Here is a 111,734-nt window from a genome sequence, read left to right on the forward strand (position 1 = left end):
CGCTTTCTGGCGTAACAGCGCGGTGCGGACGGCGGAACTGATCGGGCTGCGCCCGGTCACCCTGCCGACGGTCAACACCCAGTCCCAGCCGGTCGCCTCCGAGATTCGCCGCGAGGTCAACTAACCGCCGTGGATTGATTGCCGCCGGGTGGTTGAAGAAGCCGAACTAACCTTTAGCTACCTAAAGAGAATTGGGATCAAGCAGACCACGAATTTGCCGTGCTTGTGCTATTGACCCGCAGGGGCCCGCCCCCTACACAGCGCGGCGAGTGAGCGCGTAGCTCAGGCGGTAGAGCACGTGACTTTTAATCATGGGGTCGAGGGTTCGAGTCCCTCCGCGCTCACCAATAGAATCAAATACTTGTAGGTCATTTCACACCTCTGCTTTCGGACATCAGCAAGCGCGGAGGTCGTGCTGCCCCGTTTTGGGTGGTTAGCCGACCCGTACGGCTTGTTCAGGAAGTAATCGCGATTGCCCAGCGCCTTCTCTGCGTACTGATCGATCGCGACTGTGATCGCCTGGACGTGTTGATAGCGTAACCTTCACGCGCAGCCCGCTGGCGCAGTTCGGCGAGCGCTCTGAGCCATGGAGAGCTGTCGCCTTTCTCGTCGGACCACTGCAGCGGCTCCGGCATCACCAACGCCGGCCGCCGAGCACGCGCCCTTTTGTTGGACCGCCCTGCTCTGCTTTGAGCCGATCCCGCTCGGCGCACAGCCCCTCGATCTTCGCCAGCATCCTCGCGAGCAGCAGCTCGGCCGATGCAGTCGAAATGCCGGCGCGCTGAAGCTGCAGGATCTCCTTACGCTGTCTTCCGACCTGGACCTGCATGTGGTCGATTTCGGCTCGGTAAAAGTCGATACCGGGCATGCTACATCCCCTGAACTGCCAGATTTTCCCGATAAGAACAACACATGAACATTTAAGCAAGCCATTAGTAACGGTGGTCTGTCAGAGCACCGCCCCAAACAATTGAAAGAAGTCATTTCCGTGCCTTGGTCCGCCTCGTTTGAGGATCCAATACCGCTCCCGGATGGCCGGCGCCTCCTCACCTTGAAAGAAGCCGCCAGCTACATCACGAAGCTATCGAAGGCTGAATGGCAGGCCGCCATGAAGGCGCTGATCCTCGTTGCAGAGAACGGCGGCCACGATGCTGGCCCCGATCGGCGTCATGCGGGCGTTGAACCGTCACGTCGAGCGGGTTTTTAATCCCGATCGCAAAACTCATCATTGGGGCAAGCGCAAGCTGAAGAGAGACCAATGACCGTTTTTGTCTACGTCAATACCAGCAAGCAGGTGGAGATCCCGAGCACATCAAGGGGTTTGCCAATGTGGACGCCGCAGAAAGGTGGTTTGAGGAAAACGATCCTGAAGGCGTAGCCTTTGAGTATGAGGTCTTGGAGTGAACCGCTGCCTTCCAATTACAACTAGCGGAGAGCGAAATGGCTGAGAGAATAGACGTTGAGGTTACCGGCAAATCGCAGTTTGAAGTCGCCCACGACATGGCGAGGTTCATTCTAATTAATATGGAAGGGCGTCAGGTGAAGCGCATAAAGCGGCAAGAGTTCTTGCATTTGGTGGCTGACTGCATCGAGGCCTTGCGCGGCATCAAGGTCAGGGAGATTGTCAGTTAAAAAGTAAGGCACTCCTGCAGGCTCCAGCCTCCACTTGTCCGCACAAGCAATCAAGTTGGTGACAAGGTTTGCGAGCGAGGACGCCCGGAAAAATGGTTCGAGATTACCGGCATGTCGCGTCACTTCGTCGCCGGCTGTGATCAGGACCTTTTGCGGACGTAAGCCCGTACGCTCGAATTGATCAGCGACCGGCCGACCGCACCCGGTGAAGGAAGCCTGCGCATCTGCGCCAGCAAAGCCGGCGTCACACCGTATAGGCGACTGGCATGGTTTCTGCTGCCTAGGTGCCGCTGGGGATTTAAGCGACCCAGTTTAGGACGGAAACGCCGCCGGGCATGTATTTTGATACCGGCGGCGTCCTTTTCCAAGACAACAGGCCACGAAACCTTTTCCAAAACTGACGAAAAACTGAAACAAAGCCGGCCTACCATCCACCGTACAAAATACGGTGCCAGCAAGGGGACGTACGGCACGCGATTCGAGGCCGGCCTCCCATTATTGCCGATATAGTTTGTTGATGGGCAGGAGTATTTCAATGGGACAGTCATTTAAAAAGGCAGAGCACCTTCTTTTGCAGATCTCGACCGATCTTCAAAACCGGATGGCCGAGATCCGGACACTCAGAGAGGCAATACGGATTGTGGAGGCGATACGGCACCGAGAGCCTATCGCCTCTGCAGTCGTCGCGCATCCCCGAGCAACGAGCTGCGCGGCTAACTGAGCGCACTAGGAACTGCGAGACTTCGTCGGCCTGGCATCGCTCGACGCCATATCGAGTGCCTGCAACTTACGCTCGAGCTCGGTCTTTCTTAGCCTCAGCTTCGCGCTGAGGACATGTTGCACGGCGCAAACAGCTCATCGATCCGTCAAGGCGCTCTTCATGACGCGCCCACGATAATGAGCCATATCGACTCAAACTGTTTTGAAGGACAGCGAATCATAGAGATTGACGTACGAGATTGACGGTACCGAACTCGGCAAACCGGCCGACTATTCCATCCCCTCAAGCTCGCGAACGTCCCATAGTGAAACTGCCAGGATAATGAGCGATGGCGTCCACGCGAGCATGGCTCCAAATGCTATCGCTTGCAAAGTGGTCATGGATCGTTCCCCAAACTCCAACCCGCGACCATTAGTGTTGACAGCTCGAATTTTGATTTGTCGATGACGATATGAAGGCATTTTATGTGATGCGAACAGTTGCCCGCTTGGTCTGACTTTCCTGGTACAATTGTGCGTGCGATGCAGCGCGAACAGAAAATCCCTTTCGGCGACGTGCGCGAAAGCGGCGCCACCAAGATACTTGTGCATTGCATCTGTGGTCGCGCCATCCAGATGGAAACCGGCCGCTGGCCTTGCCATGAGTTTTGCCGGCGCGTGTGAGGTGCTCACGGCGCGTTTGAGAGCAAGTCTGCCCAGGCTTTGGCGACCTTCTGTTCTCCCGATGAGCCGAAATGGCAATCGTCGTATCGATCCAAATCGTCAAGCAGGGCGTCTGAATTAACTCCGCTTCTCAGATTGGCACCGGGCTCAGGGAGCGCCAGTTGAGCGCGCGCGACGGCGTTGTCGGGAGAGTGGGAGCGCGTTCCTCCATTTGTTGCTCCCAAGCACTTTGTCGCTATGCCAATGTATACCGGCCCCGCCACGTTATAAGATCTCAACGAGTTAACCAGCGACAAGAAGCGGTCGCGGTAGTCCTTCTCGCTCGTTCCCTTCACGTAGTCGATCTCACCTTGCACCCAGAGTACGTGCGTCACAAGATACCCTTGCCGCTGCAGATGGCTCGCGGTGTCGGTCATGATTGCGTTCAAATCGCCGCCCGGCCCCCAACGAGAGACCTCAGAGCCGCTTATGGACACGGGAGCCAGTACGACTTGGTCGAACGATCCGCGTTCCAGCAGAAGATTGCCGAGCTGGGTCCAATACTCACCGCCGATGCCGTCGGATCCCAGCAGGGGCGACGCGGCGACATAGCATCGTCCATCGAAAAAATTCACAACCTTCTCTCCGTGTTCCGAGCGGAACCGTTGCCCCCGTGATTTCCAGCGTTGGACTGCCCGATCAGCAGCAGAACGGCTGTACGGCTCGTCTGCTCCGGGCAGGTGACAGCTTTCTTCTGATCGCCCGAAACGAGCCGTCCCGTTTGATCAAACGTGTAGAGGTCTTCAGGAGCCGTCCTGCCCGCGACGCCAGCCTTCAGCGCCTGCAAAAACGGAAACGGAAATAATTGCTGGCGAGCGCTATACGCTCCAAACAAGTACGTCGCGGTCAGGACAAGAATTGCTAACAAAAGCCTCACGGGCGACATCTGCATTCAGAACACCTGAAAATTTGGCTCAGCGTTTTGGGCAATTAGCGCAAAGATTGATGGCGCGAAAAGGACCTTGGCCAGCGGTGCGTTATTCTGACGCCCGAGCGGGACACCACAGTTGCGGCCGTCATTTTGCTCTTCGCGTGACTTTGAGCCACCTCCAGCTGGTGCCCTCACGGGCGCGCATATCAATCTCCGGTCAAGCGCTTTGCCAGCGGCCTCTGCTACTCGCGCTGCGCCGGTCTCGATATCGTTCGCGCAGCGGCAGAGCGCCCCGACTGGCATAGTCGATGCAGATGAGGCTCCCATGATCAAGGGGAGCAAAGGCCGCGCCTGATCACCATCCTGTTGACCGGGAAGGAGGCCTTTCGCTGGCGCCGGAACTGCGAAGGGTCAGGACTCCTTCCGTAGTTCTCTGGCCGTGAACATAGTTCCGCCTTCCCGGTTGCGTTAATTGCGCCGGTACAGTTCCGGGTGAATTAGAAAAAGACGACGTGACGTGTAGTTGAATGCTCATCCCTTGGAAGCTTCGTAGGCTCAAAACCGTCCCGTCGAAATGTTAGTTCGTCGTAGCGCAGATGCGCGGTGGCGGGTGCCATTGCATTTGACACGGAGCACCAAAATGGTTTCCACGCCGGATAACAAGTTCGTGGAAGGGCAGATCGAGAGTTGTCTTTCGAACCTGCTAAGCGAAGCCGGAGTGCATCCTTCGGCCCCGCCGACCACCATGAAGACGTCTCGCGCCCCGCGGGCAACGATTCATCGATCGGCGGGTTGGCGCTATGTGGTTTTCGTCGGCTCTCTCGTGACAGCATCCGTTGGTGGCGCTACTTGGTGGTTGTCCTCCTCCGCTCATACAGCGATGATCGCCCCCTCGGATCCAGCACCTCTGTCAGAGGCCGCGCCGGGAGCCGTCAAAGACGCAGCGCCGACTGCCGTCGCCATGTCTTCCGACTTGGCGCAGCAACTCCAACCGATGACGCGCGATCTCGCTGCCTTGAGGCAAGCGGTAGAACAGCTCAATGTTAGGCAAGAACAACTGGTCCGCGACAATGAAAATGTCGCGAGCCAACTCAAGGCGAGCCATCAAGAAATGGCACGCAACAACAGTATCATCGAGCAGGTCAAAGCGACCCAGATCCAGATGGCGCGCGAAAGCCAAACGCTCACCGAGCGGCTCAACGCAAGCCAGGAACAACTCGCCCTCGTCATCGCCAACGCTTCTGAGCCAACGGTGATGCCTGCAGAGCCAAAGGTAAGCCCCGAACAGCCAAGGGTAATGCCCGAGATACCACTGCCGCGTCCGCGGCAGTCGGCCAATGTCGCCCAGGCGCAAAAGCCGTCGCCAACCGCAGCCCGACCGCAAGCCCAAAAACAGCAATCGCCATTAGCATGGCCGTGGTCAGTGCGCTAATGCCGTCTACCTTCCTTTCTGCGACGTGATGAGAGGTAGCGCAGCATTGCAGTTTTCGCATGACATTGGCATCTCCCGTCCAGCGCGTGATTGCGCCGGCAGATGCAAGAGCCTGAGTCGACAATCCATGAAGTGCGTTTCGCGCTGAACTGACTGGGTGTGACAGGCACGAAGATAGCCGGCCTTTATGCAGGAGCGCGAACCGGGGCCGCGGGAATTCACAGAGATTGACGTACGAGATTGACGGTACCGAACTCGGCAAACCGGCCGACTATTCCATCCCCTCAAGCTCGCGAACGTCCCATAGTGAAACTGCCAGGATAATGAGCGATGGCGTCCACGCGAGCATGGCTCCAAATGCTATCGCTTGCAAAGTGGTCATGGATCTTTCCCAAATTTCCACTCACCAACTAACATCAGGAAACTAATTTTAACCTTCAGTTTGACCAGAACATCAGTTTGACCAGAAGTTGCCAACACCAAGCCTTTTCTGCGCGAAGAGTTCCCCGCCTGGTGTGACTTTTCGGGAACAATTGTGTGTGCGATGCAGTGCTCCCAAACAAGCGTGGCGCCGACGTCAGGCCGCCCTTCGATCACGCTGGGGTGTCAAATTTCCTCCAAGTGTCGCCCAACGGGCAGACAGTGATTTGAATTAAATATTATTATCATCTCAAATTAAATCAGGATAACTCTCATCTAAATTGCCGGTTCGGAGGCAGTCATGGATGACCGCGAGCAACAAGAGACCGAAGACCGCCGGAAATTTCTGATTTCGGCTGGCAGGTTTGCAGCCGTAACACCCCCAGCAATAACGCTGCTGCTATCGACCTCTCTCACCTCCGATGCGGTCGCGCATTCTGGCGCGAACGGCCATTGGGGGCCGAAAGGCAACAACGGCAACGGCAACGGCGGCGGCGACGGCAGCCCAAACGGCAAGCCTGACAAGTATCGCTAGGTAGCGAGTATCGACCGCCGATATCAGACGACTTTTTGAGCCAACCAGTTCTGGGGACCAGCTGCCCAACCCCAACCCGGAAGAAGGCAGCCCCGGCTTCTTCCACAGCGCTGGTGCCGTTTTCTTTAGATGCATACAAGGTCTGCGGCCATCAAGCTGTGGAGAGACCATTGACCGTTTTTGTCTACGTCAACACGACCAAGCAGGTTGGCAACCCAGAGCACGTCAAGGTCTTCACCACCACCGTCGCGGAAAGCTGGTTCGAGGAAAATGATCCCGAAGGCGTGGCCTTCGAGTATGAGGTTCTGGAGTGAACAGCATCTGCAGCAGGTTCCGCAAGCAGCCCCTGTCCACGTCAGGATAAATAGGCAACGACTTAGGAACTTATCATCGCGAGAGTGGTATCCTTCGATCACTGGGTGCAGGGTGAGCGTAGGAGGGGCTGATGAGGGCTAAAGTCCAAATTCCAAGCTACTACCTGTATCAATTAGACAAAGATAACACTGAGATACTCCGAAAGTTTGCGGAGCTCGCGACTCTGCGGGAACTGGTTCGACAAAAAGAGGCAGCCCTGCGCGCGGAGCGAGCGTATCGCGAAAGATCGACGACTATGTTGCCGATTAAGGCCGGCGATCCTTCCCGCCGTCACTATCGGACGGCTGGTTGAGTTGACGTATTCGATCTTCCAGCAGCTTCTTCCTGGCGGTCAATTTTTCACGAAGAACTGACTGCATCAGTTGGTGAAGCTCGAACAGTTCTTCAATCGACATTGACTCCCACTCACTAGGCATGACGCGTCTCCGCGATCACGAAAAGCAATTGATTGTTGCTCACGATGTCGAAACTTCAGAGATATGGGAGGGAGGCTCAGTCGCAACGCACAGAAAGTATTAAATTAGGATCTACGGTTCGAGAACCTGACCGCGCGCCCTAAGCTGGCAAACGTGAAGAAAAATGGCCCTGGCGCGGGGATCGCGCCAGGGCCATCGGAGTACTCCCATTCCAGTCAGCCAGACAGCGTAGTGGGTACCCGTCTGGCGCTCCCAAATATACGGGAAAATCTGGCAATGTCTGCCGAATAGTCAACGAGCGGTGAACATGAGGGCGGACAATGAAACTAGTTCCGCCGCTTGTAGCTCGGGTGGAAGGCGCCAAATGATCGCCTAGGAACCACTCGGTTGCCCCGCAAGTTTCTACCACGTGTCAACTTGTTTGACTTTGCACAGGGGCGTTTGATGAAGGAGCTCTCTGCGCTCGAGTTGGCCATAGCGTCAAGCCTAATGGCCGGCGCCATGCAAGCGGCAATGCTTCAGTCGATGGTCCGCAATAATCTCATTACCGCCGAGGAAGGCCATGAGATCTACGAGCAGGCACTTTTGATGCTTGAGACTAACCAGACCGTGACTTCCTCGCCAGACGTGTTCGAGGCCGCTCGCGAACTGATCGAGCAACATCTTCGGAGTCCATAGACCAATCGGCCGCCTATTCGGAAAGTTATTGGTCTACCGCAAGGCGGATCCGACACATGGTCGCCTATTGCTCGTCCTCGGCCACACCCCACAATCGGCAACTTCACCTGCAGAACCGTCGTCGTCACGGACTTCGATTGCCATTTGGTGCCCCGCCCCGGCGTCGTTCTTTCTGATCGCGTCCCGTGCCATGTCGGCTAGTGAGCGGGCGGCCTCTTCCTGCACCCGCTCACTGCCAAGAAGTTCCAGTCCTTCGTCGTCGGGGGCGAGATCGTCGCCCTCTCTCAAGTCAAAGTGGTAGCGCGGCGTCGGCACCGCCTCCGCCCCAAAGGTAGAACTGGAAAATCGGAAGTTGTTCACGCGCACAAGCACGCGGCGAAAAAGAACGAGGCCCCGGGGTGCCTAGGAGTTCCAGTTGCCCTCAGGATACGGCCCTGGATCACCGCCGGTCTTCGCTCTTACGTTGCTCGCGATCGTCCATCGCGCGCGCTCTTTTTCAGAATGAAAAATACTAATTCCACCATTTAAGGGGCAGCAATATGAAAAGGGAGCTGTTTAATCATATTATATGACGCTTCGGAACCATGTTTATTTGGGCGTCCAGCCATTTCGAGCCGCCATACATGCTTTCGCTCATATTTGTCCAGCCATGTGTAACAAAGCGGGCAGACCTTCACGCGCCCACGGGAATAACCTGCAAGGTTCTGAGTGGTGCGTTGGTGAGAGGATTAAAAGATGAATCAGTTTATTTTATCTGAGCAGCGTCTCTCGCAGATAGACCTCGATCTTTCCCACCGCATGGCCGAACTTCAAAAGCTCAGAGAAGCGGTCCGTCTTGCAGAGGCGCTGCAAGCGTCAACGGCGCAAAGGCGCCCCCGACCTTCACCGAGCGACACCGCTTCTTACACCGAATCTCGATTGGCGGTTTAGTTAGATCGACGGCTTCACCCGCCGAGTGGGCTTCGCGCTTGCTAAATCGCTCCGCGGCTGGTTGAACTGATGAAATCGATCTTCTAGCGCTGCCCTTTTGGCGAGCAGTTCTTCGCGGAAAAACTGACTGCATCGGTTGGTGCAGCTCGAACATTTTTTCAATCGACATTGACTCCCACTCACTCCGCATGACGCACCCTGGCGATCATGAAACCATTTGAATTATTGCTCGCGAAGAAACTTCAGAGAAGAGATATGGGAGAGAGGCTCAGTCTCAATGCACTGAAGAAAACGATCCTGACCGCGTAGCCCGTCATAAGAGCTGTCTGTGGTGAATAAAAATGGTCCCAGCGCAGGGTCAGGCCATACAAAGTATTCCCCCACTTTCAAACAACCAGACAGGGTAGCGGGTACCCCGTCTTACGCTCTCATACAGGCGGACAATCTGGCAATATCTGTCGAATGGTCAACAGAGCGGTGAACAACGCAATTGAGCGCCATCCTCTGAACAGGACTGCGGCAGCGCTCCGCATTCGCGCGCCCTCAGCCGTCGCGGGCATCCGCGCCGCATTATACGATGCCACGTGTGAATCGGCGCGCTCTGCCCACACCAATCGGTGTCCAAGGTTGACCCCTGCGCGTTGCACCTAACCATCTGAAGCATTGTCGAAATAAGACTCTGACCAGGGTCACGGTCGGACGCCGAAAGGGTCAATATTCGAAGTCCAGACACAGGAAAGCAACCTGCGACCCCGTGGCTGTTCGCCAAGCGGAACAGTTCGGCATCGGAGGCGTTTTTTTCGCGCTGGAGAAACGTCGTTGGGGACGCATGTGCTGATGCGAAACGACCGCGCTGCGTTTACGCTTAAGTGTCCCGCGTGCAGTCGGGCGACGCCACATCGGTTTCTTTACATCAAGAACGGTTGCGACATCTTTCAATGTCGGGACTGTGGACTGGGACGCACCGAGGCATCGAGCTTCGATCCCCTCGCCTATTATGACGACGGCTACTTTTCCGGCCGTCAGTCCGACGGCTACGCCGATTATCGCGGCGCCGAACCCGTGCTACGGCGCGAGTTCGCCCGCACGGTCGAGTTCATCCAGCACCGCAAGCCACAGGGCCGCCTGCTCGAGATCGGTTGCGCCTACGGCTTCTTTCTCGATGAAGCCCGCCGCGCGGGATTTGAGGTGCGCGGCATCGAGCCGGCGGGCCAGGCTGCTGCCCATGCTGGCGATCTCGGCTTGAACGTCATCTGCGGCCTGCTGAACGAAGCGACTCTCGAGTCGCTTGGCACCCTGGATGTTATCGTCCTCCTCGACGTCATTGAGCATCTGCCCGATCCGCAGGAAGCCCTCGCCCTACTCGCGGACCATCTCCGGCCGGACGGAATCATCGTGCTGACGACCGGAGACTTCGGTTCCTTGGCGGCGCGGTCGACCGGCGCGCACTGGCGCCTGATGACGCCTCCCCAGCACCTGTGGTTCTTCAATCGCGCCAGCATCGCGTCTCTGGCCCATTCGGTCGGCCTTCGCGTCGAGAGTTCCAATTACCCCTGGAAATTCGTGCCGTTCTCGCTGATCGCCTTCCAGGTCGGTCGCATGCTCGGTCGCAAGTTCGCGGCCAGCCCGACCGGCAACCGGTTCGCCATTCCGGTGAACCTGTTTGACGCGATGCGCGTGGTCTTGAGCAAGGCGCCACCATGACCGGCCGGATTCGCAATCCCTGGGTCGTTGTTGCGGCGTACAATGAAGCGCCGGTGGTTGGCAGCGTCGTGTCTGGTATTCGCCGCGCCGGATACGCGGTCGTCGTGGTCGATGATGGCTCCAGTGACCGGACCGGCGACGTAGCGTTGCTCGCAGGCGCGGTCGTCGTCCGGCATCCGGTCAACCTCGGACAGGGCGCCGCGCTGCAGACCGGTATCGACTACGCCCTCGAGCAGCGTGCGGATGCGCTCGTCACGTTCGACGCCGACGGCCAGCATTCCCCCGTGGCCATCGCGGCGCTGCTCGCGGCGATCGAGCAGCCCGGCATCGATTTCGCGCTCGGCAGCCGCTTTCTCGCCGGCGCGACGGCAAATCTGCCGGTGTCGCGCCGCATCCTGCTCAGCGCTGCGCTTTGGTTCACGCGCGCGAGCACCGGACTGCCGGTCACCGATACCCACAATGGCCTACGGGCGATGACCGCGCGCGGCGCCCGCGCGATCTCCTTGCGACAGAACCGAATGGCGCACGCGTCCGAGATCCTGCACCAGATCGCGCAGAGCCGCCTGCGCTTTGTCGAGGTGCCGGTGAACATCGAGTACAGCGCCTATTCGCTGGCCAAGGGTCAACGCATCACCGATGCGCTGGCCATCCTGATCGATCTGTTTGCGCGGAGGCTCTACCGATGATCGCGCAGCTATTGTTGAGCGCCTTTCTGGCGTTGGTTCTGGTCTACGCCTGGTCGGAGCATCGGACAGTGCCGATCATCGGCCCGCTCGCGAGCGGCGCCGCGCTCGCCGGCCTCTACTTCGTCTGGGTGCCGGAGCATGCCACCGCGCTTGCGGCCTTCGTGGGAATCGGCCGCGGCTCCGACCTCATCGTCTACACCTGGGTCGTGATCAGCCTGCTCATCATGCTCAACTTGCATCTCAAGTTGCGGCTCCAGCTCGATATGATCACGCGTCTGGCGCGCGCCGTCGCGATCAATCGCGCCAAGGAGAGCCGGCGTGAGGCAGGCCCGCCGCGAAAACGGCGGCCGGTCATGTTGGGCCGAAAGGCCGAGGCGCCCCCGATCGAATTGCAGGCGAAGAAATAGATCCCATTGTCAAGTCACGCCCGGAGTTGGCGTCACTCGCCGAGCCCGCGATTGGCGTAGATCCGGGCGAACGGGCGGCCAAATCGTGTGACCTCATCAACCAGTACGGCCGACGTGCCGTCGGCACAAGGCCAGCGCTCGGTGGCGATCAGGTAGTCCGCCTTGTGCAGATCGGTTTCGGCAATCCAGTTGCGACGGAACATCACGCCGGCCAGTTGCTCGCGCCAGCCCAGGCAGACCAGCACGCGCGGTGGATCGCCCGCGAACCGGCCTTCGGCGTCAATTCGACCCTCGAGGCGGCGCAGCGCCTCGGGAGCCGCCATGCCCCAATAGTCGAGGTCGAATCGGCCGTAAGCGCCGGCGACGCCGCCTGCCACACTGTTCATCGCGATATATTCGAGCGGATGCAGGATGACGAGCGTCACCACGATGACGGCCGTGTGCGCGACCCCGAGGGCCGCGGGCACAATCGGGCGGCGTCGCAAGAAGGGCAAAAGGCTCGTCAGCCCGCGCGCGGCCACGATGGCGAGCATTGGGATCACGAACAATATGTGGCGGACACCGTCATAGAGCGTCGAGCCCTGCAGGATGAGCACCCCGATGGGCCCGAACGCCGCCACGCTGACGACCAGCACCGCGCGCGATCCTGCGAGCTCGGCCGCGACCGGTCGCAATCCCACGACGCCGGACCGACGCAGGGCGCCGAGGGCGGCGCGCGTCCAGGACCCTGCAGCACTGATCCAGACCGCCATGCCGAGCAACAGCAGCGCCAAAAAACCCTCGGGCAAACGCGCCAGAAGCTGTCCGGGGATGTACCAGGCGGGCAGCTTATCGGTGAACGTGCGCTGGCCCCAGTTCTGGAATTCGAACGAGGTGTCGAGCGGAGCAAAGTGCCGATAGGCCTCGAGGAATTGTGTGAGCGGATGTCCAATCTGCAACCACGGCCAGAGCGCGATCGCCGTCAGCCAGGCGACGAGGATGGCGAGCAGCGTATGCAAGGCGATCTGGCGCAATTGGCCATAGCCCGCGCGGCCATGGCGCAGCAGCGCCTCGAGCGCGCACAGGCTCATGCCGCCGACGAGGTAGGCGTGCGTGATCACCCCGCCGGTGCGCGTCGCGATGGCAAGGCCAGTGGCAAGGCCGGTCGCAAGGGTCAGACGCCAGCTCGGCACCTCCTGCCGCACCATCAGGACGATCGCGAGCGTCGACCAGCTCATGGCGAACAGGAACGGCACGTCGATGGGGGCAAAGAACAGGTTGCCGTACAGGTAGCCGGTCAGCAAGCACAGGGTTAGCGCCGTCAACCCAGCCCAATGCCCGACCGTGAGCCGTGCCATCGGCACGACGGCGGCGAGCCCAGCGAGGCCAAACAGGAAGGTCATGGCGTGCCGGACCGTGATCGGGCTCGCGAGGTCAAGCGACTGCACGGCCGCGACGAGCATCTGAAACCACGGTCCATACATCCACAGATACTCTTCGACCGTCTCGAACTGAGACCGGTCCGCAAAGCCGCTCGTGTACCAGGCAAGCGCCTTGGGGCCGTAATCGTCGGTGTTGAATTCGTCGGTCGACAGCCCGTAATCCGCGGCGGTCGCAAGCCCGATGACCAAGGCCACGCTCAGCACAAGGAGCACGAGAAACGTCTCGGCATGGCGAGCAGCAAATGCGAGGCCGAGTTTCGGCCTCGCAAACCCAGAGCCGTCGCCATCCACCTGTTCAAGCGCCATGCATTGTCCTTAACCGGTTGCATGACAACGGCACTGGTGCCGCCTGGAAATGTGGTGGGAATTCGCGCGGCGGAGTCGCCACATCGCCACTACCACCAATCCGATCGAGCGACTGCACGAGGAGTTTCACGCGGCGGATCGAGGCGCAGACGGTTCTGCCATCGGCCGACACCGCCGCCTGCATCACATCAGGCGACACCCAGCTAAATCGCTTGATCGGGAACGAACCCCCAGCGCACCTCGAGTGTTGTCCTTGGCATCGGGATAACACTCCTGAAGGGAACTTTGTTCCGAAGTTCAAATCAGGTCTCCTAAGGCGATAGTAATGGCGATCCTTGTCACCGGAGGTGCCCGGATACATTGAAAGCCACATGGCGAATGCAGTCCTTCGCACCGTAGATGCGGCAATGCCGCGACCGCAACTAGTGCGCGCGAACTGTTGTGTTAATGGACGAGTTCAGATGCAGCCAACAAGAGAGCGCCAGACCCATAGAGCTGGGTGTCTGTGATCTGAACGGCGTCCGGCTTGTCGCCGATCTGCTGCACGCGGCCGAGCCGGCCGTCAACCGTCGCCGATGCCAGAGCCCGCCAACCTCGTTCAATCACAGGACTAAACCGCTTTGCGTCGAGAAGTCCCATCCGCACCCCGGCGGCCAGGCCGTAGGTCAGGAGACCAGTGCAACTGGATTCCGGGGTGCCTTCATCGGGCGGAGCGAGCAGCGACGTGGACCAGAAGCCATCCGGGCGCTGGAGGCTCGCTACCCGATCGGCGATCTCGACGAACAGGTTGACGTATTTCTCGTGCAGCGGGTCGCCGGAGCGCAGCTCGCGTAGGATATTGACAAGCCCAGCGAGCACCCAGCCGTTACCACGGCCCCACAATATCTTTTCGCCATGCGCACCAGTTTTCCCGATGAAGCGGCTATCGCGGTAGAACAGGTGCTCTTCGCTATCAAACAGGAAGTCTTTCGTGGCCCAGAATTCCTTGTCGGCATAGTCTCGGAAGCGCTGGTCCTTTTTGATGCGTGCAATGCCGAACCATGTCGCCGGCCCCATGAAGATGGCGTCGGACCAACACCATCGCTGTAGGCACTTCGCGTTGTCGAATTCGAGCGGAACCAGCGGTGGGTGCTGCAAGATATACTCTAGCCGCTGCACTGTCGGCTCGATCATGCGTTCATCGCCGAAATGATCGTAGGCGGCTATGTAGACCTGCCCGATGGCGTGATCGTCGGCAAAGTAGATCGGGGGCGCCCAGTCGCTGTTGCCGATCTGCCAACCGGTGCGTTCTCCAAGCTCTCGGATCGCGTCGAAGTGTTTCATCTGACCTGGTGTGGCGGCCCATCTTGCGAGACCGATATAGAAGGCGGCACGCGTCCAATCAGTTTCAGGCGCCTGGGGTACTTCATGGAAGTGCGACATCTGCCAGCTCGCGACTTGCTGAGCCGTACTGCGTATGATTTCCGGCGCAAGTGAAGCGGTGAGCAGGATGGCCGCCAGTGCAATTGCTTTCATGCTTCTGTCCCTACACTGAACGAAAATGGCCCGCCAGCGTGACCGGCGGCAGCTTGGATCCGAGCATGGGCAAAGGAACGGTATTCACGGCGCCAATTTAACCCATGCAATCAAGACAGCGAGGAGCCGCCATGATGATCCGCTTTGCTTGCTTAGGGGCCTTCTTTGCAGCTTTTGCTCTTGCCGAACCAGCTTTGGCCGCGGGCAGATGTGGAGTCGGGTGCAGCAGCACGTCTGAAGGGGCCTGTGTCCGCGATGGATGGCAGCAAGGTTTGCCGGTCCGGAACGTGTGCCCGGCCACATCCCAGCCATCTCCGCCTTGCGGCCCATATTACCGATGGAGTCGGCAATCCATGATGTGCATACCGCGTTGAATCGACCGGTTAGCGGCCCCGGCAATACGCAACGCACCGGGGCCGCCGCACAGAGGCCCCCCGGCGGGGGCTTTGGGAGCATTGCCGGGGGGAACGTTCAAAATAGTCCGCCATCGGACCGTCGTCTGTACGGCCGCCGACAAAGAACACGCCCGCCAGCCTGAACCGGAAGGCTCTGCGCACGACGTTGCCGGACGACATGCGCAGAGCCATGCCACGCCAGGGCACTCCCCAAAAGGGCACTCCCCAAAATGGCTTATTCAGGCTGATTTCGATTCTTGGCAGAATTGGGCGCGATGCAGCGCCCGCAGAAAATTACCTTTGGAGAGATGCGCGAATCCGGCGTCTTCGGTGCCGTCGTGTTCTGCGGCGGTTATCACGGTAGCCATTCGACTGTCCTCGACGCCGATCGCCAGCGGAATCAAGTGCGGCTGTCAGGTCGTGCGGCAAGCGGAGCTCGGATGGGCGCCGCTATTTGAGAAAGCACGATGTGCCTGAAACCGGGTTCCTTCTTTGGACCGCTTTAAGAATTCAGTGCTACAAAGGCTGTATTTCAAAGTGGGTTATTGCGATGGTGGAAACTCGGATTGCTCCACGTGTTCGCGTGATGAAGCCTGCCAAGATCGATTACGGCGGCGACAAGTATCCTTGCATCGTTCGTGACATATCCAGCACGGGCGCGGCGCTAGACTTTTCCGAGCTGATCCGCATTCCCAATGAGTTCACATTGATCTTGCCGGATGACAAGCTAAAGCTGCCTTGTCGCGTTGTGTGGCGCAAGGAGTACAGACTTGGCGTGGTCTTCGACCTGTAGCTCTATGCAGCCGTTTGGCGCCCGATGTCCGGCTGCGCTACCCTCGCCGGCGTTGGCTTGCCGCCCGAAATAGTTATGACGCTCTTCGCTTTCGGGCCAGCAATTCGAAGCGGACAAGAATAGCCGTGCAAGCGGCCAGCGCGGTCAAAGCCATCAAGAGAACCGTCGTGAGCATGGCAAATCTCCAGCCCGATGATTCGCAATTTCTTAAACTCTGAACTATCTCAACCGAATCCTTAAGAAAAAGTTAACGCCCCGGATTCTATGGGGCCGTTGCTCAGCTCGGGCATCCGGACTGAGCCTGCCCGGGAGCACCTCTAATGCGGACACCCTCCCGGCGGTCGTCTTGTTTCTGGCAAGCTCCTTGCTCTCTGCACAGCATTACCAAGTGTCGCTGCCAGCGATGTGCCATTGCGGAGCAAACAAATGAACCAGCCCCAATTCGAGACAGCGGATCTACGACATCTTGTTCGCGCTCAGGCCAAGGGACAGGCCATGGCAGAGCGCAAGCGGCTCGCAACGGACGACGCGCGGAGGCGGAGGCGTCAACAGACCGAAGCAATGCTAATCGATATCAAGAACGCCCTCCGCTTGCTTGATCAAAGCATTGAGGCTGAACTACAGAAAAGTCCGACGAGAGATCCTCATCACTTTGCATTTCCGATGACGGTGAGAGCTTTGACCACGCGCCGTGAGAATCTTAAATCGACTATTGCGCTGCTTTTGCTTGAGCTCACCTAGAGCGACCGCGGACGCGCAATAGTATGACCAAACAGCATACCGCGGGGGGCCGCCGCCTCCCCTTTTCCATTTAGCCCCGCTGTTCCTCGCCAAACGTCAAATTCGAGATTGCTCGACCGCTGCCTGAAACAAACGGCTGCATACCTTGTTATTAACGAAAACAGGGAACGCCACCGTGCAATTCTTTTTCAACCTCATCTGGAACCGGTCACGCGACAGGCTCCTCGCTGCAATGGATAGGCGGGAGGCCGAACAATGATCGAGCTCTCAGCGATCCTCGCCCTGATTAGCATCGGGATCTTCGCCGCCCACGCGCTGGATGCCTACCGCACCGACTAGCGCGCGAGCGGAGAAACAAGACGTCGTCAGGCGCCGCGGCAACGTTTGTTGAACGTCTGCTGCCCTTATCGATGTCCTGTCCGATGGAGGTCCGCGGCCGCCGGACCGGTGAGTTCCGAGCGCGGCTTTAGCCAAACCAGTCGGGCGCGACGCCTCCGCTACAGCCGGCGCAACTGCGCGAGAGCCTCGACGACCACCGATACCAGCGACGCCATGGTGTACGGCTTCGGCAGCCATCCGAGCGGGGCGTAGGGCTCGGCGCGCCCGCGCGTGTACACATCGTCGTGAGCGGTCGCAAAGATGCACCGAATGGCGAAGTCCTGATAGAGTTGTCGTGCGGCGTCGATACCGTCGCGGGTGCTGGCCAGGCGAATATCCATCACGGCAAGCGTCGGTTGGGCCTCGCTGGCGAGCGCGACGGCTTCCTCGGCGGTCGTGGCCGGACCGACAACTTCAAAGCCGGCAGCCGTCAGCGCAACTTCGGTCTGCAAGGCGATCAGGAAATCATCCTCGACGACAAGAACCCTGGGCGGGCCCTGCGTGTCTTCTAAGCGCTGGGTCTGTTCGGCAGGTGGTAACAAGTTCCGATCCGGTTCGGATGGCAACGCAAAATGACCCGCGCTTTGCGGATGCCTCATCGGTCACCGCTTTAGATTTTAGCGGCGGGGAAATCGAGGCACGCCCGCGATGGATTTTTCGTGACGTGAAGCGTTCCATGGAGCTGGCGTGCGAGGCCGAGTACGAGCCGGAGCCCGGACGAGGTCTTGCGCACTGCCTCCAGGTCGAACCCCTCGCCGTCGTCCTCGACACAGAGCGCCAGCCGTTCGTCCTGTCTGGTCAGGGTGACGCGAACGGCCTGTCTCGCATAGTCCCTGATGCCGTGCTTCACGGCGTTTGTCAGCAGTTCGTTCAATATCAATGCCAGCGGCATCGCTATGTCGTTGGAAAGCGCGCCGCGCGCCGCGCCACACTCAATTCGTGCATCCAGCGGCAGCAACTGCCGAATGGTTTGACAAACCGCCGGCAGAAATTCCTCCGCAGCGAAGCAGGTGGCATCGCTTCGGCCGTACAGCACACGCTGCGCCGCAGCCATGGCCGCGATCCGTGCGCTAGCTTCTTTCAGGACTTTGCGCGCCTCCTCGCTGGGTGCGGTCCTTGCTGCCGAGAAAAGCAGCGACTGCAGCATCTGCATGTTGTTCTTGGTGCGATGATTGAGTTCATCGAGCAAAAGCCGTTGCTGGGTTTCCGCTTGCCGTCGCTCGCTGATATCAACCAGCATGTTGATGGCGCCGGTGATCTGGCCGGAAGTGTCCCGCAGCGGCGTCGGGAACGGAATGAACGGCACCCGCGTCCCGTCCGGCCGTTCTGCAACTGCTTCGGCGCCGCGCACGGCGCGTCCTTCCTTCAGCGCAACCGCCATCGGGCACTCGTCGTGCGGAAGCGGCGTGCCGTCGGGGTTGAACAGCTTCCATGTGACACACCATTCGTCGCTGCCGAGCGCCGGCGTCCGCCCCGAGAACTCGACTGCGGCCGGATTGAAATAGGTAATTTTCCCTTGCGCGTCGGTCGTGTAGACCGCAGCGGGAATCGCCCCGAGCAATTCCGAAAGACGCTGCTCGCTCTCCCGCAGCTTGCGTTCGGCTTGCTTGCGATCGGTGATGTCGCGGGCGATCTTCGACGCGCCGACGATAGTTCCGGCGCGGTCGCGCACGGGCGAGACGGTCAGCGAGATGTCCACAAGGCTCCCGTCCTTCCGCCGGCGAACCGTTTCGTAATGGTGGATGCGCTCGCCTCGCCGTATGCGCGCGAGGATCCCGGGCTCCTCGTTTTCGCGTCCTGGCGGAAAAAGAATCGTCACGGGCTCGCCGAGGACCTCGCCGGCGGTATAGCCGAACAGCCGCTCGGCGCCCGAATTCCAGGTCCTGATGATCCCGTCGAGATCCTTGCTGATGATCGCGTCGTCGGAGGATTCCACGATCGACGCGAGTTGCTGCGCACGGTCTTCGGCGGCGCACCGCGCCTGTTCGGCTTGCCTGCGGGCGCTGATGTCATGCTGAGCGCGCACCGCGTAGAGGAAATTTCCCGACGCATCGCAAACGCTTGAGGACGTGACCTCCGCCCAGACGTATGACCCGTCCTTGCGCGCGAGACGCGTTTCGACGGTGTAGCGATCGATTTCGCCCGCGATCTGTCGTTTGAACTGCGCGAGATCCTGCGCGACGTCCTGTGGCGAGGTCTCGTCAAAGATGGAACGGCCGAGCAAGTCGGCCGCTTCTCGTCCCACCAGATCGCAGGCCTTCTGGTTGACGCGCAGCATCCGTCCAGCCTCATCGATCTCGACGATGCCGAAGCCGACATATTCGTAGGCGACAGCCAGCCGGTCTTCGTGCGCCGGCCGCCATTCATCGCGAGGCAGATGAGGCACGTCCAGGAAGGCGGACCGGCCTGGCTGGGAGAAAGTCTTGGCCGTCCGTCGCTGGATGTTCATTCCCGCCATCCCTGCCGAAGGGCAATATTGCGTTGCACGATACTCGGAGTCGGCACATGGAGGGACCAGCACGCACGACCACTGAGCGCTTGACGTTGGACAAATCCGGCAAGAGAAAATTTGTTCCTAGCTGTGGCCGGGCACGGAAATGTCAGTCTTCCGGCGCGCTTCGCTTCCCGCAGGATGGATCGCAATTTGATTGCTAGCACCCGCGGCAGATCCCGGTGAACCTACTCACCTCCGGCCGCCCCCGTGGCCGAACCGGCGCCTTACGCGGGGCCTTGCGCGCGCTGATGATCCGCTGCGAGGCGCTTGGATATGGCGGCGTTACGACACGTGCGCGCGGCGCTTCGACTGAGCCGTAGGAGACGGCCGGCGGCGGGGGGTTGGGGCGGAGCGGTGGCACGTTCGCGGCATTGCCGATGCCGCTGGGATCGGAGAGCGCCCTGGGGTTGGCCGGTCCGAACGGCACGCCCGATATCGGCGAATTGCCGGCGCCCGCCGAGCCGGCTGGCGGCGTCAGTTGTGCGAATGCCTTTACGGGAACGGTCAGGCTGAGCGCCACGAAGAGAACAAGCGCCGGATTGCGGGACATCTAGGTCTCTCCAGGAGGCTCCCACTCAACGAACATGTAGGGCGCGCGTTCCCCGCTTCCAGGCGAGCCCATTTTCGTGCTGCCCGCCCTGTTACGGAGTAGGCGTCGGCGGGAGAATCAGTCCTAATCAAGGCGCGATCACGTTTTGAGATTCCGGCGGCATGGACCAGCCCGAAGTGCTCGATTCCGATATCCGCGCCCTGCAGCAATGGCTGCGCGCTGCCTGGCAGCAGCTTGGCGATCCCACCCTCACCACCTTCGCCCGGCGCGAGCTTCGCAACCAGATGAAGCAGTGCAGCGCCGACTTGCGGGCGTGCCTGCAAAGGGTGGCTGATGAACAACAGCCCGAGCCGGTCCGATCACCGGCCTCGCCCTATTCCAGGCCAGAGCTGCGAATCCTGTCATGGTGACGGAACAGGATTAGGCCCCGCCGCTCCGCCTCTGCTGTTCCGGCCCGCCTGTTGATAACCCGCGCCCCTGTTGGCGAGCATCGAAACAGGCCGGCATCGTGTGCTATCGGCATACCGGCCTGATTAACGACGGACAGAACATATGCGGATTACCCTGGTCGGTTCCCGCCATTTTGGCGTGACAACATTCAATACCCTACGCCAACATGGGGTCGATATCGTTCGAGTCGTCGTTCACGACGGCGAGGACCGGCTTGCCGCCGCGGCGCGGGCCGCCAGGGTTGACGTCGCGGTGCAGGCCGATCCGAAGCGCGTGATCGCTTCGGAAATCGCACCAGCGACCGACCTGATCGTCACTGCACACAGCCATGCCCGCGTCACCAGGGAGGCGCTGGCCACAGCCAAACTCGGCGGCATTGGCTATCACCCCTCGCTGCTGCCCCGGCATCGCGGCATCGCCGCAGTCGAATGGACCATCAAGGAAGGCGATCCGATCGCTGGCGGTACCATCTACCATCTTGCCGATCGGATGGATGCCGGCGCGATCGCCGCGCAGGAATGGGTGTTCGTCAAAAAAGGGGAAACCGCCCGAGAGCTCTGGGAGCGCGCGCTGGCGCCGCTCGGCCAGAAACTGTTGGCCGATGTCATTTACCACGCCAAAGCGCACGGCAGCCTGCCGGCCACGCCCCAGGATGAGGAATTTGCCACCAAGGCACCGAGCCTGACCGACGCCAAGCAGTAACCTCTACCATCATACCGCAAACCCCCGCAATTTGCCGCAATCACGACGAAACTGCGAATTTTTCCGTTCCTCCGCCGGAACCAGATTCACCTTGATGTGTTTGAGATCGCGGGAACTTTCCACAGTGCTGCGGCGCACCCAAGTTTGAACACATTGTGACCAGATAAGGTGCGCCATCACACACATTTCGGGGACTTGACCCATGCGCTCCAACCGCATTCACAACCTGTTGTTTGTTTCGTTGCTTGCTTCCGCCGCCACCTTTGCCAGCGCTCCCGCCTCCGCCCAGAACCCCTACGATGGTCTTTGGCAGGTCACCGTTGTCACAAAAACGGGCAATTGCGATGCGCAGACTACGTCGACCGTGAATGTCACCGGCGGCAAGATTTCGGGCGGTCCGGTTTCCGGCAGCGTCGGCAGCGGGGGACTTGTACGAGTCTCGATCAATGGTGCATATGCGAACGGTCAACTCAGTGGCAACTCCGGATCGGGGAAATGGAATGGGGCTTCAGCGGGTGTCGCATGTAGCGGTCGATGGGAAGCGTCCCGTCAGTAAGGCAAGCCAGACCTTTGAATCTTCTGCCAAAGCGCGGCGGCTGACATTCGCAGCCGTCGCTTTTTTTATGACGGCCTTTGCCACCACCACTACGAGCCACGCCCAGTCCAGCACGTTCGCCGGCATGGCCGGCACATGGTCCGGTCCCGGCACAGTGACGCTGGATGACGGTTCGAGCGAGCGGATCCGCTGCCGCTCCACCTACAAGGTGATCGGGGCCAGCATGGAAATGGCCCTCACCTGCGCCAGCGACGCCTACAGGTTCAACCTGCAAGCGGCGGTGGTCGCAGCCGGAGGCGAAGTCAGTGGCACCTGGAGCGAAACCAGCCGGAACATCGGCGGCACCATCCAGGGCCGCGGGGCTGGCGGCAGTTTCCAGGTCATCGCCCAGGCGGCCGGATTCGCCGCCAACATCTCGCTGAAGACCTCCGGCAACAAGCAGCAGATCGCCCTGCGGGCCGACAGCGTGTTCCGCGCTGCCAATATCTCGCTGTCGAAGTAGACCAATCCCGCCCTAAACCGTCATCGCCCGCGAAAAGCCTTCGCGGGCGACGACAAGTGTGGATCTCGTTCAACCCTTAGCTCGTCTTCGGCTTCTCGAGTTTCGCCGCGGTCTCCTTGATCGTCTTGGCGATCAGCAAGGCCTGCTCCTTGTTGAACGCAAAATCCTGCACACCGCGGTGCGTGGTCAACGACAGCACCATGATGTCGGGCTGGTGCTCGGGCCAGCCGGTTGCGAAGGCGGTCACGAAGTCTGCAGAGGTCGATCGAGTAGTGGTCATTGGCTCACGGTATCCTTTTGTCTTTGCCGGCGCGCCTGATGAAACGGACAGCGCCCGTCCGGTGGTTGTGATGTCCGGTTACGCCTTGGGCACGAAGGCGGTGACTTCGATTTCGACCTTGGCCCTGACGTCGACCAACCCGTCGATGTAGAGCAGCGTCGACGGCGGGAAATTGCGCCCGAGTGTTTCCTTCCAGGCCGCACCGATGCCGGGACCTGCGGCCTCGTATTCGCTGCGGCTGGTCAGGTACCAGGTCAAGCGGACGATGTGCTCGGGGCCGGCGCCTGCTTCGCCAAGCAGCTTGACGATGCGCTTGAGCGCCGTGCCTACCTGCGCGGCCATGTCGGGGGCATAATCGCCCTTCTCGTCGCCGCCGGTCTGGCCGGCCAACACGATCCATTTGCCTGAAGCGTCGACCTCGACACCATGCGAGAAGCCGCGGGGTTTCGACCATTCGGCCGGTTGCAAGATGCGCATGCGTAAGTCCTCCCTGAGACCGCCGCTCTTAGCACTGAACCGGCAGCCGCTCCCACAGTGAAATTGCGAAGGCGTGCATCGCTGCCCCCACGCATTTGCGCGTTGCAAATTGTGGCCCGCTCGCCGATACCGGCCTGCCCTCAACAATCTCCCCGCGAATGGACCGCACACAATCCAAAACCCTGGCTGCGCTGTGGATGGCCGGCTGGCTGACCCTGATGCTGATCATCGCGATCGCCGGACGCGAGGCGGCGCGCGAGATCAACGTGTTCCAGCTCATGGAGATGCGTTCGATCCTCGGCTTTCTGATGCTGTACCCTCTGATCCGCGCCAGTGGCGGATTTGCCATGATGAAGACGGCGCGGTTGCCGCAGCACGTTGCGCGCAACCTCATCCACTACGGCGCGCAGCTTGGCTGGTTCTTTGCGCTCACGCTGATCCCGATCGGTCAGGTGGTGGCGATCGAATTCACCATGCCGATCTGGACCGCGATCCTGGCCGCTACGTTTCTGGGCGAGCGCATGACACCCTGGAAGATTACGGCGATCGTGCTCGGCCTCATCGGCGTCGTGGTCATCGTTCGCCCCGCTGCCAGCGAGATCAATCCGGGGCAGTTAATCGCCCTGGCGGCCGCGGTCGGATTCGGCGTTTCGGTAGCGATGGTGAAGTCGCTTACCCGGACCGAGCAGACGCTCTCGATCATGTTCTGGATGCTGGTGATACAGTCCGCGGCTGGTCTTCTACCCGCACTCTACGTCTGGACGTGGCCGCCAGCCCATCTCTGGGGCTGGGTGGTGGTGATCGCGTTTTGCGGCACGTTTTCCCACTACTGCATGGCGCGCGCGATGCTGCACGCGGATGCCACCGTGGTGATCCCGATGGATTTTCTGCGGGTTCCGTTGAGCGCCGCCGCGGGCTGGCTGATCTATTCGGAACGGCTGGATGCATTCACCGTGCTCGGCGCGGCGCTGATCCTCACCGGCAATCTGTTGAACCTGAGACCGAATCCTTCGCCTGCGCGCGTGCAAGGCTGAAGTTTATTTCCCGGGCTGTGATCTAGATCACGCTACGGCGCGTGTCGCGACGGTAACGGATGGCCCCGGATTTGGCCGTTCGGCTGCTTTTTTGTGGTGCGAAGCGGGCGATATTTGTAATGTCCAGCCAGCGTTACAGCCAAAGCCTTTGTTGATTCTGCAGGGGGATTTCATATGCGTTACCCAACGCTCATTTTGTCCGTCATATGCATGGTCTTTGCGGCCGGAACCGCTCAAGCCGAAAAGCGCGTCGCTTTCGTCGTCGGCAACGGCACCTACAAGAACGTTGCTCCGCTTCCGAATCCTTCCGTTGACGCAAAGGCGATGGCCGCCGCGCTGCGCAATGTCGGATTCGAGGTGGTCGAAGGGTCCAACCTCACGCGCGACAAGATGACCGAACGTCTGCTCGACTTCGGGAAGAAGGCGCAAGGCGCCGACGTCGCGCTGTTCTTCTATGCCGGCCATGGCATTGCCATCTCCGGCACCAACTATCTGTTGCCGATCGACGCCGACATCAAATCCGAAATGGACGTCAAGCTTGGCGCCGCGATCAATATCGACCTCACCCTCGAGCAGACCATGGGCGATGCCAAGGTCAAGCTGGTGTTCCTCGACGCTTGCCGCGACAACCCGTTCGCAGCCAAGATCAAGTCGAACTCCGCCACCCGCAGCGTCAACGTGCAGACTGGTCTCGCCGAAATGAAGTCCGGCGAAGGCACGCTGATCGCGTTTGCGACCGGCCCGGGCCAGACCGCGCTCGATGGCCAGGAAGGCGGCAACAGCCCGTTCACGCGCGCCCTGCTCGCCAACCTCACCCAGCCCGGCGTCGAGATCCAGCAAGCGATGACCAAGGTCCGCGCCCAGGTCAACGAAGAGACCAACAAGGGTCAGCTCCCCTGGGGTCACACCAACCTGATCGGCGCGGTCTACCTGAACGGCGCGCCCGCGCCCGGCGCCGTGGCGGCTGCAGCGCCGGCGTCGGGTCCAAAGCCGGGCTCTGACGTCGAACTGGAGTTCTGGCGCTCGATCAAGGATTCCAACAAGCCGGAAGAGTTCAACGCGTATCTGACCAACTATCCTAACGGTCAGTTCCGGTCACTGGCGCTGTCGCGGATTGCGTCGCTGGAGAGCGGTGCAAAGGATGCAACCCGCAACTTGAGCACCGGCATCGATCCCGCGACCTTCAAGGAAGAAGCAAGCCAGACCACCGAGGACCAGATCGGCCTCGATAAAGGCCAGCGCCGCGACGTGCAGCGCCGCCTCAACGGGCTCGGTTTCGATACCAAGGTCACCGGCCAGTTCGACGCCCCGACCCGCGCCGTGATCACGCGCTGGCAGGCGGCGCGCGGCTATCCGAAGAGCGGCTACCTCAACAAGCTGCAGCACAAGGCGCTGTTGACGGAGATCGTGGCGGCCGCACCGACCGCCAGTTCCGATGAGGAGCGTCCCGCCCCCAAGCGCCGCGCCCCCAGCACCGTTCAGGCGCAGCCTCAACCGCACCAGCCCCCTCCGCAGCGTCAGTACAGCGCTCCTGCTCCCGGCCCCGATCCGGCCGGTGCCGGCCGCTTCATCGGCGGCGTCGTCGGCGGCATGCTGCGCTAACGGCAAGCGACCATCTGCCAAAAAAGGCCCGGGATCATCCCGGGCCTTTTTCATTTTGCAGGTCGCAAACCAATAAGCCTATAGCTTGATGACACTTGGTTAGATCGATTGGCCGCAGACTTGCTTCACCTCTCCCGCTTGCAGGGTCGAGACGAGCGAAGCTCGCTCTTAGGTCGGCGCGGAGCGCCGGGTGGGGCTCTCTCCACACGGGGAGTGTCAATTGCGGAGACACCCCACCCCAGCCCTCCCCCGCAAGCGGGAGAGGGAGGCGCAATCCCGTCGCGGTCGCAATCCGACCTAACCTCATCAAGCTAAGGCGCTCCTACTTGCCTGCAGCCTTTCGCAGCGCCTCGTTGATGCGATCCTGCCAACCCGGACCACCCTCCTGAAACCATTCCAGCACGTCCTGATCGATCCGCAGCGTGACCTGCTCGCGCACGCCGGGAACGGTGGCTTGTTTGGCGGGTGCCTGCGCCACCTTCGCGGTCGCGCGCTTGAACGCGGCCTCCGCCTCGGTGCGCGCATCGTTCAGGGTTCTCGGCCGCCGCGGCTGGTCCGCCATCGCTAAATTCCTTCAAACAAGGCCGTCGACAAATATCGTTCGGAGAATGACGGCACGACAGCCAGAATGGTCTTGCCGTCGCTCTCGGGACGCTTGCCGATCGCAAGCGCCGCCGCGATCGCAGCGCCCGAGGAGATGCCGCCTGGAATGCCCTCCATGCGCGCCAGCGCACGCGAGATTTCGATCGCGGTGGGGCCGTTGACCCTGACGATCTCATCGATCACAGAGCGATCCAGAATGTCCGGAATGAAGCCGGCGCCGATGCCCTGGATCTTGTGCGGCGTATGTTGGCCGCCGCCCAGCACCGGGCTTTCCTCCGGCTCGACGGCAACGATCCGCAACGACGGCTTGCGCGGTTTCAGGACCTGTCCGACGCCGGTGATGGTGCCCCCGGTGCCGACGCCGGCAACGAAGAAATCGATGTTGCCTCCGGTGTCGTTCCAGATCTCTTCCGCCGTGGTGCGGCGATGAATTTCGGGGTTGGCGAGGTTCTTGAACTGTTGCGGCATCACGGCGTTGGGCGTACTCCGCACCAGTTCCTCGGCGGTTGCGATCGAGCCCTTCATGCCCTGCGCGGCGGGCGTGAGGATGATCTCGGCGCCGAGGAACGCCAGCATCTTGCGCCGCTCGATCGACATCGATTCCGGCATCACAAGCTTCAGCCGGTAGCCGCGTGAAGCCGCGACGAATGCCAGCGCAATGCCGGTATTGCCCGAGGTCGGCTCGATCAGCACGGTGTCGGCGTTGATCACACCGGCCTTTTCCATCGCGATCACCATCGCCGCGCCAATGCGGTCTTTGACGCTCGCGGCGGGATTGAAATATTCCAACTTGGCCAGGATGGTTGCGCTAACACCATGTGCCTCCGGCAATTTGCGCAGACGAACGATTGGCGTGTCACCGATCGCATCGACGATGGAGTCGAAGACCCGTCCCCGCCCCGGACGTTGCACTGCACTCGCGGCTGACGACGCATCCATCTCGACACTCCCAAAGCGATCATGTGCGGGGAAAAAGCGCTCTCCTACTTAGGAGGCGGCCACGTCGATGCGCAAGCCGGAATTGCCGGAACGAAGAATTCGCTGCATCGCAAAACAAGAACTTCGCTAAATATCGTGAAATCAACGCATTTGTGTTGCGACATCGTCAAAGATTTCTGCTTATACTTTGGTTGGGAGCTGGGCCTGAGGTTCAGATCGCACGGAGGTCACGATGCCAGCTATTGCTGAAATCCTGTCGACCCTAGCGTCCAGGCCCGATCCGCGTGGCTGTGATTTGCCGACCTGCCCCGTGTGTGCCGACACGATGGTGGCCGCGGAAGCCTCCGCCTACCTGCAGGACAACGTGATCAGCTATCTCTGGACCTGTGACACCTGCGGTTACGGCTTCGTGACCAAGCATTCGGTCAAGAGGTTCGCCTGTAATTGATTCAAGCTATCTCGGAGCTATGTCAGCGCGCGCCCATCCGGCGCGCGTTTGTTTTTGGAAAGTCTCGAACGTGCCGGCGGCGGCGATCGGTTCTGTGCGAAGTGCGACCATCCCGCATAGGCCCTGAAGTTTCTAAACGTTCCGCGGCGTCCGCCGAATTTCACTCGGCGGACGCTTGTAGACCTCCGCAAAGACCGCATTGAAGCGGCGCAGGCTGCGAAAGCCAGCCAGCGACGCAATCTCGGTCATCGGCAGTTTGGTATCATCTAAAAGTCGCTTCGCCCGCTGTACCCGTGCCGTCTTGGCAACCTGACCGGGGCTCGCGCCGAGATGCTTGTCGAACAATCGAGATAGATGCCGCGCCCCTACGCCAACCCGGGCCGCGAGCGCTTCAACAGTCGCCCGATCGAGTGCGCCCCTGGCGATCAGCCGCATCGCGCGTTCGACCGTCGCCAATGAGCCCTTCCATGCCGGAGAGAATGGCGCCGTCTCCGGCCGGCACCGCAGGCACGGCCGAAATCCGGCACGCTCCGCCGCCGCTGCAGATGGATAAAAGGACACGTTCTCCGCCTTCGCGGGGCGAACCGGACAGACCGGCCGGCAGTAAATGCGCGTTGTCCTGACACCTGAGAAGAACCGACCATCGAACCGTCGATCACGGCTGACGCGAGCCCGCTCGCAGGCTGCGACGTCCAGATCACCAAGCTCCGTCCTTGCCGACGACGGAGTCCGTTTGCGGCGAGCCATTGCGCGCTCCTGATGCTACGTCGTGCTCATCTTATGTTTCGGGAGAACGGAGACAATGGTCGCGGCGAGCCGCTTCTTTGGATGGTCGGTTGCCTGGTCGGCGTTTGCGATCGCCGTGTTCGCCTGGGGCATCGGGTTCTACGGCCCTTCGGTATTTCTCCAATGGCTGCACGAATCGCGAGGTTGGCCGATCTCGAAGATTTCAATGGCCATCACGGCTCACTTCTTGGTCAGCGCAATCATCATAGCCTATCTGCCGGAGATTCATCGCCGACTGGGGATCGCCATAACGACGTTCATTGGGGCGGTCGCGACGGCGACGGGCCTGATTTCATGGTCCGGCGCACGCGAGCCATGGCAGTTGTTCGTCGCGACCATCCCGAGCGGGGCTGGTTGGGCCATGACGAGCGGAGCAGCGCTGAACGCTATCGTGGCAAAATGGTTCGATCGCGACCGGCCGATGGCGATCGCCCTGGCATTCAACGGCGCCAGCGTCGGCGGCGTGCTGTTCGTGCCGATATGGGTCCACCTGATACGATCGATCGGATTCCCATCAGCGGCGCTCCTCGTCGGAGGCTGCATGGTGGCTATGGTTGCATATCTCTGCGTCAGGTTCCTGGCTAAATCGCCCGGCCAAATGGGCCTGGCTCCAGACGGCGATGCATCGCATAGGGCAGCACCGAGCCAAAGGCCACGACGAACACGCACCGAGATCATTCGAACCTCACGCTTCATCACGATTTCGGCCGCCTTCTCGCTTGGCCTGTTCGCACAGATCGGCCTGCTCGCTCACCTGGTAGCTCGTCTGACGCCGGACCTTGGGATTAGCTACGCTGGGTTTCTTGTCAGCCTGGCTACGATATGTGCCATCATAGGCCGAACGCTGGCTGGGAAATGGATCGGTGAGCATGATCGCCGTTTCGCGGCTGCGATCAACTTTGCCGTGCAGATTGGCGGCGTCCTATGGCTGATTTTCAGTACTGGATGGGTGGGTCTTACGCTCGGATGCGTTCTCTTCGGTCTCGGCATCGGCAATCTGACGTCACTCCCGCCGTTGATCGTGCAGAAGGAGTTCGAACGCGAGGATGTCGGCACCGCAGTGGCGCTCATTATCGCGATCAACCAAGGGGTATTTGCATTCGCACCTGCAATCATTGGCGCCATGCGTGACACGACGGCCAATTATCAATTGCCGTTCGCGCTCATTGCAGTGGTTCAGTTTCTGGCCCTGGCGATCATTCTGCTTGGCCGAAGGTCCGCACCCGCTCCAGCGACTTCAACTTGAAGGTCGAGTTGCGCCCTGGCCAATCCGCTCCCTAGCGCGGCGGTATATCACCCTTCGCCCATCCCGCGCGCGTTTGTTTTTGGAAAGTCTCGAACGTGCCGGCGGTGATCGCGTCGCGCATGCCCCGCATCAGATGCTGGTAATAGGCCACGTTGATTTCCGACAACAGCATCGCGCCGAGCGTCTCTCCTGACCTCACCAGATGATGCAAATAGGCGCGTGAGATGTTGCGCGCCGAGGGCCACTCACTCTCCTCGTCGAGCGGCCGCGGATCGTCGGCATGACGGGCGTTGCGCAGATTGATCTGGCCGAAGCGGGTGAATGCCATGCCGTGACGCCCGTTCCGGGTCGGCAGCACGCAATCGAACATGTCGATGCCGCGCGCCACCGCCTCCAGCAAATCCTCGGGCGTGCCGACGCCCATCAGATAGCGCGGACGATCCGCGGGCAGCGTCGGCGCCGTTTCCTCGATCATCGCAAGCATCACCGCCTGTGGCTCACCCACGGCAAGCCCGCCGATCGCGTAGCCGTGAAAACCGATATCCACCAATTCACGCGCGTTGATGTGGCGCATCTCGGGAATGTCGCCGCCCTGCACGATCCCGAACAACATGTAACCATCAGGCGCGCTCTCGAAGGCGCGCTTGCTGCGCTCCGCCCAGCGCAGGGACAGCCGCATCGCGCGTTCGATGTCGTCGCGCGACGCCGGCAGCCGCACGCACTCGTCCATCTGCATGGCGATGTCGGCGCCGAGCAGCCGCTGCACCTCGATCGAACGCTCCGGCGACAGCTCGACCTTGGCGCCGTCGATATGCGAGCGAAACGTCACGGCCTTTTCGCTCACCTTGCGCAGGTCCGACAACGACATCACCTGGAAGCCGCCGGAGTCGGTCAGCATCGGGCCGTTCCAGCCGGTGAAGACCTGCAGGCCCCCGAGATCAGCGATCCGCTCGGCGCCCGGCCGTAGCATCAGATGGTAGGTGTTGCCGAGCACGATGTCGGCGCCGGCATCGCGCACCTCGCGCCAGTGCATGCCCTTCATCGCGCCGGCGGTGCCGACCGGCATGAAGGCAGGCGTCTGCACCACGCCATGCGGCGTGGTCAGGCGGCCGGTGCGGGCCTGGCCGTTGGTGGCGAGCAATTCGAAATGATTGGGAAGACTCATGGCGCTGCTTATTGCGTGCCGAGAACGGCCAATCAACCGCCCAGTGGATGAAATCTGACGCTTGGTGCCCAACACGGAAGCACTCGGGCTCCCTTGCTGCTGGATAAAACTCGGCACTTTGCCTCAGTTATTGCGGCGCGATATTACGGTAGCTATTGGGAGGAAAGCGGACGTCGCGCGGACACCCCATTTCAGTAGCGATTGACCCCTATCGGACATTCGCCGTCGTGTCAGAGCCGCCTTTATGGGGCGGCTTCGGTCACCGCCGCGCTGCCTCTGCCGAGCACAAGGCAGGCCAATGGCTCATTGAGCTGGCTTCGTTGAACCCACGCCGGGATCAGCAATCGTCTCCCAGTTGTTGCCGCAAGCGGAACACCGCCATTCGTTGACAACGCCCGTTGGCAAATAGGTTGAACTGACCGGGGCAGTGACAAGTTGTCCGCAGCTGCAGGTATTGGTCCCTCGTGATGGAGAGCGGCGCGGCTCGCTGACCATTCTAGAAGCCCAGCGGCGCTCGAACCTTCGCTGAAAATGCAATGGATAGATGATCGAATTCATGGGCTCCCTCCTGTTGGGCGGCGGGAGCACGGTAAGGTCTCTCAGTCACTGAAGCCTTTTTACGATCAGTGATACTAGCTATATGGGGCTTGAGCCACCCTATGGCTAGTCCGAAGCTCTTGGAAACCTTCGCGTCGGCTGCGGGAAACGATGAACCGCCTCCAGCGGATCTGCCAGCGGGCGTTCGCTTGCGTGCTGCCGAGCGCATAGAGCGGTCGCTAACCCCGACAGCAGCACGTCCCCATGTGCCGCGGCGAGCCGCGCGGTCTTATCGCAGCTTTCGGAAATCGATGCTGCGCAGGACAATTCCGGGCGGCGTTCCCTCGAACTCGGTCGCCCGATATTTGCTGGCGGCGCACGCCTCGATGCGCTCGCGCAACCGCATGAATTGCCCCTCACGCTGGCCCGCTCTCGCGCGCACCACACCATCCAGCTCATCCATGGCGGAGGTCGAGACCGCGCAAGGGATCTCCCTGTTGCCGTCGAGCATTGAGAACAGCACCACCATCCTGTCGTACTCGTAACTGATGAAGCGTCCGTGCGTGAGCGTCATGTGACCTACTCCTTAGACGCGGCGCCGTGATCCCAACCGTCGTTTACCTCAGCCCTGCTCAGTGAGCCGGGCAAAGTCCTCGAGGATGGCCGCGACGAGGTCGCGATGCCTTGTGTCTTCCGGCGCCAGTCCTGCAGCATACAGCTTCAGGATGTAGCGCGCCTTGGCGGCCGCCTCCGGCCACGACGCGGCGGGAAACGCCAGGAGGTGATCTTCGATCTCGGCCCGCCGTTCGCGCAGCTCCCGCGCATGGGTCTCGACTTCCGCCAGCGCGCGGCGGATGTCGGTCGCTTTCTGCGCCGCCATGCCGCGGTGGCTGTCGAGGTCAAGTGGTTCGTCAGTCATCGGATGTGCTCGCGTCGATGCGCTGGGCGTCCGACAAATCGACCGGGCCGATCGAGACCACCTCCATCGCCAACCCGCGCGAGCCTTCCGCCGGCACCTTGATCATGGTGGCGACGCGGCGGAACGCCGCGAACGAAAGGCCGTCGATCGTCTCCTCATCGGTGACGACCTCGTAGGCGCCCGCGGACAACAGGCGATCGATGCCCTTGATCCGGAACGGATGTTTGAAGGTGACGACTTCACGTCGGGAACGGATGGTCATGCGCGCCTGCCTTTCGCAAAAGTGCCGGCGCCGGCGCTGCCCGCAGAGCAGCATGCGCCCCCTCCGCCGCAATAGCCATCGCTTTCTTGCCGCGCGGCGAATGGAGGCAGTTCCTTGTCGCTTCCTGCGCGCTCTTGCCGCGGCCGGCGCGAAGCGTTTTGGCGTTCGCTATGGCTGGAACATCAGCGTAGGGTCAGCCATCACCGCATTTCCCACGGCATCCACCGGTGACTGAGGGCCGCGCGCGCTCCCGCCACAAAGCGGAGGAGCATCCCCTTGCGGCAGCTTCGCCTGGCCGAGTGGATCGTACCGCCCGTCATCATCCCGCTGCTGCTTGCGATCGTGGTGATCGCGGTGGCCGTCCTCCATGCCTAAACTGAAATACCGGGTCAGTGGCAACCATGAAGGGGCCCGCGAAAATCTCGGCCGCATCACGGCGGCGGCCGCGCTGAAGAAGGCCAGGCAGTTCGTGCAAGAAGTCTACATCGACGTGAGCGCCCTCAGCCTCTCTTGTTAAACAAAACGATACCGTATAGTTTTATGAGCGAGGCACGAAACGCCGCTAGCGATGAGGCCGGCGGCGGCAAGTGCGTGTGTACAGTGACTGACGGCGAATGCCCTCCCCCTCTTTCCTGACTGGATCAATCCTCTTCAACAGTCGGCCCCGGTGGCCCGCCTCACGCCTGCTCAGGTCAGCCGTCTTGCTGTGCAGCCTCGCGGCTGCCGCCTGCACGTCGGTGCCGCGGACGCCCTACAGCGCTGCCGATGCCTCTAGCGCCCGCGTGCTCGATATCGACGGCCTGCGGCGCTACACCGACGAACCCGTTACAAAATTCCGCTTCGAGAAAGACCAGTTCTCCTCAACCAAGACCTATCTCGCGCTCTCCGGCGGCGGCGCCGATGGCGCCTACGGCGTGGGCGTGTTGAACGGCTGGGCCGCAGCCGGAACCCGCCCGACCTTCTCGGTCGTCTCAGGCGTAAGCACCGGCGGCCTGATTGCGCCTTTTGCGTTTCTCGGATCCCAATACGACGACACGCTGTGGGAGGTCTACACCAGCGGCATAGCAGAGAGCTTGCTCGCTGATCCTAGCATCATTCGCGTGCTCTTCGGCTCCGGCCTGTTCGGCAATAAGCGACTGCGCGAGCTGGTGGCCCGCTATGTCGGGCCGGAGATCCTGGCCGCCGTTGCGCGCGAAAATGCCAAGGGCCGAAAACTCCTGGTGGTGACGACCGATCTCGACACCCAACGTACGGTCGTTTGGGACATGGGGAAAATCGCAGCCGTCGGTTCGCCCGAGGCGCTGCGCCTGTTTCGCGACGTGATGGCGGCCTCCGCCAGCATTCCCCTGGTCTTCCCGCCGATCCTGATCGAAGCCGAGGGCCAGGGCCGGCGCTTTGAGGAGATGCATGTCGACGGCGGCGTGACCGCTCCTGTCCTGACGCTGCCGGATGCCCTGCTCTTCCAGGGACGTCTGCCCGGAAACAGCCGGATGAACATCTACATCCTCGTCAACAAGAAGCTCGAACGAACTTTTGAGCTCGTGTCCAACAGCACGATCGACGTCGCCTCGCGCAGCCTGTCGTCGATCACCCAGTCCCAGACGCGCTCGGTCATCTTCTCGACCTACGATTTCGCCAAGCGCAATCGGTGGGGCTTCCATTTGTCCTATATTGAGCGCGACTATCCCGCCGCGCCCTCGGAGGGATTCGACACCGCCTATATGCGCGCCCTCTATCAGTACGGCTATGAGAAGGCTGCATCGGGCCGCGCCTGGACCTCGACGCTTCCGTGAGCCGCGCGGGAGCGGAACGGCGACCTGCCGGGACCGTTGACGATATGGCCAATTCGGCCAGATTCGCGATGACGCCCCTGTTACTGCGCGTTATAGAGCAATGACTGATATCACGATCGCGCAGGAATCGATGGGGATGGGATTGACTGCGACCAAGGCCAGACCGGCAAGACGAGACGTCCCGAAGTCGCGCGGCGGCCGGCCGACGAAGAGCGCCGCCATCGAGCGCGATCAGCGGCTGATCGAAGTCGCCACCCGTCTTTTCTTGGACCGGGGCTATGATGCGACCTCGCTCGATGCGGTCGCGGAAGCAGCCCGGGTCAGCAAGCCCACCGTCTATTCGCGCTACGGCGACAAGCGCGGACTGTTTGCGGAGGTGTTGAGGCGCGAAATTGACCGTTGGCTTGCGCCGCTTGCCGAGGCGGCGGAGGGGCAGCTCACGCGTTCCTCGGACATTTCGGTCGAGCAGCGCCTGATAGAAGTCGGGCGCGAGATGCTGACGTTCACCTGCGGGCCCGATGCCGTTGCGTTCAGCCGCATGATGACGGCGCAGGCCATCAACTTTCCCGACATTGCCAAACTTGGCAAGGAAGAGGGCTGGTTGAAGGCGGTTTCCACGACCGCGCGCTTCTTTGATCATTTGGTCGCACAGGGCGCCATGGACGTCGAGGATACCGGCATCGCGGCAGAGGTCTTTCTCGACGTGGTCGTCGGTCACACCCACCGCATGGCAACGTTCGGAACGCCGCTGGAGATGAAGTCTGCCGAAAAACGCATGCGCTTGGCGATCAGGCTGTTCCTGGCCGGTGCGCTTGGGCCAGCGAGCCGCGTTCAGTCCGTTCCCAAGGGAACCGTTAAGGGAACCGTTCGGCGACGTCCCTCCCGCTGACAATTCCGTGAGAACGGCATTTCACGTGCGTTACCCCATGGCGGCATCGTTGACCAAAACAAAACGATACGGTATGGTTTTATTATAAGCGAGTGCAGGCTTCCGCTTTCACTGGTCCCAGCGGGGGCTCGCACCGCTTCGATCGCCGCAAGCGGCGGTACCTTTGCGGCGTTCCGCGGCCGGCCCGAATACCTCCAAAGGGTCGGCCGCGCTTTCTTCGAGGCGATCCGGCCCAACGCCGGCAGAGACAGGCTCATCGATGGAGACTGCAACGATGCATGCGCCGAGATCCTGGAGACATTTGCTTGCAGCCATCCTGGTGGCGTTCATCCTGCCTGCCCCGGTCTATGCCGCCGCGCCGTCGACCGGCGAGCCAGCCTCCCTCCGCAACGAGGGCGGCGATGGCGCCGCGTCCGACCAGCAGACGGTCAGCCGCGAGCTGGCGCTTTTCCGCGGGTCGGCGGTCTCGCTGAGCCAGGCGATGGCGATTGCCGAAGCCCTGCATGCCGGCGCGACGACCGCCGATGTCAGCTTCGACGGCGCGCCGGATTCACCGGTCTTCCGCGTCAAGACCCTTCACAACGACCGCATCTGGCACCACGCCATCGACGCCACGACTGGCAAGATCGTCGGCGGCGAAGCCGCCCTGCCCCTGAAGGAGTTCGATGCCGCGGACCGCAGCAACCTCGTTGCACTCAAGACGATCCGGCAGCGCCTGGCAGATGCCGTCCGCGTGGCCGAGCACGCGGCGTCGGGCAAGGCCATCAGCGGCGGCCTGATCCGCGAACGCGGCCGGCTGAATTTCGCGATCGTCGTCATGAGTGGCAACGACCTGAAAGCGGTGATCCTCGAGCCTCCCGGCGCCGCAAGGCGGCGATGATGCTGGCTCGTCTGCCCCCGTTGCAGCCCGGATGAGGCGAAAAGCCGTTGACGGCAGTGCCCGTCTGCCGCATAAGTCCGCGCCATGACGATCTCGACCAAAGCGACCACGAAAACCAAAGCACCCTCCGGGGGCTCGGGAGCCGTGCGCGCGTAGTCGAACGATCGCATTATCTGAACCGAAGCCCCGCCTGAAAAGGACCGGGGCTTTTTTATTGCCCGCAGCATCGATGCTCAACCAGAGGATAGACCCGTGAGCCACGAACCCGTTGTAGCCATTGCCGGCGTGACCGGCGCGGTCGGCGCCGAATTCATCGCCACCATGGACAGGCGCAACTTTCCCGTCCGCAAGCTCAAGGCGCTGGCGAGCGCCCGCTCGGCCGGCAAGACCATCGATTTCCGCGGCGAGAAGATCGTGATCGAGGAACTCACGGAAAAGTCGTTCGAGGGCGTCGACATTGCGTTGTTCTCGGCCGGTGCCGGCACCTCCCGGAAGTTCTCGCCCGCGGCCGTCAAGGCCGGCGCGGTCGTGATCGACAATTCCTCTGCCTTCCGCATGGACCCGAACGTGCCGCTGGTGATTCCGGAGATCAACGCGGGCCGCATCCGCGAGCACAAGGGCATCATCGCCGTTCCGAACTGTTCGGCGATCACGGCACTGGTGCCACTGTGGCCGATCCACAAGGCCAACCGCATCAAGCGCGTCATCCTGTCGACCTATCAGGCGGCGAGCGGCGGTGGTGCCGCCGTGATGCAGGAGCTGGTGGAGTCGACCCGCGCCTATCTCGATGGCCGGCCGTTTGAACCCAAGGTGATCCAGCATCCCTACGCCTTCAACCTGTTCAGCCACAACACGGCAATCGATCCCGAGACCGGCTACAACGACGAAGAAACCAAGGTGATCAAGGAGACCCGCAAGATCTTCGAGGACGACAAGATCGCCATCGGCGTCACCTGCGTCCGCGTGCCGGTGCTGCGCGCCCATTGCGAAGCCATCACCTTCGAATGCGAAAAGCCGATCACCGAGGATGAAGTGCGCACGATCCTGTCGAAGGCGCCGGGCGTCAGAATCGTCGACGACCGGGCGAAGAACTATTTCCCGATGCCGATCGACGCCTCAGGCCAGGACGACGTTCTCGTCGGCCGTATCCGCAAGGACCTCAGCGACGCCTCCGGCCACTCGATCTCGATGTTCGTGTCGGCCGACCAGCTCTTGAAGGGCGCCGCGCTGAACGCGATCCAGATCGCGGAACTGCTGCCGCAGCGCGCGATGGCGTGAAGTGAGCTCGCAGGGTGGGCAAAGCGGAAGCGTGCCCACCACTCAGACTGACAATGCGGCACGATGGCGGGCACGGCTCAAGTGCGCGAGCACCGCCCTTCGGTGCTCGCCCGCCCGCTACGCATAGCGCGTTGAAAGCAGCGCCGTCGGCTGTCATAAGCACGTCGTGACGTTGATCTGCGCCAACTAAGTGTAGCTGATCTTCACTTTGCTCGCCGCTTGCTTAGCCTTGCGGCGGGCTTCGTCTGTAGATTTGCCGCGCGCAAGGGCCACGCCCATACGGCGATACTTGCGAGTTGCGGGTTTGCCGAATAAACGCACATCAATGTTTTTAACTTTCAGCGCGCTTTCAAGCCCGCTGATTTCAAACGACTCGCTTTCCCGATCGGCAAGAATCACCGCGGATGCAGAAGCACCGAGATACGTGATTTCGGGGATCGGTAAACCCAGGACCGCACGCAGGTGCAAATCGAATTCACTGAGATCCTGCGAGCAGAGCGTGACCATTCCCGTATCATGCGGCCGCGGTGACAGTTCCGAAAAATAAACATCGCGGCCTGAAATAAAAAACTCCACACCGAAAATCCCCGCGCCACCGAGAGCGTCGGTCAATTTCTTCGCCATCTTCTGCGCGGCCACGAGCTGCGCTTTGCCGATCTTCGCCGGCATCCAAGACTCTTGGTAGTCGCCGCGCTCTTGGCGATGGCCGATCGGATTCACAAATAGAGTCGGCCCACGCTTTTGCTTGATAGTGAGAAGCGTGATCTCGAGATCGAATTTAATAAACTGCTCTACAATCACCTTGGCCTTATCACCACGCATACCTTCCACAGCGTAGTCCCAAGCCGTGCCGGCGTCCTCGGCGCGCTTCACCACCGTTTGGCCTTTGCCAGACGACGACATCACCGGCTTCACCACATTCGGGTAGCCAATGTCTTCGCTCATGCGAATCAGTTCCTCGCGCGATTCCGCATACGCAAAGCGCGCGGTTCTGAGTTTCAGTTGATTGGCAGCAAGATCACGAATGGCGTCGCGGTTCATAGTGAGGTGTGCAGCCTTGGCCGATGGCGTGACTTGAATTCCTCGCTGCTCGAACTCAAGGAGCTTCTCGGTGCGAATAGCTTCGATTTCGGGAACGACAATGTCAGGTTTGTGCTCGGCGACTACGCGTTCAAGATCAGTGGCACTCAGCATATCGATCACCTCAAAATGATCGGCCACTTGCATCGCGGGTGCTCCGACATAGCGATCGACCGCGATCACATTGAGGCCAAGGCGTTGGGCCGAAATCACGAATTCCTTACCGAGTTCACCGGACCCGAGCAGCATCAGTTTGCGCGAATTTTTCATGGGCCTCCCTACTTCCAAATGTTATGATCCAAACATAGAGCTGCGTCTATTTCATAAAATCGGCGAAGATGGCGAGGAGAGCGCCGCCGTCCGCCGGTTTATTGTGCAAAACTCTTTGGACGAACTGGTTGAATTCTCGAACGTCATGGCCTTTACCCACCCTACCCACTACGCGCCCGTCACGCGCCAGATGACATTGCCGACATCATCCGCCACCAGTAGCGAACGGTCGGGACCGAGCGTCACGCCAACCGGCCTCCCGTAGGAGACTTTCTCGTCAGGGGCGAGAAAGCCCGTCAGAATATCGCGCGGCGGACCGGAGGGGCGGCCGTTCTCGAACGGCACGAAGACGACGGCGTAGCCGCTCAGTGTGCTGCGATTCCAGGAGCCGTGTTGGCCGATCACCATGCCGTCCGGAAAGCCCGGCAGCGTGCCTGATGGCATCCAGCACAGGCCGAGCGAGGCGGTGTGCCCGCCGAGCGCATAGTCGGGTTGAATCGCCTTCGCGACCATGGCCGGGTCCTGCGGCACGCGGTCGTCCACCGTCTGTCCCCAGTAGCAATAGGGCCAGCCGTAGAAGCCGCCGTCGCGCACTGAAGTCAGATAGTCCGGCGGCGTCTCGTCGCCGAGGCCGTCGCGCTCGTTGACGACGGTCCAGAGCACGCCCGTGTTGGGCTCCCAGGCGAGGCCCACGGGGTTGCGCAGGCCGCTGGCGAAGATACGGCTCGTACCGGCTGCAAGATCGAGCTCATAGATCGCGGCGCGGCCCTCCTCCACTTCCATGCCCATCTCGGCGATGTTGCTGAGCGAGCCGACGCCGGCGTAGAGCTTTTTGCCATCCGCGCTCGGCAGCAGGCTCCGCGTCCAATGCCCGCCGGGCTTGAATGTCACGAGTTTTCGTCCCTCTGCGGTGATGCGGTCCGCGCCAGCCACATAGGGAAAGGCGACCACGCCGTCGGTGTTGCCGACATAGAAGGTGTCGCCGACCAGCGCCATGCCGAACGGCTGGCTCAATCCCTCCATGAAAATCCCGCGCCCCTCCGCAACGCCGTCACCGTCGCGATCACGCAATAGCGTAATGCGGTCGGCGCTGACGCCGAGCGCCGCAGCGCGCCGCATCGTTGCCTGCATCGCATAATGGAACACGCTCCTAGGCGGTCCCGCGATCTGGGTGGCTTCTGCGATGAGCACGTCGCCATTGGGCAGCACGTTGATCCAGCGCGGATGGTCCAGGCCGGTCGCAAACGCGTTGACCCTGAGCCCGGGCGCCGCGGTCGGCGTCTCGCCGTCACTCCAGCCCTGCGCCGTCGGCATCTTGAGCGTCGGGATCGCGCCTTGTGGCTTCGCCGCCGGAATTGCCGGCGCGCTGCCCCAGGCCGCTTTGGGCGCGGATCCCTGTAGACGTCGCCACAGCAGCGCCGCGGCGCCGATCAGCGCGACCATTCGCGCGAAAATGCCGGAAAAGTTCATGCAAGGCCCCTGTTGTTCCCGCGCACCGATGCGCCGAGAGACGGTAGTTATACGATCTTGGCGACATCCACCGAATCAAAGAGACAGGTGTTGGCGCTTTATTGTCAGAGCGCTTCCTCCCTGACCTTTGCCCGCCCAACTGGCGGGCCTCTTTTTCAAGCGAAGACGTCCGGCTTTGCCTCAATCCGGCGCGCGAAACAGCAAGCAAGCATCGCCATAGGAATAGAACCGGTAGCCGGCTGCGATCGCATGCGCGTAAGCCTGCTTCATCGTGTCCAGACCGGAGAACGCCGACACCAGCATGAACAGCGTCGAGCGCGGCAGATGGAAATTGGTCATGAGGATATCGACCGCGCGAAAGCGATAGCCCGGCGTGATGAAGATCGAGGTCTCGCCGTCGAACGGCTGAACGGTGCCGTCTTCGGCCGTGGCGCTCTCCAATAGCCGTAGCGATGTGGTGCCGACAGCTATGATGCGCCCGCCCTGCGCGCGCGCGGCATTCAATGCGGCAGCGGTATCAACCGAGATCGATCCCCATTCGGCATGCATCCTGTGCTCGGAGGTCTCATCCACCTTCACGGGCAGGAAGGTCCCTGCCCCGACATGCAGCGTTATCCGATGCAATTCGACGCCGTGGCGGCGTAGCGCCGTCTCGAGCTCAGGCGTGAAATGCAGTCCCGCCGTCGGCGCCGCAACCGCCCCTTCATTTGCGGCGAACATCGTCTGATAGTCGGCGGCATCGCGATCGTCGGGCGTGCGTTTGGAGGCGATATAGGGCGGCAGCGGCGGCGTGCCGAGATCGGCGATGGCCTGATCCAGCGCCGGACCGTGAAACGAAAACGACAGCGTGATCTCGCCCTCTTCGCCCTTGGCCTCGACTTCGGCGTCGAGATGGCCGAGCAGGCAGACCTTGCCCTCGTTGCCGAAGCGAACGATGTCGCCGGGCGCGAGCTTCTTCGCAGGCCTAACCAGCGCGCGCCAGCGCGAGCCGTCCAGCCGCTTGATCAACGTCGCCTCGATCTTCGGCTCGGTCTCGCGGCCGATGCGCCGGCCCTTGAGTTGGGCGGAGATAACCTTGGTGTCGTTGACGACCAGTTGGTCGCCAGGCTCCAGCCATTGCGGCAACTCAGCGACGGTGCGGTCGCGCAGCACGCCATCGGGTTGCACCACCAGCATCCGCGCAGCATCGCGCGGGCTCGCGGGCCGCAGCGCGACACTGGTGGCGGGAAGGTCGAAGTCGAAGAGATCGGTGCGCATTGGCTGAAGCCGTCATCGCCCGCCTTGTGCGCAATTGCGCACTGGGGCGGGGCGATCCAGTACTCACAGACCGCTCTTATAACGAAGACTGGCGAGTACTGGATGCCCCGCCTTCGCGGGGCATGACATTGGAGTGAGTTGTGAAGCTCAAGCCGCGTCCAGCGCCATGTGCGCTTTGACGATCTTGTCCGGGTTCTGCACCGGCTCGCCGCGCTTGATCTTGTCGACGTTCTCCATGCCCGACGTCACCTTGCCCCAGACCGTGTACTGGCCGTTGAGGAAGGAGGCGTCGTCGAAGCAGATGAAGAACTGGCTGTCGCCGGAATCCGGGCTCGCGGCGCGAGCCATCGAGACGGTGCCGCGCACATGCGGTTCCTTGTTGAACTCGGCCTTCAGCTTGTTGCCGGAACCGCCGGTGCCGGTGCCGTGCGGGCAGCCGGTCTGCGCCATGAAGCCCTCGATGACGCGATGGAACACGATGCCGTCGTAAAATCCCTCACGCACCAGCTTCTTGATCTGAGCGACGTGGCCAGGTGCAAGGTCGGGACGCATTTCGATGGTGACGGGGCCCTGGGTGGTTTCAAGGATCAAAGTATTTTCGGTATCAGCCATGCGTTTTTCTCTTCCGGTTTGGGTGGACGTTTGCGGGTTCTAAATTGGACCGCGAAAGGCCGGCCGGCGACCGCACCGCCCAGTCCCTCGGTAAATGGCAACGGCGTGCAGCGTTGCAATGTCTCCATCACGGCAATTCGGTACGCGACCCTGTCGTTATCGCTGGCGCGTTCCGATTCGTAGGTGATCCTGGGTTGACCGAGAATGGCGCCCACGCGGTTGAAGCTGACGACGACCGTGATGTCCATCGGGTTGGCGCGCGAGTAAGGCGGCGGCTGCCAGCAGGAATACAGTTTGGCGAATATGTCCTTGATGGTGTCGAGTTGCTGCGGCTGAGCCTCCGCATGCGCCCCCGATGCGAGACACACGAGAACAGCGGCAAACCAGACGAATGGCTTGCTGCGGCCCGCCGTCATGGCCTCACTTGACGTCGGATGCGACTTGCACCTTCACCATCTTGTCGGGATCGACGACCGGTTCGCCACGCTTGATCTTGTCGACCACGTCCATGCCCGACACCACTTCGCCGATCACCGTGTATTTGCCGTTCAGCGACGCGCCTTCCGCGAACATGATGAAGAACTGCGAATTCGCCGAGTTGGGATCGCTGGTGCGTGCCATGCCGACGATGCCGCGCTTGTACGGTACGTTGGAGAACTCGGCCGGAAGGTTCGGATGTTTCGAGCCGCCGGTGCCGTTGAAATTCTTGCCGTCGCCGGTCTGCGCCATGAAGCCTTCGATCACGCGATGGAACGGCACGTTGTTGTAGTAGCCCTCGCGCGCGAGCAGCTTGATGCGTTCGGCATGCTGGGGCGCGATGTCGTTGCGCAGCTTGATCACGATGCGGCCCTTGGTGGTGTCGATCACGATCGCATTCGCCTTGTCGAGATTGGCGGGCAGAGGCTGCGCGATCGCGGGGGCCACAACGAACAACGCGGCGAGAACGGCGAGAATTCGGATCATGAAAGCTCCGGTCATGTGGAAACAGGAAAGCGCGTAGAAGCGCGTTAGCCCGCGAACTTGGCCTTCAGCCTCGCGGCAATCTGGGGCGGCACGAAGGCGGAGAAATCGCCGCCCATGCCGGCGATCTGGCGAACCAGGGTGGCGGTGATCGGGCGGACCACAGGCGACGCCGGGACGAACACGGTGTGCACCTCTGGCGCCATCACCTCGTTCATGCCGGCAAGCTGCATTTCGTAGTCCATATCGGTTCCGTCGCGAAGGCCGCGAATCATGATGGTCGCGCCGACCTGCCGCGCCGCAGCTACGGTGAGGTTGTCGTAGGTGGTGCAATCGAAGGCACAGCCGGCTTCTTGCGCAATCGGCTCGCAGGTCATACGGACCATTTCGAGCCGCTCCTCAATCGAAAACAGCGGCTTTTTGCCGGAATTGACGCCGATGGCGACAATCAGCCGGTCACAAAGCGGAACGGCGTGCCGCAGCACGTCCAGATGGCCGTTGGTGATGGGATCGAATGAACCGGGATAGAGCGCGATACGGGACATATTCCCCTCCTACCCCGCCCCGGGCGGCCCGGCAAGCCGGGTTAGGTTCCCTTCGGGTCCGGGGTTTTTACTTCGGGTCGGCCAATGAACCAGTTACGGGACCCTGCGTCTCGGGCGGGCCGGCAATGTTTCGTCCGCCACCGGCCGACGAAACAAAACTCGGTCCGGACGAAACCATTTTCCGCACCCGCGAAGACGGCCGGAAACTTGCGCCCCCTACAAGTCCACCCAACGAAACGACGGGCCGCGAAGGCCCATGACAGGGGACCGTCATGATCAAGGCTTTTTCCGCCATCGCTGTTGCCGCGTTCATTGCCGCCGCGCTGACCGTTTTGCCCGGCTTTGCCCCCCAGGTCGAAGCCAGCGTGCCGCAGGCGCTTGCCAAGGGTGACCGCCTGGACATCCGCAACGTCGGCAAGGATTGCTCGCAGCAGGCCTGGCCGAATTTCGAAGCTTCCTGCCTCCGCGCCGCCGGCTCCAAGGCCGTGGTGAGGGAAGCCCGCCTGGTGACCGCCGACCGCACCCCGTAACGGCAAAATTTTCGTTCCGACCCGACCTCCAAGGAACCGCAGTGATGGCGAGTAGGGATGCCCCCCTGCTCGCCATTGGCGTTCTGGGAGCTTGGATTGCGCGAAATTCTCCTGCTGCCTCAGGCGCGCGAGCATGCGTTCGAGGTCTTCGCGGGCCGCGCTTGACGGATTTGTACGTATCAATCAGATGGCCGGACATTTAGCAGAGAGGAAACACGCGCGTGGCCAGCACGATGTTCGACAGCGCCCTCTATCGCGACGTTTTCTCGACGCCGGCCATGCGGACGGTGTTTTCCGACGAGGCGCAGCTCAAGGCCTATGTGCAGGCCGAAGTGGCGCTTGCCACCGCGCAAGGCGAGACCGGCGTGATTCCGCGCGAGGCGGCCGAGGCGATCGCGCGGCAGGCGCCGACGATCGCGCTCGATATCGAGCAGTTGAAGCGCGACACCGAGAACGTCGGCTATCCCATCGTCGGCCTGGTCCGCCAGCTATCGGAGCGACTCGGCGAGGCCGGCCGCTATCTGCACTGGGGCGCGACCACCCAGGACATCATGGATACCGCGACCGTCCTGCAACTGCGCGAAGCGGTCGCGCTGATCGAAGCGCACCTCGGCGAGGTCATGGCAACCCTTGCCAATCTCGCCCGCCTCCACCGCGATACGCCGATGGCCGGCCGAACCCATCTGCAGCAGGCGCTGCCGATCACGTTCGGGCACAAGGCAGCGATCTGGCTGTCGGCGTTGCAGCGCTCGGCCGATCGGCTCGAACAGGTCAAGCCTCGCGCCCTTCAGGCGCAGCTCGGCGGCGCGGCGGGAACGCTGGCTTCACTCGGCGATCGCGGACTGGATGTACGTGCCGCCTATGCCCGCGTGCTCGGTCTGGTCGAACCCGACATCACCTGGCACGTCGCCCGCGACGGACTGGTTGAACTGGCACAGACGCTCGCCGTGATCTGCGGCGCTCTCGGCAAGATCGGCTACGACGTCATGATTCTGATGGCGACCGAGATCGGCGAGGTGTTCGAGCCGTTCTCCTCGCATCGCGGCGCATCCTCGACCATGCCGCAGAAGCGCAACCCGATCTCCTCGGAAATTCTGCTGGCGAACGCGAAGGCATCGCGCGACGCCGCTTCGCTGATGTTAGATGCCATGGTTCAGGATCTCGAGCGCGCCACCGGGCCCTGGCACTGCGAATGGCTGGCATTGCCCCAGGTCTGTTTGCTGACGGCCGGGTCGCTGGCGCAGGCGCAATTCATGCTGTCCGGCCTGATCGTCGATCCCGAAGCGATGAAGCGAAACCTCCATGCCACGCGCGGGCTGATCGTGGCGGAGGCGGTCATGATGGGGCTCGCGCCCGCGCTCGGTCGTCAGTTGGCCCATGACGAGGTCTATGCCGCCTGCCGCGATGCGTTCGAGCGTGGCGACGCGCTGCTCGATGCCCTGCTGCGACGCCCGACCATCGCGTCGGCCCTGCCGCGCGACCAACTCGCTGCCTTGTGCGAGCCGTCCAATTATCTCGGCACCGCGGGAGCGATGGTGGACCGCGTGCTCGCGCGTCAGAGCAAACGATAAGCACGATCGATAAACATCGACGCGTTACCACGGCAGCGAAATGACGCGAATGGCCACGACCCGACTATCGGATCGGAGCCGAACCTGCCGCTTTCGGAACTCCTGCAGGCGGCAGAGATCCCTTTGGAGCGCGCGCTCGATCTGGTAGAATTCGCACAAGCGAGGAGGAAGCCGTGGACGAGCTGGAGCGCTGGCTGGCGCCGCTTGGCCTGGTGCAGCTCGCACCCGCGTTGCGAGCGAACGATGTCGATCTCAAGATCCTGCCTGAGCTGAGCGAGGCGGACCTGGAGAAGCTCGGTCTCTCGCTTGGCCAGCGCAAGAAGCTATTGAAAGCGGCCGCATGCCTGCCACAGCCCTCCGAGTTGGCAGGCCCGAGCGCCGCGCCGGCACCAAGCCTGAGTGCCGTCTCTTCGGCCGAACGGCGGCAGCTCACGGTGATGTTCTGCGACCTTGTGGGTTCTACCGCGCTATCGGCTGGTCTTGACGCCGAGGACCTACGCGAAGTGATCGGCGCCTATCACCGCTGCGTCGCTGAGACGGTCGCCCGCTTCGACGGCTTCGTCGCCAAGTACATGGGCGACGGCGTACTGCTTTATTTCGGCTACCCACAGGCGCACGAGGACGATGCCGAGCGAGCGGTGCGCGCCGGTTTGGCCCTCATCGACGCCGTCGACCAACTGGAAACGTCCGAGAGTCTTCGGGTCCGGATCGGCATCGGCACAGGGCTTGTCGTGGTCGGCGACCTCATTGGCTCGGGCGCAGCACAGGAACGCGCCGTGGTAGGCGAGACGCCCAACCTCGCGGCGCGCCTGCAAGCTCTTGGCGAGCCGAACACCATTGTCGTCGGCCCCATGACGCGTCACCTCCTGGGCGATCTTTTCGAGTACCGCGATCTCGGAACGGTCGCGATGAAGGGCTTTCCGCAGCCGGTCCAAGCCTATCAGGTGCTCCGGTCGAGCGCCGTCGAGAGCCGGTTTGAAGCCTTCCATTCGGCCGGCCTGACGCCACTGGTCGGCCGCGAGGAAGAGCTCGAACTGCTGCTGCGCCGGTGGCAGCGCGCGACCTCTGGGGAGGGGCAGGTGGTGCTGCTCTCAGCGGAGCCCGGGGTCGGGAAATCGCGACTCGTGGCGGCCCTCCAGGAGAAGCTTCAAGCCGAACCGTACTCGCGCTTGCGCTGCTTCTGCTCGCCGCACTACCAGGGCAGCGCGCTGTACCCCGTCATCAAGCAACTGGAGCGGGCGGCCCGGTTTACCCGGGACGATCCGCCGATGGTCAAGTTGGACAAACTCGAGGCGCTGTTGGCGGGCGCAGCGACCGCCACCGAGGACGTGCCGCTGTTGGCGGAACTGCTGTCGTTGCCCTCCGACCGCTATTGCCCGGTGTCGCTCAGTCCGTCAGCGAAGAAGGAGCGCACGCTTCAGGCGCTGGTCCGGCAAATGGAGGACCTGTCTCGGCGCAACCCCGTGCTGTGGGTCTTCGAAGATGTGCACTGGATCGACCCGACCTCGCTCGAGCTCCTGCAGGTGATGGTCGATCGCGTGCAGCACCTGCCGATTCTGCTACTCCTCACCTTCCGACCGGAGTTCCCGCCACCGTGGATCGGCCAGCCGCACGTCACGATGCTGGCGCTCGGCCGCCTGAACAGGCGTGACACCGCCGCCCTCGTGGAGCGGGTGGTCGGCGACAAGGCGCTTCCCCCTGCGATTGTTCATGAGATCGTCGACCGCACGGACGGCGTGCCGCTGTTCGTGGAGGAACTGACCAAGGCTGTGCTAGAAGCGGGAGCCGAAGGGGATGGCAGGGCCGTGCTTTCGCGAACCTCGCCGGGTGCACTCGCCGTCCCGGCTACCCTGCACGCCTCGCTCCTGGCCCGTCTCGACCGTCTCAGTCCGGAAGCCAAAGAAATCGCCCAGAGCGGTGCGGCCATTGGCCGGGAGTTCACCGACGATCTGATACGGACCGTGTCGCCGCTGCCGGAGGCGCCCTTGCAATCGGCCCTCGAACAGCTCGCTGCATCACAACTGATTTTCCGTCGTGGCTCATCGGCTTACAGCTTCAAGCACTCCCTCGTTCGGGACACTGCCTACGGCACGTTGCTGCGCGGCAAGCGGCAAGCGCTGCACGCGCGCATCGCCCGGGCGCTCGAGGAGAAGTTCGCGGACATTGCGGCTACCCAGCCAGAGGTGCTGGCGCACCACTTCACCGAGGCTGACCTCACGGAACACGCTGTGGCCTACTGGCGCAAGGCTGGCCAGCGTGCGGCCGAGCGCTCGGCGCACGCGGAGGCGATCGCCCATCTCCGCAAGGGGCTCATGCTCGTCGATCGGATCGCCGAGCCAGCGGAACGCGCCCGCCGCGAACTCGACCTGCAGCTCGTGCTTGCGCCGGTGCTGATCAGCACCAAGAGCTGGTCGGCACCGGAGGTGGAGCAAGCCTACTTGCGTGCGCGTGACCTATGCCGGCAAGCCGGCGATGTGGCGCAGCTCTTTACCGTGAGCTGGGGGTTGTGGCTCGTTTACCAGCAACGCTGCGAGTTCAAGACCGCTCGCGATCTGCTGGACGAGCTGTTCGCACTCGCTCGGCGCAGCGCCGATCCGGCGCTCCTCCTGCAGGCGCATCATGCCGCATGGACAACTCTTCTCAATCTCCCGGATCTGACCGCGTGCAGGGCGCATCTCGAGGCGGGATTGGCGCTCTATCGGCCGGACGCGTACCGTGCCCATAAATTCCTCTATGGCAGCCACGACGCGGCTGTCTGCAACCGATACACCGCGGCAGCCGCGCTGTGGCCGCTTGGCTTCCCCGAGCAGGCGCTTGCCGCTGCGCGCGAAGCTGTGAGCATGGCTCGGGAGCTGTCGCATCCTTTTAGCCTTGTTCTCGCGCTTGTGTACGCGGCGATGATCTACCAGCATCGGCGGGAAGCGGAGCCGACCCGGGAGCAAGCGGAAGCCGCGATCGCGGTATGCGCCGAGCATGGCATCGCACCGCACCTGGCGGCGGCGGGAAGCATCTTGCGGGGCTGGGCGATCGCGGAACGCGGACAGGCTGTGGAAGGGATCGCGGAGGTTCGCGGCGGTCTCGTCGCCGTCGAGCCCACGGGCGTGCGCATCCGTCGGCCCTTTTATCTCGCGCTGCTGGCTGAAGCTTCGGCGCGCGCCGGAGAAATCGAGCAAGGATTGAATGCGCTAGCCGAAGCTGCGGCCGCTGTCGAGGAGACCGGCGAGCGGCGATGGGAGGCGGAAATTTATCGCTTGATTGGGGAGCTGACGGCGGCGAGGCCAGGCGGCGACAGGACCGAAGCGGAAGCGTACTTTCGGCGAGCGCTTGACGTGGCCGGTCGCCAGAGCGCGAAGACGCTGGAGTTGCGCGGCACCACGAGCTTGGCCCGGCTCTGGCGTGATCAGGGCAGGCACCGGCAGGCCAGTGATCTCCTCGCGCCGACCTATGGCTGGTTCACGGAAGGGTTCGATACCCCTGATCTGCGGGAGGCCAAGGCGCTGCTTGATGCGCTCCACTGACGCTCCTGTGCGTCAATCGGCGCCGAGGTTGAACCTAGATCGGCAACGCTCCGGAGAGTCCGGTGTGATCTGAAGTTTGTGCCAATCGCGGCAAAGCACCGACACGTTGGCAGGCCGGTTCAATTCTGTGACTGGGCTACGGGGCCGGCGCTCTCGCGAGGGTTGGAGGCGACTTGTGGCAAAGCAAGGGTGAAGGCATCGACCAGCCGGCGTCGCCAGGGTTGCGTTAGCATCGATAGCTTGCCTTCGAGCAGAGCTGCCCTTTCCCGGGCGCCCACGCTTTCCGTGCTCACTTTGAGCAGTTCGGCCAACAGCTTGTTCGTGCGTTCGCACTCTCTCTCAAAGTCGGCCCGGTGGCCGCTGGCAATCACCTTCATCTCTGCCAGCTCAGTCTGCAAGGCCTCAATTCGTTGCTTTAGGGCGGTGACCACCTGGTGACCGGCCTGCGTTTGCGGCTGACGGGGTATTGGCGAATGACTGAATTCGGTGAGATCGACCTGGACAAGCGTCTTGCCGTCGTTGGAGCGGGAGCGCGGCCATCGGTGTCGTTTCACCAGAGCGCGGGCGGCCTCTGGGGAAATCTTGAGCCGTTCGCCCAGATCGGCATACGTCAGCATCTCGACGGGCATGATATCCGCTCCCGTTTGGCCGGACGGTCACCACCCGGACACAGCAAATGTGTAGCAATCTATAGTTAAGGGCTGGTTTACCGCGTGCGCAGCACGCAGGCCCGGAACCCATCGCGCTGCAAACGCAAATGGCGGGATGGATTCCGGGCTCATCACATTCGCTATGCCCCGGAATGACGGTGGACGGCGCTAACCGCCGTTCCCGTTCACGCCGTTCTCGTCTTCCGAGATATGCTCGACCGACACCACGTGCTCGTCCTCCGCCGTATCGAACACGATGACGCCTTGGGTCGAGCGGCCGGCGATGCGGATGTCCTCGACCGGACAGCGGATGAGCTGGCCCTTGTCGGTGACCAGCATGATCTGATCGCTATGCTCCACCGGGAACGACGCCACCAGCTTGCCGTTGCGGTTGTTGACGCTCATCGCGACGATGCCTTTGCCGCCGCGGCCGGTGGTGCGGTACTCATAGGACGAGGTGCGCTTGCCGTAGCCGTTGACGGAGACCGTCAGCACCACCTGCTCCTGCGCCGACATTTCGGCGTAGCGCTCCTGCGAGAGCTGCAGCGAACCCGAAGTCTCCTCGCCCTCGGCATCAACAGGCTCTTCAACCGCGGTTTCGCCGGCGACCGCGCGGCGCATCTTCAGGTAGGCCGACCGTTCGTCCGAGGTGGCCTCGACATGGCGCAGGATCGCCAGCGAGATCAATTTGTCGCCTCCCGCCAGCGCAATGCCGCGCACGCCCATCGAGGTGCGCCCCGTGAAGACGCGCACATCGGTGACGGGGAAGCGGATGCACTGCCCGCCGGCCGCCGTCAGCAGCACGTCGTCGCGCTCGGTGCAGATCTGCACGTCGACGATCGATTCACCCTCCCCGAGCTTCATGGCGATGATGCCGGAGCGGCGGACGTCGACGAAGTCGGACAGCTTGTTGCGGCGGACCGTGCCCCCGGTGGTAGCGAACATCACGTCGAGATTGCCCCAGGAGGATTCATCCTCCGGCAGCGGCATGATGGTGGTAATGCGCTCGCCCTGCTCCAGCGGCAGGATGTTGATCATCGCCTTGCCGCGGGCGTTCGGCGCCGCCACCGGCAGCCGCCAGACCTTTTCCTTGTAGACCTGGCCGCGCGAGGAGAAGAACAACACCGGCGTGTGGGTCGAGGCCACGAACAGCCGGCTGACGAAATCCTCGTCGCGGGTCTGCATGCCCGCGCGGCCTTTGCCGCCGCGCCGCTGCGCCCGATAGGTCGAGAGCGGCACGCGCTTGACGTAGCCGGCGTGCGAGACCGTGACCACCATATCCTCGCGCTGGATTAGGTCCTCGTCCTCGACCTCGCCTTCCTGCTCGACGATCACGGTTTTCCGCGGGGTGGCGAATTCGTCTTTCACCGCGGCAAGTTCGTCCTTGATGATCGCCTGCACGCGCGCGCGCGAGCGCAGGATTTCCAGGTAATCGGCGATTTCCACCGCGAGCTTGTCGAGCTCTTCGGAAATCTCCTCGCGGCCGAGCGCGGTCAGGCGCTGCAGGCGCAGGTCGAGAATGGCCCGGGCCTGCTCCAGCGACAGCCGCGCAGTGCCGTCCGGCGCCATCCGGTGACGGGGGTCGTCGATCAGCGTGATCATCGCTTCGACGTCCTTGGCCGGCCAGTCGCGCGACATCAACGTATCCCGCGCCGTGTTCGGATCGGGCGAAGTTCTGATGACGCGAATGATCTCGTCGATATTCGCAACCGCAATCGCAAGACCGACCAGGATATGGGCGCGGTCGCGCGCCTTGTTGAGCAGGAACTTGGTGCGACGGGTGACGACCTGCTCGCGGAACGCGATGAACAGCGTCAGCAGATCCCTTAGGTTCATCGTCTGCGGGCGGCCGTTATCCAGCGCCAGCATATTGGCCGGGAAGTTCGATTGCAGCGGCGTGAAGCGATAGAGCTGATTCAGAACGACATCGGCCATCGCCTCGCGCTTCAACTCGACGACGACACGGAAGCCGTCGCGGTCGGATTCATCGCGCAAGTCGGCGACACCTTCGATCTTCTTTTCGCGCACCAGTTCGGCGATGCGCTCGACCATGGTGGCCTTGTTTATCTGATAGGGAATTTCAGTGATGATGATCGCTTCGCGATCCTTGCGGATGGTGTCGATCGTGACCTTGCCGCGCATCACGATCGACCCGCGGCCGAGGTGGTAGGCCGAGCGGATGCCCTGGCGGCCGAGGATGATGCCGCCGGTCGGGAAATCCGGCCCTGGAATGATGTTGATGAGATCGTCGATGCCGAGCGCAGGATTGTCGATCAACGCCACGCAGGCGTCGACGACTTCGCCCAGATTGTGCGGCGGGATGTTGGTTGCCATGCCGACGGCGATGCCGCCGGCACCGTTGACCAGCAGGTTCGGGAACCTCGCCGGCAGAACCGACGGCTCCTTCTCGGAATTGTCGTAGTTCGGCTGGAAATCGACAGTGTCCTTGTCGATATCGCCAAGAACTTCCAGTGCGGACCGGGTCAGACGGGCTTCGGTATATCGATAGGCCGCGGGGCGGATCGCCGTCGACCGAGCCGAAATTGCCCTGGCCGTCGATCAGCGGCACGCGCATGGAGAAATCCTGCGCCATCCGTACCATCGCGTCGTAAATCGACTGGTCGCCGTGCGGATGATATTTACCGATCACGTCACCGACGACGCGCGCGGATTTTACGTACTTCTTGTCCGGCGTGTGCCCCTGCTCGTACATCGAATACAGGATGCGCCGATGCACGGGCTTCAGCCCGTCGCGCGCGTCCGGCAGCGCCCGCGCCACGATCACGCTCATGGCGTAATCGAGGTAGGAGCGTTTCATCTCGTCGAGGATGGAAACGGGGCGAATGTCGGAGTGCTCCGGCGGCTCGCCGGGCTTGTCGTCTTCGTTGTCGGACAAAGGGGAATCCAGTCAGTTCTCAGCTAAGAATCATATAGCGCATCGAGGGTCTGATAACCACCCCGAAGCTGTCAGGAGGAAGCTGTTTTTCCGCTCGTTTTTTCATGGACTTACGAGGATCGGAGACAGCTCTCCCGAGCCCTGCCGGAACCACCGTTTCAGGGCCGGAAGACAGTGTCAAAAACGATGTTCCCACGACAGGCCTAGTGGCCGAAAACCACCGCATGCATCATCCGTCCCGGCAGGAAGGCGAACAAGCCGGCGACGACGAGCGCTCCAAAGAAGATCGACACCATCGCTTTGCGGTGACCGCCGACATTGTGCCGGCGGGCATGCAGGACCGCGAGCGTCAGCATGATCGGCACAAAGATCGACAGCAGATGGATCGGGCTGAACAGCCCGAACATCCGAATCTCATGGATCCAGAGCGAACTGATCGCGACCGCCGCCATCAGCACGACCCAGATCCAGCCGATGGTCCGGTGCGGCAGGGTTCCCTTCGGTGCTGCGAATTGCACGATGCCAAGCGCAAACGCCGCCATGGCTGCGAAGGCATGCAACGGGATCGTCCCGGGCGCCTCTAGCAGCGGTGCGAGGCTCATGGTGGGCGCTCCAGATCCGGTTGGCGTTCAAGGCTGGAGCAGTCTAAGTGAAATACCTCATGCGAATATTAATAGCATGACGGCTGAGCGAGCCGACCGCACACTCGGCGCAACGCGCCCGTAGATAGGTTTTCAGCCGAATGCAGCGGATTCCCGCGGCGGCACATTAGCTGTAATGGCAGGCGTGAACGCCCCCTCTCGCAAGCGAATTTCTTGCTAGCCGATGCGCCGGCCGAAGGCTCGGCTCTAGAACGGGATGTCGTCGTCCATATCGCTGTTGCGGCTGCCCGCTGCGACCGCCCGCCGCGGCGCCGAGCTAGCCGGACCGCTCGAGCCGAAATCACCGGAATCATCGGACCCGAAGCTGCCGCCCCCGCCGCCGCTGCGGCCGTCGAGCATGGTCAGGTTCGAGTTAAAGCCCTGCAGCACGACCTCGGTCGAGTATTTGTCGACCCCGCTCTGGTCGGTCCATTTGCGCGTCTGCAACTGACCCTCGATGTAAACCTTGGCGCCCTTCTTCAGATACTGTTCGGCGACCTTGCAGAGCCCCTCGTTGAAGATCACCACGCGGTGCCACTCGGTCTTTTCCTTGCGCTCGCCGGTGCCTTTGTCGCGCCAGGTCTCCGATGTCGCGATGCTCAGATTGGCGATCGGTCGCCCGTCCTGTGTCCGCCGGATTTCAGGATCCTTGCCGAGGTTTCCGACCAGAATCACCTTGTTCACGCTTCCCGCCATCGCCGCTCTCCACTCGATATCGCCGGCAAAAATCACTGGTCCGGCCGCTTCCGTGCCGGCCGTCTTCAATTCTTGACCTGTCGCTTGTCCGTTTCCGCGTCCGCTCCCGGACATCCGGACCTATACACTGACAGACCCCGCTGACTTGGCGATCCCTCGGCAAGTCGCCGGTTATCCACATATAGCATCGCCTACGTGCGCGTTCCAGCTTTGTTCCGGATAACGCCCTATATGCGCCTGCTAGCGGCTTTGCAATCTCCAAGCGAACCCCGGAAACCCACGGGGGAACCGAAAGAAGCGAAACGGAACCCGAAAGTTCCCGTCTCGGTTCCAATTATACCAGATAAATCATAAGCTTCGTTCCATAAACTTGGTTGGCGCCTGTTGCATCCGGGACACGCCATTTCCGGTCGAGTCGCGCTATAGAATGCTTCAGCGGCGCGGGCGCTCGCGTCACAACAACGCTTCAGGCCTAGCGGGAAGCGGACAAAACTGGGGATAGATCATGAAGAAGTATCTGTTAGCTTCGGTTGCTCTCATTGCGTTCGCTGCACCTGCGGCGGCGGCCGACCTCGCTGCGCGCCCTTACACCAAGGCGCCGCCTGCTCCGGTCGCTGCCGTGTATGATTGGACCGGCTTCTATATCGGTGCCAACGGTGGTTGGGGTTCGGGCCGCAAATGTTGGGACCTCACCGCCGACGCTGGGGGTCCGTTCATTCCGCCCGTGGCCGAAGGCTGCCACGATGCGACTGGCGGCACGGCCGGTGGTCAACTCGGCTACCGCTGGCAGGCCGGCACCTGGGTGTTCGGCGTGGAAGGGCAAGGCAACTGGGCTGACTTCACGGGTTCCAACACAAGTCTGGCCTTTGTCCCTCTCGTCGAGAATGAGTCGAGGATCAACGCGTTCGGGCTGATCACCGGTCAGGTTGGCTATGCCTGGAACAACGTCCTGCTCTACGTAAAGGGCGGTGCTGCGGTGACCAGCGACAAGTACAAGGGGTTCGATGTCGCGACCGGGCTGCTGATCGACAGCGCCAAGGAAACGCGTTGGGGCGGCGTCGTTGGTGCCGGTCTCGAAGTCGGCTTCGCCCCGAACTGGTCGGTTGGCGTCGAGTACAACCACCTGTTCATGGGTGACCGCGACGTCGACTTTGCTGCATCCGGCAACTTTGTTGGTGTTCCGGCCGGCTCGTTTTCGAGGACTAGTAACATCAGCCAGGACGTCGATCTCGTCACGGTCCGCGTCAACTACCGCTGGGGTGGCCCAGTCATCGCGAGGTACTGATCGCAAAGCCAGCGCGGTACTACGGAAAGGCCGGCTTCACGCCGGCCTTTTTGTTTGCGGTGATAACCAGCACTGAAAAGGCCGGCCTTGCGCCGGCCTTTTTGTTTGGTTGTAGACCGGCACACCCGACACCCGGAACGGTTGTATTCCATGCTTTTGCCGCTGATGTGGTATTTCCGCGACAGCATTTTTCGGGAACTTCGCGCTATATCGCCAAGCAACCTCAAATTGACGGCTGAGGAAAGTTGCGTTGGAGAGCCGCGAAAGGAAAAAGAAAATGAAGAAGATTCTGCTGACCACCACTGGCCTGATCGCGCTTGGGATGGCGCCTGCGATGGCCGCCGATCTCGCTGCCAGGCCCTACACCAAGGCGCCGGCCGCAGCGATTGCGATCAATAACTGGACCGGCTTCTACATCGGTGCGATGGGCGGCTACGCACAACAAACCGATTCGACCCTGGGCCTGGGCAAGGTGAAGGGCGGGTTCGCCGGCGGTACGCTCGGCTACAACTGGCAGACCGGCAACCTTGTCCTCGGCGTCGAGGCCGATGCCGCCTGGGCGGATGTTGGCTTCACTGTGGGCAACCCGGCGCTTGCCGCATTCGAGACCCGGATTCGCGACATGGGCACCGTTCGTGGCCGCATCGGCTACGCCTTCGACCAGGTCCTCATCTACGGTACCGGCGGCTACGCCTGGGCCGACAACCGTGTAACGGCGTCGCTGGGCGGCTTGAGCGCATCGGATAGCAAAATTCACTCTGGCTGGACGCTCGGTGCTGGCGTCGAGGTCATGTTCGCACCGAAATGGTCGGTCAAGGCCGAGTACCTTTATCGCAGCTTCCAAGGCGAGACCTACTTCGCAGGCGTCGCTCCTCTTGCGAGCGGAACGCTCGATCTCAACAGCGTTCAGGTCGGCGTGAACTACCACTTCTAAGGCTTCCTGCTGAAGTGACAGCGCCTCCGTTCCGGCAACCCGGAACGGAGGCATTTTTGTTTTTGAGTATCTTCGATGAGATCTGCTGCCTGCTGCTGCCAAAAATATGACAGCACAAACAATCCGTTGATGATTCGCGCGCGGTACTGGAAATTCCCCGCCGTTCTTCCTATGTTCCGACTTTCAATCAACGGCGCCTGATCCCGGTCCCTCGCCGGCAATGCGCGCCCAACGTGGCGCGTGCCTCGCGCCTGGAAATGCCGATATGGATGAAGTGCTAAGGGCGAAGCGCCAACAGAACGCCGGCTCCGCATCGCGTGCGATCACCATACGCGGCGCACGCGAGCACAATCTCAAGAATGTCGATCTCGAGATTCCCCGCGACAAGCTCGTGGTGTTCACTGGCCTCTCCGGCTCCGGCAAATCCTCGCTCGCCTTCGATACCATCTATGCCGAGGGCCAGCGCCGCTACGTCGAATCGCTCTCGGCTTACGCGCGCCAGTTCCTGGAGATGATGCAGAAGCCGGACGTCGACCAGATCGACGGGCTGTCTCCTGCGATCTCGATCGAGCAGAAGACCACGTCGAAGAACCCGCGCTCCACCGTCGGCACCGTCACCGAGATCTACGACTACATGCGCTTGCTATGGGCGCGCGTCGGCGTGCCCTACTCGCCGGCCACGGGATTGCCGATCGAAAGCCAGGTCGTCTCGCAGATGGTCGATCGCGTGCTGGCACTGCCCGAAGGCACTCGGCTCTATCTGCTGGCGCCGGTCGTGCGCGGCCGCAAGGGCGAGTACAAGAAAGAGCTAGCCGAATGGCTCAAGAAGGGTTTTCAGCGAGTCAAGATCGACGGCACTTTCTATGAGTTGTCCGAGGCGCCGGCGCTCGACAAGAAATTCCCGCACGACATCGACGTCGTGGTCGATCGCATCGTGGTCCGTCCCGATCTCGGCCAGCGGCTCGCCGAAAGCTTTGAGACGGCACTGAAGCTCGCCGAGGGGCTCGCCGTGATCGAATATGCCGATGCGCCGGCGGGCGCGCCTGCGGCCGAGGACAAGAAGAAGACCGCCAAGATCCACGACAAGAGCGGGCCGGAGCGGATTCTGTTCTCGGAGAAATTCGCCTGCCCGGTCTCCGGATTCACGATTCCCGAAATCGAGCCGCGGTTGTTCTCGTTCAACAATCCCTATGGCGCCTGCCCTGCCTGCGGCGGCCTCGGCATCGAGCAGCATATCGACGAGGACCTCGTCATTCCCGACAAGGAATTGACCTTGCGCAAGGGTGCGATTGCGCCCTGGGCAAAGTCGTCCTCGCCCTACTACATCCAGACGCTGACCGCGCTCGGCAAGTTCTACAAGTTCACGCTCGACACCAAGTGGAAGGACCTGCCGAAGAAGACGCAAGCAGCGCTGCTGCATGGCTCCGGCGACGACGAGATAAAGTTCTCCTACGAGGATGGCGTCCGCTCCTACGACACCAAGAAACCGTTCGAGGGTGTCATCACCAACCTCGAGCGCCGCTACCGCGAGACCGAGAGCGAATGGGCGCGCGAGGAACTGGCAAAGTATTTCTCCGACATCCCCTGCGAGGCCTGCAAGGGCCATCGGCTCAAGCCGGAGGCGCTCTGCGTCAAGATCGGCGGCAAGCATATCGGCGAGATCTCCGAACTGTCGGTGAAGCGCGCCGGCGAATGGTTCGAAAGCGTGCCGAAGGCGCTCAACGACCAGCAGAACGAGATCGCCGCGCGCGTCTTGAAGGAGATCCGCGAGCGGCTGTCCTTCCTGCTCGACGTCGGCCTGAACTACCTCACGCTCTCCCGCTCTTCCGGCACGCTCTCCGGCGGCGAAAGCCAGCGCATCCGCCTCGCTTCGCAGATCGGCTCCGGGCTGACCGGCGTGCTCTACGTGCTGGACGAGCCCTCGATCGGCCTGCACCAGCGCGACAATGCGCGCCTACTGGAGACGCTGAAGCGGCTGCGCGACCTCGGCAATACCGTGATCGTGGTCGAGCACGACGAGGACGCGATACGTCTAGCGGACTACGTGCTCGACATCGGTCCCGGCGCCGGCATGCATGGCGGCCACATCGTGGCGCAAGGCACGCCCGCCGACATCATGCGGAATCCGAAATCGCTGACCGGCAAATACCTTACCGGCGAGTTGTCGGTGCCGATCCCCGAGCGCCGGCCGCCGAACCATCGCCGCACCATCAAGGTCGTCAACGCCCGCGGCAACAATCTGAAAAACGTCTCGGCGGAAATTCCGTTGGGGCTATTCACCTGCGTTACCGGCGTTTCCGGCGGCGGCAAGTCCACGCTGCTGATCGACACGCTCTACCGTGCCATCGCGCGCAAACTCAACAACGCCAGCGAAGGCGCCGCCCCCCACGATCGCATCGAGGGGCTGGAGCATATCGACAAGATCATCGATATCGATCAGTCGCCGATCGGCCGCACCCCGCGCTCCAACCCTGCGACCTATACCGGCGCCTTCACCCCGATCCGCGAATGGTTCGCCGGGCTCCCAGAGGCGAAGGCGCGCGGCTACGAGCCCGGCCGCTTCTCCTTCAACGTCAAGGGCGGCCGCTGCGAGGCCTGCCAGGGCGACGGCGTCATCAAGATCGAGATGCACTTTTTGCCCGACGTCTACGTCACCTGCGACACCTGCAAGGGCAAGCGCTACAACCGCGAGACGCTCGAGGTCCTGTTCAAGGGCAAGTCGATCTCGGACGTGCTCGACATGACGGTGGAAGAAGCCGCCGAATTCTTCAAGGCGGTGCCGCGTGTGCGCGAAACGTTCAAGACGCTGCACCGCGTCGGCCTCGACTACATCCATGTCGGCCAGCAGGCCACCACCCTCTCCGGCGGCGAAGCCCAGCGCGTCAAGCTCGCCAAAGAGCTCTCAAAGCGCGCCACCGGGCGCACGCTCTACATCCTGGACGAGCCGACGACGGGACTGCACTTCCACGACGTGGCAAAGCTCCTGGAAGTGCTGCACGAGCTCGTCGCCCAGGGCAACACGGTCGTCGTGATCGAGCACAACCTCGAGGTCATCAAGACCGCCGACTGGGTCATCGACCTCGGCCCCGAAGGCGGCGACGGCGGCGGCGAAATCGTCGCCTGGGGCCCGCCGGAGGACATCGTCAAGGCGCCGCGAAGCTATACGGGGAAGTTTCTGGCGCCGGTGCTGAAGAAGGCGGAGGGCAAGCCGCGGAAGAGTGCGGGAGCGAGTGAGGCGGCGGAGTAAGGACGCATGGCCGCAAAGAAACTGGAGCTTCGAAATTTTATCCAGATCGATGAAAAACAGATCGACTCAATCCTGGCTCAGCTTTCAACTTCGTATTCGGTGATTGAGAATCTCAAAGCTAAGTTCGGGTTTTCATATGCGAGCGCTACGTTTGAACTCGAAGCCAACTCAAGAAGAGACACAAGCGTGGTCAGGAAGATTGCTCGACTTGAGCGCTATTTGGAGCGCAACCGTCTCATCAGCACGGCACGCCCACGACGGATGCCGCACGCGCTTTTGAATTCATCCCAATATTGGTGGGTGAAGGAAACATTCACTGCGCGAAGAGTGACTATTCCGGCATCGTCCATACTCAAGACCTCTGGTGCCGAGGTACTGACGGTATGGGTATCTGACCCAAAGCGTGCTCCTAAGCCGAGGCACGAATGGGACTTCACTGGCAGCTTTTTATTCTTACCAACCATGCACTACGACGAAGGAAAGACTAGCACTGTCTGGTCTGGTTGCTCGGCTTTGCGGTTCATCGCAAATGCAGCGCTGGGACAGCCGCTAACCGCTACCGATCCCAACGAGAGTCTCGGGAGGTTCAGCACTAAGCATCCAATTGAAAAACTCGCTGAACTCAACGCTACGGTGCACGAAGCACGGAGGCTCGAAAGCCTCTATTACGTAAGATACATCACGAACGAACAGACTTACCTAGTGAAGGACCGCGAAGTGAGAGTGAATGATGTAGTCGGTTATCCGATTTACATCTCAGCGTACCCTGAGCTCTTTAGATCCGCTTCATAAGCCTTGGACAGTACGTGGGATTAGTAGAGCGCAGCGAAACCCATCACCGTCGTGGGGTTTCGCTACGCTCTACCCCCGTACGGCCCTACACCCCCCAATAATGCGGATGCGGTCGCGAGCGGTCGCCCCAGTCGAAGGCGTCGTCGTCGAGTTCGGACGGGCCTGCGCGCAGATCCTCCAGTGTCACGTCGGATTGGTAGGCCTGACGCGCGGGATCAAATCGGAGTGCGTCCCACCGGATCGGACAATGATGGTGGCTGCCGAGTAGCCCTCCGGTCTTGATCACGGCGTAGGCAACCGTTCCGCTCACCTTGTCGAGCATCAGCCGCTCGATCGAGCCGAGCTTTGTGCCGTCGCGCCCATACACGCTCACGCGCTCGACGCGATCACTAGGCACCAGGGTATGAGGCATGGCGACCTCCCTGCTTTCCCTTGTTCGGTCAATATATAGCACAACAGCGGACCGGCTTGGATGATCCAACCTGCGACAAAGTTTGCAGTTGCTGTGGGATGGGTGGAGCGACTTGTCCGCCCAAGCCCAACGAGCATAGGCGGAAGCGATACCCATCGAAGTTGCCGCGCGATGCACAATGGTGATTTCGCGGAGCTTATCATCGGGCCGGCCGACAGGCCGGCCCCGTTGGCTCCGCCCACCCACAAACCCTCACTCCTCGATCGCGGCCTGCACAAATCCATCCGGATCGTCGCAAAACTCGCGCAGCACCTTGTAGTGGTCGGTCTCGCGCACCGTCACCGGCTCCAGCCCGTACTTCGTCAGCCGCAGCAGCGTCGCGTTCGGATACGCCATCAGCACTGGCGAATGCGTGGCCATGATGATCTGGCAATGGCCGATCTGGTCCATCCGCCGCATCAGTTTGAGAAACTCGATCTGCCGCGATGGCGACAGCGCGGATTCCGGTTCGTCGAAGATGAAGATGCCCTGGCGCTGGCAGCGCTCCTCGAAGAAACGCAAAAAGCCTTCGCCGTGGGAATGGGAGAGAAAGTCAGGCGGAGGTGGCCCGGGCGTTCCGATGGCGGCCTCATCGAGGTATCGCGCGACGGAGAAAAAACTCTCAGCGCGGAAGAACCAGCCATGGGTGATCTTGGGCAGCCAACTTGCGCGAAGCGCAGTTGACAGCGTGCCACCCATTTTCTCCAACGCCTTCGAATGATCGACGGGCATGTATCCCTTGCCGCCACCGGCTTCGTCGTAGCCGGCGAGCACAGCAATGCCTTCGAGCAAGGTCGATTTGCCGGTGCCGTTCTCGCCGACGATGATCGTGATCGCCTTGTTGAAACTCAGTTCGAACTCATCGCGCAGCAGCGGCAGGCAGAACGGATAGACCTCGCGGTTGGTGATGCGTGCCGGCTCCAGCCAGATGCGCTTGAGGTACGGCGCCGGCAGATTGATCGCACGATTGCGCTTGTAAGCCATGGTTCGCAGCCCCGCGGAACAAAGTCATTCGGAAGGGTTATACAGACAATGCCGCACAATCCTAGATGGTACCCTGCCGATGCCGAGCGCCGCCTACACCCTCTTCCGCAATGCCATCCTCGGCGAGCAGCAGGTCGTCTGCGTTTATGACGGCCGCGTCCGCGAACTATGCCCGCACATCATCGGCGCCAACAAGAGCGGTGAAGAGGTCGTGCTGGCCTGGCAGTTTGCCGGCGAAAGCAGTGGCCCGCTGCCGCAATGGCGCTGCCTGAAGCTCGCGAATGTCAGGGATGCGCGCACGCGCCCGGGCCGCTGGCACGAGGGTCGCTCGCATCGCACGACGCAGACCTGCGTCAACGAGATCGATCTCGACATCAACGTTCACGTTCGAAAGCGGCGCTGACGCGAGGCCTGCCTGCCCTCTCTCTCTCGCGCGCGCGCGCAAATCGAGAACGCACTCCACGCCACACGTCGCCGCACTGCTGTCGAAATAGCAACCTGTCCGCGCCAATGAGCGAACGCGCTTCGGTCCAATTTTTGCCGGCATACATGACGTATGGTTAACCTGCGAACGACGTTCTCACATCCGCGCAAACGTCGCTTGCAGACGGCTCTTTGGGGGCGCATTCGCGCCCGCTTTCCGAAAACGATACGTCACCATGCCGGTGCAATCGGTCCGCTATGGGGCCTGCAGGGGGTTATACGAGTGTTCAACTTCAGGGGACAAAATATGAAACGACTACTTTTAGCTGGTGTGGCTCTTTCGGTCGCGAGCGCGGCCTCGGCCGCCGACCTTCGGGCGCGGCCCTATCCCAAGGCCGCCCCGGCGACGGTGGTTGCCGCGTATAACTGGTCCGGCTTCTATATCGGCGCGATGGGCGGCTATGGCTGGGAGAGCGAGGGCGATGGCGGCGGCGGCTTCGGCGGCGGCACTATCGGCTACAACTGGCAGCTTCCCGGTAGCCAGTTCGTATTCGGTGTCGAAGTCGACGCCGCCGGCGCCAGCATCAAGGACAGCCTCACCGCAGACATCGGCGGGGGCGTCCTGGCCACGGAGGAACTCAAGATCAACTCGTTCGGCAGCGTGACCGGCCGCGCGGGCTTCGCATTGGATGCGGCCCTCATCTACGCCAAGGGCGGTTTTGCGTGGGCCAACAGAAAGGACTCCCTTTCAGTGCCCGCGCTCGGCGTGTCGCTTTCGGATAGCCAGTCTCACACCGGATACACCATCGGCGGCGGCCTCGAATATTTGTTCACGCCGAACTGGTCGGCCAAGGCCGAATACATGTACACCAGCCTCGGCAGCGAGACCTACAATCTGGGCGGCGACGTGTTTGACTCCGGCACGATCGATTTTCACACCATCAAGGTCGGCGTGAATTATCACTTCAGGTGAGCCGAGAATTGTAACTAATACGAACCGTCGTCACCCGCGAAAGCGGGTGACCCAGTATTCCAGAGACAGCGGTGTTTGGCCGATAAGCCGCGGCGTACTGGATACCCCGCATTCGCGGGGTATGACACCGAGTTTGTAACGAACAACGGACCGCTCAAAGCACCTCGAGCACTAGCTCCATCGTCATCAGCACCGGATTGTCACCGCGCATCAGCCGCCCCTCGGCGATGCCGCCGAGATAATCGACCAGCGCGACATCGAGCTCAGCCTGCAGTATGCCGTCGGCGCCGGGCGCGATCAGGCCGTCCCTGATCGCAAGCTCGGTTGCAAACGGCACCACGGTTCGGCCATCGGTGAAATGGGCGCCGATGGTGGAGCCGACGCCGCCGTGAATCCGCGCACGCAGGAATCCGTGCTGCCGGCAGAACGTCTCCAGCGCCGCTGCAAAATCCTGGTTCGGCCGCAGCCGCAACGCAAAGGCGCGGCTGGTGGTCTCGCCGGCCGTGCTCGCGCACGCCACCGGCCCGAACAATTTGAAATTGGTCTCGGGATCAGGCTCAGCCACAAACATCGCGCCGTCGATGCCGAATGCTTCCACCGCGAACGATTCGGCGACGACGCTTTCCTCTGGAAGAATGTGGCCGCCGTGCAGATGTCCGTCCGTCTCGGTCCACAGCCCGTGGCAATGGAAGAACGGCGCGCCGTCGCGCCCGCCGAGCGTCATCGCGCCGAGCTTCAGTCGCGTGATGCCGGCGGGCCGAAACGTGTCGCTGTAGAACGCGGCATTGGCGCCGGTCTTCGACAGCGCCGGCATCACATAGGCAAACGGCCCGAGTGCCCCTCCCCGCATGCTCAACACGCCGCCGGAAAATCCGGCTTCGGCAAAGCCGCGGCGCGCGGCCTCGAGCAGCGGCAGGCCCGCCTGCAGCGTGAACGAGAACGCCCGTCCCCGCGCCTCAACCCATTGGATGCGCTCGGGCGCGGGCGGCCCGGGCTGCGCGACGCTGCGCATCGCCTCAGCTATCCGTCTTGGAGATAAGGTCAAGCAGTCCCCTCGCCTCCAGTTCATCGCGAACCAGCCGCTTCGGAATCTTGCCGTAACCGGATTTCGGCAGCGCCTCCCAGAAGAAGAAGCGCTTCGGCATTTTGTAGCGCGGCACCTTGGGCGCCAGGAATGCGGCAAGCTCCGCTTCGCTCACGGCGCCAGCGCCCTCGCGCGCGACGCAGACGGCGACGCCGACCTCGCCCCAGAACGCGTCGGGCACGCCAAGCACCGCCACCTCGCCGATCGCGGGATGGGTGAGAATCTTCTCCTCGACCTCGCGCGGATAGATGTTGGAGCCGCCGGAGATGTACATGTCCGAGGCGCGGCCGGTGATGTAGACGAATCCCTCCTCGTCCATGTGGCCGAGATCGCCAGTGCGAAACCAGCCGTCGCGAAACGCCTTCGCGTTGGCCTCGGGGTTGTCATAATAGCCGGCGAACACGGCGGGGCCGATCACGCAGATCTCGCCGGTCTCGAACGGTTTGAGCTCGCGCCCGTCATCGCCCTGGATCGACACCTGCATGCCGGTGCGCTCGAAACCGCAGGTGCCGATGCGGGCCTGCGGACCGTCCTCCGTGTCGTGCAGACTGGCCGGCATCACCGTGATGTTGCCAGTGACCTCGCCGAGGCCGAAATACTGCACGAGCACCTTGCCGAGTTTGTTCAGCGCGGCCTTCTGGTCCTCGCGATACATCGGCGCGCCGGCATAGATCACGAAGCGCAGCGAGGAATGATCATATTTGTCGACCGCCGGATGCTCGACCATCATCTTCAAAATCGTCGGCACGGTAAAGATGTTGCTGACGCGATGAGCCTCAATCAACCGGAACGCCTCGGCGATGTCGAATTTTTCCGACGGCAGCAGGATGGTCGGTACGCCGCGCGCCGCCTGCACGAGCTGGTGCACGCCGGCGCCGTGCGACAGCGGCGCGACCACCAGCGAGGCATCCGTCTCTATCGTGCCCGGCATCAAATCGGCGAGATGATTTGTCACCACAAAGGCCATCTGACCATGGGTAAGAACCGCGGCCTTGGAGCGCCCGGTCGTGCCCGAGGTAAAGAAGAACCAGCAGGGATCGTCGTAGTCGACCGCCGCATTCTCGACCTTGGCGCCGGCATGCTCGGCGATCACGTCACTGACTGCCCTCTCGCCGAGGGCGCCCTCGCCGATCCGCCAGATGAATTCGAGCGCCGGATTAGCCGCCGCCGTAGCGTGATCGGGGAAATCGCCATGGCACAAAAAAGCCTTCGCACCGGAGGCGCTGGCGAGATAGGCGGCCTCGTCCGGCATCAGGCGGAAATTGGTCGGCACCCAGACTGCGCCGAGCCGAAACGCCGCGAACATCGACCAGAACATCTCGTCGCAATTTTTGGAATGGACGAGGATGCGGTCGCCCTTGGCGATACCGCGCGCGGCGAGGCCGGCGGCCAGAGCCGACACGGCACCATCGATCTCGCGCCAGGTCCAGGATTTGTCGCCCCAAATGAAGCCAATGCGGTCGCCATGGCGGCGGGCATTCTGGGTCAGCATATACGCCAGATTCATCACCCGGCGCGACATCCGCGCGAGACCGCCGCGCGGGATAGGAATGGTCACCGTTTCAGTCACAGGGAATCAACCATCACGCTTCGGAAAACAGAACATATCATGGCAACGATAGCAGAAAGCCCGCTGTGAGCTCAAATCCGCCGTCGCGGCTTACCGGCCATGATAGTCTCCCCGCCAGCGGGCCGACGTCACCATGATGCAGCCACGCGTTCGCGTCCATAAGCCAGCGCAAATGATTTTCGTCGGCCAATGGAAGATCGACGACATCAAGGGCGCGGTCAACGGCAGCGCGGTCGGTCGCGCGCTGCTCGTCGAGTCGTTCAAGTACCGGGATTGAATCGAGAGCCCGCCAGCCACGTGTGGGGCCGACGGGCTCTCCAGAATCTACTCTCTCCAGAATTTACTGCGGATGATTGGCCAGTTCCTGATCGCTCAAGCGCCAGTCCTGCCAGAGCTGAAGCGCGCCCAGCAGGACGACGATTCCACCGAGGGCGACGTGCCAGGCCCGAAGCATGTCGTCACCGGCGTAGCCGAACATGAAGGGCGAGGCGGCCAACCAGAGGCCGAGCGCGATCTCCCCCACCTCCTCCCAGCGCTGCAGTGCGACATATTCGAGCTGGGCCAGACCGAAGACCAGCATACCGATGACAAACGTATTGAGGATCATGGTGCTGCGTTCGGCGTCCATCACGTCGTGGCTGGAGAAGGGAAACCACGGCGATACCACGATCAGCACGCCAAGCAGCATGCCGAGCCAATCTTCCCATGTGCGATGCTTGCTGATGAAACCAAAGCCCGACATTGTAGACCTCCCCTTGAAAAGAGGCATACGTCGGCGGCCGCGATCATAGCATTTCCGATATCGAACCCAGACCCGGCCGCCTCAGCGGCGTATGTCATTCTAAAGACGTAGGAACCTCACCCCCGGTTGCAAGACCTCGCCGGCAAAGTTCCTGTGCGATTACGCGTCCTTATTGCACTGCACCGAGGCGCTGCGCGCTCTCGCGCTTGCGCCAGCCAGCTCGTTGAGGTGGTCGGTTGCGACGGTATCACCGCGGTGCCCAGCAATGCAGGGGTCAAGGCTCAAGACAGCATATCAGCGAGGCAGTCATCCGTTCGTCGCCGGTTTGCATCGGCGGGTTCATGTCTCTAAATCGAACGGTGAATCATCCGGGAATCGCTGCATGGCCGCCGTCCGCGACAACAAGACTCAAAACCGCTTCGAACTCGATGTCGATGGCGCCGTGGCATTTGCGAATTATCGCATCACGCCCGCGGCGGTCATCATCACCCATACCGAAACGCCACGCGCCCTGCGCGGCCGCGGCATCGCTTCTGAGCTGGTCAGGGGCGCCCTCGAACTGATCCGCGCCGACGGACGCAAGGTCATCGCCGGCTGCGGCTTTGTCGTGGATTATCTGCGCAGAAATCCGGAATTTGCCGATCTGACGGGGTGACGTGGCACACCAAACCACCGTATCGGTCCCTGCGGACGCAGGGACCGATACGCCGTGCAGTCAATTGCTGTGCTCGATGAAAGACAACGCGGGCGATATTCTCACCCATCATTGCCTTCCGTGGTTATGGGCCCCTGCTTTCGCAGGGGCGACGGCGATAGCTGGCACTCTCACGTAATCCGGATCGACATATCCGGCAGGCCCTCGAGCTTACACAGGATAACGTCGCCCTTCACGACGGGACCGACATTTTCCGGTGTGCCCGAGTAGATGATGTCACCAGCCTTGAGCTCGAAAGCTTCCGATAGCTTGGCGATTTGCTCCGCCACGTTCCAGATCATATTCCGCAGATCGGAGTTTTGCTTGACGGTGCCATTCACCGCCAGCGAGATCGCGCCCTTGGTAAAATGGCCGGTCTTCGTGGCTGGATGAATCGGCCCGAGCACCGCGGAGCGATCAAAGCTCTTGCCGATTTCCCATGGCTTCTTCTCGTCGCCCATTGCCCGCTGCAGATCGCGCCGCGTCATGTCGAGGCCTAACGCATAGCCGTAGACATGATCGAGCGCCTGCTCCACGGGGATCTTGGTGCCGCCCGATTTCAGCGCCGCCACCAGCTCGACCTCATAATGATAGTTCTTGGTGAGCGACGGATACGGATGATCGCCAACCGTTCCGATGGCGACATTCTGGATCGCGTCGGTCGGCTTTTGAAAGAAGAACGGCGGCTCGCGATTGGGATCCGAGCCCATTTCGCGGGCATGCGCGGCATAGTTGCGCCCAATGCAATAGATTCGCCGCACCGGAAAAACATCGGTCTCGCCGACGATGGGTATGGTCGTCGTGCCAACCGGAAAAATCGATTTCGGGCCGGCCTGCGCTGCGGCCGTGCCCCCTTGCGCCGCCGTACCCGCCAGCGCCAGCGCGCCCGTGGCCAGAATGGTCCTGCGATCAACATTGCTCATTGGCATCCTCCTTGTTTTATGAGTCTTCTTGTCCGCCTGCATCTACAGCGTTTTCTCCACGAAGTAGATACCGTTTACGCGTTGCTGCGTTACAATCGCACCAAAAAAGAAGGCCCGCGCCGCGGCGGACCTTCGCATGTCAGGACCGAGCGAAGCGTCAGTGCTTGATATCAGGCGGCAGCTTGCCGCCATTGGCGGCCAACTTGGCCATGACCTGCTTGTGCAGCCAGATGTTCATGCTGGCGGAATCGTTGCTGTCCCCGGTGTAGCCGAGCTCCTTCGCGAGCTCCTTGCGCGCGGCGAAGCTGGAATCGATGTCGAGCGCCTTCATCAGATCGACGATCGAAGTGCGCCACGCCAGCTTCTCGCCCTTGGCCTTCACCGCCTGGTCGAGGATCGGCGCGACGTCGACGGTCGCAGCGGCCGGTGGAGCGGCCCCACCAGATGACTCGGCCCCCGCGGCCGCGCCGCCGCCAGCCGGCGCAGCGTCTGCCTTGGTGCCGAAGATCGCGCTCATGATTTTTCCGAAAATGCTCATCGTTTTGCTCCCAATGACTTGAGGATGGGGTGAGTCTTTGGCGGCACTGTTTGACCGGCAGCACCACGCCGGGATCGCCTGCAAGTCTAGCCACCCAAGGGAAGCTTGCCAATGAAACATTCACCTAAGCGTGAGTGTGTTTGTTGCTGTTTGGAAGTATCCTATCTCGACAGTTCGCGACACGGTCAGTTCCACCCTCTGTCTTCGCGTCTGGCCTGATCGTGATCGTTTTATGAAACGGCGCGTGTGCGTCTTTCGATTGGCGCGCAAATGCGACGACGAGGGAGACAGCGACCATGGCCACCTATCACGGCAATGTCACATCGATGGCGCAGCGCGCACCGGATGCCGCTGCCGCGCCAGTCATCCGAACCATCGGCTTTGCCGAACTCGGCCGCGCGTTGCGGCGAGGCTGGGAAGATTTCAAGGCGGTGCCAAGCCACGCCATCCTCCTGTGTGTGATCTATCCCGTTCTCGGACTGGTGCTGGCACGCGCCGTTCTCGGCTATTCTGTCATACCGCTGTTGTTTCCGCTGGCCGCCGGCTTCGCCCTGATCGGCCCATTCGCCGCGCTCGGCCTCTACGAGATGAGCCGCCGTCGCGAACGCGGTGAACCGGCAAGCGCTTGGGATGCGCTCGAGGTGGTACGCTCGCCTTCGTTCGGCGCGATGCTCGGACTCGGCGTGCTGCTGCTGGCACTTTTTGCGACCTGGGTGGCGACTGCGCAGGCGATCTACATCGCTGCGTTCGGCTATGCGGGAGTGACCGGCTTTTCCGATTTCGTGACGCGCGTGCTGACGACGCCACAAGGCTGGTGGCTAATCGTGGTTGGCTGCGGCGTCGGCTTCCTGTTTGCCCTCGTCGCGCTCTGCATCAGCGTGGTCTCGTTCCCGCTGATGCTGGAACGTCATGCCAGCGCTGCCGATGCGATGGTGACCTCGCTGCGCGCGGTCGCACACAACCCGGTGCCGATGGCTGCCTGGGGCTTGATCGTCGCGGTGCTGCTGGTCGCGGGAACGTTGCCGTTCTTCCTCGGCCTTGCCGTCGTCATCCCGCTGCTTGGGCATGCTACCTGGCATCTCTATCGGGAGACGATAGAGCCGGAACTCGATCCGCAGCCGTTTCCGCCCCGCGCGCACCGCGAACGCAAGCCTGCTGCCGACTTCCCGGCCAATCTGTTCCCCTGGCGGCGCAGGGAATAACGTATAGGCCTGCACGGAACCTGATCGATCAATCCGCCGGTCGAATCCGACCGGCGGATTGGCAGTTCACCTCTCACTAACGATGAATTGAGCACATCCAACGGAATGGCATTGCGGGCACCTACATAAGCCTTGTTTTGGCCGACCTTGCTTCGAACATTCGGCGTGGCGTCGACACTAATGCTGAAGACGCATCGATCGTGGAGCGAACGGCACGATGATCTTTCGCCTTTCCCTACGCGCCCTGACCTTGGGCGCGCTGTTACTGACCTCTGCGGCCGCGCTCGGTGCGCCCTGCGGCACGGCCCCGTTCGAAACATGGCTGGAAGACTTCAAGAAGGAAGCGGCCTCCAAGGGAATATCGGCGTCCGCCATCCAGGCCGGCTTGACCGGCGTCACGCTCGACAAGAGCGTGCTGGCCCGCGACCAATCGCAAAAGGTCTTCAGCCAGAGTTTTGAGGAATTCTCCGGCCGCATGGTCCCGCCCCGGCTGACGCGTGGATCCAACATGCTCAAGCAATACGGCTCGGTGCTCGGGCGCATCGAACAGGCTTATGGCGTGCCCGGCGAAGTGCTGGTGGCGATCTGGGGCCTGGAAACCGATTTCGGCGTTAACATCGGAAAATTCCCAACGCTGCGCGCGCTGGCGACGCTGGCTTATGATTGCCGCCGCGCCGACATGTTCAAGGCCGAGTTGATGGACGCACTACGCATCGTCGAGCGCGGCGATATCGCGCCGCAGGAAATGCGCGGCGCCTGGGCCGGCGAAATCGGCCAGACCCAATTCATGCCGTCGTCCTACATCAAGTTCGCGGTCGATTTCGACGGCAACGGACGCCGCGACCTCCTGCGCAGCCCGCCCGACGTGCTGGCCTCGACCGCCAACTTCCTCGCCAACCACGGCTGGCAGCGCGGCAAGGACTGGGAACCCGGGAGCGCCAATTTCGCTGCGATCAAGGAGTGGAACAGGAGCGAGATCTACGCAAAGACCATCGGCTATTTCGCGACGCAGCTTTCGCGGGCGCCTTAGCGCGAACTCAGAGGGCTGGCCGTAGTAACCGGCCCTGCAGGCCGACCTATTCACCAAAGCTGCTATTGCGGCAGCCCCATTTACGACAGTCCACCGTAATAGTGAATCTATATTCATTTCGTTTTGCAAACAACATGCGATTCGCACATAAGAAAATTTTAAAAGCGTCGGTATTTGCGGCACGTTTGTCGGCCCTTGAAAGCCCTCAAGCTGGTTTCTGACCTCCCTGGCCGCCAGTTAAGGGTAATCTGACGATTACGAGAAACCCGCAAATCTACGGCATTACTTTACATGTTTGGCGCGCGCCCATCGCGCTTCCGTCGGCTAATCCGCCACGATGTCGACTCGTTAAGCGGCCGTTACCGTCGTTATGCGTTCTGGGATTAGCTGCATCGCAACATAAGAAGCTCTGCACTGCAAAAAACCGAGCTATATTCATTTCAACGATGAAGCCGTCCTCCAAGGGCTGAATCGTAACTGCAAGGAGACTACCATGTTGCTCTCGCTCATCCGCATGATCCAGGCTTTCCGGGATTATCAGCGCAATGTCAGCGAACTGTCCCAGCTCAGCGATCGGGAACTGGCCGATATCGGCCTTGATCGTTCGGACATTCCGCGCGTTGCCGCCGGAAACTATAACGGCTGATCATTGCTCAGCCGCCTGGATGAACGGATAACGCCCGCCCCGCTGCGGGCGTTGTCGTTTGCACCAGGCCAGGCTTCGCTTGGAAGCGCTTCGTAGGTGCGCCGTGCGCGAAAACGCGCTAACCCTGCGCGCATGATTTCCAACACTCCCCAAACTGACACCGTCCATGTGATCGGCGGCGGCCTCGCCGGCTCGGAAGCGGCCTGGCAGATCGCCAATGCGGGCGTTCGCGTCGTCCTGCACGAGATGCGACCCTTGCGGATGACCGAGGCCCATCGCACCGAGGGCCTGGCCGAACTCGTCTGCTCCAACTCGTTCCGCTCGGACGACGCCGCCAACAACGCCGTGGGCCTGCTGCACGCCGAAATGCGCCGGCTGGGCTCGCTGATCATGCGCTCCGCCGACGCCAACCAGGTGCCTGCGGGCGGGGCGCTGGCGGTCGACCGCGACGGCTTTTCCGCCGCCGTCACCCGTGCCTTGCACGACCATCCCCTGATCGAGATCGACCGCTCGGAAATCGCCGGCCTGCCGCCGGCCGAATGGGGCAACGTGATCGTCGCGACCGGCCCCCTCACCTCGGCGCCGCTGGCGGACGCCATTCGCGAACTGACCGACGAGAACGCGCTGGCGTTCTTCGATGCGATCGCGCCGATCGTGCATAAGGACTCCATCGACATGTCGGTAGCGTGGTTTCAGTCGCGCTACGACAAGGTCGGGCCCGGCGGCACCGGCGCGGATTACATCAACTGCCCGATGACGAAGGAGCAATACGACGCCTTCGTCGCGGCATTGCTCGCGGGCGAGAAGGTGGACTTCAAGGACTGGGAGACCAATACGCCCTATTTCGACGGCTGCCTGCCGGTCGAGGTGATGGCCGAACGCGGCCACGAGACGCTGCGGCACGGTCCGATGAAGCCGGTCGGATTGACCAACCCGCACAATCCGACGATCAAGCCTTACGCCATCGTGCAGTTGCGACAGGACAACAAGCTCGGCACGCTCTACAACATGGTGGGCTTCCAGACCAAACTGAACTACGGCGCGCAGCAGCGCGTGTTTCGTACCATTCCGGGGCTCGAGAACGCCGAATTCGCGCGGCTCGGCGGCCTGCATCGCAACACCTTCCTGAATTCGCCAAAGCTGCTGGATGGGCAATTGCGGCTGCGCGCGCAGCCACGGCTGCGCTTTGCCGGCCAGATGACCGGCTGCGAGGGCTATGTGGAATCCGCGAGCATCGGCCTGATCGCAGGTCTCTACGCTGCGGCAAATGCGCGAGGACAGTCGCTCGAACCGCCGCCTGCGACCACGGCGCTGGGCTCGCTGCTCGGCCATATCACCGGCGGCCACATCGAAACGATCGAGGCCGGAACACGCTCGTTCCAGCCGATGAACATCAATTTCGGCCTGTTTCTCCCGCTTGCCAGCGTGCCGACCAAGAAGGCCGATGGCAGCAGGCTGCGCGGCAACGAGAAGACGGTCGCCAAGAAGCAGGCGCTCAGTGCCCGTGCGCTGACCGATCTCGATCGCTGGATCGCCGATCATCTGCGCGTAGCGGCGGCGGCGTAATCCATGGGCTTGCCGAAAGACGACGCTGCCATTTTGTCGGCGCGATGGACCGAAGGCGTGCTGCTGAAGCGTGACGTCTTTTCGACCGTCGAACGCGGCCGATTTAGCGACGATGCCGGTGAGGTCGATGCCGTGCTGCGCCGGCTCGATCAGGTGCCGCCATGGTCCTATCCGCTCGCCCAACATCTGTTCGTCCGCGAGCGCCGCGCGCTGGCATTGGCACGCGATCTCGACGTCGGCCCGAGACTGCTATGGGCCGGTCGGCAGGCACTGGTGCGCGGCTTCATCGACGGCGTCGCGCTGCATCTGGCAAAGCCCCATGGCGACATCGCCTATTTCCGTTCAGCCAAGCTCGCTCTTCGCAAGCTGCACCGCGCCGGGATCTGCCACAACGATCTCGCCAAGGAGCAGAATTGGCTGGTGGGCCGCGACGGCCGCGCCTACCTCACCGATTTTCAACTCGCGGCGTGCTTCAAGTCCCGCAGCCGGCTATTCCGGATCGCGGCTTACGAAGATCTGCGGCATATGCTGAAGCACAAGCGCAGCTATGCGCCGGCCGCCCTGACGCCGATGGAGCGCAAGATTTTGGCGCGCAAATCCCTTGTCGCCAGTATCTGGCTCAAGACCGGCAAGAAGGTCTATCAGGCCATCACCCGCGGCCTGTTCAACTTCACCGATCGCGAAGGCGGCGGCCGCCGGCTGGTCAACGATGCGCCGGTGCTGAGCGCCCTGATCAGGAAAAATCCTGAGGTGCGCGATACCGCCATCGTCGCGTTCGCCGACCGCCGTACCGGCGTCGGGCTGTATGCCTTCGTCGAGGCCGACAAGGTCGCGCTGGAAAAGCAGTTGCGGAGCGAGCTTTCCTCCGCCAAGGGCGTCAAACCGCCGGAGCATATCCAGGTGGTGCATGCCCTGCCCCGCGATGCCGCCGGCAGGCCGCGCACGGAGATCCTGCAGCTCGTCGCCATGAACCAGCTCGACCTGATCGAGCCGCTGATCACGAGCGATATCGACCGCGCGTTCCTGAAGGACATTCTGGAGAGCCGTAAGAATCTGCGCGATCGGTTCAATTTTGAGAGTAGCGAGTTGAATTCGTGACAGCCACTCCAGCGTCATTGCGAGGAGCGCAGCGACGAAGCAATCCATTCTTCCGTTATGCCGCGAGATGGATTGCTTCGCTCCGCTCGCAACGACGCTGCAAGAGCAGCGGCCACCTACCCGCCAAACTCCCGCGAGCGCGAAGCGCGCCAGAGCGTCCACAGCGTCCGGAGTCGTGACGTTGCATGCGGCACGAACGGATCGACGTCAGCTCGTGACATCCGCTCCAGATCGCGACGGACCAGCGCCAGCGGAAGGAATACCGGCCGCACTTGCGGCGGCACATGGGCGAGCAACTCGAACGCCGTCCCGAGATGTTTCCGGGCTTCCCCAATCAACTGATCAATCGCAGCACGCGCCTGCGGCGTCTGCTTGCCCGAAAAGACCTGCTCCATGCCGCTGCCATGTTGCTGCAGCAATTGCAGTGGCACGAACAACTGCCGCCGCGCAGCATCGAGCGGCAGCGCTGCGATCACCTGCGCCATGCCCTGGGCGAGACCCGCATGGCGGGAGAGATGGTCGATCGCCACCGACGGCTGTGCCGCAGTCCGCGCAGCCAACGAGAACAGCGCCGAGGCAGTGTCGGTGACATAGCCTTCCAGCGCCGCCATCGACGGCATTGGATCATTGTAGAGATCGAATTGGTGCTCCTCGATCAGCCGCGACAGCGGCTCGATCGGCAGGCGGAATTCGGCAATGGTCTGCAGGAGTTCGGCTGCAACCGGATTACCTTCGACGCCGCCGCGGCCGGCGCCTTCCAGCATATCGGTCCACCATTGCAGCCGGATTTCGCCCGGCAACGGCTGGCTGACCTGCTCGCGCACGCGCAAAATCTCGACGTTGAAGGCATAGATCGACAGCAATGCGCGGCGCTGGATCTGAGGCAGGAACAGTGTCGAGGCATAGCGGACAAAGTCGTGCGTGCGCACCAGATCGGCGCAGAACGCAGCAGATTCTTTCGACGTCGCCGTGGCGCTCATGGCACGGCGATCAACGCCGCAGCGACGCGCCGCCGCTCGCCCAGCATGATATTGTAGGTGCGGATCGCCGGCCCGGTCTGCATCGGGTCCAGCACCACCCTGACCGCACGCAGCGCCTCGCGCAGCCCACGCGGGGGCAGCCAGATTTCGGTGCCGGTGCCGACGATCAGCGTATCGATGGAATTGGCCGCCTTGAACACGCGGTCCAGCGAATATTGATCGATCTCCGCGGGCTTTGTCACCGGCCAGGCCCAGATGCCGTCCGGCAGGCACAGCAGCGAGCCGCGATGCGACATGTCGGCGAAAGCGAAGCCGCCCTTGCCGTAGGCTTCGATCGGTGCCGGCCTCGGAAGATGCGGAACGTCCGAGGATGTTGCCATGACTATTTCTTTGCCGGCGTATCCGGCTTCTTCGCAGGCGTATCCGGCGCCTCGCGGTGCTCGCCAACGCCGAGATAGATCAGGATCGGCGCGGCGATGAAGATCGAGGTGTAGGTGCCGACCAGCACCACGCCGAACATCATGACCGCCGTGAAGCTGTGAATCGCGTGGCCGCCGAACACCAGCAGCGCCAGCAACGCCAGCGTCACCGTGACGTGGGTGATGATCGAGCGCGACAATGTCGAATTGATGGATTCGTTGAGCAGTTGCGGCATCGGCATTTTCTTGTAGCGCCGCAGCATTTCCCGGATGCGGTCATAGATGACGACGGTGTCGTTCAGGGAGTAGCCGAGGATCGTCAATAGCGCTGCGATGCTGGTGAGGTCGAAATCGACCTGCGAGATCGACATGAAGCCGATCGTCAGCACGATGTCGTGGACGTTGGCGATCATGGCGCCGAGCGCGAACTGCCATTCGAACCGGAACCAGAGATAGATCAGGATCGAGAAGATCGCGAGCATCAGGCCGATCATGCCGTAGGCCAGGAGTTCACCCGAAACGCGCGGCCCTACCACCTCGACGCGACGGTAATCGACACTGTCGCCGAGCGCGCCGCGAACTTTCTGTACGGCCGCCTGCTGGGCGGCGTCGCCGCCCGGCTGCTCGGCCACCCGGATCAGCACGTCGTTCGGACCGCCGAACTGCTGCAACTGGACTTCGCCGAGCCCGAGCGCGCTCAAAGTCGTGCGCATCGCGCCGATATCGGCGGGACCGGACTTGTTCTGCACTTCCAGCAGCGTGCCGCCCCTGAAATCGATGCCGAAATTCAGCCCGTGGGTAAAGAACAACACGATCGCGACGATCGAAAGCGCCGCCGAGATCGGAAAGCTGATGCGCCGGAAGCGCGTGAAATCGAAATGCGTGTCGTCAGGGACGATGCGCAGCGGCGGCAACAGGTCGAGCACGGCAACTACCGTCAGAATGACGATCAGAACGCCCAACCCAATGAGAACGTAACTAGTCACAGCAAATCCTTAGATCGGCACGGTCTTCGGCCGCTTCCACCGCACCCAACCGGCGACAATCAGGCTCGTGAGCGTAAACGCTGTGAAGACAGTGGTGATGATGCCGATGCCGAGCGTAACGGCAAAGCCGCGAACCGGGCCGGTGCCGATATAGAACAGCACCGCGGCGGCGATGAAGGTAGTGATGTTGGAGTCCAGAATGGTCGACAGCGCGCGCCGGAAGCCGGCGTCGATCGCCGAAATCGCGTTGCGGCCGCCGCGCAATTCCTCGCGGATGCGCTCGTAGATCAGCACGTTGGAATCGACCGCGATGCCGACCGTCAGCACGATGCCGGCGATACCGGGCAGCGTCAGCGTGGCGTTGAGGAGCGACAGGATGCCGAAGATCATCGCAACGTTGATCGCAACCGCGATGTTGGCGAACACGCCGAACAGGCGATAGGTCACCAGCATGAACACGATGACCATGATCGAACCGACATAGGCCGCAAGCTCGCCCTTTTCGATCGAGTCCTGGCCGAGGCCGGGGCCGACCGTGCGCTCCTCGATCACGGTCAGCGGCGCCGGCAGCGCGCCGGCGCGCAACAGGATGGCCAGATCGTTGGCGGCCTGCACGGTAAAGCTGCCGGAAATCTGGCCGGAGCCGCCGGTGATCGGCTCTCGGATCACAGGGGCGGAAATCACCTCGTTGTCGAGCACGATCGCAAAGGGCTGTCCGACATTCTCGGTGGTCGCTTGGGCGAATTTTCGCGCGCCTGAAGTGTTGAAGCGGAAGCTGACGATCGGCTCGTTGGTACGCTGGTCAAACCCGGGCTGCGCGTCGGTGAGGTCACCGCCAGACACCAGCACCTGCCTTTTGATGACGTAAGGCACTTTTGGCGACGAGGCACTCATTAGCACCTCTGAGTCCGCAGGCACCCGGCCCCCCTGCGCCTGTTCTGGCGACACGGTCGGATCGACCATGCGGAATTCCATTTTGGCGGTCTTGCCGAGCAGATCCTTCAATCGCGTCGGGTCCTGCAAGCCCGGCACCTGCACCAAAATCCGGTCGGTGCCCTGCCGCTGGATCACCGGCTCCACGGTGCCGAGCTGGTTGACGCGGCGCTCGACGATCTGGATCGACTGTTCGATCGTTTGCCGGATGCGGTCGGTGATCGCAGCTTGCGGTACGGCAAGGCGGATCAGGCCGCCGCCGGCGTCCGAAACCTCGAGGCTGCGCTGCCCACTTGAGCCGAGCAGACCGCCAAGCGGCTGCGACAGTTCACGCACCTTGGGGAGCGCCGCCTGCAGGTCGCTCTCCTTGACGCGGACCTCGACGGCGTCGGCGCGCACGGCCAAGCCCGTATACCCGATCTTGGCGTCGCGCAGCACGCGACGGATTTCGTCGCGCACCTGATCGAGCTTTTCCTTCTTCACGTAGTTGGAATCGACTTCGAGCAGCAGATACGAACCGCCCTGCAAATCGAGGCCGAGCACGATGTGGCGCTGCGCCCAAAGCGGCCAGGTCTTCACCCGCTCCTGGGGGAAGAAATTCGGAACCGCGCAAAGGCAAACGATCAAGGCGGTCAAAATGATCGCCAGCGCCTTCCACCGGGTGAAATACAACATCGAGTAGACCCGTTAGATCCAGGAAAATGCACCGCGGCAAGCGGCGCGGAAAACTCAGCTCGCGGACGTCTCGTCCTTGGCTTCACTCTTTTCCTTGGCCGGCTCGCCCTTGGCGCGAACGCCCGAAATCATCTGCCGCATCTGCCGCACGCGGACGCCGTCCGAAATCTCGAACTCGATCTGGTCGTCGTCCACCACCTTGGTCACCTTGCCGACCAGACCGCCCGAGGTGACGACGGTATCGCCGCGGCGGATGTTTTTGACCAGTTCCTGATGATCCTTGATCTTCTTCTGCTGCGGTCGCAGAATCAGGAAGTACATGATCACGAAGATCAGTGCGAACGGCAGCAGCGACATCAACATGCTGTTGGCATCGCCACCGGCTGCAGCCTGGGCGTACGCAGGGGTAATCAGCATTCGAACAATCCTCGTGAGACGGAAAAGAACCGGCCATGCCTGGGCACAGCAGCTTGGGCATGTCGCCGGTCCGGGTAAATTTGCGCGGACTATAGCGGCGGCGGGCCCAATTGCAACGTTGGCCGCCCCCTCATTTAGGCCGCTTGCGAGAGCTTCCAAGGCCCGTTAAGGCTGCCCCGTCAGGAACTCGGGAAATGTCGAAAAAAGCCAAGAAAACTGCGGCCAAAACTGCGGCTCAAACAGCGTCCCGCGCCGCCCCCAAGGCCGCCGCGCGAGGACATGGGAAAACCGCGACAAAAGGTCCGGCAAACAGGCTTAACGGCGCCACCGCCGAGCGGATCGCCATCGCGCTGGAAGCGATCGCCGGCCATCTCTCGGCGGCCTCGCCGGCGACGGGAGGCCCCGAGCCGTTCGGCTCGGCCGATGCCTTTGTCTGGCATCCGGAGGGGCGCCTTTCGCCGGTGCCGCGCGTCAGCCGCGTCGACCTCGGCCTGCTCAAGGGCATCGACCGGATGCGCGACATCCTGATCGAAAATACCGAGCGCTTTGCCGATGGCCTGCCCGCCAACAATGCGCTGCTGTGGGGCGCACGCGGCATGGGCAAGTCGTCGCTGGTGAAGGCCGCTCACGCCAGCATCAACATCGACCGCAAGCCGGCCGACCGGCTCAAGCTGATCGAGATTCACCGCGAGGACATCGAGAGCCTGCCCGGCCTGATGGACCTCTTACGCAGCTCCGATTTCCGCTTCATTGTGTTCTGCGACGACCTCTCCTTCGACGGCAATGACGCCTCCTACAAATCGCTGAAGGCGGTGCTGGAGGGCGGCATCGAGGGACGCCCCGACAATGTCATCCTCTACGCCACCTCGAACCGGCGGCACCTCTTGGCGCGCGAGATGATCGAGAACGAGCGCTCGACCGCGATCAACCCCGGCGAAGCCGTCGAGGAGAAGGTGTCGCTGTCGGATCGTTTTGGCCTATGGCTCGGCTTCCACCGTTGCAGCCAGGATGAATACCTCGCCATGGTGCGCGGCTATTGCGGCCATTTCGGCATCAAGATTGCCGACGAAGAGCTGGAACGCGAGGCGCTGGAATGGTCGACCACCCGCGGCTCCCGCTCGGGGCGCGTCGCCTGGCAGTTCACGCAGGAATTGGCCGGAAGGCTCGGCGTGAGGCTGGCCGGGAAGTCGTGAAGGACTGCGTTCCCCGGGCGCTGCGCTGCGCGTAGCGGTGCGCTGAAGAACCGGGGTCCAACTTCACGGCGCGCTACTGCGATGGGTCCCGGCTCTGCGGCGCAGCGTCCCGCTGCACCGCGTCCGGGACACGAAGCCTCACGCCCCGTTTAGGAATTGAAGCGGATCAACCGGTGACGATCCCTTGCGGATCTCGAAGTGGAGCTGCGGCGACCCCACCTCGCCCGATTGACCCGATTTGGCAATGATCTGGCCGCGCTTGATCGTATCGCCGCGCTTCACCAGCAGTTCACTCGCATGGGCATATGCGGTGACGTAACCGTTGGAGTGCCGCACCAGAACCAGATTGCCGTAGCCCTTGAGCTCGTTGCCGGAATAGGCGACCACACCATCTTCCGCGGCTTTCACCGGCGTTCCTTCCGGCACCGCCAGGTTGATGCCGTCATTCGACTTGCCGTTGGTCTTGGCGCCATAGCTCGTGATCACCTTGCCGCGCACCGGCCAGCGGAAGGTCGGCAGCGCGCCGGTGGCTTCGCTGGGCTTGATCGAGGCTTGCTCGACGACGGGCTTCTCTTCAGTGACGTTAGTGACGTTGGTGGTCGCCTGTGCCAGCCGAGCGCTCTGCGGCGGGCCGCCGGCGGCAGCCATCTTGGTGGCCGGTGCCGCAACCGCTGCGACCGGCTGGGCGGGAGCTGCGACAACGGGCTGCGCCACTGGTGCTGCGGCGGCGGATTTCGAACCAGGCACGGTCAGCTTCATGCCGAGGCTGAGCTTGGCGGACTGATCGAGATTGTTGGCCTTGGCGAGCTCGCTGACCGAAACCTGATTGCGCCGGGCGATGCTCATCAGCGTATCGCCGCGATTGACGACATGGACGGTCGGCGCTGCCGCCGCGGCAACCGGCTTGCTGGCCGCAGGCGCGAGGGCCGGCGCGGGCGCTGCCGTCGCCGTCTGGCGCGGAATGATCAGTTGCTGGCCGGGCGACAGCACGCGCGGGCCCTTATAGCCATTGGCCTGCAGGATCGCAGCGGCTGAAACGTTGTAGCGCTTGGCCAGAATGTCGAGCGTGTCGCTGGTGCCGACGATAATCGTAGTGCCGCCCGGCGCGGATGGGCGCGCAGCGGCCACCGAGCGCGGCGGCACCGTGGCGGTGGTCTCGATGGGCGGACGGGAAGGCGGCGCATAGGACGAAATCCCCCGCCCTCCTCCCGACACCCCGCCCGAGTTGGCGGGATAGGCCGGCGGCGCAGCAACGGCGGGCGGCGGCAGGTCCTGGGACTGATATTGCGGGGTCGAGGCCTGCGGCCGGGCATATTGCGGCGGCTCGCGGCGTTCGACGGCGGGAGCGCGCACCGAACCGGTCGCTTCGGGCTGAGAGGCAAAGGGATTGGAGAACGAGCTATCGGAAAAGCGCGTCTGCATATCGGCGCTGCAGCCGGCAAAGCCGACCGACATCAGCGCCAGCACCGCGGCCTGCGGCACCCGACGCGAGCGAAGCAACTCGGCGAGACGGGACATGGTTACTCACTCGTACGCAACAAAATACTGTTTTGAGTAAACACGTACCGAGTAAATAACCGCTTAACCCTTGGAATAAGATGTTGGCGGGAACCGCCAATCCGGGATTCTACAGTTCGCGCGCAATTCCCGGCAGGGCCGGGACGAAGCGGACATCGACCAATTCCTTGCGCTCAAAACCGCTGTCCGTTCGGGTCACCCTGACCAGCGTCTGGCTGCCATGATGGGGCCCGACCGGCGCGATCAGGATGCCACCCGGCAGCAGCCGCTCCAGCAGCTTTTCGGGGATTTGCTCCATCGCAGCCGTCACGATGATGCGGTCGAAGTCGCCGGCGCCAGGCGGAATCTGGAATCCGTCGCCCAACATCACTTCGATATTGAAATAGCCCAGCGCTTCGAGCCGGTCGCGCGCGGTGTCCGCCAGCGTCCGGTAGCGCTCGATGGTCAGGACATGCGCGCATAGCCGCGACAGCACCGCGGCCTGGTAGCCGGAGCCGGTCCCGATCTCGAGTACCTTGTGGTGCTTTTGCAGTTGCAACTGCTCGGTCATGTAGGCGACCACGAAGGGCTGGCTGATGGTCTGCCCGCAGGCGATGCCGAGCGCGCTGTCACGATAGGCATGGCTGCGATCGCCAACCGCCACGAAAGCCTCGCGGGGCACCTCTTCCATGGTCCGCAGCACCGCCTGGTCGCTGATCCCCCGCCGCCGCAGAGTGAGCTGAAACATCATCTTTTCGAGCGGTTCTTGGGACATCGCGGTCTCGTGGCGGGAGGCCTGCCGCCAATCCGGTGCTTCGGCCTCGCCGAGATGTAGTATAGCGTCCGCGCACTTAAGGAACGATTTCCTTAAAGATTGTTGTTCCTCGTCCGGAACTGGGACCGCGTCCCGACGTTAGGGGCCCGGAAAATCCTTCGCGAAGAGTCTTTACACACCGCCTACCCGCCCATACCGACATTGCACCCAGGTCCTTTTTTTGCGAACCTCGACATTCGGAAGGGCAAGGAATCCATCATGGTAGCGACACGGCCGGCGGGCTGTTCAGTTTTCCTCGTTGAAGACGAGGTCATGATCCGCATGATGGTCGCTGACATGCTGGAAGAGTTGGGCCACAGCGTAGCCGCCGAGGCCGGCGAAATCGGTGAAGCGGTCAAGCTGGTGCAATCCACCGAATTCGATCTCGCCATTCTCGACGTCAACGTCAACGGCAAGGTGATCACGCCGGTGGCCGAACTGATCACAGCGCGCAACCGTCCGTTCATCTTTGCGACCGGCTACGGCTCCTCCGGCCTGCCGCAGGAATATCGCGACCGCCCCGCGCTGCAGAAGCCATTCCAACTGGAAACGCTGGCCCAGGTGATCGCCTCTACGTTGAAGAGCGCGCCGGTTTAGACGGAAGTTGCGCATCACGTGTCCCGGACGCGATGCAGGGCCATAAGCGCGTTCACGCGCGTCTTCGACGCGCTATGGCGCTGCTCCGCAGAGCCGGGACCCACTCTTTCCCATGCACCATAGGCCCGGCTCAGCAGCGCATCACCATAGCGCGTCGAAGACGCGCGCGAACGCGCTTTCGGTGCTGCGCTGCGTCCGGGGCACGAGCCTATTTCAACGTCGCCGTCAGCTCTTCCGAGAACGCTTCATCGGTACGATCCAGCCGCAGCGGCGTGACTGACACGTAGCGCGCCGCGAGTGCCGCCAGATCGGTGCCATCGGCCGGTGCATCCATCGCCGCGGCGCGTTCGAACCCGATCCAGTAATACGGATTGCCGCGGCCGTCGTGGCGCTTGTCGATTTTCAGGAAGCCGAGATTGCGCTTGCCCTGCCGCGTCACCCGAACACCCTTGACCTGATCGGGCGTGCAGGCGGGAAAGTTGACGTTGATCACGGTATTTTTCGGCACGCCGGCGTCGATCACCTTGCGCAGGATGCTGGGGCCGAATTTCAGTGCGGTATCCCACAGCGGCGCGTGACGGGTCTCGATGGAAAATTCCTGGCTCAGCGCAAACGACGGGATGCCCAGAATCGTGCCCTCGAGCGCGCCCGCGATCGTGCCGGAATAGACGACGTCCTCGGCGACGTTGCGGCCCTTGTTGACGCCGGACAGCACGAGATCGGGCATCTTCTCGCCGAGGATATGGCGCGAGCCCATGATCACGCAATCCGTCGGCGTGCCCCGCACCGCGAAATGGCGCGGACCGATTTCGCGTAAGCGCAAGGGATCGTTCAGCGACAGTGAATGCGAGACACCGGACTGATCGAGCTCCGGCGCTACGATCCAGACGTCGTCGGACAGCGCGCGGGCGATCTCCTCGACGATCTTCAGACCGGGCGCATGAATGCCGTCGTCGTTGGTGCAGAGAATTCGCATCCGTCAAAATGCCTTCAGGTTCAGGTCGAGATAGGCTTTTGCCTTTGGCTGTCGTCTTATCCGGCTATCGCGGCTGAGGCAAACCGGCCTATTTCCTCATGTTTTCTTCATCCAGACACGCCAGGGGCGGGCAAATCTGGCGCCGCCATCGATTTTCATCTGCAGCTCCGGCGATGCCTGTTGCGCCGATTCGACGGGCAGAGAGGGCGCGCTCACGTCCGGCGGTTTGTGCCGCGTCCGCGCAACCGCCAGCCCCCTGTCGAAGTCGGTGGCGTTGAGCCACTCCTTGGCATGCATGCGTTCGATCAGATCGTCGTCCCACAGGCGGGCCACTTCGATATCGAAGGCGCCCATCAGCCGCTGGTCGATCAATTGCATCCCGTGGCCGGTGACAGCCCATTGCTTCCCGATCCAAAGGATGTCGCGATGCAATGCCATTTTGCTTTGCGCTATTTGTCCCGCTCGATCGTTTTGAGCCCGCCCATATAGGGCTGCAGCACCGCAGGCACCGCAATGGAGCCGTCTTCCTGCTGATAAGTTTCCATCACCGCAATCAGCGCGCGGCCGACCGCCGTGCCGGATCCGTTCAGCGTGTGCACGAAACGCGGCTTGCCGTCGGGCCCGCGCGAACGCGCATCCATGCGCCGCGCCTGGAAGTCACCGCACACCGAGCAGCTCGAAATTTCGCGATAAGCGCCGCCCTCGCCCTGCCCGGGCATCCAGACTTCGATGTCGTAGGTTTTCTGCGCGGAGAACCCCATGTCGCCGGAGCACAGCGTCATCACCCGGTAATGCAGGTCGAGCCGGCGCAGCACTTCCTCGGCGCAGGACAGCATGCGCTCGTGCTCGTCACGGCTGGTCTCCGGCGTCGCGATCGAAACCAGTTCGACTTTTGTAAATTGATGCTGCCGGATCATGCCGCGGGTATCGCGCCCGGCAGCGCCCGCTTCGGCGCGGAAGCACGGCGTCAGCGCGGTCAAGCGCATCGGCAGTTCTTTCTCATCGACTATGGATTCGCGGACGAGATTCGTGAGCGAGACTTCGGCGGTGGGGATGAGACCCAGACGTTCAGTTTTCAATCGCTCATCCGGCGCTGCCAGCAGCTCCCCCTTGATGGCCCAGAACTGGTCGTCCTCAAATTTCGGCAATTGGCCAGTGCCGAACATCACGTCGTTGCGCACCAACAGCGGCGGATTGACCTCGGTGTAACCGTGTTCGTTGGTGTGCAGATCGAGCATGAACTGCCCAATCGCGCGCTCCAGCCGCGCCAGGCCCTTCTTCAGCACCACGAAGCGCGCGCCGGAGAGTTTCGCAGCGGCTTCGAAATCCATGTAGCCGAGCGCGCCGCCGAGATCGTCATGCGGCTTTGTCGTGAAGGCGTAGTTGCGGATCTTGCCGTAGACATGGCGCTGCACATTGCCATGCTCGTCTGCGCCTTCGGGCACGTCGTCGAGCGGCAGGTTCGGAATCGCGGCAAGTTCTTTCGCGAGTTCCTCGTCGGCCGTCTTCGCCGCAAGCTCAAGCTCCGGCATTGTGGTCTTGAGCTCGGCGACCTCCGCCATCAGCTTGTTGGCGCGCGCGTCATCCTTGGCCTTCTTCGCCTCGCCGATTTCCTTCGAAGCCGCGTTGCGCCGCGCCTGCGCCTGCTCGGACGCCAGGATCGCTGCCCGGCGCTTCTCGTCGATCGCCAGCAGCGAAGCCGACAACGGCGCCAGCCCCCGGCGCTTCAGTCCGGCGTCGAACGCCTGGGGGTTGTCGCGGATCGATTTGATGTCGTGCATGGGTGATCAATCCTGAATCGTGCCGAAAAGGCGCGATCCCAGTACCACACTGGTCATCGTCAGCGAAAGCGGGTGATCCAGAATTCCAGAGCCATGAATCGAGAGGCCTCGGCGTACTGGATTGCATGATGGCGTCGCCATCCTGTTGGATGGGGCGCCGGCGGCCCCTCGAGTACTGGTCAGGTCCTGCAAGACCGTGGGAATCTTAGGACCGCCGGCGTTACGGTCTGACACGCGCACGGTAGAGAGGGCCTGAGCCCGCATTGCAATCCGGCGTGCCGACCAGATGCATATTCTGTCGGAGAACAGCCACATGGACAAGATGGTGATCGGGGTGGACGTTGCCAAGGAGTGGATCGACATTGCGATCGCGGGTGACAGTCGGGTCAAGCGGATCGCGAACAGTGAGCGAGCGATTGACGCTTGGTTTATGCAGATCGGGGCCGGCTCGATCGGCCTGGTCGCGTTCGAGCCGACGGGCGGCTATGAGCGGCTTCTGCGACGGTGTCTCCGCCGCGCGAAGGTCGCCTTCAAGCAGGTGCACCCGAACGAAGTCGTCGCCTATCGCAGGCGGCGTGGCATCAAGGCCAAGACGGACCGCATCGACGCCAAATTGTTGGCCGACTTTGCCGCCGAGGAGCTCGCTCGCCGCGACATCGAGTCGGTTCCAGAGGCCGATGAGGTCTTACGTGAACTCGCATCGCGGCGCCGGCAGTTACAGGCTCTGCTGCATGCCGAGACCTGCCGCTGCGACGTGGCAGACAGCGCCATTGTGCGCAAGAGCCTGCGGGCGGTCATTGCCGCCCTTGAGCGTTCACTCGCTACGGTCGACAAGGCCATCGCCGAACGCATCGCAAGCTCCGCGCATGCCGAGACCAGCCGGCGGCTGCAAACCTTCTGCGGTGTCGGCCCCGCCATCGCGGAAACATTGATCGCGGACCTGCCGGAACTCGGACATCTGTCAGGCAAGAAAATCGCGGCCCTTTGCGGCCTTGCCCCGCACACGCGCGACAGCGGCAAGCAGCACGGGCATGCGTCCATTGGTCATGGCCGCTCCAGCGTGCGCAAAGTGCTCTTCAACGGCGCCCGCAGCGCGATCCAGCACAATCCGGTCATGAAGGCCTTCTACCGACATCTGGTCGATGACAATCATCGCCTGGGCAAGGTCGCGCTCACCGCCGTCATGCGCAAAATGCTGGTGACGCTCAACGCCATGATCCGTGACCGATCAGATTGGAGACACGCAGCCAGGCCTGCGGCATGAGCCTTCGATCATGGCAAGCCAACGCGGCAGCGAGCGCAGCCGGTCAAGGCCGGCATCGCCGCCGCGCAGCGGTCGCCTTGACCGGCGAGCACGATGCCGCACTCTCGCCCATGATCGACCTCTTGACGAACATCACGGTAGATTCCCCGCTTTCGCAGGGAATGACGGCTCTCGGAGAGGAGAATGGCGCCCTACTCGGCCGGATTAGCCTCTGGCGGCGGGCTTGCGGGCGGCGTCCCCGTGGACGCCCGCGCGGCGGCGGCCTTCTTTTCCACCATGCGGACTGCGACGATCGCGCCCTCGTAGAGCGCCATCAGCGGGATCGCGAGCGAGGCCTGGCTGATGACGTCGGGGGGCGTCAGCACGGCGGCAATCACGAAGGCGATCACGATGAAATAGCGCCGCTTCTCGCGCAGCATCTGGGAAGTGACGATGCCGATCCGGCCCAGCAGCGTCAGGATCACCGGCAACTGGAACGCGACGCCAAAGGCGAAGATCAGCGACATCATCAACGACAGATATTCGCCGACCTTGGGCAGCAACTGAATCTGCGCACTCTCGTCGCCGCCCATCTGTTGCATGCCGAGCGAGAACCGCACCAGCATCGGCAGCACCACGAAATAGACCAGGAGCGAGCCGAGCACGAAGAAGAACGGAGTTGCGATCAGGTACGGCAGGAACGCGCCACGCTCGTGCTTGTAGAGGCCGGGCGCCACGAATTTATAAATCTGCGTCGCCACGATCGGGAACGAGATGAAGGCGGCGCCGAACAGCGCGAGCTTCAATTGCGTGAGGAAATATTCCAAGAGCGCGGTGTAGATGAATTTCGAATTTTCGGCGCCCGCCACCCAGACGAACGGCCAGACCAGCACGTTGTAGATCTGCTTGGCGAAGAAGAAGCAGAAGATGAACGCAATGCCAAAGCCGAGCAGCGCCTTGATCAGCCGCGAGCGCAGCTCGATCAAGTGGTCCATCAACGGCGCCTTGCTGGCCTCGATGTCTTCGATGGTCATGACGCTTTGGCGTCCTTGAGAATGTCGGGCGCCGCCGGCGCGATATCCTGCGGCGCGGCCTGAACTTCACGCGTGATCGCCAGCGGCTCGGAGGCCGCCACATGCGCCTCGGCCTCGACGAAGGTTTCCGGTGTGGGCAGGGCTGGGGTGGTTGGCGATACAGGCTCGCCGGTCGCGGAGGCAACTTGCGCATCCACCGGTTTGTCGGCAGGCTTGTCGATATCCCCAATCTGCAGGGCGTCGTTGACGTCTTTTTGCAGCGAGGTCATGACGTTGGCCGGCGAAAGGCCCGTAGCCACGTCCTTGACCTCATCAAAGCTCTTCTTGAGGTCCGCCATTTCGGCCTCGCGCATGGCTTCCTGGAACTGGCCCTGGAATTCGGCGGCCATCTTGCGCGCCTTGCCCATCCATTGCCCGACCATGCGCAGCACACCGGGAAGCTCTTTCGGGCCGATGGCGATCAGCGCGACGACCGCGATGACGACCAGTTCACTCCACCCGATGTCGAACATGAATTCTTCCGCTCACGCGAGACGTCCGCGCCCCAATCCCTTTAGCAAAGATTTGGAGCCGCCCGCGTCTTTTCTCAACCGGCGTCTTTTCCCGGTGCCTGGTTCAAGATGTCTGGTTGGTTCAGACAGCCTTGCTGCCGACATCCGTCCGCGCTGTCGGCGCCGGCGTCGCATTGTGATCGATGGTCTTCACCGGTTCGGCGGGCTTTTCGGGCGCCTTCTCATCGTCCTGCATGCCCTTCTTGAAGGCCTTGATGCCATTTGCGACATCGCCCATCAGGTCAGAAATCTTGCCGCGACCGAACAACAGCAGGACCACTGCGATCACGACGATCCAGTGCCAAATGCTAAGCGAACCCATCCTGCAACCCTCCAAAAGAGACGGCCGGCTTCCGGCCAAGCTTTCGCGGAAGGTAGGCCCGCGGGGTGTCAAAAACAAGGACCCCTGCCGCGGCAAATCGCTGTCGCGGCTACGTATTATGGCTATTATTAACCCCGCCTGAGTGGATAATCGGCGGAGCCATCGGAACTAGCTTTCGCTGCCGCCTTCAGGCTCGGCGGCCGGCGCCAGCAGCAGTTCCAGGTTGTCGCCAGCGTCCAGCGGATCCTCGTCCTCACGCAGCGCCACATCATCCGACGGCGTCGGAACGCTGAAGCCGGAAGGCAGCCGCGAATCCAGGAGCCCCGTCCCCTTCAGCTCTTCCAGGCCGGGCAGGTCACTCAGCGCCTCCAGGCTGAACTGCGAAAGGAACGCTTCCGTTGTGCCGAACGTCAGCGGCCGCCCCGGCGTCTTGCGGCGGCCGCGGGGCCGAATCCAGCCGGTTTCGAGCAGCACATCCAGCGTTCCCTTTGACGTGATCACGCCGCGGATCTCCTCTATCTCGGCGCGCGTCACGGGCTGGTGATAGGCAATGATCGCGAGCACCTCGATCGCCGCCCGCGACAGCCGCCGCGTCTCCGTGCTTTCGCGCGTCATCAGCCACGACAGGTCGCCCGCGGTGCGGAACGTCCATTTGTTGGCGACGCGCACCAGATTGACGCCGCGCGGGCGCATACTCCGCCTGCAACTGCGCCAGCGCCGCCTTGACGTCGACGCCGTCGGGCATGCGCTTGGCAAGCGCCGCCTGATCGATCGGCTCCGCGGAGGCAAACAGCAACGCTTCGAGCAGCCGCAATTCCTCGGGCCGCGCGGCCTGATCGGTATGTTGGTCGATGGGATGGTCCTCGGCATCTTCCATGCGTTTTTCCGCCAGGCTTGCCATGGCTAGGTCTCCTTCCACTTACTCGACCGTCATATCCGGCGCAGGCATTGCGGCCTGCGGCGGACGCTTACGAAAATACAGCGGCGCGAACGCCTCTTTCTGGTTCAATTCCATCTCGCCTTCGCGCACCAGTTCGAGGGCTGCGGCAAAGCTCGACGCAAACACCGTTGCGCGCTGCGAGGGATCGACCACGTAGCTGAGCAGGTAATCGTCGAGGCAGTTCCACTCCTCGGACTCGGCCATGCCGACCAGCCGCTCCAGCGAGGCGCGCGCTTCGGCCAGCGACCACACCGTGCGCTTGGCCAAATGCACCGTCGCCAGCACGCGCTGCTGGCGCTGCGTGGCATAGGCGGTGAGCAGGTCGAACAGCGTCGCCGTGAATTTGGGGTGCTTGATTTCGGCGATCGTTTCCGGATTGCCGCGCGGGAAGATATCGCGCTGGAACTGCGGCCGGTTCATCAACCGGTTGGCGGCTTCGCGGATGGCTTCGAGCCGGCGCAGCCGGTTGGCCAGGGCGGTGGCCATTTCCTCGGCGCTTGGCCCATCGGGCGTGGCCGGTTCGGGCAACAATAGCCGCGATTTCAGGAACGCAAGCCAGGCGGCCATCACGAGGTAATCGGCGGCGAGTTCGAGGCGGATCTTTCGCGCCGCCTCGATGAAGGTCAGATACTGGTCTGCCAGCGCCAGGATCGAAATCTTGGCGAGATCGACCTTCTGCTGCCGCGCCAGCGTGAGCAGCAAGTCGAGCGGGCCCTCATAGCCCTCGACGTCGACGACCAGCGCCGGCTCGCCTTCGGTGATTTCGGCGGGCCGTCCGGTTTCAAACGATAGAATCTCAGCCGTCATGCCGTTCCTACCCGATCCATCAACGCTTCAAGTTCAGCCCGCGCCGCCTGCCGGTCAAACGGCTCAGGCTGCTTTCGCGAGGACAGCGCCCGTGTGGCGCGGCTCAAGGCCTCGCCCGCCAGTTCCGGCGTCTCGCGCGCTACATCGCGCATTTCGTCGAGCTTGCCGTTGCAATGCAGAACCATGTCGCAGCCGGCGCTGACGATGGCGCGGGTTCGATCCGAGATCGATCCCGCCAACGCATTCATCGACACGTCATCACTCATCAACAAACCCTGGAACCCAATTACGCCGCGAATCACCTGCCGGATGATTGTCGCAGAAGTCGTCGCCGGTTGGACGGAGTCTAACGCGCTAAACACAACATGCGCGGTCATGGCCATCGGCAGGTCCGCCAGCGGCTGAAAGGCGGCGAAATCGGTCCGTTCCAGCTCTTCCCGCGCTGTATCAACGGTCGGGAGCCGGAAATGGCTATCCGCATTTGCCCGGCCATGGCCGGGAATGTGCTTCAGCACGGGCAGCACGCCGCCCTGCTCCAGCCCCTCTGTGACGGCGCGGGCGATCGCTGAGACCTTGCCCGGCTCGGTTCCATAGGCCCGGTTGCCGATCACGGCGTCCGCGCCAGCCACCGGCACGTCCGCCAGCGGCAGGCAATCGACAGTGATGCCGAGGTCGATCAGGTCGACCGCGATCAGGCGCGAGCTCAAGCGCGCGGCTTGCAGGCCCAGCGTTGGCTCGATGTCGTAGAGCGCACCGAAGGTGGCGCCGGGCGGATATGTCGGCCAATGCGGCGGCCCGAGCCGGGCCACCCGCCCGCCTTCCTGGTCGATCAGGACCGGCGCATCCGCCTCGCCTACAAGACCCCGGAATTCATCAACAAGCGCAGATACTTGGTCCGGCGTCTCGACATTGCGTTTGAACAGGATCAGGCCCCATGGCCGTTCGCCACGGATGAATTCGCGCTCCGCGGCGCTCAGCTCCAGTCCCGATACGCCCGTGATGAATGCGCGGCTTGTCATGGGGGCCGATTAGGCCCCTCACGGCCCCGGGGTCAAGGAAACCGCCGTTAATTCCTTTGGACGAAGCACTGCCCGCCGGCAGATTTCAGGCTGCTGCAGACCTGTGCTGCCTCTTCGGACGAGCCGAACGGGCCGGCGAATGCGCGGTAATAGACGCCCTTCTCGCCGAGATCGACGCGTTTCACCAGCGACGAGTGCGATCCCAGCACGCTCGGGAACTTGCTCTGCAGCGCCCGGTAGGAGGCCTGCGCGTCGGCCTCGTTCTTCTGCGAGGAGACCTGGACCAGATAGCCTCCGCCGGTCGGGGCAGCCGGCTGGGCCGGATTGGTCGCCGCCATCCGGGTCGGCGGGGCGGGATCGGCCTGCGGCGCGAGCGACACCGGCGTATTGGCGCTGGCATTGGCTGAAGCCGGATTACGTGCTGGTGGTGTTACGGGAGCCGCAGCCGGGGCAGCCGCGCTTCGCGTCGTCGGTGCCGGCCTCGGCGGCGGCGCGCTGGCCCCTGCCGGAATGCCGCCATTGTCAGCGGGGTCGCCCTTGACGGCGAGCGTCCTGATCCTGCGCGGCTCGTTGTTTGGCATCGTACCGTTCACGCCGGTCTGCGGCGGCGGGCCGGACGGCGAAACGCTCGCGACCGGCGGCGGATTGCTATTCGGATTCAGCGGCGGAAACACCACGCGCGGCGCGCCGGACCTTGCATTGACGTCGACCGGCGTCTCTTCGCGCGACACCAGCTTCTCGCCGCCATCGCCCGGCAGCATGCGGTCAGGGGCCTTGGCGGCGCCCACGTCGGACGGTGCCGGCATTACCTTGGTCGGGCTATTGTCGGCCCTGATGATCGGCGGCTCGCCCGAGCGGGGCGAACCGATGTAAGTGCGATAGCCAAAGGCAGCGCCCGTCCCGACCACAGCCAACGCCAGCACCGCAGCGACCGTCATCAGGCCGCTCGAGCGCTTCTTCGGAGCGGGCTCCTCCTCCTCATATTCGCCCTGATACGCATAGGGATCGTCCGGATAGGCCGGATCGCGCTGATAGTCGTGCTCGCCATTTTCGAGCCGTCCATACAGCGCTTCGTCGTAGCGCGACGGGTCCTGCTGCGGCTCGTCGGCATCTTGCTGCGGAGCCTCGTAATAGTCCTGCGAGTCCTGCGCGGGCGCCTGATGCTGGGCCGCGTAGCGGTGCAAGGGATGCACCGGCGCCGGCTGGTAATCCGGCTCGTCGTCGTAAGCCTGATCCTGCGGCAAAGGCGATGGAAGTGGCGGCGGCGGGGTTTCCTGGCGCGTTTCCTGGCGCGCGCGCTGCATCCATGCCGGCGGGGCTGGAGGCGCGTCGAGATCTTCCGGTGGATCATACCGCTGTGGACGCACATTCGCCCGCGACTGCAGCGGATGCGGTGCCGGTTTGGCGGCAGCCCCGTACGGGTCGTTCTGCCCGATCAGCCTTGCGAGCTCGGCAAGCGGATCGCTCTCGCCGCGATCTTGGTCGGCGGAGGGAAAATGTCGGTCCTGATATCGATCAGCCATCGTGATGATGCATCCCCTACGGGACAGCGCCAACCCGCCATGTCAAACAAACCATGACGAGCGTGGCCCCTGCCAGATACCCCCACGAACCCCCATTCGTGAAGGGCCTTCGCCCCTGCCTACCGCATCTCGGTCGGAGCGTGGACGCCGAGAACGGCTAAGCCCGATGCCAGAACCGAGACGACGCCCTGGACCATAGCCAGTCGCGCCCTCGTGATCTCTGCATCATTAGTTATAATGAAGCGTAAATAGGGCAAATCCCGCCCCTTCGTCCACAACGCGTGAAATTCACTGGCTAAATCATATAGATAAAAAGCGATTCGGTGCGGTTCATGTGCGACCGCCGCCGCCTCGATTATCCGGGGATAGAGCGCCAGCCGCTTCAAAAGGTCCAGTTCGGCCGGATCCGTCAGCCGCTCCACCGGGGAATCCCCCAAATAGGCCGTCCGGGCCGCGTCATCCTCGGGCAGGTCCGGAACTACCTCGCGGGCATTCTTGAAAATTGAGTGGCCGCGGGCATGCCCGTACTGGACGTAGAAGACCGGATTGTCCTTCGATTGCTCGAGCACCTTGGCGAGGTCGAAATCGAGCACGGCATCGTTCTTGCGGAACAGCATCATGAACCGCACCGCATCGGACCCGACCTCATCGACCACTTCGCGCAGCGTGACGAAATCGCCGGAGCGCTTCGACATCCGCACCGGCTCGCCGGCGCGCAGCAGGCGAACGAGCTGCACCACCTTGACGTCGAGCGCCGCCTTGCCGCCGCTGACGCCCTTCACCGCCGCCTGCATGCGCTTGATGTAACCGCCATGGTCGGCGCCGAACACGTCGATCATATCGAGGAAGCCGCGATCGACCTTGTTCTTGTGATAGGCGATGTCGGACGCGAAGTACGTGTAGGAACCATCCGACTTGATCAGCGGACGATCGACATCGTCGCCGTAGGCGGTGGCGCGGAACAGCGTCTGGATCCGGTCCTCGTAATCCTCGACCGGCTTGCCCTTCGGCGGCGGCAGGCGGCCCTCGTAGATATCGCCCTTGGCGCGCAGGAAATCGATGGTCTCGGTAACCTTGTTGTTGCCGGTCTCGATCAGCGACCGCTCCGAGAAAAACACCTCGTGCCTGATATTGAGCGCGGCGAGATCGCCCTCGATCATATCCATCATCATGGCGATCGCCTTGGCGCGCACGATCGGCAGCCAGGCAGCTTCAGCCATCGCCTTCAGCCTGTCTCCGTGCTCGGCCGCAAGCGCCTGCCCGACCGGCACGAGATAGTCGCCGGGGTAAAGCCCTTCCGGGATCTCGCCGATGACTTCGCCGAGCGCTTCCAGATAGCGCAGGTAGGCCGAGCGCGCGAGCACGTCGACCTGCGCGCCGGCGTCATTGATGTAATATTCGCGGGTGACGTCGTAGCCTGCAAAATCCAGCAGGCCGCACAGCGCGTCGCCGAACACCGCGCCGCGGCAATGGCCGACATGCATCGGCCCGGTCGGGTTGGCCGAGACATATTCGACGTTGACCTTGGCGCCGGCGCCGACTGCGCTTTTGCCATAGGCCGCGCCTTCGCGCAGCATGGTGCGCAATTCGTCGGCCCAGACCTGGGGCTTCAAGGTGAGATTGATGAAGCCGGGCCCCGCGACCTCGACGGCGGCAACCAGATCGTCGGCGCGCAATTTTTCCGCGATCTTGTCGGCGAGTTCGCGCGGCTTTGCCTTGGCGTCCTTGGCCAGCACCATCGCGGCGTTGGTCGCCATGTCGCCATGGCTCGCGTCGCGCGGCGGTTCGACCACGACGCGGGAGAAATCGATGCCGGCGGGCCATTGGCCCTCGGCTGCGAGCGCGGCGCAGATCGCCTGCACGCGCGCCAGCGCGTCGGCGAACAGATGCTGTGTGGCTGGCTGATCGGACATGGCCGCCGCCTAACGCAAATCCGGGGTCGAGTCAAAAAGCCGCTGGTGCTCCATCAGGGCGTAGCGGTCGGTCATCCCGGCGATGAAATTGCCAATCCGGCGCGCCCGCTCGCCATCCGTGACGCGCTCGGTACCCTCCACCCATTCGGCCGGCAGGTCCCCCGGCGAATTCTGGTAGCGCGCGAACAGGTCGAACAGGATGCCTTCCGCCTCGCCCATCACCCGCATCACCCGATTGTGGCGGTACATGCGCTGCTTCAGGAACGCCTTGATGGCGGCCTCCTCCTCGGCGACGTCAGGCGGAAAGGCGATCAGCGGCTGGTGATGGTGGCGGACGTCATGAGCCGATTGCGGTTTCGCTTCTGCCAAGCGCCTGCCCGCCTCCGACATGACCGCCATGATCATGTAGGAAATTAGCTCGCGTACCAGTTCCGCGCCGCGCCTGGCGTCGTCAAGGTTGGGATAATGCCGGTCGATTTCGGCGATGATCGCCTCAGTCAGCGGCATCACCTTGAGATCGTCGACAGCAAACAGTCCGGCGCGTAGGCCGTCGTCGATATCGTGGGCATCATAGGCGATGTCGTCGGCAAACGCTGCGGCCTGCGCCTCCAGCGAGGCGTAGCTCCACAGCTCGAGATCGAATTTTTGATCGAAGTCGGAAATGCCGATCGGGATGCCGCGGTCGCGGTAAGGCCCGGCCGGGGCCCCGTCTCGCTCGGTCAGCGGGCCGTTGTGCTTGACGATGCCCTCCAGCGATTCCCAGGTCAGGTTCAGCCCGTCGAACTCAGGATAGCGATACTCCAGCGAGGTCACGACCCGCAGCGCCTGCGCGTTGTGGTCGAAGCCGCCGTGATCCCTGAGGCATTTGTCGAGCGCCCGCTCGCCAGCATGGCCGAACGGGGGATGGCCGAGGTCATGGGCCAGCGCCAGCGTTTCGGTAAGATCCTCGTCGAGGCCGAGCTGGCGGGCCAGCGCGCGGGCGATCTGCGCCACTTCCAGCGAATGGGTCAGCCGGGTGCGGTAGTGGTCGCCCTCGTGGAACACGAAAACTTGTGTCTTGTGCTTCAGCCGGCGGAACGCGGTGGAATGGATCACCCGGTCGCAATCGCGCCGGAACGGGCTGCGGGTCCGGCTCGGCGGCTCCGGAAACAGCCGGCCGCGGCTCCGGTCAGGGTCGCAGCCATAAAGCGCGCGGGGGGCAGCCATTCCGACCGACACGGTTTTTTAGTCCTTATCCATTTGATTCCGCGAGATTGCGCACTTAACTATGTCTAACGCGCCATACCAAATGAATTGGGTATGACGGGGCCGGAGACCATGCAATGACCACTGCCATCACCGTCAGCGAGCGGGCCGCCCGCCGCATCGGGGAAATCCTCAGGAATGAAGGCGACGGCGCCATGCTGCGCATCTCCGTCGAGGGCGGCGGCTGCTCTGGCTTCCAGTACAAGTTCGACGTCGACCGCGCCAAGGCCGAGGACGACCTCGTGATCGCGCGTGAGGGCGCGGTGGTGCTGGTCGATCCAGCCTCGGTGCCGTTCCTCGCCGGATCCGAAGTCGATTTCGTCGACGACCTGATCGGCGCGTCGTTCCGCGTGGTCAATCCGAATGCCACGGCGTCGTGCGGCTGCGGGACGAGCTTTTCGGTTTGAGAAGGGACGCGAAGGCGTCTCCACTTGTCGTCCCTGCGAACGCAGGGACCCATAACCACCGTCGCCAATTGTTGAAGCACAGCCGGCGACCACCCTCCCCGGATAATATCCGCCGCGGCGTATGGGTCCCGGATCGCGCTCGCTACGCTCGCTTGTCCGGGACGACGGTGTAGATCGTCGCAAACAAGCGCTCTACGCCTCGCGCGCGTAGCGCGGCAAATCGGCTTTCAGCATTTCGAGAACGTCATCCCTGACCGGATCGCGCGTGCCCCGCGTCCAGGCAGCCGCTAGCGGCAGCTTGTTCATGTCGGAGGCGGCAAGGCGGATGAAGCGGACGCCGCGCGTCGCCATGCGCGAGGTCCAGCGCGGGACGATGGCGACGCCAAGGCCGGTGGAAACCAGGTTGACGATGGTCTGCTTCTCGTCAGCGATTTGCGACACGCGCGCCTCACACCCCGCCTCGGCGAACAGTTTCATGGTGAGGTCGTGGCTGTGCGGACGCGAGCGTCGTTCGGGCACGATCAACGGCTCGCGCTCGAGATCGGCGATGGTCACGCGCTTGCGCTGTGACAGCGGATGCCGATCGGCGACCGCGACGACGGCCGTCTCGTGCAGCAGAAACAGAAACTCCAGACGCTTGTCGGGCCGCTCCGGCGGGCGCACGAAGGCGAGATCGAGCCGGCCGGACAACAGCCGCGGCAGCAGGCGCACGGTCTTGTCCTCGACCAGTTGCACGGTGACGTCAGGCCGCCGCCCGCGGAAATCGTGCAACAGCCGCGGCAACAGCCCGGCGGCGGCGCTGTCGATGGCGCCGACGCGAATGATCGCGGCGCGCTTGCGGCCGCCGGTGCGAAACCGCCCTGCAAGCGCATCGGCCTGCGTCAACAGCGCCCGCGCCTCCTTGAGCAGTTCGGCGCCATCATCTGTCAGCGCGACGCTTCGCGTCGTGCGCGTCATCAGCCGCGTGCCGAGATCCTCTTCAAGCAGGCGGATGAAACGGCCGAGCGCCGACGGCAGCATGTCGAGCCGCTGCGCTGCCCGGCCAAAATGCAGTTCCTCGGCGGCAGCCACGAAGCAACGCAAGTGATGAAGGTCCATCGCTCCTCCCCACCAGGATTATATCAATTTTTTGTATAAACGCGAGCCGGTTGTCCATCGGCGGCGGCCGCCACAGGATGCTCCGAGCAAGGCCCGCAGGTGCCCCTGTCATTGCGAGCGCAGCGAAGCAATCCATAGCGCCGCACGTGGAGCGATTGGATTGCTTCGTCGCTTCGCTCCTCGCAATGACTGGTCTACGAGCGGAGATCGTTTCCAAGGAGAATTCGATGCGTGAATATTCAATCGCCGCCATTCCGGCCGATGGCATCGGCCCGGAAGTTATCGCCGCCGGCGTCACTGCGCTCGAAAACCTCGCGAGGCGGCTCGGCGACGTGAAATTCAACGTCGAAACCTTCGATTGGGGCTCGGCCTATTATCGCAAGCACGGCGTGATGATGCCGGCCGACGGCCTCGCCACGCTGAAGAAATTCGACGCGATCTATTTCGGCGCGGTCGGCGCGCCCGACGTGCCCGATCACATCACGCTGTGGGGCCTGCGCCTGCCGATCTGCCAGGGCTTTGACCAATACGCCAACGTGCGGCCGACCCGGATCCTGCCCGGCATCACCTCGCCGCTTCGCCATGCCGAGGTGGGCGACCTAGACTGGGTGATCGTGCGTGAAAACTCCGAAGGCGAATATGCCGGCTGCGGCGGACGGGTGCATCGCGGCCTGCCGGAAGAAGTCGGCACGGAAGTCGCCGTCTTCACCCGCGTCGGGGTCCAGCGCATCATGCGCTACGCGTTCCGCCTGGCGCAATCGCGGCCGCGAAAACTGCTCACGGTGGTGACAAAATCGAATGCGCAGCGGCATGGCATGGTGATGTGGGACGAGATCGCCGAGCAGGTCTCGAAAGAGTTTCCTGACGTCACCTGGGACAAGATGCTGGTCGACGCGATGACAGTGCGGATGACGCTGAAGCCGCAGAGCCTCGACACCATCGTCGCGACCAACCTTCACGCCGATATCCTGTCCGATCTCGCCGGTGCGCTCGCCGGCAGCCTCGGCGTAGCGCCGACGGCGAACATCGATCCAGAGCGGCGCTTTCCCTCGATGTTCGAACCGATCCACGGCTCGGCGTTCGACATCACCGGAAAGGGCATTGCCAACCCGGTTGCGAGTTTCTGGACGGCATCGCAGATGCTCGACCATCTCGGCGAGGTTGAAGCCTCGGCGCGGCTGATGCGTGCCGTGGAAAAGGTCACGGGCGCCGGCATCACGACGCCCGATGTCGGCGGCACAGCGACGACCAAGGATGTCACCGCGGCCGTTGTGGAGGCGATCCATAGCTCCAATGTGTGAGGCCCGCACGGCGAACCGGTCGTGCGGCAAGAGGCCTGCGTTCAAAGCCAAACAAAACAAATTCTCCGGGAGGCACGTATGAGGAAAACAGCCGTCATCGCCGCAGCGCTTACGATGCTCAGTTCGACCGCTTTGGCGCAGAACTATCCCAACAGGCCTATTACGTTGCTGGTCCCGTTCGCCGCCGGCGGCGCCACCGACACGGTCGCGCGGGTGACGGCGCAATCGATGTCAAAACTCCTGGGCCAGACCATCGTCATCGAGAACGCGACCGGCGCCGGCGGCACCATCGCGGCCACGCGCGCCTCACGCGCGGAGGCGGACGGCTACACGCTCCTGATCCACCATATCGGCATCTCCACAGCCGCCACGCTCTATCGCAAGCTGCCTTACGACACCAAGACGGCATTCGCGCCGATCGGCCTTGTCACCAATGCGCCGATGACGATCATCGGGCGGCCCGATTTGCCGCCGAACACACTCGCCGAACTCGTTACCTACATCAAGGCCAACGGCGACAAGATGACGTTCGGCAATGCCGGCCTCGGCGCCGCGTCGCACCTCTGCGGCATGCTGTTCATGACTGCGGTCGGCAAGGAAATCCTGACCGTGCCCTACAAGGGCAATGCGCCCGTCATGAACGATCTGATCGCCAAGCAGATCGACCTCTCCTGCGACCAGACCACCAACACCACGAGCCCGATCGCGTCGAAGATGGTCAAGGCTTACGCCATCACGACGAAGACACGGCTCGCGTCCATGCCCGATCTGCCTGCCGCCGACGAAGCGGGCCTGAAAGGCTTTGAAGTCGGCGCATGGCACGGCATCTACGCGCCGAAGGGTACGCCCGACGAGATCGTTCAAAAACTCTCCAAGACGCTGCAAGAGGCATTGCGCGATCCGGATTTGGTGAAGCGCTTCAACGACATCAACACGGAGCCTGTCTCGCAAAGCGAAGCGACGCCCGACGCCTTGAAGGCGAAATTGATCAGCGAAGTCGATCGCTGGGCGCCGATCATCAAGGCGGCGGGGCAGTTTGCGGATTGAGGAAAAGCTGTCAAATCGCGCGCCCGCCGCCGCGCGGGCCGCGCGTGATGTCAGTCGTTGATGTGCTATAAGCAACTACGAGCAACACGCCGCGCCGTCCGACTCGCCGATTCGCTGGGCCTGAATAGGTGGACACGGTATCGACCCGTAGGAACAGAACACGCAACAATCGCCCGCTTTCGGCTTCAGCTTCGTGCCGCAGCCCGTGCATTCATAGAAAAACTGACAGGCATCGGTGGGCATCGTCTCCATTTTTGAAACGGCGCAGTGCGGACATGTGATCGTCGATTCCAGCATCATGGCATCAGCTCTTCGGCGCCGACGGATAGCCGGCGTTGGTCGTCGCCGACATCAACCGGCTCACATCGGTTTTGGCATCGTCATAGACGATCGTTGCCGTCTTGTCCCTGAAGGACACGGCAACCTTGGCGACGCCGGGAACGGCCTGCAAGCTGCTCTTGACGATGGAAGGGCATGACGCGCAGTCCATGTTGACCACGGCCAGGGTGATCGTTCTGTCTTCGGCCAATGCTGCTGGCGAAGCGATGATGCCGATTGCAAATGCTGTGCGGGCGAAAACCTTATGCATGGCAGTTCTCCGGTCACGAATTGAGAAACAGTGGCGCGATGAGGTCGACGCCAATCGCGGCGGCGACGAGGATCGTCGCCAGGATAAGCGTCGTTTTGACGATGCGATCCGAAACCGGGCGCGCGCACGCTTCCAAATCGGCGCAGGCGCGCGTTGAAGATCGGTAAACCCGCCAATAGCCGTATCCGAGGAGCATGAGCGTCGCAGCGATGAAGAAAGGCTGATAGGGGGCGATCCGGGTGAAATTTCCAATCCATGCACCGCTGACGCCAAGACCGAACAAGACCAGCGGCAGGATACAGCAGGAGGACGCCGCCAGCGCCCCAAGCAGGCCGCCCGCGGCAACCAGACTTTGCCGCCGTCGGCTATCGTCAAAGTGATCAACTTCGTTGAATTTCATGGGCTAAAGCGTGCATCCTGTAGTCACTACAGGATCAAGGACAATATCATGCGCACCATCACGACTTCGCGAGCCGAAACTCTTTCGATCGGCGAGCTGTCCCGGCTTAGCGGCGTGAACATTGAGACCATCCGCTACTACGAGCGGATCAAGATGCTGCCGACACCACCCCGAACGACGAGCGGCCGGCGGGTTTACGGACCAGCCGAAAAACGGGCATTGGGTTTCATCCGTCGTTCTCGCGAACTCGGGTTCACGCTAGAGGAGATCCGGGCCTTGCTCGCCCTGGGCGGACCAGCGCGGGCCTCCTGTGCCGACGTACACAAGATCGCAAGCACTCATCTGAACAACGTTCGCAGCAAACTTGCGGACCTCGTTAAGCTCGAGTCCGTTTTGGCGGAAACAATTGCGCAATGCAGTGACGGAACGAGTCCCGATTGCCCGGTGCTCGATATTCTGGATGCAGACAGGCAAGGCGACGTAACTCTTTAACGTCCTCACCGCTCCGAGCCGAATAACGCCCGCGCATTCCCATTGGCAATTTGCGCTGCGATCTTCGGCGGCAACTGGCCGAGCCAGGCACGGTACTCCGCGATGATCTCGCCGTAGCTTTCCCAGCGCTGATTGATCCAGGTGTCGGAGCCGAGCAGAAAGCGGTCCGGGAAGCGCTCGAACAGCGCGCGCCATTCCGCCGTCAGCTTGCCGCTGCCGTTCACGATGCCGCCGCGGTAGGACAATTCGCCCCACAGCTTCGGATATTTTGTGAGCATTTCCGCGACGCGGTCGGTCGAGAGACCGAAACCGGTATGGGCCCAGATGATGCGGGCGCGCGGATTGTGGCGCATCAGGATTTCGACGGCCACGTCATCGGCATGGGCATGCAGATAGAGGTCGTGCTCGACCGCGAAATCGACGGTCTTCTTCACCCACTCGGTATCGGCCGCCTTGCCCGAAATGTGGAACTCGCCGATGCCGCGGTAATAGCCGCGTTTGAACTCGTCCTGCACGAGGTCGAAGATGAAGGGGTCGCCGAACCAGGTCTGGATGTCGGCGCGCACCCGATAGGGCCGGATGAACGGCACGATCCAAAGGCCCTGCGGCTTGGCATCCATGAGCGCATGCGTGCCGGTGTTCGGACGGCTGGTTGCGAGGATGCCGGTGACGCGGTGCTTTTTGAACAGCGCCAGCACCTCGTCGACGCCAAAATGAGGCTTTGGCTCCCAATTGTAGTGCAGATGGGCGTCGAAGATTTCGATCGGCTCGTCGGCGTTGGCGCGATCGATCGTGCCCGCCGCCCATGCGAACGCGATCAGCAAGGCGATGAATCGCGATGCCCACCCGAACGTGGTCATTCGGCGGCGACCACGTGCGGCCGCTCGGCCTCGCCCGCTTCCTGCAGTTGCGGTTCGAGCTTGCGCCGCAGGCGGCGGTCGATGCGGTCGAGATAAATGTAGATCACGGGCGTGATGTACAGCGTCAGCAGTTGCGACAGGCAGAGACCGCCGACCACGGCGACGCCGAGCGGCTGGCGCAGTTCGGCGCCGGCACCGGCGCCGAGCGCGATCGGCAGCGTGCCGAAGATCGCGGCGAACGTCGTCATCATGATCGGACGGAAGCGCAACAGCGCCGCTTCCCGGATCGCGTGTTCCGCGCTTAAGCCGACGCGGCGACGCTCCAGCGCGAAGTCGACCATCATGATGGCGTTCTTCTTGACGATGCCGACCAGCATCACGATGCCGATCATCGCAATCACGGACATTTCCATCCCGAACATCATCAGGGTCAGGATCGCGCCGATACCGGCCGACGGCAGGCCGGAGATGATGGTGATCGGATGGATGAAGCTCTCGTAGAGAATGCCGAGGATGACGAAGGCGGCGAACACTGCGGCGAGGATCAGGACGCCCTGCCCGCGCAGCGAATCCTGGAACACCTGCGCGGTGCCGGAGAATCCGGTGGCGATCGTCGCCGGCAGATTCGAAGCCTGCTCCAGCTTGGTAATCTCGTCGACCGCGTAGCCCAGCGAATAGCCCGGCGCGAGGTTGAAGGAGATCGTCACCGCCGGCTGCTGCGCCTGGTGGTTGATCTGCAGCGGACCGACGGTCGGAACCAGTTTTGCCACCGCCGACAGCGGGATGGTCTGGTTGTTCTGGGTCTTCATGTAGAGCTTGGAGAGATCGGACGGATCGATCCGGAACTGCGGCTGCACCTCCAGGATGATCTGGTAGTCGTTCGACGGCATGTAGATGGTGCCGATCTGGCGCGAGCCATAGGCGTTGTAGAGTTGGTTGCGGACCTGATCGACGGTGACGCCGTAGACCGCGGCCTTCTCGCGGTCGATATCGACCGTCATCTGCGGGTTCTTGATGTAGAGGTCGGTGGTGACGTCGAGCAGGCCCGGCAGCTTCTCGATCTTCTCGCGCATTTCCGGCGCAAGCCGGTACAGCGAGTCGGTGTCGCCGCTCTGCATCACATACTGATACTGGCTCTTCGAGATCCGGCCGCCGATGTTGAGGTTCTGGATCGGCTGGAAGAACGCCTGCATGCCCGGAACCTGCCGCGCCTTGCCGCGCAGCCGCCCGATGATCGTGTTGAGGTTGTCGCGCTCCTTTTTCGGCTTCAGGGCGATGAACAGGCGTCCATAATTCGCCGTCGGATTGGGGCCGCCCGAGCCGACGGTGGAGTTGATGTAGTCGATCGCCGGATCGGATCTCAGCACGTCGACCAGCGCCTGCTGCCGCTCCTTCATCGCATCGAAGGAAGTATCGGTGGCGGCTTCGGTCACGCCGATCAGGAAGCCGGTGTCCTCCTGCGGGAAGAAGCCCTTGGGCACGATCATGTAGAGGTAGACGGTGCCGCCAAGCGTCGCCAGCGTCACCATCAGCATCATGAATTTGCGGGCCAGCACCCAGTCGAGCGTCCATTCATAGGCGCGCAGCCAGGATTCGAACATCCTCTCGAAGATGCGAAGCACGATGTTCGGCCGCTTGGTCGCGTCATGCGCCCGCAGCACGCGCGCGCACAGCATCGGGGTCAGCGTCAGCGACACGAATCCGGACACCAGGATGGCGACCGATACCGTCACCGCAAATTCGCGGAACACGCGGCCGACGATGCCGCCCATCAGGAGCACCGGAATGAACACCGCGATCAGCGAAAAGGTGATCGAAATGATGGTAAAGCCGATCTCGCGGGCGCCCTTCAGCGCCGCCTCGAACGGCCGCATGCCGTGCTCGATGTGGCGGACGATGTTTTCCAGCATGACGATGGCGTCGTCGACCACGAAGCCGACCGACAGCGTCATCGCCAGCAGCGTCATGTTGTTGATGGAATAGTCGAGCGCGTACATCACCGCGCAGGTGCCGAACAGCGAAATCGGCACCGCCAGCGCCGGAATGAAGGTCGCGGACGCCGAGCGCAGGAACAGGAAGATCACCAGGATCACCAGCCCGATCGCGATCAAAAGCGTTTCCTCGACGTCGGCCACCGCCTGGCGGATCGAGATCGAACGGTCCATCAGCACGTTGATCGAGACCGATGGCGGAATCTGCGCCCGCAGCACCGGCAGTTTGGCCAGGATGGAGTCGACCACCGCCACCGTGTTGGCGTCCGGCTGCTTCTGGATGCCGAGCACGATGGAACGGTCGCCGTTCAGCCAGCTCGCGATCCGCTCGTTCTCGACGCTGTCGTAGATCCGCGCCACCTCGTCGAGCTTGACCGGGGAGCCGTTGCGCCAGGCCACCACGATCTGGCGATAGTCCATCGCCTTATCCATCTGGCCCGAGGCCTGCAGGGCTACGTCCTGCTTCGGTCCGTTCAGCGTACCGACCGGGGTCGAGGAATTGGCGGCCGAAACTGCATTGCGAATGTCCTCGAGCGACAGCCCGCGCGCCGCGGCGGCCTCCGGATCGGCCTGAACGCGGATGGCGAATTTCTGGGCACCGTAGACGCTGACCTGGGCGACGCCTGGAATCTGCGACAGGGTTTGGCCGATCGTGATCTCGCCATACTCGTTGACCGCCGACAGCGGCAGCGTCGACGAGCCGAGCACCACGAACAGCACCGGGAAATCGGCCGGATTCACTTTGCGGAAACTCGGCGGAATGATCATCTCGCGCGGCAACCGGCGCTGCGCGATCGTCAGCGCGGTCTGTACGTCCAGCGCGGCGGCATCAATGTTGCGGTTGAGGTCGAACTGGATGGTGATGGTGCTGGTGCCCTGCGACGAGTTCGACGACATCGACGAGATGCCGGCGATCGTCGAGAGCTGGCGCTCGATGACGCCCGCAACCGAGGACGCCATGGTGTCCGCGCTCGCGCCCGGCAGGGTTGCGGTCACGGCGATAGTCGGGAAGTCGACCCGCGGCAGCGCCGAGACCGGCAATAAGCGAAAGCCGAAGATCCCGAACGCGATGATCGACGCCGTGATCAGCGTCGTCATGACCGGCCGGCGGATGCAGAGTTCGGACAGGGTCATCGGCTACGCCCCGGCCTTTTTGGCCCGCGGCTCGACCCGCGTTCCGTCAGACAGCAATAATTGCCCGTCGACCACCACGTTCTCGTCGCCGGCGAGCCCCTCCGAAATCACCGACGAGCCCTGCGACGTCCGGTCGACCGTGACCGGTTGGACCTTGGCGACCCCGTCCTTGACCACAAAGACGAAATTGCCGCTCTGGCTGCGCTGCACGGCGACCGTCGGCACCACGATTGCGTCTTCGCTGCGAATGACGAGCTTGGTGGCGACCAGCGTGCCCGGCCACAACGTCTCATTCTCATTGGCCATAATGCCGCGCACGGTGACCATACCGGTGGTCGCGTCCACGGTGTTTTCGACCATCGCGACCTTGCCGGTCTCTGAACGCCGATGGCCCGGGATCATCGCGGTGACGGTGGAGATCCCTTTCGCCATCGATTCCCGCAGATCGACCAGCACGCGCTGCGGTACCGCGAATGTCACATAGACCGGCGCCATCTGGTTGATGACCGCAAGCGGGGTGGTATCGGCGGGACGCACGAAATTGCCGACCTTCACGTTGGCCGCGCTGATCCGGCCCGAGAAAGGCGCGCGGATCATGGTGTAGCTTTTCTGGACCTTCAGGTTGTCCAGCGCAGCCTGATTGGCCTTGATGGTACCGGTCAGGATATCGGACTGTGTCCTGGCGTTGTCGACGTTGACCTGCGTGGTCGCGCCCTTGGCGACCAGATCGTTGAAGCGGCGGAGGTCACGCTGCGCGCCCTCGAGCTGCGCCTGGTCCCTGGCGAGCACACCCTCGGCCTGTTCGATCTGGGCGTCGATCTGGCGGCTATCGAGCGTGAACAGCAAGTCGCCCTGATTGACCTTGGCGCCATCCTCGAAATGCACCGCGACGATGGTGGTTTCCAGCCGCGATTTCAGCGCGACGCTGGAGATCGGCGTCACCGTCCCATTGGCGTCGACATCGACCGGGACGGATTTGCGCTCCGCCTTCGCTATTTCGACCGAAACCGTCCGCGGCCGCTGCGGGGCTTGAGCGCTGCTGCTGCCGCCCATCCATGAGGAGCGGGTAATGAAGCCGGCCGCGGTAGCAATGGCAATGGCGCCGGTAACAAGTATCAAGGTACGCTTTTTCATATTTTTCACGCTCGCCGGTCCCACAACGGACGGGACGGTTTACTCCTGCCCCTTGACGGCGATGTTCGCGCCTTATTCTTAAACGGTTATCATAGCCCGGCTGCACATGGTATGCCACTGCAGCAGAAATTGTGTAGTTACGATCCGGACAGAATTCATGCGTGTTGCAACCTGGAACGTCAATTCGATCCGGCAGCGGCTCGAGCCTCTCATGACATGGCTGAAAGACTGCTCGCCGGACGTCGTCTGCCTGCAGGAAACCAAGTGCGTTGACGATGCGTTCCCGCGGCTGGAGATCGAGTCGCTTGGCTATAACGTCGTCACCCACGGCCAGAAGACCTTCAACGGTGTCGCCCTGCTGTCGAAACTGCCGTTCGACGAGACCAAATCGGGCCTGGCCGGCGACGACGAGGACGCCCATGCCAGATTCCTCGAAGGCGTGGTGACGCTGAAGACCGGCGTGATGCGGATAGCCTGCCTCTATCTGCCCAACGGAAACCCGCCGGATACGGACAAATACCCCTATAAACTCAAATGGATGTCGCGGCTTCTTGAGTACTCGAAAGAGCGGCTTAAGGCTGAAGAGCCGCTGGTGCTCGCAGGCGACTTCAACGTCATTCCGGCTGCCGCCGACGTCTATAACCCCGCCGCCTGGGGTAACGACGCGCTGTTCCGCCCGCAAACCCGCGAGGCCTTCCAGTCCCTGCTCGGCCTCGGCCTGACCGATGCGCTGCGCGCGGTGACCGACGAACCGGGCCTCTACACCTTCTGGGACTACCAGGCGGGGGCCTGGCAGAAGAACTGGGGCCTTCGAATCGACCACCTCCTGCTGTCGCCGCAGGCCAGCGACCGCCTGACCGACGTCGGCGTCGACAGCTACGTCCGCGCCTGGGAGAAGCCGTCCGACCACGTGCCGGTCTGGGCAGATTTCGATCTGGAGAAGGCTTGAGCGACAGAATCGCAGGGTAGGAAAAGGCGCTCTTGCGCCGTGCCCACCATCTCTCGGAAGCCGTTGACGTAAGTGGTGGGCACGCGGAGCCTGTCATCGGGCGCGCATTCGCGCGCCCCGTTGGCTTTGCCCACCCTACGACAGCGCGGCGTCAGTCTCGCTTGCCCTGCACCCAGTGCTCGAGCATTTGCAACGCCGTGGCGCGGTCATCGTCGGAGGCCTTGGCGAAGGCGCGGTTGTAGCTTTCGCGGATCCAGGTCTCGTCGGGGGCGGCATTGTCCCGCGCCAGCGTCAGCCACATCAATCCGCGGGCGGCTTGCCGCGGCAGCCGGTCGCCGTTGAACAGCATCTGGCCGAGCATGGCCTGCGCCTGATGCTGGCCCTTCTGGGCGGCCAGACCAAGCCAGCGCGCCCCATAGCGGAAATCGTCGCGCGAGGCGTCCGGGGTCTTCAGGTAAAGCCGCGCCAGATCGTATTGCGCGTCGGCATTGCCGAAATAGGACGCGGCATAGGAGAACATCTCCCGGGCGCGATCGGTGTCCGCCTTGATCTTGGAGTTCGGGATGCCGTTGAGATAGTAGCGCCCCAGCGCCACGAAGGCGTTAGCCACGATCGCAGCCTGCGGCGCCGACGGGCTATCCTCGGCATGCGCGTTGGCGATGCGGCTGAAATATTCGAAGGCGCGCAGGTCGTCCTGCACCACGCCATCGCCGTCGGCATACATCCGGCCGAGCTTCCACTGCGCGACGGGATGGCCACCCTCGGCGGCGTATTGCAGCGAAGTCAGCGAAGGCGCGTTAACCGCAGTCGCCGCGGCGGTAGCTGTCGCGGACGGAGCCTTCTTCAGCGCCTGCGCCGTGACGGCCTGCGCAGCCGCGGGCTGGTTCATTATGGGAAGCGCGGCGTCCGGCTTCACCGGTGCGCCATCAAATGCGAATCCAGGAGCAGCCACTGGCGCGGCCCCCAACATCAACGCAAGAATGATACGCCTAGATGTCCGCATAACATTGTTTCTCGTGCGCACCGCCAGGATGGGTCACAGCCCCATCCACCGCCGGCCCAACCTGTTGGGCATATTTCCACAGCGCACCCGACGTATGGTTAGTCTGTCGAGGCAGCCATTTGGTTTTACGTTCGGCGAGTTCGGCGTCGGTCAATTTTACGTTAAGAGTTCCGGCCTCGGCGTCGATCTCGATAATGTCACCATTCTGCAACAGGGCGATCGGGCCGCCCACGGCCGCCTCCGGTCCGACATGGCCGATGCAGAAGCCACGGGTGGCGCCAGAGAACCGGCCGTCGGTGATCAGGGCGACCTTGCCGCCCATCCCCTGCCCGGTCAGCGCCGCGGTCGTAGAGAGCATCTCCCGCATGCCGGGACCGCCGCGCGGACCCTCGTAGCGGATCACGATGACCTCGCCTTCCTTGTAGGTTTTCTTCTGGACCGACTCGAAGGCGTCTTCCTCGCGATCGAAGCAACGGGCAGGACCAGCAAATTTCAACTTCGACATGCCCGCGACCTTCACGATCGCACCCTCCGGCGCGAGATTACCCTTCAACCCGACAACGCCTCCCGTGACCGTGATCGGGTTGTCGGCGGACCGCACCACATCCTGGTGCGGATTCCATTTCACGCTCTTGAGGTTTTCGGCGATCGTACGGCCCGTGACGGTAATGCAATCTCCGTGCAGGTGGCCATTGTCGAGCAGCGTCTTCATCAGAAGCGGAATGCCGCCAACCTCGAACATGTCTTTGGCAACATAACGGCCCCCTGGCTTCAAATCCGCGACATAAGGAGTCTTTTTGAAGATTTCGGCGACGTCGAATAAGTCAAATTTTATCCCACACTCATGCGCGATCGCCGGCAGGTGCAGCGCAGCATTGGTCGACCCGCCGGAGGCGGCAACCACGGCGGCGGCGTTTTCCAGCGAGCGGCGGGTGACGATGTCGCGCGGGCGGATGTTGGCTGCGATCAGCTCCAGAATCTTCTCGCCGGCGGCGGTGCAAAACGCGTCGCGAATCTCGTAAGGCGCCGGCGCGCCGGCCGAATAGGGCAACGCCAGGCCAATCGCCTCTGACACGGTCGCCATGGTGTTGGCGGTGAATTGCGCGCCGCACGCCCCGGCCGAGGGGCAAGCCACCCGCTCGATTTCGTCGAGATCAGCATCCGACATGTCACCGACCGAGTGTCGGCCTACCGCTTCGAACATGTCCTGCACCGTGACTTGCTGGCCGCGGAAATTGCCCGGCAGAATCGAGCCGCCATAGATGAAGATCGAGGGCACGTTGAGCCTGACCATCGCCATCATCATGCCCGGCAGCGACTTGTCGCAGCCGGCGAGCCCGACGAGGGCGTCATAGGCGTGGCCGCGGACGGTCAGCTCGACCGAGTCGGCGATGCATTCCCTGGACGGCAGGGACGAGCGCATGCCGTCGTGGCCCATGGCGATGCCATCGGTCACGGTGATGGTGCAGAATTCGCGCGGGGTGCCGCCGGCGGCCGCGACGCCCTTCTTGACCGCCTGCGCCTGGCGCATCAGCGAGATATTGCAGGGTGCGGCTTCATTCCAGCAGGACGCGACGCCGACGAAAGGCTGGTGGATCTGCTGGGTGGTCAGCCCCATCGCGTAGAGATAGGACCGATGAGGGGCACGCTCCGGCCCCTCCGTCACGTGACGGCTCGGCAACCTCTTCTTGATGTCGGTCTTGGCGTCCATCAGCGGAACCTGTTCTCCCAGCCATCTCCCCGTCGGTCTCGGGAGCAATTTCCCGTCGCCTTTGCCCGCTGTGGCCAATCAGCTATGAAAGAAATGGTTTCATGGAGGGGTGTGGCCAAAAAGCGGCGCAAGCAAGAGGCAGGCGGGGCGGTTAACCAAATGTTCCCCTGATGTTGCAGTTACGCAACAATCGTGGCCCGCCGGCAACCATTATTCGGGCTTATCAAATCGCGTGCCCGTCGAAGAACCTCGTTCCAGGAGACCGCGCTTTCAACCGATCACAACCTGAGGGCGACGGCGAAATGCCGCGCGACCAGCCTCGCCGCGAATCGGACAGTGCAACCCGAACGACATGCACGGCGCCAATCTTCGATTGCCGCCATTGCGCATACCGAAAGTTACATCCCGTGCCATGCCGGGCGTTCGAAAGGATCGCGTCATTTTTGTGCGGCCGGCACTCTTTGCGCCAGTTTTCGTCACGCAATGATGTGGCCCGCGACATGCGTACCGTCGGCGCTTGTCGTTCATATGCAAGAGAGAACAATGCGGTACGCGATTTGTCGCATACGCTTTGATCGCCGGCTGGAATTGAGGCGCTGGCCCAAGGATCGGCGCACGAACGCCTTTCGCGTCACCATATTGCCCCTGCACAGCGCAAATCCGCCGCGCACACGTCCAGCCACCGGCCCGTTTTGCTGTTTCTTCTTCGATGCGGGTGAAGGATCCTGCCTCACGTCCTTCCCGCGCGCATCACGCGAGGCTTTCCCAAAGTCCGTGGTCGTTTCTAGTCCGTGAGGCCTCTGAGTAAGAGGTTCGACTAATGGCACGCTTCAATCTGAACAGGTTCTTCGACGACGGCCGTCTCGATGATTTTTTAGCCCGATTTACGGGCGGCAGCGCCGACCATGATCATCTGAACGGCACAACGGGCAACAACGTCTTGTACTCCGGTGCCAAGGCGGACTCGGTCGCCGGCATGGCCGGTAACGACACGCTCAACGCCGGCTCCGGCGACGACAAGGTGTGGGGTGGCTCGGGCAACGACAATCTCTCGGGCGGCTCCGGCGCCGATCTCCTGGTCGGCGGCTTCGGCGCTGACCGCATGGATGGCGGCTCCGGCAACGACGTGCTGCTCAGCCGGTCGGACGCCGGCGAGATGGTCGCGGCCCAGGACGGCACGACCCAGATCTTCGCTGAGGAAACCGCGGCATTCAAGGCGGTCAACGACACCCTCACCGGCGGCAGGGGCGGCGACACCTTCCGCTTCGAAGGCATGGTGAACGCCAAGGACGAGATCGTCGCCAAGCATGTCAACGACGACGGCACCATCGACTGGGTTGGCGTCACCGGCGAGAACGGCGCCACGCATGATCACTGGGTCGACGGCTTCGGCAACGACGTGATCCGCGACTTCAACCGCGCCCAG

Annotated in this window: 113 protein-coding genes, 1 tRNA gene and 4 pseudogenes (2 of these 118 only partly in view); 52 read left to right on the top strand and 66 right to left on the bottom strand. The window is 62.5% G+C overall.

Going from position 1 to position 111,734, the window contains the following annotated elements:
- Both V1290_RS02050 and V1290_RS02055 read left to right on the top strand, forming a co-directional pair.
- Window positions 1-124: the end of a glycosyltransferase gene (locus V1290_RS02050; RefSeq protein ID WP_334362762.1), read on the top strand. The gene continues 2,555 nt to the left of window position 1, outside the view; the window shows 124 of its 2,679 coding nt (coding positions 2,556-2,679); its start codon lies beyond the left edge, outside the window; it ends in the stop codon at window positions 122-124.
- A gap of 147 nt (window positions 125-271) precedes the next feature.
- Window positions 272-347: transfer RNA gene (locus tag V1290_RS02055), tRNA-Lys, on the top strand.
- Window positions 348-634: 287 nt separating this feature from the next.
- On the opposite strand, the gene V1290_RS02060 is transcribed toward V1290_RS02055, so the two are convergent.
- Window positions 635-868 (bottom strand): hypothetical protein, encoded by a 234-nt coding sequence (locus V1290_RS02060; RefSeq protein ID WP_334362763.1) that lies wholly within the window; start codon window positions 866-868, stop codon window positions 635-637.
- A 102-nt stretch (window positions 869-970) separates the two neighbouring features.
- Between V1290_RS02060 and V1290_RS02065 the strand changes: the two genes are divergently transcribed.
- Entirely contained in the window at window positions 971-1,207 is a 237-nt protein-coding gene (locus tag V1290_RS02065; RefSeq protein WP_334362764.1) for a hypothetical protein, read from the top strand.
- A gap of 233 nt (window positions 1,208-1,440) precedes the next feature.
- The gene (locus V1290_RS02070; protein ID WP_156908450.1) at window positions 1,441-1,632 is read left to right on the top strand and encodes a hypothetical protein; all 192 of its coding nucleotides are present in this window, start codon (window positions 1,441-1,443) and stop codon (window positions 1,630-1,632) included.
- 1,388 nt (window positions 1,633-3,020) lie between these two features.
- On the opposite strand, the pseudogene V1290_RS02075 reads toward V1290_RS02070, so the two are convergent.
- Window positions 3,021-3,940, bottom strand: a pseudogene (locus tag V1290_RS02075) (sialate O-acetylesterase).
- A 625-nt stretch (window positions 3,941-4,565) separates the two neighbouring features.
- On the opposite strand from V1290_RS02075, the gene V1290_RS02085 reads away from it, so the two are divergent.
- The 3 genes from V1290_RS02085 to V1290_RS02095 all read left to right on the top strand — a co-directional run bounded on the left by V1290_RS02085 (window position 4,566) and on the right by V1290_RS02095 (window position 6,626).
- Window positions 4,566-5,357 carry a hypothetical protein gene (locus V1290_RS02085; protein WP_334362768.1) on the top strand — a complete coding sequence of 264 codons (792 nt, stop codon included), beginning with the start codon at window positions 4,566-4,568 and terminating at the stop codon, window positions 5,355-5,357.
- A 721-nt stretch (window positions 5,358-6,078) separates the two neighbouring features.
- Window positions 6,079-6,312, top strand: a complete 234-nt coding sequence (locus tag V1290_RS02090) for a hypothetical protein (RefSeq protein ID WP_334362769.1) — start codon at window positions 6,079-6,081, stop codon at window positions 6,310-6,312.
- Window positions 6,313-6,482: 170 nt separating this feature from the next.
- Window positions 6,483-6,626, top strand: a complete 144-nt coding sequence (locus tag V1290_RS02095; protein WP_334362770.1) for a hypothetical protein — start codon at window positions 6,483-6,485, stop codon at window positions 6,624-6,626.
- Window positions 6,627-6,932: 306 nt separating this feature from the next.
- Here the strand turns inward: V1290_RS02095 and V1290_RS02100 are convergent, their stop codons facing one another.
- Window positions 6,933-7,103 (bottom strand): hypothetical protein, encoded by a 171-nt coding sequence (locus V1290_RS02100; RefSeq protein WP_334362771.1) that lies wholly within the window; start codon window positions 7,101-7,103, stop codon window positions 6,933-6,935.
- Window positions 7,104-7,490: 387 nt separating this feature from the next.
- Here V1290_RS02100 and V1290_RS02105 point away from each other — a divergent pair, with 387 nt between their 5' ends.
- Window positions 7,491-7,781 carry a hypothetical protein gene (locus V1290_RS02105; protein WP_334362772.1) on the top strand — a complete coding sequence of 97 codons (291 nt, stop codon included), beginning with the start codon at window positions 7,491-7,493 and terminating at the stop codon, window positions 7,779-7,781.
- 33 nt (window positions 7,782-7,814) lie between these two features.
- Here the strand turns inward: V1290_RS02105 and V1290_RS36420 are convergent, their stop codons facing one another.
- A complete protein-coding gene (locus tag V1290_RS36420) occupies window positions 7,815-8,153 on the bottom strand; it encodes a DUF6894 family protein (protein WP_442894959.1) in 339 nt (112 codons plus the stop codon).
- Between the two features lie 363 nt (window positions 8,154-8,516).
- Here V1290_RS36420 and V1290_RS02110 point away from each other — a divergent pair, with 363 nt between their 5' ends.
- The 4 genes from V1290_RS02110 to V1290_RS02125 all read left to right on the top strand — a co-directional run bounded on the left by V1290_RS02110 (window position 8,517) and on the right by V1290_RS02125 (window position 11,508).
- A complete protein-coding gene (locus tag V1290_RS02110; protein WP_334362773.1) occupies window positions 8,517-8,711 on the top strand; it encodes a hypothetical protein in 195 nt (64 codons plus the stop codon).
- 1,062 nt (window positions 8,712-9,773) lie between these two features.
- The gene (locus V1290_RS02115; protein ID WP_334362774.1) at window positions 9,774-10,415 is read left to right on the top strand and encodes a class I SAM-dependent methyltransferase; all 642 of its coding nucleotides are present in this window, start codon (window positions 9,774-9,776) and stop codon (window positions 10,413-10,415) included.
- The gene (locus V1290_RS02120; protein ID WP_334362775.1) at window positions 10,412-11,101 is read left to right on the top strand and encodes a glycosyltransferase family 2 protein; all 690 of its coding nucleotides are present in this window, start codon (window positions 10,412-10,414) and stop codon (window positions 11,099-11,101) included. Before V1290_RS02115 ends, V1290_RS02120 begins: the two co-directional genes overlap by 4 nt.
- The gene (locus V1290_RS02125; RefSeq protein WP_334362776.1) at window positions 11,098-11,508 is read left to right on the top strand and encodes a DUF2304 domain-containing protein; all 411 of its coding nucleotides are present in this window, start codon (window positions 11,098-11,100) and stop codon (window positions 11,506-11,508) included. Before V1290_RS02120 ends, V1290_RS02125 begins: the two co-directional genes overlap by 4 nt.
- 32 nt (window positions 11,509-11,540) lie before the next feature.
- On the opposite strand, the gene V1290_RS02130 is transcribed toward V1290_RS02125, so the two are convergent.
- The 3 genes from V1290_RS02130 to V1290_RS02140 form a co-directional block, all read right to left on the bottom strand.
- Entirely contained in the window at window positions 11,541-13,118 is a 1,578-nt protein-coding gene (locus V1290_RS02130; protein ID WP_334362777.1) for a hypothetical protein, read from the bottom strand.
- Between the two features lie 561 nt (window positions 13,119-13,679).
- On the bottom strand, window positions 13,680-14,750 hold the full coding sequence (locus V1290_RS02135) for a glycoside hydrolase family 88/105 protein (protein ID WP_334362778.1): 1,071 nt from the start codon (window positions 14,748-14,750) through the stop codon (window positions 13,680-13,682).
- A 634-nt stretch (window positions 14,751-15,384) separates the two neighbouring features.
- A complete protein-coding gene (locus V1290_RS02140; protein ID WP_334362779.1) occupies window positions 15,385-15,549 on the bottom strand; it encodes a hypothetical protein in 165 nt (54 codons plus the stop codon).
- 50 nt (window positions 15,550-15,599) lie between these two features.
- On the opposite strand from V1290_RS02140, the gene V1290_RS02145 reads away from it, so the two are divergent.
- Together V1290_RS02145 and V1290_RS02150 are read left to right on the top strand one after the other, a co-directional pair.
- Window positions 15,600-15,938 (top strand): PilZ domain-containing protein, encoded by a 339-nt coding sequence (locus V1290_RS02145; protein WP_334362780.1) that lies wholly within the window; start codon window positions 15,600-15,602, stop codon window positions 15,936-15,938.
- Window positions 15,939-16,364: 426 nt separating this feature from the next.
- Window positions 16,365-16,679 (top strand): hypothetical protein, encoded by a 315-nt coding sequence (locus tag V1290_RS02150; RefSeq protein ID WP_334362781.1) that lies wholly within the window; start codon window positions 16,365-16,367, stop codon window positions 16,677-16,679.
- A 497-nt stretch (window positions 16,680-17,176) separates the two neighbouring features.
- On the opposite strand, the gene V1290_RS02155 is transcribed toward V1290_RS02150, so the two are convergent.
- From V1290_RS02155 to V1290_RS02165, 3 genes and pseudogenes are all read right to left on the bottom strand, one after another.
- Window positions 17,177-17,599: a response regulator gene (locus tag V1290_RS02155; protein WP_334362782.1), complete on the bottom strand. Its 423-nt coding sequence runs from the start codon at window positions 17,597-17,599 to the stop codon at window positions 17,177-17,179.
- 68 nt (window positions 17,600-17,667) lie between these two features.
- Window positions 17,668-19,425, bottom strand: a pseudogene (locus tag V1290_RS02160) (PAS domain S-box protein); the annotation flags it as partial.
- Between the two features lie 283 nt (window positions 19,426-19,708).
- Complete coding sequence (locus tag V1290_RS02165) at window positions 19,709-20,101, bottom strand: hypothetical protein (protein ID WP_334362784.1); 393 nt, start codon at window positions 20,099-20,101, stop codon at window positions 19,709-19,711.
- Between the two features lie 161 nt (window positions 20,102-20,262).
- On the opposite strand from V1290_RS02165, the gene V1290_RS02170 reads away from it, so the two are divergent.
- From V1290_RS02170 to V1290_RS02185, 4 genes are all read left to right on the top strand, one after another.
- Entirely contained in the window at window positions 20,263-20,511 is a 249-nt protein-coding gene (locus tag V1290_RS02170) for a hypothetical protein (RefSeq protein ID WP_334362785.1), read from the top strand.
- A gap of 142 nt (window positions 20,512-20,653) precedes the next feature.
- The gene (locus tag V1290_RS02175) at window positions 20,654-21,253 is read left to right on the top strand and encodes a formyltransferase family protein (RefSeq protein WP_334362786.1); all 600 of its coding nucleotides are present in this window, start codon (window positions 20,654-20,656) and stop codon (window positions 21,251-21,253) included.
- Between the two features lie 202 nt (window positions 21,254-21,455).
- Complete coding sequence (locus tag V1290_RS02180) at window positions 21,456-21,809, top strand: hypothetical protein (RefSeq protein WP_083754438.1); 354 nt, start codon at window positions 21,456-21,458, stop codon at window positions 21,807-21,809.
- 67 nt (window positions 21,810-21,876) lie between these two features.
- Window positions 21,877-22,311, top strand: a complete 435-nt coding sequence (locus V1290_RS02185; protein ID WP_334362787.1) for a hypothetical protein — start codon at window positions 21,877-21,879, stop codon at window positions 22,309-22,311.
- 76 nt (window positions 22,312-22,387) lie between these two features.
- Here V1290_RS02185 and V1290_RS02190 read toward each other — a convergent pair whose 3' ends face one another.
- On the bottom strand, window positions 22,388-22,591 hold the full coding sequence (locus tag V1290_RS02190; protein ID WP_065747310.1) for a hypothetical protein: 204 nt from the start codon (window positions 22,589-22,591) through the stop codon (window positions 22,388-22,390).
- A 78-nt stretch (window positions 22,592-22,669) separates the two neighbouring features.
- The gene (locus V1290_RS02195; RefSeq protein ID WP_065729279.1) at window positions 22,670-23,068 is read right to left on the bottom strand and encodes a RidA family protein; all 399 of its coding nucleotides are present in this window, start codon (window positions 23,066-23,068) and stop codon (window positions 22,670-22,672) included.
- Window positions 23,069-23,226: 158 nt separating this feature from the next.
- Between V1290_RS02195 and V1290_RS02200 the strand changes: the two genes are divergently transcribed.
- Both V1290_RS02200 and V1290_RS02205 read left to right on the top strand, forming a co-directional pair.
- On the top strand, window positions 23,227-24,102 hold the full coding sequence (locus V1290_RS02200; protein WP_334362789.1) for a DMT family transporter: 876 nt from the start codon (window positions 23,227-23,229) through the stop codon (window positions 24,100-24,102).
- A gap of 174 nt (window positions 24,103-24,276) precedes the next feature.
- Window positions 24,277-25,704 (top strand): caspase family protein, encoded by a 1,428-nt coding sequence (locus tag V1290_RS02205; protein WP_334362790.1) that lies wholly within the window; start codon window positions 24,277-24,279, stop codon window positions 25,702-25,704.
- Window positions 25,705-26,026: 322 nt separating this feature from the next.
- Here the strand turns inward: V1290_RS02205 and V1290_RS02210 are convergent, their stop codons facing one another.
- Window positions 26,027-26,266 (bottom strand): BrnA antitoxin family protein, encoded by a 240-nt coding sequence (locus V1290_RS02210; protein ID WP_334362791.1) that lies wholly within the window; start codon window positions 26,264-26,266, stop codon window positions 26,027-26,029.
- A gap of 2 nt (window positions 26,267-26,268) precedes the next feature.
- Window positions 26,269-27,246 (bottom strand): cysteine synthase A, encoded by a 978-nt coding sequence (gene cysK, locus V1290_RS02215; RefSeq protein ID WP_334362792.1) that lies wholly within the window; start codon window positions 27,244-27,246, stop codon window positions 26,269-26,271.
- Between the two features lie 232 nt (window positions 27,247-27,478).
- Between cysK and V1290_RS02220 the strand changes: the two genes are divergently transcribed.
- A complete protein-coding gene (locus V1290_RS02220) occupies window positions 27,479-27,694 on the top strand; it encodes a hypothetical protein (RefSeq protein ID WP_057845369.1) in 216 nt (71 codons plus the stop codon).
- A 132-nt stretch (window positions 27,695-27,826) separates the two neighbouring features.
- On the opposite strand, the gene V1290_RS02225 is transcribed toward V1290_RS02220, so the two are convergent.
- Complete coding sequence (locus V1290_RS02225) at window positions 27,827-28,441, bottom strand: bifunctional transcriptional activator/DNA repair enzyme AdaA (RefSeq protein ID WP_334362793.1); 615 nt, start codon at window positions 28,439-28,441, stop codon at window positions 27,827-27,829.
- 115 nt (window positions 28,442-28,556) lie between these two features.
- On the opposite strand from V1290_RS02225, the gene V1290_RS02230 reads away from it, so the two are divergent.
- Window positions 28,557-29,726: an MFS transporter gene (locus V1290_RS02230; protein ID WP_334362794.1), complete on the top strand. Its 1,170-nt coding sequence runs from the start codon at window positions 28,557-28,559 to the stop codon at window positions 29,724-29,726.
- Between the two features lie 31 nt (window positions 29,727-29,757).
- On the opposite strand, the gene tgt is transcribed toward V1290_RS02230, so the two are convergent.
- From tgt to V1290_RS02255, 5 genes are all read right to left on the bottom strand, one after another.
- Window positions 29,758-30,891, bottom strand: coding sequence for a tRNA guanosine(34) transglycosylase Tgt (gene tgt / locus V1290_RS02235; protein ID WP_334362795.1), 1,134 nt, complete (start codon window positions 30,889-30,891; stop codon window positions 29,758-29,760).
- 303 nt (window positions 30,892-31,194) lie between these two features.
- Entirely contained in the window at window positions 31,195-31,449 is a 255-nt protein-coding gene (locus V1290_RS02240) for a hypothetical protein (RefSeq protein WP_334362796.1), read from the bottom strand.
- A gap of 268 nt (window positions 31,450-31,717) precedes the next feature.
- Window positions 31,718-32,002: a DUF1488 domain-containing protein gene (locus V1290_RS02245; RefSeq protein WP_334362797.1), complete on the bottom strand. Its 285-nt coding sequence runs from the start codon at window positions 32,000-32,002 to the stop codon at window positions 31,718-31,720.
- Window positions 32,003-32,050: 48 nt separating this feature from the next.
- Window positions 32,051-32,347 (bottom strand): hypothetical protein, encoded by a 297-nt coding sequence (locus V1290_RS02250; protein WP_213288844.1) that lies wholly within the window; start codon window positions 32,345-32,347, stop codon window positions 32,051-32,053.
- The gene (locus V1290_RS02255) at window positions 32,340-32,609 is read right to left on the bottom strand and encodes a hypothetical protein (RefSeq protein WP_334362798.1); all 270 of its coding nucleotides are present in this window, start codon (window positions 32,607-32,609) and stop codon (window positions 32,340-32,342) included. The genes V1290_RS02250 and V1290_RS02255 overlap by 8 nt, the downstream gene beginning before the upstream one ends.
- Window positions 32,610-32,976: 367 nt before the next feature.
- Here V1290_RS02255 and V1290_RS02260 point away from each other — a divergent pair, with 367 nt between their 5' ends.
- From V1290_RS02260 to V1290_RS02280, 5 genes are all read left to right on the top strand, one after another.
- A complete protein-coding gene (locus tag V1290_RS02260; RefSeq protein ID WP_334362800.1) occupies window positions 32,977-33,126 on the top strand; it encodes a hypothetical protein in 150 nt (49 codons plus the stop codon).
- 184 nt (window positions 33,127-33,310) lie between these two features.
- A complete protein-coding gene (locus V1290_RS02265) occupies window positions 33,311-34,402 on the top strand; it encodes a patatin-like phospholipase family protein (protein ID WP_334362801.1) in 1,092 nt (363 codons plus the stop codon).
- A gap of 136 nt (window positions 34,403-34,538) precedes the next feature.
- Window positions 34,539-35,291, top strand: a complete 753-nt coding sequence (locus tag V1290_RS02270) for a TetR/AcrR family transcriptional regulator (RefSeq protein ID WP_334368908.1) — start codon at window positions 34,539-34,541, stop codon at window positions 35,289-35,291.
- Between the two features lie 301 nt (window positions 35,292-35,592).
- The gene (locus tag V1290_RS02275; protein ID WP_334362802.1) at window positions 35,593-36,171 is read left to right on the top strand and encodes a PepSY domain-containing protein; all 579 of its coding nucleotides are present in this window, start codon (window positions 35,593-35,595) and stop codon (window positions 36,169-36,171) included.
- A 252-nt stretch (window positions 36,172-36,423) separates the two neighbouring features.
- The gene (locus V1290_RS02280; RefSeq protein WP_334362803.1) at window positions 36,424-37,449 is read left to right on the top strand and encodes an aspartate-semialdehyde dehydrogenase; all 1,026 of its coding nucleotides are present in this window, start codon (window positions 36,424-36,426) and stop codon (window positions 37,447-37,449) included.
- A gap of 186 nt (window positions 37,450-37,635) precedes the next feature.
- Here V1290_RS02280 and purT read toward each other — a convergent pair whose 3' ends face one another.
- The 7 genes from purT to coaD form a co-directional block, all read right to left on the bottom strand.
- Window positions 37,636-38,799, bottom strand: coding sequence for a formate-dependent phosphoribosylglycinamide formyltransferase (purT, locus tag V1290_RS02285; protein ID WP_334362804.1), 1,164 nt, complete (start codon window positions 38,797-38,799; stop codon window positions 37,636-37,638).
- Window positions 38,800-38,967: 168 nt separating this feature from the next.
- Complete coding sequence (locus V1290_RS02290) at window positions 38,968-40,269, bottom strand: PQQ-dependent sugar dehydrogenase (RefSeq protein WP_334362805.1); 1,302 nt, start codon at window positions 40,267-40,269, stop codon at window positions 38,968-38,970.
- A gap of 180 nt (window positions 40,270-40,449) precedes the next feature.
- Window positions 40,450-41,526: a tRNA preQ1(34) S-adenosylmethionine ribosyltransferase-isomerase QueA gene (gene queA / locus V1290_RS02295; protein WP_334362806.1), complete on the bottom strand. Its 1,077-nt coding sequence runs from the start codon at window positions 41,524-41,526 to the stop codon at window positions 40,450-40,452.
- A gap of 147 nt (window positions 41,527-41,673) precedes the next feature.
- Window positions 41,674-42,138, bottom strand: coding sequence for a peptidylprolyl isomerase (locus V1290_RS02300; protein WP_334362807.1), 465 nt, complete (start codon window positions 42,136-42,138; stop codon window positions 41,674-41,676).
- On the bottom strand, window positions 42,114-42,554 hold the full coding sequence (locus V1290_RS02305; protein ID WP_334362808.1) for a hypothetical protein: 441 nt from the start codon (window positions 42,552-42,554) through the stop codon (window positions 42,114-42,116). Before V1290_RS02305 ends, V1290_RS02300 begins: the two co-directional genes overlap by 25 nt.
- A 4-nt stretch (window positions 42,555-42,558) precedes the next feature.
- The gene (locus tag V1290_RS02310) at window positions 42,559-43,101 is read right to left on the bottom strand and encodes a peptidylprolyl isomerase (protein ID WP_028345954.1); all 543 of its coding nucleotides are present in this window, start codon (window positions 43,099-43,101) and stop codon (window positions 42,559-42,561) included.
- 44 nt (window positions 43,102-43,145) lie between these two features.
- Window positions 43,146-43,643, bottom strand: coding sequence for a pantetheine-phosphate adenylyltransferase (coaD, locus tag V1290_RS02315; protein WP_334362809.1), 498 nt, complete (start codon window positions 43,641-43,643; stop codon window positions 43,146-43,148).
- 272 nt (window positions 43,644-43,915) lie between these two features.
- Between coaD and V1290_RS02320 the strand changes: the two genes are divergently transcribed.
- The 3 genes from V1290_RS02320 to V1290_RS02330 all read left to right on the top strand — a co-directional run bounded on the left by V1290_RS02320 (window position 43,916) and on the right by V1290_RS02330 (window position 49,262).
- Window positions 43,916-44,173, top strand: coding sequence for a hypothetical protein (locus V1290_RS02320; protein WP_334362810.1), 258 nt, complete (start codon window positions 43,916-43,918; stop codon window positions 44,171-44,173).
- A gap of 233 nt (window positions 44,174-44,406) precedes the next feature.
- Window positions 44,407-45,744 carry a 3-carboxy-cis,cis-muconate cycloisomerase gene (gene pcaB / locus V1290_RS02325; RefSeq protein WP_334368909.1) on the top strand — a complete coding sequence of 446 codons (1,338 nt, stop codon included), beginning with the start codon at window positions 44,407-44,409 and terminating at the stop codon, window positions 45,742-45,744.
- A gap of 173 nt (window positions 45,745-45,917) precedes the next feature.
- A complete protein-coding gene (locus V1290_RS02330; RefSeq protein WP_334362811.1) occupies window positions 45,918-49,262 on the top strand; it encodes an adenylate/guanylate cyclase domain-containing protein in 3,345 nt (1,114 codons plus the stop codon).
- 119 nt (window positions 49,263-49,381) lie between these two features.
- Here the strand turns inward: V1290_RS02330 and V1290_RS02335 are convergent, their stop codons facing one another.
- The 4 genes and pseudogenes from V1290_RS02335 to V1290_RS02350 form a co-directional block, all read right to left on the bottom strand.
- Entirely contained in the window at window positions 49,382-49,891 is a 510-nt protein-coding gene (locus V1290_RS02335) for a hypothetical protein (protein ID WP_334362812.1), read from the bottom strand.
- A 189-nt stretch (window positions 49,892-50,080) separates the two neighbouring features.
- Window positions 50,081-52,808: pseudogene (gene gyrA, locus V1290_RS02340) on the bottom strand (DNA gyrase subunit A).
- A 203-nt stretch (window positions 52,809-53,011) separates the two neighbouring features.
- Window positions 53,012-53,410 carry a DUF2306 domain-containing protein gene (locus V1290_RS02345; RefSeq protein WP_334362813.1) on the bottom strand — a complete coding sequence of 133 codons (399 nt, stop codon included), beginning with the start codon at window positions 53,408-53,410 and terminating at the stop codon, window positions 53,012-53,014.
- A gap of 246 nt (window positions 53,411-53,656) precedes the next feature.
- Window positions 53,657-54,145, bottom strand: coding sequence for a single-stranded DNA-binding protein (locus V1290_RS02350; RefSeq protein ID WP_057841921.1), 489 nt, complete (start codon window positions 54,143-54,145; stop codon window positions 53,657-53,659).
- A 505-nt stretch (window positions 54,146-54,650) separates the two neighbouring features.
- Between V1290_RS02350 and V1290_RS02355 the strand changes: the two genes are divergently transcribed.
- The 4 genes from V1290_RS02355 to V1290_RS02370 all read left to right on the top strand — a co-directional run bounded on the left by V1290_RS02355 (window position 54,651) and on the right by V1290_RS02370 (window position 60,403).
- On the top strand, window positions 54,651-55,430 hold the full coding sequence (locus V1290_RS02355) for an outer membrane protein (RefSeq protein ID WP_334362814.1): 780 nt from the start codon (window positions 54,651-54,653) through the stop codon (window positions 55,428-55,430).
- Between the two features lie 277 nt (window positions 55,431-55,707).
- A complete protein-coding gene (locus V1290_RS02360; RefSeq protein ID WP_334368910.1) occupies window positions 55,708-56,364 on the top strand; it encodes an outer membrane protein in 657 nt (218 codons plus the stop codon).
- 265 nt (window positions 56,365-56,629) lie between these two features.
- Complete coding sequence (gene uvrA, locus V1290_RS02365; RefSeq protein WP_334362815.1) at window positions 56,630-59,611, top strand: excinuclease ABC subunit UvrA; 2,982 nt, start codon at window positions 56,630-56,632, stop codon at window positions 59,609-59,611.
- A 6-nt stretch (window positions 59,612-59,617) separates the two neighbouring features.
- On the top strand, window positions 59,618-60,403 hold the full coding sequence (locus V1290_RS02370; protein ID WP_334362817.1) for a hypothetical protein: 786 nt from the start codon (window positions 59,618-59,620) through the stop codon (window positions 60,401-60,403).
- 85 nt (window positions 60,404-60,488) lie between these two features.
- Here the strand turns inward: V1290_RS02370 and V1290_RS02375 are convergent, their stop codons facing one another.
- A complete protein-coding gene (locus V1290_RS02375) occupies window positions 60,489-60,815 on the bottom strand; it encodes a PRC-barrel domain-containing protein (RefSeq protein ID WP_334362818.1) in 327 nt (108 codons plus the stop codon).
- A 252-nt stretch (window positions 60,816-61,067) separates the two neighbouring features.
- Window positions 61,068-61,838, bottom strand: a complete 771-nt coding sequence (locus V1290_RS02380) for an AAA family ATPase (RefSeq protein ID WP_334362819.1) — start codon at window positions 61,836-61,838, stop codon at window positions 61,068-61,070.
- 79 nt (window positions 61,839-61,917) lie between these two features.
- Between V1290_RS02380 and V1290_RS02385 the strand changes: the two genes are divergently transcribed.
- Entirely contained in the window at window positions 61,918-62,241 is a 324-nt protein-coding gene (locus V1290_RS02385) for a hypothetical protein (RefSeq protein ID WP_334362820.1), read from the top strand.
- 327 nt (window positions 62,242-62,568) lie between these two features.
- Window positions 62,569-63,234 (top strand): outer membrane protein, encoded by a 666-nt coding sequence (locus V1290_RS02390; protein ID WP_334362821.1) that lies wholly within the window; start codon window positions 62,569-62,571, stop codon window positions 63,232-63,234.
- 154 nt (window positions 63,235-63,388) lie between these two features.
- Here the strand turns inward: V1290_RS02390 and V1290_RS02395 are convergent, their stop codons facing one another.
- Window positions 63,389-64,246 (bottom strand): PCC domain-containing protein, encoded by an 858-nt coding sequence (locus tag V1290_RS02395; RefSeq protein ID WP_334362822.1) that lies wholly within the window; start codon window positions 64,244-64,246, stop codon window positions 63,389-63,391.
- A gap of 4 nt (window positions 64,247-64,250) precedes the next feature.
- A complete protein-coding gene (locus tag V1290_RS02400; RefSeq protein WP_442893749.1) occupies window positions 64,251-65,888 on the bottom strand; it encodes an acyl-CoA synthetase in 1,638 nt (545 codons plus the stop codon).
- 133 nt (window positions 65,889-66,021) lie between these two features.
- On the opposite strand from V1290_RS02400, the gene V1290_RS02405 reads away from it, so the two are divergent.
- The gene (locus tag V1290_RS02405; protein ID WP_334362825.1) at window positions 66,022-66,165 is read left to right on the top strand and encodes a hypothetical protein; all 144 of its coding nucleotides are present in this window, start codon (window positions 66,022-66,024) and stop codon (window positions 66,163-66,165) included.
- 63 nt (window positions 66,166-66,228) lie between these two features.
- Here the strand turns inward: V1290_RS02405 and V1290_RS02410 are convergent, their stop codons facing one another.
- The gene (locus tag V1290_RS02410; RefSeq protein WP_334362826.1) at window positions 66,229-66,630 is read right to left on the bottom strand and encodes an SPW repeat protein; all 402 of its coding nucleotides are present in this window, start codon (window positions 66,628-66,630) and stop codon (window positions 66,229-66,231) included.
- A gap of 382 nt (window positions 66,631-67,012) precedes the next feature.
- Between V1290_RS02410 and V1290_RS02415 the strand changes: the two genes are divergently transcribed.
- Window positions 67,013-67,285: a GNAT family N-acetyltransferase gene (locus V1290_RS02415; protein ID WP_334362827.1), complete on the top strand. Its 273-nt coding sequence runs from the start codon at window positions 67,013-67,015 to the stop codon at window positions 67,283-67,285.
- A 170-nt stretch (window positions 67,286-67,455) separates the two neighbouring features.
- Here V1290_RS02415 and V1290_RS02420 read toward each other — a convergent pair whose 3' ends face one another.
- On the bottom strand, window positions 67,456-68,247 hold the full coding sequence (locus tag V1290_RS02420) for a fumarylacetoacetate hydrolase family protein (protein ID WP_334362828.1): 792 nt from the start codon (window positions 68,245-68,247) through the stop codon (window positions 67,456-67,458).
- Window positions 68,248-68,404: 157 nt separating this feature from the next.
- Window positions 68,405-68,785 (bottom strand): DUF3597 domain-containing protein, encoded by a 381-nt coding sequence (locus V1290_RS02425; protein ID WP_334362829.1) that lies wholly within the window; start codon window positions 68,783-68,785, stop codon window positions 68,405-68,407.
- 296 nt (window positions 68,786-69,081) lie between these two features.
- Between V1290_RS02425 and V1290_RS02430 the strand changes: the two genes are divergently transcribed.
- The 5 genes from V1290_RS02430 to V1290_RS02450 all read left to right on the top strand — a co-directional run bounded on the left by V1290_RS02430 (window position 69,082) and on the right by V1290_RS02450 (window position 74,327).
- The gene (locus tag V1290_RS02430; protein WP_334362830.1) at window positions 69,082-69,987 is read left to right on the top strand and encodes a DUF2189 domain-containing protein; all 906 of its coding nucleotides are present in this window, start codon (window positions 69,082-69,084) and stop codon (window positions 69,985-69,987) included.
- Window positions 69,988-70,204: 217 nt separating this feature from the next.
- The gene (locus V1290_RS02435) at window positions 70,205-71,017 is read left to right on the top strand and encodes a lytic murein transglycosylase (RefSeq protein ID WP_334362831.1); all 813 of its coding nucleotides are present in this window, start codon (window positions 70,205-70,207) and stop codon (window positions 71,015-71,017) included.
- A 493-nt stretch (window positions 71,018-71,510) separates the two neighbouring features.
- Window positions 71,511-71,663 carry a DUF1127 domain-containing protein gene (locus tag V1290_RS02440; protein ID WP_074278622.1) on the top strand — a complete coding sequence of 51 codons (153 nt, stop codon included), beginning with the start codon at window positions 71,511-71,513 and terminating at the stop codon, window positions 71,661-71,663.
- A 132-nt stretch (window positions 71,664-71,795) separates the two neighbouring features.
- Window positions 71,796-73,229: a methylenetetrahydrofolate--tRNA-(uracil(54)-C(5))-methyltransferase (FADH(2)-oxidizing) TrmFO gene (trmFO, locus tag V1290_RS02445; RefSeq protein ID WP_334362832.1), complete on the top strand. Its 1,434-nt coding sequence runs from the start codon at window positions 71,796-71,798 to the stop codon at window positions 73,227-73,229.
- A gap of 3 nt (window positions 73,230-73,232) precedes the next feature.
- Window positions 73,233-74,327, top strand: a complete 1,095-nt coding sequence (locus tag V1290_RS02450; RefSeq protein WP_334362833.1) for a serine/threonine protein kinase — start codon at window positions 73,233-73,235, stop codon at window positions 74,325-74,327.
- A 116-nt stretch (window positions 74,328-74,443) separates the two neighbouring features.
- Here the strand turns inward: V1290_RS02450 and V1290_RS02455 are convergent, their stop codons facing one another.
- Genes V1290_RS02455 through yajC form a run of 5 tightly spaced genes read right to left on the bottom strand, consistent with a single transcriptional unit; the run spans window position 74,444 to window position 78,737 of the window.
- Window positions 74,444-75,307, bottom strand: coding sequence for a phytoene/squalene synthase family protein (locus tag V1290_RS02455; RefSeq protein ID WP_334362834.1), 864 nt, complete (start codon window positions 75,305-75,307; stop codon window positions 74,444-74,446).
- Complete coding sequence (locus V1290_RS02460) at window positions 75,304-75,687, bottom strand: Mth938-like domain-containing protein (RefSeq protein WP_334362835.1); 384 nt, start codon at window positions 75,685-75,687, stop codon at window positions 75,304-75,306. Before V1290_RS02460 ends, V1290_RS02455 begins: the two co-directional genes overlap by 4 nt.
- Before the next feature lie 2 nt (window positions 75,688-75,689).
- On the bottom strand, window positions 75,690-76,712 hold the full coding sequence (gene secF / locus V1290_RS02465) for a protein translocase subunit SecF (protein WP_334362836.1): 1,023 nt from the start codon (window positions 76,710-76,712) through the stop codon (window positions 75,690-75,692).
- Between the two features lie 9 nt (window positions 76,713-76,721).
- The gene (gene secD, locus V1290_RS02470) at window positions 76,722-78,320 is read right to left on the bottom strand and encodes a protein translocase subunit SecD (protein WP_334362837.1); all 1,599 of its coding nucleotides are present in this window, start codon (window positions 78,318-78,320) and stop codon (window positions 76,722-76,724) included.
- 54 nt (window positions 78,321-78,374) lie between these two features.
- On the bottom strand, window positions 78,375-78,737 hold the full coding sequence (gene yajC, locus V1290_RS02475) for a preprotein translocase subunit YajC (RefSeq protein WP_028345926.1): 363 nt from the start codon (window positions 78,735-78,737) through the stop codon (window positions 78,375-78,377).
- Window positions 78,738-78,931: 194 nt separating this feature from the next.
- Between yajC and V1290_RS02480 the strand changes: the two genes are divergently transcribed.
- Entirely contained in the window at window positions 78,932-79,930 is a 999-nt protein-coding gene (locus V1290_RS02480) for an ATP-binding protein (protein WP_334362838.1), read from the top strand.
- Between the two features lie 138 nt (window positions 79,931-80,068).
- Here the strand turns inward: V1290_RS02480 and V1290_RS02485 are convergent, their stop codons facing one another.
- Window positions 80,069-81,448: a LysM peptidoglycan-binding domain-containing M23 family metallopeptidase gene (locus V1290_RS02485; RefSeq protein WP_334362839.1), complete on the bottom strand. Its 1,380-nt coding sequence runs from the start codon at window positions 81,446-81,448 to the stop codon at window positions 80,069-80,071.
- A 109-nt stretch (window positions 81,449-81,557) separates the two neighbouring features.
- Entirely contained in the window at window positions 81,558-82,202 is a 645-nt protein-coding gene (locus tag V1290_RS02490) for a protein-L-isoaspartate(D-aspartate) O-methyltransferase (RefSeq protein ID WP_334362840.1), read from the bottom strand.
- 258 nt (window positions 82,203-82,460) lie between these two features.
- On the opposite strand from V1290_RS02490, the gene V1290_RS02495 reads away from it, so the two are divergent.
- Window positions 82,461-82,838, top strand: a complete 378-nt coding sequence (locus V1290_RS02495; RefSeq protein ID WP_082637436.1) for a response regulator — start codon at window positions 82,461-82,463, stop codon at window positions 82,836-82,838.
- Between the two features lie 208 nt (window positions 82,839-83,046).
- Here the strand turns inward: V1290_RS02495 and surE are convergent, their stop codons facing one another.
- The 3 genes from surE to serS all read right to left on the bottom strand — a co-directional run bounded on the left by surE (window position 83,047) and on the right by serS (window position 85,595).
- Window positions 83,047-83,814: a 5'/3'-nucleotidase SurE gene (surE, locus tag V1290_RS02500; protein ID WP_334362841.1), complete on the bottom strand. Its 768-nt coding sequence runs from the start codon at window positions 83,812-83,814 to the stop codon at window positions 83,047-83,049.
- 96 nt (window positions 83,815-83,910) lie between these two features.
- Window positions 83,911-84,192, bottom strand: a complete 282-nt coding sequence (locus tag V1290_RS02505) for a hypothetical protein (protein WP_334368911.1) — start codon at window positions 84,190-84,192, stop codon at window positions 83,911-83,913.
- Between the two features lie 71 nt (window positions 84,193-84,263).
- Window positions 84,264-85,595, bottom strand: a complete 1,332-nt coding sequence (gene serS, locus V1290_RS02510; RefSeq protein ID WP_334362843.1) for a serine--tRNA ligase — start codon at window positions 85,593-85,595, stop codon at window positions 84,264-84,266.
- 313 nt (window positions 85,596-85,908) lie between these two features.
- On the opposite strand from serS, the gene V1290_RS02515 reads away from it, so the two are divergent.
- Entirely contained in the window at window positions 85,909-86,859 is a 951-nt protein-coding gene (locus V1290_RS02515) for an IS110 family transposase (protein WP_334362844.1), read from the top strand.
- A gap of 191 nt (window positions 86,860-87,050) precedes the next feature.
- Here the strand turns inward: V1290_RS02515 and tatC are convergent, their stop codons facing one another.
- From tatC to V1290_RS02560, 9 genes and pseudogenes are all read right to left on the bottom strand, one after another.
- On the bottom strand, window positions 87,051-87,872 hold the full coding sequence (tatC, locus tag V1290_RS02520) for a twin-arginine translocase subunit TatC (RefSeq protein ID WP_213287475.1): 822 nt from the start codon (window positions 87,870-87,872) through the stop codon (window positions 87,051-87,053).
- On the bottom strand, window positions 87,869-88,384 hold the full coding sequence (gene tatB, locus V1290_RS02525) for a Sec-independent protein translocase protein TatB (RefSeq protein WP_334362845.1): 516 nt from the start codon (window positions 88,382-88,384) through the stop codon (window positions 87,869-87,871). The genes tatC and tatB overlap by 4 nt, the downstream gene beginning before the upstream one ends.
- Before the next feature lie 121 nt (window positions 88,385-88,505).
- Window positions 88,506-88,745 (bottom strand): twin-arginine translocase TatA/TatE family subunit, encoded by a 240-nt coding sequence (locus tag V1290_RS02530; RefSeq protein WP_028345916.1) that lies wholly within the window; start codon window positions 88,743-88,745, stop codon window positions 88,506-88,508.
- A 168-nt stretch (window positions 88,746-88,913) separates the two neighbouring features.
- A pseudogene (scpB, locus tag V1290_RS02535) lies at window positions 88,914-89,646 on the bottom strand (SMC-Scp complex subunit ScpB).
- A gap of 18 nt (window positions 89,647-89,664) precedes the next feature.
- On the bottom strand, window positions 89,665-90,492 hold the full coding sequence (locus tag V1290_RS02540) for a segregation and condensation protein A (protein ID WP_334362846.1): 828 nt from the start codon (window positions 90,490-90,492) through the stop codon (window positions 89,665-89,667).
- The gene (nagZ, locus tag V1290_RS02545; protein ID WP_334362847.1) at window positions 90,489-91,511 is read right to left on the bottom strand and encodes a beta-N-acetylhexosaminidase; all 1,023 of its coding nucleotides are present in this window, start codon (window positions 91,509-91,511) and stop codon (window positions 90,489-90,491) included. The genes V1290_RS02540 and nagZ overlap by 4 nt, the downstream gene beginning before the upstream one ends.
- A gap of 47 nt (window positions 91,512-91,558) precedes the next feature.
- Entirely contained in the window at window positions 91,559-93,034 is a 1,476-nt protein-coding gene (locus V1290_RS02550; protein ID WP_334362848.1) for an SPOR domain-containing protein, read from the bottom strand.
- 119 nt (window positions 93,035-93,153) lie between these two features.
- Entirely contained in the window at window positions 93,154-94,947 is a 1,794-nt protein-coding gene (gene argS / locus V1290_RS02555) for an arginine--tRNA ligase (protein WP_334362849.1), read from the bottom strand.
- A 9-nt stretch (window positions 94,948-94,956) separates the two neighbouring features.
- On the bottom strand, window positions 94,957-96,165 hold the full coding sequence (locus V1290_RS02560) for a deoxyguanosinetriphosphate triphosphohydrolase (protein WP_334362850.1): 1,209 nt from the start codon (window positions 96,163-96,165) through the stop codon (window positions 94,957-94,959).
- 104 nt (window positions 96,166-96,269) lie between these two features.
- Between V1290_RS02560 and erpA the strand changes: the two genes are divergently transcribed.
- A complete protein-coding gene (gene erpA / locus V1290_RS02565; RefSeq protein ID WP_028345909.1) occupies window positions 96,270-96,599 on the top strand; it encodes an iron-sulfur cluster insertion protein ErpA in 330 nt (109 codons plus the stop codon).
- A 192-nt stretch (window positions 96,600-96,791) separates the two neighbouring features.
- Here erpA and V1290_RS02570 read toward each other — a convergent pair whose 3' ends face one another.
- Window positions 96,792-97,697, bottom strand: a complete 906-nt coding sequence (locus tag V1290_RS02570; RefSeq protein ID WP_334362851.1) for a LysR family transcriptional regulator — start codon at window positions 97,695-97,697, stop codon at window positions 96,792-96,794.
- Window positions 97,698-97,924: 227 nt separating this feature from the next.
- On the opposite strand from V1290_RS02570, the gene V1290_RS02575 reads away from it, so the two are divergent.
- Both V1290_RS02575 and V1290_RS02580 read left to right on the top strand, forming a co-directional pair.
- The gene (locus tag V1290_RS02575) at window positions 97,925-98,998 is read left to right on the top strand and encodes a tartrate dehydrogenase (RefSeq protein WP_334362852.1); all 1,074 of its coding nucleotides are present in this window, start codon (window positions 97,925-97,927) and stop codon (window positions 98,996-98,998) included.
- A 78-nt stretch (window positions 98,999-99,076) separates the two neighbouring features.
- The gene (locus V1290_RS02580) at window positions 99,077-100,045 is read left to right on the top strand and encodes a tripartite tricarboxylate transporter substrate binding protein BugD (protein WP_334362853.1); all 969 of its coding nucleotides are present in this window, start codon (window positions 99,077-99,079) and stop codon (window positions 100,043-100,045) included.
- Between the two features lie 75 nt (window positions 100,046-100,120).
- Here the strand turns inward: V1290_RS02580 and V1290_RS02585 are convergent, their stop codons facing one another.
- Genes V1290_RS02585 through V1290_RS02595 form a run of 3 tightly spaced genes read right to left on the bottom strand, consistent with a single transcriptional unit; the run spans window position 100,121 to window position 101,034 of the window.
- Window positions 100,121-100,345: a GDCCVxC domain-containing (seleno)protein gene (locus V1290_RS02585; protein WP_334362854.1), complete on the bottom strand. Its 225-nt coding sequence runs from the start codon at window positions 100,343-100,345 to the stop codon at window positions 100,121-100,123.
- 4 nt (window positions 100,346-100,349) lie between these two features.
- Complete coding sequence (locus V1290_RS02590) at window positions 100,350-100,634, bottom strand: cation transporter (protein WP_334362855.1); 285 nt, start codon at window positions 100,632-100,634, stop codon at window positions 100,350-100,352.
- A 13-nt stretch (window positions 100,635-100,647) separates the two neighbouring features.
- On the bottom strand, window positions 100,648-101,034 hold the full coding sequence (locus V1290_RS02595; RefSeq protein ID WP_334362856.1) for a mercuric transporter MerT family protein: 387 nt from the start codon (window positions 101,032-101,034) through the stop codon (window positions 100,648-100,650).
- 48 nt (window positions 101,035-101,082) lie between these two features.
- Here V1290_RS02595 and V1290_RS02600 point away from each other — a divergent pair, with 48 nt between their 5' ends.
- Complete coding sequence (locus V1290_RS02600; RefSeq protein WP_334362857.1) at window positions 101,083-101,526, top strand: MerR family transcriptional regulator; 444 nt, start codon at window positions 101,083-101,085, stop codon at window positions 101,524-101,526.
- A 5-nt stretch (window positions 101,527-101,531) separates the two neighbouring features.
- Here the strand turns inward: V1290_RS02600 and V1290_RS02605 are convergent, their stop codons facing one another.
- Genes V1290_RS02605 through V1290_RS02615 form a run of 3 tightly spaced genes read right to left on the bottom strand, consistent with a single transcriptional unit; the run spans window position 101,532 to window position 106,645 of the window.
- On the bottom strand, window positions 101,532-102,386 hold the full coding sequence (locus tag V1290_RS02605; protein WP_334362858.1) for an amidohydrolase family protein: 855 nt from the start codon (window positions 102,384-102,386) through the stop codon (window positions 101,532-101,534).
- Window positions 102,383-105,511 (bottom strand): efflux RND transporter permease subunit, encoded by a 3,129-nt coding sequence (locus V1290_RS02610; RefSeq protein ID WP_334362859.1) that lies wholly within the window; start codon window positions 105,509-105,511, stop codon window positions 102,383-102,385. Before V1290_RS02610 ends, V1290_RS02605 begins: the two co-directional genes overlap by 4 nt.
- A gap of 3 nt (window positions 105,512-105,514) precedes the next feature.
- A complete protein-coding gene (locus V1290_RS02615) occupies window positions 105,515-106,645 on the bottom strand; it encodes an efflux RND transporter periplasmic adaptor subunit (RefSeq protein WP_334362860.1) in 1,131 nt (376 codons plus the stop codon).
- A gap of 157 nt (window positions 106,646-106,802) precedes the next feature.
- Here V1290_RS02615 and xth point away from each other — a divergent pair, with 157 nt between their 5' ends.
- A complete protein-coding gene (gene xth, locus V1290_RS02620; RefSeq protein ID WP_334362861.1) occupies window positions 106,803-107,594 on the top strand; it encodes an exodeoxyribonuclease III in 792 nt (263 codons plus the stop codon).
- 151 nt (window positions 107,595-107,745) lie between these two features.
- Here the strand turns inward: xth and V1290_RS02625 are convergent, their stop codons facing one another.
- A complete protein-coding gene (locus V1290_RS02625; RefSeq protein WP_334362862.1) occupies window positions 107,746-108,597 on the bottom strand; it encodes a tetratricopeptide repeat protein in 852 nt (283 codons plus the stop codon).
- Window positions 108,584-110,308 carry a dihydroxy-acid dehydratase gene (gene ilvD, locus V1290_RS02630; RefSeq protein ID WP_334362863.1) on the bottom strand — a complete coding sequence of 575 codons (1,725 nt, stop codon included), beginning with the start codon at window positions 110,306-110,308 and terminating at the stop codon, window positions 108,584-108,586. Before ilvD ends, V1290_RS02625 begins: the two co-directional genes overlap by 14 nt.
- An 820-nt stretch (window positions 110,309-111,128) precedes the next feature.
- Between ilvD and V1290_RS02635 the strand changes: the two genes are divergently transcribed.
- Window positions 111,129-111,734, top strand: partial view of a calcium-binding protein gene (locus V1290_RS02635; protein ID WP_334362864.1) — the 5' portion only. The gene runs 351 nt beyond the window's last position; the window shows 606 of its 957 coding nt (coding positions 1-606); its start codon is at window positions 111,129-111,131; its stop codon lies off the right edge, out of view.

This window comes from Bradyrhizobium sp. AZCC 1578, from assembly GCF_036924675.1.
GTDB lineage: Bacteria > Pseudomonadota > Alphaproteobacteria > Rhizobiales > Xanthobacteraceae > Bradyrhizobium.

Coding starts and splice junctions, on each gene's coding strand:
- V1290_RS02070 (WP_156908450.1), top strand. CDS start 1,441: ATGGCTGAGAGAATAGACGTTGAGGTTACCGGCAAATCGCAGTTTGAA.
- V1290_RS02245 (WP_334362797.1), bottom strand. CDS start 32,002: ATGACGCTCACGCACGGACGCTTCATCAGTTACGAGTACGACAGGATG.
- V1290_RS02605 (WP_334362858.1), bottom strand. CDS start 102,386: ATGACCACGTTCGGGTGGGCATCGCGATTCATCGCCTTGCTGATCGCG.
- V1290_RS02385 (WP_334362820.1), top strand. CDS start 61,918: ATGCCGAGCGCCGCCTACACCCTCTTCCGCAATGCCATCCTCGGCGAG.
- V1290_RS02090 (WP_334362769.1), top strand. CDS start 6,079: ATGGATGACCGCGAGCAACAAGAGACCGAAGACCGCCGGAAATTTCTG.
- V1290_RS02415 (WP_334362827.1), top strand. CDS start 67,013: ATGGCCGCCGTCCGCGACAACAAGACTCAAAACCGCTTCGAACTCGAT.
- V1290_RS02460 (WP_334362835.1), bottom strand. CDS start 75,687: ATGGCAACATCCTCGGACGTTCCGCATCTTCCGAGGCCGGCACCGATC.
- V1290_RS02410 (WP_334362826.1), bottom strand. CDS start 66,630: ATGTCGGGCTTTGGTTTCATCAGCAAGCATCGCACATGGGAAGATTGG.
- V1290_RS02260 (WP_334362800.1), top strand. CDS start 32,977: ATGCCTAAACTGAAATACCGGGTCAGTGGCAACCATGAAGGGGCCCGC.
- V1290_RS02380 (WP_334362819.1), bottom strand. CDS start 61,838: ATGGCTTACAAGCGCAATCGTGCGATCAATCTGCCGGCGCCGTACCTC.
- V1290_RS02595 (WP_334362856.1), bottom strand. CDS start 101,034: ATGAAATTCAACGAAGTTGATCACTTTGACGATAGCCGACGGCGGCAA.
- argS (WP_334362849.1), bottom strand. CDS start 94,947: ATGTCCGATCAGCCAGCCACACAGCATCTGTTCGCCGACGCGCTGGCG.
- tatB (WP_334362845.1), bottom strand. CDS start 88,384: ATGTTCGACATCGGGTGGAGTGAACTGGTCGTCATCGCGGTCGTCGCG.
- V1290_RS02060 (WP_334362763.1), bottom strand. CDS start 868: ATGCCCGGTATCGACTTTTACCGAGCCGAAATCGACCACATGCAGGTC.
- V1290_RS02440 (WP_074278622.1), top strand. CDS start 71,511: ATGTTGCTCTCGCTCATCCGCATGATCCAGGCTTTCCGGGATTATCAG.
- yajC (WP_028345926.1), bottom strand. CDS start 78,737: ATGCTGATTACCCCTGCGTACGCCCAGGCTGCAGCCGGTGGCGATGCC.
- V1290_RS02540 (WP_334362846.1), bottom strand. CDS start 90,492: ATGACGGCTGAGATTCTATCGTTTGAAACCGGACGGCCCGCCGAAATC.
- trmFO (WP_334362832.1), top strand. CDS start 71,796: ATGATTTCCAACACTCCCCAAACTGACACCGTCCATGTGATCGGCGGC.
- V1290_RS02220 (WP_057845369.1), top strand. CDS start 27,479: ATGCCAGCTATTGCTGAAATCCTGTCGACCCTAGCGTCCAGGCCCGAT.
- V1290_RS02305 (WP_334362808.1), bottom strand. CDS start 42,554: ATGACGGCGGGCCGCAGCAAGCCATTCGTCTGGTTTGCCGCTGTTCTC.
- V1290_RS02190 (WP_065747310.1), bottom strand. CDS start 22,591: ATGACCACTACTCGATCGACCTCTGCAGACTTCGTGACCGCCTTCGCA.
- V1290_RS02370 (WP_334362817.1), top strand. CDS start 59,618: ATGGCCGCAAAGAAACTGGAGCTTCGAAATTTTATCCAGATCGATGAA.
- serS (WP_334362843.1), bottom strand. CDS start 85,595: ATGCACGACATCAAATCGATCCGCGACAACCCCCAGGCGTTCGACGCC.
- surE (WP_334362841.1), bottom strand. CDS start 83,814: ATGCGAATTCTCTGCACCAACGACGACGGCATTCATGCGCCCGGTCTG.
- V1290_RS02170 (WP_334362785.1), top strand. CDS start 20,263: ATGGACCAGCCCGAAGTGCTCGATTCCGATATCCGCGCCCTGCAGCAA.
- cysK (WP_334362792.1), bottom strand. CDS start 27,246: ATGGATGCGTCGTCAGCCGCGAGTGCAGTGCAACGTCCGGGGCGGGGA.
- V1290_RS02320 (WP_334362810.1), top strand. CDS start 43,916: ATGATCAAGGCTTTTTCCGCCATCGCTGTTGCCGCGTTCATTGCCGCC.
- V1290_RS02425 (WP_334362829.1), bottom strand. CDS start 68,785: ATGAGCATTTTCGGAAAAATCATGAGCGCGATCTTCGGCACCAAGGCA.
- V1290_RS02180 (WP_083754438.1), top strand. CDS start 21,456: ATGCGCTCCAACCGCATTCACAACCTGTTGTTTGTTTCGTTGCTTGCT.
- V1290_RS02450 (WP_334362833.1), top strand. CDS start 73,233: ATGGGCTTGCCGAAAGACGACGCTGCCATTTTGTCGGCGCGATGGACC.
- V1290_RS02225 (WP_334362793.1), bottom strand. CDS start 28,441: ATGGCTCGCCGCAAACGGACTCCGTCGTCGGCAAGGACGGAGCTTGGT.
- ilvD (WP_334362863.1), bottom strand. CDS start 110,308: ATGGACGCCAAGACCGACATCAAGAAGAGGTTGCCGAGCCGTCACGTG.
- V1290_RS02310 (WP_028345954.1), bottom strand. CDS start 43,101: ATGATCCGAATTCTCGCCGTTCTCGCCGCGTTGTTCGTTGTGGCCCCC.
- V1290_RS02240 (WP_334362796.1), bottom strand. CDS start 31,449: ATGAATTCGATCATCTATCCATTGCATTTTCAGCGAAGGTTCGAGCGC.
- V1290_RS02590 (WP_334362855.1), bottom strand. CDS start 100,634: ATGCATAAGGTTTTCGCCCGCACAGCATTTGCAATCGGCATCATCGCT.
- V1290_RS02395 (WP_334362822.1), bottom strand. CDS start 64,246: ATGCGCAGCGTCGCGCAGCCCGGGCCGCCCGCGCCCGAGCGCATCCAA.
- V1290_RS02515 (WP_334362844.1), top strand. CDS start 85,909: ATGGACAAGATGGTGATCGGGGTGGACGTTGCCAAGGAGTGGATCGAC.
- V1290_RS02420 (WP_334362828.1), bottom strand. CDS start 68,247: ATGAGCAATGTTGATCGCAGGACCATTCTGGCCACGGGCGCGCTGGCG.
- V1290_RS02120 (WP_334362775.1), top strand. CDS start 10,412: ATGACCGGCCGGATTCGCAATCCCTGGGTCGTTGTTGCGGCGTACAAT.
- V1290_RS02135 (WP_334362778.1), bottom strand. CDS start 14,750: ATGAAAGCAATTGCACTGGCGGCCATCCTGCTCACCGCTTCACTTGCG.
- V1290_RS02185 (WP_334362787.1), top strand. CDS start 21,877: ATGACGGCCTTTGCCACCACCACTACGAGCCACGCCCAGTCCAGCACG.
- V1290_RS02585 (WP_334362854.1), bottom strand. CDS start 100,345: ATGATGCTGGAATCGACGATCACATGTCCGCACTGCGCCGTTTCAAAA.
- uvrA (WP_334362815.1), top strand. CDS start 56,630: ATGGATGAAGTGCTAAGGGCGAAGCGCCAACAGAACGCCGGCTCCGCA.
- V1290_RS02175 (WP_334362786.1), top strand. CDS start 20,654: ATGCGGATTACCCTGGTCGGTTCCCGCCATTTTGGCGTGACAACATTC.
- V1290_RS02580 (WP_334362853.1), top strand. CDS start 99,077: ATGAGGAAAACAGCCGTCATCGCCGCAGCGCTTACGATGCTCAGTTCG.
- nagZ (WP_334362847.1), bottom strand. CDS start 91,511: ATGACAAGCCGCGCATTCATCACGGGCGTATCGGGACTGGAGCTGAGC.
- queA (WP_334362806.1), bottom strand. CDS start 41,526: ATGCGCACCGATCTCTTCGACTTCGACCTTCCCGCCACCAGTGTCGCG.
- secD (WP_334362837.1), bottom strand. CDS start 78,320: ATGTTGTATTTCACCCGGTGGAAGGCGCTGGCGATCATTTTGACCGCC.
- V1290_RS02110 (WP_334362773.1), top strand. CDS start 8,517: ATGAATCAGTTTATTTTATCTGAGCAGCGTCTCTCGCAGATAGACCTC.
- V1290_RS02625 (WP_334362862.1), bottom strand. CDS start 108,597: ATGCGGACATCTAGGCGTATCATTCTTGCGTTGATGTTGGGGGCCGCG.
- V1290_RS02375 (WP_334362818.1), bottom strand. CDS start 60,815: ATGCCTCATACCCTGGTGCCTAGTGATCGCGTCGAGCGCGTGAGCGTG.
- V1290_RS02390 (WP_334362821.1), top strand. CDS start 62,569: ATGAAACGACTACTTTTAGCTGGTGTGGCTCTTTCGGTCGCGAGCGCG.
- V1290_RS02255 (WP_334362798.1), bottom strand. CDS start 32,609: ATGACCATCCGTTCCCGACGTGAAGTCGTCACCTTCAAACATCCGTTC.
- V1290_RS02490 (WP_334362840.1), bottom strand. CDS start 82,202: ATGTCCCAAGAACCGCTCGAAAAGATGATGTTTCAGCTCACTCTGCGG.
- V1290_RS02455 (WP_334362834.1), bottom strand. CDS start 75,307: ATGAGCGCCACGGCGACGTCGAAAGAATCTGCTGCGTTCTGCGCCGAT.
- V1290_RS02250 (WP_213288844.1), bottom strand. CDS start 32,347: ATGACTGACGAACCACTTGACCTCGACAGCCACCGCGGCATGGCGGCG.
- V1290_RS02405 (WP_334362825.1), top strand. CDS start 66,022: ATGATGCAGCCACGCGTTCGCGTCCATAAGCCAGCGCAAATGATTTTC.
- V1290_RS02200 (WP_334362789.1), top strand. CDS start 23,227: ATGGACCGCACACAATCCAAAACCCTGGCTGCGCTGTGGATGGCCGGC.
- V1290_RS02480 (WP_334362838.1), top strand. CDS start 78,932: ATGTCGAAAAAAGCCAAGAAAACTGCGGCCAAAACTGCGGCTCAAACA.
- V1290_RS02615 (WP_334362860.1), bottom strand. CDS start 106,645: ATGAAAAAGCGTACCTTGATACTTGTTACCGGCGCCATTGCCATTGCT.
- tgt (WP_334362795.1), bottom strand. CDS start 30,891: ATGAGTCTTCCCAATCATTTCGAATTGCTCGCCACCAACGGCCAGGCC.
- erpA (WP_028345909.1), top strand. CDS start 96,270: ATGACCACTGCCATCACCGTCAGCGAGCGGGCCGCCCGCCGCATCGGG.
- V1290_RS02300 (WP_334362807.1), bottom strand. CDS start 42,138: ATGGCTGATACCGAAAATACTTTGATCCTTGAAACCACCCAGGGCCCC.
- V1290_RS02505 (WP_334368911.1), bottom strand. CDS start 84,192: ATGCAATTGATCGACCAGCGGCTGATGGGCGCCTTCGATATCGAAGTG.
- V1290_RS02290 (WP_334362805.1), bottom strand. CDS start 40,269: ATGAACTTTTCCGGCATTTTCGCGCGAATGGTCGCGCTGATCGGCGCC.
- V1290_RS02355 (WP_334362814.1), top strand. CDS start 54,651: ATGAAGAAGTATCTGTTAGCTTCGGTTGCTCTCATTGCGTTCGCTGCA.
- V1290_RS02125 (WP_334362776.1), top strand. CDS start 11,098: ATGATCGCGCAGCTATTGTTGAGCGCCTTTCTGGCGTTGGTTCTGGTC.
- V1290_RS02270 (WP_334368908.1), top strand. CDS start 34,539: ATGGGATTGACTGCGACCAAGGCCAGACCGGCAAGACGAGACGTCCCG.
- V1290_RS02350 (WP_057841921.1), bottom strand. CDS start 54,145: ATGGCGGGAAGCGTGAACAAGGTGATTCTGGTCGGAAACCTCGGCAAG.
- V1290_RS02360 (WP_334368910.1), top strand. CDS start 55,708: ATGAAGAAGATTCTGCTGACCACCACTGGCCTGATCGCGCTTGGGATG.
- V1290_RS02205 (WP_334362790.1), top strand. CDS start 24,277: ATGCGTTACCCAACGCTCATTTTGTCCGTCATATGCATGGTCTTTGCG.
- V1290_RS02335 (WP_334362812.1), bottom strand. CDS start 49,891: ATGCCCGTCGAGATGCTGACGTATGCCGATCTGGGCGAACGGCTCAAG.
- V1290_RS02485 (WP_334362839.1), bottom strand. CDS start 81,448: ATGTCCCGTCTCGCCGAGTTGCTTCGCTCGCGTCGGGTGCCGCAGGCC.
- V1290_RS02195 (WP_065729279.1), bottom strand. CDS start 23,068: ATGCGCATCTTGCAACCGGCCGAATGGTCGAAACCCCGCGGCTTCTCG.
- purT (WP_334362804.1), bottom strand. CDS start 38,799: ATGAAAAATTCGCGCAAACTGATGCTGCTCGGGTCCGGTGAACTCGGT.
- V1290_RS02435 (WP_334362831.1), top strand. CDS start 70,205: ATGATCTTTCGCCTTTCCCTACGCGCCCTGACCTTGGGCGCGCTGTTA.
- V1290_RS02345 (WP_334362813.1), bottom strand. CDS start 53,410: ATGAGCCTCGCACCGCTGCTAGAGGCGCCCGGGACGATCCCGTTGCAT.
- V1290_RS02210 (WP_334362791.1), bottom strand. CDS start 26,266: ATGGCGGACCAGCCGCGGCGGCCGAGAACCCTGAACGATGCGCGCACC.
- V1290_RS02575 (WP_334362852.1), top strand. CDS start 97,925: ATGCGTGAATATTCAATCGCCGCCATTCCGGCCGATGGCATCGGCCCG.
- coaD (WP_334362809.1), bottom strand. CDS start 43,643: ATGTCCCGTATCGCGCTCTATCCCGGTTCATTCGATCCCATCACCAAC.
- V1290_RS02610 (WP_334362859.1), bottom strand. CDS start 105,511: ATGACCCTGTCCGAACTCTGCATCCGCCGGCCGGTCATGACGACGCTG.
- V1290_RS02550 (WP_334362848.1), bottom strand. CDS start 93,034: ATGGCTGATCGATATCAGGACCGACATTTTCCCTCCGCCGACCAAGAT.
- V1290_RS02165 (WP_334362784.1), bottom strand. CDS start 20,101: ATGTCCCGCAATCCGGCGCTTGTTCTCTTCGTGGCGCTCAGCCTGACC.
- V1290_RS02530 (WP_028345916.1), bottom strand. CDS start 88,745: ATGGGTTCGCTTAGCATTTGGCACTGGATCGTCGTGATCGCAGTGGTC.
- tatC (WP_213287475.1), bottom strand. CDS start 87,872: ATGACCATCGAAGACATCGAGGCCAGCAAGGCGCCGTTGATGGACCAC.
- pcaB (WP_334368909.1), top strand. CDS start 44,407: ATGTTCGACAGCGCCCTCTATCGCGACGTTTTCTCGACGCCGGCCATG.
- V1290_RS02150 (WP_334362781.1), top strand. CDS start 16,365: ATGAACCAGCCCCAATTCGAGACAGCGGATCTACGACATCTTGTTCGC.
- V1290_RS02100 (WP_334362771.1), bottom strand. CDS start 7,103: ATGCCTAGTGAGTGGGAGTCAATGTCGATTGAAGAACTGTTCGAGCTT.
- V1290_RS02600 (WP_334362857.1), top strand. CDS start 101,083: ATGCGCACCATCACGACTTCGCGAGCCGAAACTCTTTCGATCGGCGAG.
- V1290_RS02495 (WP_082637436.1), top strand. CDS start 82,461: ATGGTAGCGACACGGCCGGCGGGCTGTTCAGTTTTCCTCGTTGAAGAC.
- V1290_RS02085 (WP_334362768.1), top strand. CDS start 4,566: ATGGTTTCCACGCCGGATAACAAGTTCGTGGAAGGGCAGATCGAGAGT.
- V1290_RS02570 (WP_334362851.1), bottom strand. CDS start 97,697: ATGGACCTTCATCACTTGCGTTGCTTCGTGGCTGCCGCCGAGGAACTG.
- V1290_RS02430 (WP_334362830.1), top strand. CDS start 69,082: ATGGCCACCTATCACGGCAATGTCACATCGATGGCGCAGCGCGCACCG.
- xth (WP_334362861.1), top strand. CDS start 106,803: ATGCGTGTTGCAACCTGGAACGTCAATTCGATCCGGCAGCGGCTCGAG.